The 89,603-nt window shown below is 69.2% G+C and carries 84 protein-coding genes; 57 read left to right on the forward strand and 27 right to left on the reverse strand.

Annotated elements, in window-relative coordinates; translation table 11 throughout:
• From QTH87_RS24750 to QTH87_RS24770, 5 genes are all read right to left on the reverse strand, one after another.
• Positions 1 to 267: aldehyde dehydrogenase family protein (locus QTH87_RS24750; protein ID WP_286612923.1), on the reverse strand; the 267-nt coding region annotated here is incomplete at its 3' end.
• Positions 268 to 296: 29 nt separating this feature from the next.
• Positions 297 to 1,052 (reverse strand): fumarylacetoacetate hydrolase family protein, encoded by a 756-nt coding sequence (locus QTH87_RS24755; protein ID WP_286612925.1) that lies wholly within the window; start codon positions 1,050 to 1,052, stop codon positions 297 to 299.
• Positions 1,049 to 1,675, reverse strand: a complete 627-nt coding sequence (locus QTH87_RS24760; protein ID WP_286612927.1) for a fumarylacetoacetate hydrolase family protein — start codon at positions 1,673 to 1,675, stop codon at positions 1,049 to 1,051. The genes QTH87_RS24755 and QTH87_RS24760 overlap by 4 nt, the downstream gene beginning before the upstream one ends.
• Positions 1,672 to 2,112, reverse strand: a complete 441-nt coding sequence (gene hpaR / locus QTH87_RS24765) for a homoprotocatechuate degradation operon regulator HpaR (protein WP_286612928.1) — start codon at positions 2,110 to 2,112, stop codon at positions 1,672 to 1,674. The genes QTH87_RS24760 and hpaR overlap by 4 nt, the downstream gene beginning before the upstream one ends.
• Positions 2,113 to 2,195: 83 nt before the next feature.
• Positions 2,196 to 3,014 (reverse strand): class I SAM-dependent methyltransferase, encoded by an 819-nt coding sequence (locus tag QTH87_RS24770; protein ID WP_286612930.1) that lies wholly within the window; start codon positions 3,012 to 3,014, stop codon positions 2,196 to 2,198.
• 195 nt (positions 3,015 to 3,209) lie between these two features.
• Here QTH87_RS24770 and QTH87_RS24775 point away from each other — a divergent pair, with 195 nt between their 5' ends.
• The 5 genes from QTH87_RS24775 to QTH87_RS24795 all read left to right on the forward strand — a co-directional run bounded on the left by QTH87_RS24775 (position 3,210) and on the right by QTH87_RS24795 (position 9,442).
• Complete coding sequence (locus QTH87_RS24775) at positions 3,210 to 4,451, forward strand: MFS transporter (protein WP_286612932.1); 1,242 nt, start codon at positions 3,210 to 3,212, stop codon at positions 4,449 to 4,451.
• A 27-nt stretch (positions 4,452 to 4,478) separates the two neighbouring features.
• The gene (radA, locus tag QTH87_RS24780) at positions 4,479 to 5,870 is read left to right on the forward strand and encodes a DNA repair protein RadA (RefSeq protein ID WP_286612933.1); all 1,392 of its coding nucleotides are present in this window, start codon (positions 4,479 to 4,481) and stop codon (positions 5,868 to 5,870) included.
• A 73-nt stretch (positions 5,871 to 5,943) separates the two neighbouring features.
• Positions 5,944 to 6,516 carry a TetR/AcrR family transcriptional regulator gene (locus QTH87_RS24785; RefSeq protein ID WP_286612934.1) on the forward strand — a complete coding sequence of 191 codons (573 nt, stop codon included), beginning with the start codon at positions 5,944 to 5,946 and terminating at the stop codon, positions 6,514 to 6,516.
• Between the two features lie 156 nt (positions 6,517 to 6,672).
• Positions 6,673 to 7,149, forward strand: a complete 477-nt coding sequence (locus QTH87_RS24790; RefSeq protein WP_286612936.1) for a (2Fe-2S)-binding protein — start codon at positions 6,673 to 6,675, stop codon at positions 7,147 to 7,149.
• A gap of 22 nt (positions 7,150 to 7,171) precedes the next feature.
• Complete coding sequence (locus tag QTH87_RS24795) at positions 7,172 to 9,442, forward strand: xanthine dehydrogenase family protein molybdopterin-binding subunit (protein ID WP_286612938.1); 2,271 nt, start codon at positions 7,172 to 7,174, stop codon at positions 9,440 to 9,442.
• A 60-nt stretch (positions 9,443 to 9,502) separates the two neighbouring features.
• Here the strand turns inward: QTH87_RS24795 and QTH87_RS24800 are convergent, their stop codons facing one another.
• Positions 9,503 to 15,652, reverse strand: a complete 6,150-nt coding sequence (locus tag QTH87_RS24800) for an autotransporter outer membrane beta-barrel domain-containing protein (RefSeq protein WP_286612939.1) — start codon at positions 15,650 to 15,652, stop codon at positions 9,503 to 9,505.
• A 420-nt stretch (positions 15,653 to 16,072) separates the two neighbouring features.
• Between QTH87_RS24800 and QTH87_RS24805 the strand changes: the two genes are divergently transcribed.
• Positions 16,073 to 17,179: an RNA methyltransferase gene (locus QTH87_RS24805; protein WP_286613043.1), complete on the forward strand. Its 1,107-nt coding sequence runs from the start codon at positions 16,073 to 16,075 to the stop codon at positions 17,177 to 17,179.
• On the opposite strand, the gene QTH87_RS24810 is transcribed toward QTH87_RS24805, so the two are convergent.
• Genes QTH87_RS24810 through QTH87_RS24820 form a run of 3 tightly spaced genes read right to left on the reverse strand, consistent with a single transcriptional unit; the run spans position 17,141 to position 19,288 of the window.
• Positions 17,141 to 17,479 carry a hypothetical protein gene (locus QTH87_RS24810; RefSeq protein WP_286612941.1) on the reverse strand — a complete coding sequence of 113 codons (339 nt, stop codon included), beginning with the start codon at positions 17,477 to 17,479 and terminating at the stop codon, positions 17,141 to 17,143. The genes QTH87_RS24805 and QTH87_RS24810 overlap by 39 nt on opposite strands.
• Before the next feature lie 2 nt (positions 17,480 to 17,481).
• Positions 17,482 to 18,321 carry a YihY family inner membrane protein gene (locus tag QTH87_RS24815; protein ID WP_286612942.1) on the reverse strand — a complete coding sequence of 280 codons (840 nt, stop codon included), beginning with the start codon at positions 18,319 to 18,321 and terminating at the stop codon, positions 17,482 to 17,484.
• Between the two features lie 4 nt (positions 18,322 to 18,325).
• Complete coding sequence (locus tag QTH87_RS24820; RefSeq protein WP_286612944.1) at positions 18,326 to 19,288, reverse strand: hypothetical protein; 963 nt, start codon at positions 19,286 to 19,288, stop codon at positions 18,326 to 18,328.
• 316 nt (positions 19,289 to 19,604) lie between these two features.
• Here QTH87_RS24820 and QTH87_RS24825 point away from each other — a divergent pair, with 316 nt between their 5' ends.
• From QTH87_RS24825 to QTH87_RS24860, 8 genes are all read left to right on the forward strand, one after another.
• Positions 19,605 to 23,336, forward strand: coding sequence for a response regulator (locus QTH87_RS24825; protein ID WP_286612945.1), 3,732 nt, complete (start codon positions 19,605 to 19,607; stop codon positions 23,334 to 23,336).
• Between the two features lie 1,043 nt (positions 23,337 to 24,379).
• Complete coding sequence (locus QTH87_RS24830) at positions 24,380 to 24,736, forward strand: STAS domain-containing protein (protein WP_286612947.1); 357 nt, start codon at positions 24,380 to 24,382, stop codon at positions 24,734 to 24,736.
• On the forward strand, positions 24,736 to 25,176 hold the full coding sequence (locus QTH87_RS24835) for an ATP-binding protein (RefSeq protein WP_286612949.1): 441 nt from the start codon (positions 24,736 to 24,738) through the stop codon (positions 25,174 to 25,176). Before QTH87_RS24830 ends, QTH87_RS24835 begins: the two co-directional genes overlap by 1 nt.
• A 52-nt stretch (positions 25,177 to 25,228) precedes the next feature.
• On the forward strand, positions 25,229 to 25,858 hold the full coding sequence (locus QTH87_RS24840; RefSeq protein ID WP_286612951.1) for a hypothetical protein: 630 nt from the start codon (positions 25,229 to 25,231) through the stop codon (positions 25,856 to 25,858).
• Between the two features lie 58 nt (positions 25,859 to 25,916).
• The gene (locus QTH87_RS24845; RefSeq protein WP_286612953.1) at positions 25,917 to 27,788 is read left to right on the forward strand and encodes an OmpA family protein; all 1,872 of its coding nucleotides are present in this window, start codon (positions 25,917 to 25,919) and stop codon (positions 27,786 to 27,788) included.
• Positions 27,789 to 27,812: 24 nt separating this feature from the next.
• A complete protein-coding gene (locus QTH87_RS24850) occupies positions 27,813 to 28,307 on the forward strand; it encodes a Rab family GTPase (protein WP_286612954.1) in 495 nt (164 codons plus the stop codon).
• On the forward strand, positions 28,308 to 29,531 hold the full coding sequence (locus QTH87_RS24855) for a PP2C family protein-serine/threonine phosphatase (protein WP_286612955.1): 1,224 nt from the start codon (positions 28,308 to 28,310) through the stop codon (positions 29,529 to 29,531).
• Positions 29,532 to 29,586: 55 nt separating this feature from the next.
• Complete coding sequence (locus tag QTH87_RS24860; RefSeq protein ID WP_286612956.1) at positions 29,587 to 30,000, forward strand: glycerate kinase; 414 nt, start codon at positions 29,587 to 29,589, stop codon at positions 29,998 to 30,000.
• Positions 30,001 to 30,808: 808 nt separating this feature from the next.
• Here the strand turns inward: QTH87_RS24860 and QTH87_RS24865 are convergent.
• Positions 30,809 to 31,807 carry a recombination-associated protein RdgC gene (locus tag QTH87_RS24865; RefSeq protein ID WP_286612957.1) on the reverse strand — a complete coding sequence of 333 codons (999 nt, stop codon included), beginning with the start codon at positions 31,805 to 31,807 and terminating at the stop codon, positions 30,809 to 30,811.
• A gap of 114 nt (positions 31,808 to 31,921) precedes the next feature.
• Here QTH87_RS24865 and QTH87_RS24870 point away from each other — a divergent pair, with 114 nt between their 5' ends.
• From QTH87_RS24870 to QTH87_RS24880, 3 genes are read left to right on the forward strand one after another with little or no spacing between them, the layout of a single operon-like run.
• Positions 31,922 to 32,860 (forward strand): branched-chain amino acid transaminase, encoded by a 939-nt coding sequence (locus QTH87_RS24870; protein WP_286612958.1) that lies wholly within the window; start codon positions 31,922 to 31,924, stop codon positions 32,858 to 32,860.
• Between the two features lie 8 nt (positions 32,861 to 32,868).
• Positions 32,869 to 33,075 (forward strand): zinc-finger domain-containing protein, encoded by a 207-nt coding sequence (locus QTH87_RS24875; protein ID WP_286612959.1) that lies wholly within the window; start codon positions 32,869 to 32,871, stop codon positions 33,073 to 33,075.
• A 16-nt stretch (positions 33,076 to 33,091) separates the two neighbouring features.
• On the forward strand, positions 33,092 to 33,457 hold the full coding sequence (locus tag QTH87_RS24880; protein ID WP_286612961.1) for a hypothetical protein: 366 nt from the start codon (positions 33,092 to 33,094) through the stop codon (positions 33,455 to 33,457).
• On the opposite strand, the gene QTH87_RS24885 is transcribed toward QTH87_RS24880, so the two are convergent.
• The 7 genes from QTH87_RS24885 to QTH87_RS24915 all read right to left on the reverse strand — a co-directional run bounded on the left by QTH87_RS24885 (position 33,451) and on the right by QTH87_RS24915 (position 42,038).
• A complete protein-coding gene (locus tag QTH87_RS24885; protein ID WP_286612963.1) occupies positions 33,451 to 34,698 on the reverse strand; it encodes an O-antigen ligase family protein in 1,248 nt (415 codons plus the stop codon). The two genes, QTH87_RS24880 and QTH87_RS24885, sit on opposite strands and share 7 nt — an antisense overlap.
• Positions 34,699 to 34,785: 87 nt before the next feature.
• Entirely contained in the window at positions 34,786 to 35,979 is a 1,194-nt protein-coding gene (locus QTH87_RS24890) for a sensor histidine kinase (RefSeq protein ID WP_286612965.1), read from the reverse strand.
• Positions 35,980 to 36,065: 86 nt separating this feature from the next.
• A complete protein-coding gene (locus QTH87_RS24895; RefSeq protein ID WP_286612966.1) occupies positions 36,066 to 36,779 on the reverse strand; it encodes a response regulator in 714 nt (237 codons plus the stop codon).
• 118 nt (positions 36,780 to 36,897) lie between these two features.
• Positions 36,898 to 38,520 carry an NAD(P)/FAD-dependent oxidoreductase gene (locus QTH87_RS24900; protein WP_286612968.1) on the reverse strand — a complete coding sequence of 541 codons (1,623 nt, stop codon included), beginning with the start codon at positions 38,518 to 38,520 and terminating at the stop codon, positions 36,898 to 36,900.
• Positions 38,521 to 38,525: 5 nt separating this feature from the next.
• Positions 38,526 to 39,368 carry a beta-ketoacyl synthase chain length factor gene (locus tag QTH87_RS24905; protein WP_286612969.1) on the reverse strand — a complete coding sequence of 281 codons (843 nt, stop codon included), beginning with the start codon at positions 39,366 to 39,368 and terminating at the stop codon, positions 38,526 to 38,528.
• Positions 39,365 to 40,558 (reverse strand): beta-ketoacyl-[acyl-carrier-protein] synthase family protein, encoded by a 1,194-nt coding sequence (locus tag QTH87_RS24910; RefSeq protein WP_286612971.1) that lies wholly within the window; start codon positions 40,556 to 40,558, stop codon positions 39,365 to 39,367. The genes QTH87_RS24905 and QTH87_RS24910 overlap by 4 nt, the downstream gene beginning before the upstream one ends.
• Positions 40,559 to 40,688: 130 nt before the next feature.
• Positions 40,689 to 42,038, reverse strand: a complete 1,350-nt coding sequence (locus tag QTH87_RS24915) for an AmpG family muropeptide MFS transporter (RefSeq protein WP_286612972.1) — start codon at positions 42,036 to 42,038, stop codon at positions 40,689 to 40,691.
• A gap of 109 nt (positions 42,039 to 42,147) precedes the next feature.
• On the opposite strand from QTH87_RS24915, the gene atzF reads away from it, so the two are divergent.
• From atzF to QTH87_RS24995, 16 genes are all read left to right on the forward strand, one after another.
• Positions 42,148 to 43,875: an allophanate hydrolase gene (atzF, locus tag QTH87_RS24920; protein ID WP_444812841.1), complete on the forward strand. Its 1,728-nt coding sequence runs from the start codon at positions 42,148 to 42,150 to the stop codon at positions 43,873 to 43,875.
• A 45-nt stretch (positions 43,876 to 43,920) separates the two neighbouring features.
• A complete protein-coding gene (locus tag QTH87_RS24925; RefSeq protein ID WP_286612973.1) occupies positions 43,921 to 44,937 on the forward strand; it encodes an ABC transporter substrate-binding protein in 1,017 nt (338 codons plus the stop codon).
• A 4-nt stretch (positions 44,938 to 44,941) separates the two neighbouring features.
• Positions 44,942 to 45,769, forward strand: coding sequence for an ABC transporter permease (locus tag QTH87_RS24930; protein ID WP_286612975.1), 828 nt, complete (start codon positions 44,942 to 44,944; stop codon positions 45,767 to 45,769).
• Positions 45,766 to 46,599 carry an ABC transporter ATP-binding protein gene (locus QTH87_RS24935; RefSeq protein WP_286612977.1) on the forward strand — a complete coding sequence of 278 codons (834 nt, stop codon included), beginning with the start codon at positions 45,766 to 45,768 and terminating at the stop codon, positions 46,597 to 46,599. Before QTH87_RS24930 ends, QTH87_RS24935 begins: the two co-directional genes overlap by 4 nt.
• The gene (locus QTH87_RS24940; RefSeq protein ID WP_286612979.1) at positions 46,596 to 46,808 is read left to right on the forward strand and encodes a DUF4089 domain-containing protein; all 213 of its coding nucleotides are present in this window, start codon (positions 46,596 to 46,598) and stop codon (positions 46,806 to 46,808) included. Before QTH87_RS24935 ends, QTH87_RS24940 begins: the two co-directional genes overlap by 4 nt.
• Positions 46,808 to 48,229, forward strand: coding sequence for an AtzE family amidohydrolase (locus QTH87_RS24945; protein WP_286613046.1), 1,422 nt, complete (start codon positions 46,808 to 46,810; stop codon positions 48,227 to 48,229). Before QTH87_RS24940 ends, QTH87_RS24945 begins: the two co-directional genes overlap by 1 nt.
• Before the next feature lie 19 nt (positions 48,230 to 48,248).
• Complete coding sequence (gene hpxZ / locus QTH87_RS24950; RefSeq protein WP_286613048.1) at positions 48,249 to 48,623, forward strand: oxalurate catabolism protein HpxZ; 375 nt, start codon at positions 48,249 to 48,251, stop codon at positions 48,621 to 48,623.
• 124 nt (positions 48,624 to 48,747) lie between these two features.
• The gene (locus QTH87_RS24955; protein WP_286612980.1) at positions 48,748 to 49,863 is read left to right on the forward strand and encodes a BMP family ABC transporter substrate-binding protein; all 1,116 of its coding nucleotides are present in this window, start codon (positions 48,748 to 48,750) and stop codon (positions 49,861 to 49,863) included.
• A gap of 28 nt (positions 49,864 to 49,891) precedes the next feature.
• Positions 49,892 to 50,992: an ABC transporter permease gene (locus QTH87_RS24960; RefSeq protein WP_286612982.1), complete on the forward strand. Its 1,101-nt coding sequence runs from the start codon at positions 49,892 to 49,894 to the stop codon at positions 50,990 to 50,992.
• The gene (locus QTH87_RS24965; RefSeq protein WP_286612984.1) at positions 50,989 to 51,909 is read left to right on the forward strand and encodes an ABC transporter permease; all 921 of its coding nucleotides are present in this window, start codon (positions 50,989 to 50,991) and stop codon (positions 51,907 to 51,909) included. Before QTH87_RS24960 ends, QTH87_RS24965 begins: the two co-directional genes overlap by 4 nt.
• A 17-nt stretch (positions 51,910 to 51,926) precedes the next feature.
• Positions 51,927 to 52,643: a biuret amidohydrolase gene (gene biuH, locus QTH87_RS24970; RefSeq protein ID WP_286612986.1), complete on the forward strand. Its 717-nt coding sequence runs from the start codon at positions 51,927 to 51,929 to the stop codon at positions 52,641 to 52,643.
• Positions 52,640 to 54,247 carry an ABC transporter ATP-binding protein gene (locus QTH87_RS24975; RefSeq protein ID WP_286612987.1) on the forward strand — a complete coding sequence of 536 codons (1,608 nt, stop codon included), beginning with the start codon at positions 52,640 to 52,642 and terminating at the stop codon, positions 54,245 to 54,247. The genes biuH and QTH87_RS24975 overlap by 4 nt, the downstream gene beginning before the upstream one ends.
• The gene (locus QTH87_RS24980; protein ID WP_286612989.1) at positions 54,237 to 54,902 is read left to right on the forward strand and encodes a cysteine hydrolase family protein; all 666 of its coding nucleotides are present in this window, start codon (positions 54,237 to 54,239) and stop codon (positions 54,900 to 54,902) included. The genes QTH87_RS24975 and QTH87_RS24980 overlap by 11 nt, the downstream gene beginning before the upstream one ends.
• Positions 54,903 to 54,926: 24 nt before the next feature.
• Positions 54,927 to 55,673 carry a GntR family transcriptional regulator gene (locus QTH87_RS24985; RefSeq protein WP_444812842.1) on the forward strand — a complete coding sequence of 249 codons (747 nt, stop codon included), beginning with the start codon at positions 54,927 to 54,929 and terminating at the stop codon, positions 55,671 to 55,673.
• A gap of 55 nt (positions 55,674 to 55,728) precedes the next feature.
• Positions 55,729 to 56,148 carry a secondary thiamine-phosphate synthase enzyme YjbQ gene (locus QTH87_RS24990; protein WP_286612990.1) on the forward strand — a complete coding sequence of 140 codons (420 nt, stop codon included), beginning with the start codon at positions 55,729 to 55,731 and terminating at the stop codon, positions 56,146 to 56,148.
• 30 nt (positions 56,149 to 56,178) lie between these two features.
• On the forward strand, positions 56,179 to 57,765 hold the full coding sequence (locus QTH87_RS24995; RefSeq protein ID WP_286612991.1) for a cryptochrome/photolyase family protein: 1,587 nt from the start codon (positions 56,179 to 56,181) through the stop codon (positions 57,763 to 57,765).
• Here QTH87_RS24995 and QTH87_RS25000 read toward each other — a convergent pair.
• Positions 57,747 to 58,550 carry an exodeoxyribonuclease III gene (locus QTH87_RS25000; protein WP_286612992.1) on the reverse strand — a complete coding sequence of 268 codons (804 nt, stop codon included), beginning with the start codon at positions 58,548 to 58,550 and terminating at the stop codon, positions 57,747 to 57,749. The genes QTH87_RS24995 and QTH87_RS25000 overlap by 19 nt on opposite strands.
• Positions 58,551 to 58,561: 11 nt before the next feature.
• Between QTH87_RS25000 and pyrE the strand changes: the two genes are divergently transcribed.
• Together pyrE and QTH87_RS25010 are read left to right on the forward strand one after the other, a co-directional pair.
• Positions 58,562 to 59,245: an orotate phosphoribosyltransferase gene (gene pyrE / locus QTH87_RS25005; protein ID WP_286612994.1), complete on the forward strand. Its 684-nt coding sequence runs from the start codon at positions 58,562 to 58,564 to the stop codon at positions 59,243 to 59,245.
• A gap of 45 nt (positions 59,246 to 59,290) precedes the next feature.
• Positions 59,291 to 59,959 carry a DUF4124 domain-containing protein gene (locus QTH87_RS25010; protein ID WP_444812843.1) on the forward strand — a complete coding sequence of 223 codons (669 nt, stop codon included), beginning with the start codon at positions 59,291 to 59,293 and terminating at the stop codon, positions 59,957 to 59,959.
• A gap of 36 nt (positions 59,960 to 59,995) precedes the next feature.
• On the opposite strand, the gene gatB is transcribed toward QTH87_RS25010, so the two are convergent.
• The 3 genes from gatB to gatC are packed head-to-tail and all read right to left on the reverse strand — an operon-like array spanning position 59,996 to position 63,301.
• Positions 59,996 to 61,495, reverse strand: a complete 1,500-nt coding sequence (gene gatB, locus QTH87_RS25015; protein WP_286612995.1) for an Asp-tRNA(Asn)/Glu-tRNA(Gln) amidotransferase subunit GatB — start codon at positions 61,493 to 61,495, stop codon at positions 59,996 to 59,998.
• 1 nt (position 61,496) lies between these two features.
• The gene (gatA, locus tag QTH87_RS25020; protein WP_286612996.1) at positions 61,497 to 63,005 is read right to left on the reverse strand and encodes an Asp-tRNA(Asn)/Glu-tRNA(Gln) amidotransferase subunit GatA; all 1,509 of its coding nucleotides are present in this window, start codon (positions 63,003 to 63,005) and stop codon (positions 61,497 to 61,499) included.
• Positions 63,002 to 63,301: an Asp-tRNA(Asn)/Glu-tRNA(Gln) amidotransferase subunit GatC gene (gatC, locus tag QTH87_RS25025; protein WP_286612999.1), complete on the reverse strand. Its 300-nt coding sequence runs from the start codon at positions 63,299 to 63,301 to the stop codon at positions 63,002 to 63,004. The genes gatA and gatC overlap by 4 nt, the downstream gene beginning before the upstream one ends.
• A 223-nt stretch (positions 63,302 to 63,524) precedes the next feature.
• Here gatC and QTH87_RS25030 point away from each other — a divergent pair, with 223 nt between their 5' ends.
• The 4 genes from QTH87_RS25030 (at position 63,525) to mrdA (ending at position 68,181) form a co-directional block, all read left to right on the forward strand.
• The gene (locus tag QTH87_RS25030; protein ID WP_162565416.1) at positions 63,525 to 64,568 is read left to right on the forward strand and encodes a rod shape-determining protein; all 1,044 of its coding nucleotides are present in this window, start codon (positions 63,525 to 63,527) and stop codon (positions 64,566 to 64,568) included.
• Between the two features lie 56 nt (positions 64,569 to 64,624).
• On the forward strand, positions 64,625 to 65,653 hold the full coding sequence (mreC, locus tag QTH87_RS25035) for a rod shape-determining protein MreC (protein ID WP_286613001.1): 1,029 nt from the start codon (positions 64,625 to 64,627) through the stop codon (positions 65,651 to 65,653).
• Positions 65,650 to 66,171, forward strand: a complete 522-nt coding sequence (mreD, locus tag QTH87_RS25040) for a rod shape-determining protein MreD (protein ID WP_286613003.1) — start codon at positions 65,650 to 65,652, stop codon at positions 66,169 to 66,171. Before mreC ends, mreD begins: the two co-directional genes overlap by 4 nt.
• A 66-nt stretch (positions 66,172 to 66,237) precedes the next feature.
• Positions 66,238 to 68,181 (forward strand): penicillin-binding protein 2, encoded by a 1,944-nt coding sequence (mrdA, locus tag QTH87_RS25045; RefSeq protein WP_286613005.1) that lies wholly within the window; start codon positions 66,238 to 66,240, stop codon positions 68,179 to 68,181.
• Between the two features lie 133 nt (positions 68,182 to 68,314).
• Here mrdA and QTH87_RS25050 read toward each other — a convergent pair whose 3' ends face one another.
• Together QTH87_RS25050 and QTH87_RS25055 are read right to left on the reverse strand one after the other, a co-directional pair.
• A complete protein-coding gene (locus QTH87_RS25050; RefSeq protein WP_286613009.1) occupies positions 68,315 to 69,073 on the reverse strand; it encodes a sulfite exporter TauE/SafE family protein in 759 nt (252 codons plus the stop codon).
• A gap of 296 nt (positions 69,074 to 69,369) precedes the next feature.
• A complete protein-coding gene (locus QTH87_RS25055; RefSeq protein WP_286613011.1) occupies positions 69,370 to 70,998 on the reverse strand; it encodes a GMC family oxidoreductase in 1,629 nt (542 codons plus the stop codon).
• 174 nt (positions 70,999 to 71,172) lie between these two features.
• On the opposite strand from QTH87_RS25055, the gene QTH87_RS25060 reads away from it, so the two are divergent.
• Genes QTH87_RS25060 through QTH87_RS25075 form a run of 4 tightly spaced genes read left to right on the forward strand, consistent with a single transcriptional unit; the run spans position 71,173 to position 74,885 of the window.
• Positions 71,173 to 72,339, forward strand: a complete 1,167-nt coding sequence (locus QTH87_RS25060) for an MlaE family ABC transporter permease (RefSeq protein ID WP_286613013.1) — start codon at positions 71,173 to 71,175, stop codon at positions 72,337 to 72,339.
• On the forward strand, positions 72,339 to 73,184 hold the full coding sequence (locus tag QTH87_RS25065) for an ABC transporter ATP-binding protein (RefSeq protein ID WP_286613014.1): 846 nt from the start codon (positions 72,339 to 72,341) through the stop codon (positions 73,182 to 73,184). The genes QTH87_RS25060 and QTH87_RS25065 overlap by 1 nt, the downstream gene beginning before the upstream one ends.
• A 5-nt stretch (positions 73,185 to 73,189) precedes the next feature.
• On the forward strand, positions 73,190 to 74,173 hold the full coding sequence (locus QTH87_RS25070) for an MlaD family protein (RefSeq protein ID WP_286613016.1): 984 nt from the start codon (positions 73,190 to 73,192) through the stop codon (positions 74,171 to 74,173).
• A gap of 13 nt (positions 74,174 to 74,186) precedes the next feature.
• Positions 74,187 to 74,885, forward strand: coding sequence for an ABC-type transport auxiliary lipoprotein family protein (locus tag QTH87_RS25075; protein WP_286613017.1), 699 nt, complete (start codon positions 74,187 to 74,189; stop codon positions 74,883 to 74,885).
• Positions 74,886 to 74,907: 22 nt separating this feature from the next.
• On the opposite strand, the gene QTH87_RS25080 is transcribed toward QTH87_RS25075, so the two are convergent.
• Together QTH87_RS25080 and QTH87_RS25085 are read right to left on the reverse strand one after the other, a co-directional pair.
• Positions 74,908 to 75,549 (reverse strand): MarC family protein, encoded by a 642-nt coding sequence (locus QTH87_RS25080; protein WP_286613053.1) that lies wholly within the window; start codon positions 75,547 to 75,549, stop codon positions 74,908 to 74,910.
• 14 nt (positions 75,550 to 75,563) lie between these two features.
• The gene (locus QTH87_RS25085; RefSeq protein ID WP_286613019.1) at positions 75,564 to 76,310 is read right to left on the reverse strand and encodes an SDR family oxidoreductase; all 747 of its coding nucleotides are present in this window, start codon (positions 76,308 to 76,310) and stop codon (positions 75,564 to 75,566) included.
• 74 nt (positions 76,311 to 76,384) lie between these two features.
• Between QTH87_RS25085 and QTH87_RS25090 the strand changes: the two genes are divergently transcribed.
• The 5 genes from QTH87_RS25090 to QTH87_RS25110 all read left to right on the forward strand — a co-directional run bounded on the left by QTH87_RS25090 (position 76,385) and on the right by QTH87_RS25110 (position 79,707).
• Entirely contained in the window at positions 76,385 to 77,005 is a 621-nt protein-coding gene (locus QTH87_RS25090) for a 2-hydroxychromene-2-carboxylate isomerase (RefSeq protein WP_286613021.1), read from the forward strand.
• Positions 77,006 to 77,007: 2 nt separating this feature from the next.
• Positions 77,008 to 77,691 (forward strand): dienelactone hydrolase family protein, encoded by a 684-nt coding sequence (locus QTH87_RS25095; protein ID WP_286613022.1) that lies wholly within the window; start codon positions 77,008 to 77,010, stop codon positions 77,689 to 77,691.
• Positions 77,692 to 77,702: 11 nt separating this feature from the next.
• Complete coding sequence (locus QTH87_RS25100; protein WP_444812844.1) at positions 77,703 to 78,611, forward strand: amidohydrolase family protein; 909 nt, start codon at positions 77,703 to 77,705, stop codon at positions 78,609 to 78,611.
• Positions 78,612 to 78,779: 168 nt separating this feature from the next.
• Positions 78,780 to 79,130, forward strand: a complete 351-nt coding sequence (locus QTH87_RS25105) for an alpha/beta hydrolase (protein ID WP_286613023.1) — start codon at positions 78,780 to 78,782, stop codon at positions 79,128 to 79,130.
• 211 nt (positions 79,131 to 79,341) lie between these two features.
• Entirely contained in the window at positions 79,342 to 79,707 is a 366-nt protein-coding gene (locus QTH87_RS25110; protein ID WP_286613025.1) for a DUF4148 domain-containing protein, read from the forward strand.
• A 56-nt stretch (positions 79,708 to 79,763) separates the two neighbouring features.
• Here the strand turns inward: QTH87_RS25110 and QTH87_RS25115 are convergent, their stop codons facing one another.
• Together QTH87_RS25115 and hemB are read right to left on the reverse strand one after the other, a co-directional pair.
• Positions 79,764 to 80,894: a magnesium transporter CorA family protein gene (locus QTH87_RS25115; protein ID WP_286613027.1), complete on the reverse strand. Its 1,131-nt coding sequence runs from the start codon at positions 80,892 to 80,894 to the stop codon at positions 79,764 to 79,766.
• A 14-nt stretch (positions 80,895 to 80,908) separates the two neighbouring features.
• Positions 80,909 to 81,913 (reverse strand): porphobilinogen synthase, encoded by a 1,005-nt coding sequence (gene hemB, locus QTH87_RS25120; protein WP_286613029.1) that lies wholly within the window; start codon positions 81,911 to 81,913, stop codon positions 80,909 to 80,911.
• Positions 81,914 to 82,233: 320 nt separating this feature from the next.
• Between hemB and QTH87_RS25125 the strand changes: the two genes are divergently transcribed.
• From QTH87_RS25125 to QTH87_RS25165, 9 genes are all read left to right on the forward strand, one after another.
• Positions 82,234 to 82,662: a CopD family protein gene (locus QTH87_RS25125; RefSeq protein WP_286613030.1), complete on the forward strand. Its 429-nt coding sequence runs from the start codon at positions 82,234 to 82,236 to the stop codon at positions 82,660 to 82,662.
• 4 nt (positions 82,663 to 82,666) lie between these two features.
• Positions 82,667 to 83,806 (forward strand): VanZ family protein, encoded by a 1,140-nt coding sequence (locus QTH87_RS25130; RefSeq protein ID WP_286613032.1) that lies wholly within the window; start codon positions 82,667 to 82,669, stop codon positions 83,804 to 83,806.
• A 44-nt stretch (positions 83,807 to 83,850) separates the two neighbouring features.
• Positions 83,851 to 84,204 carry a (2Fe-2S) ferredoxin domain-containing protein gene (locus QTH87_RS25135; protein WP_286613034.1) on the forward strand — a complete coding sequence of 118 codons (354 nt, stop codon included), beginning with the start codon at positions 83,851 to 83,853 and terminating at the stop codon, positions 84,202 to 84,204.
• Between the two features lie 4 nt (positions 84,205 to 84,208).
• On the forward strand, positions 84,209 to 84,841 hold the full coding sequence (locus tag QTH87_RS25140; RefSeq protein WP_286613036.1) for an alpha/beta hydrolase: 633 nt from the start codon (positions 84,209 to 84,211) through the stop codon (positions 84,839 to 84,841).
• Between the two features lie 24 nt (positions 84,842 to 84,865).
• Positions 84,866 to 86,035, forward strand: coding sequence for a D-alanyl-D-alanine carboxypeptidase family protein (locus QTH87_RS25145; protein ID WP_286613038.1), 1,170 nt, complete (start codon positions 84,866 to 84,868; stop codon positions 86,033 to 86,035).
• Between the two features lie 162 nt (positions 86,036 to 86,197).
• Positions 86,198 to 86,575 (forward strand): 30S ribosomal protein S12, encoded by a 378-nt coding sequence (gene rpsL, locus QTH87_RS25150; RefSeq protein WP_013543948.1) that lies wholly within the window; start codon positions 86,198 to 86,200, stop codon positions 86,573 to 86,575.
• A gap of 149 nt (positions 86,576 to 86,724) precedes the next feature.
• Positions 86,725 to 87,198: a 30S ribosomal protein S7 gene (gene rpsG / locus QTH87_RS25155; RefSeq protein WP_158723439.1), complete on the forward strand. Its 474-nt coding sequence runs from the start codon at positions 86,725 to 86,727 to the stop codon at positions 87,196 to 87,198.
• A gap of 87 nt (positions 87,199 to 87,285) precedes the next feature.
• Positions 87,286 to 89,388: an elongation factor G gene (fusA, locus tag QTH87_RS25160; RefSeq protein ID WP_286613041.1), complete on the forward strand. Its 2,103-nt coding sequence runs from the start codon at positions 87,286 to 87,288 to the stop codon at positions 89,386 to 89,388.
• Positions 89,389 to 89,497: 109 nt separating this feature from the next.
• A partial coding sequence (locus tag QTH87_RS25165) for a GTP-binding protein (protein ID WP_007829589.1) occupies positions 89,498 to 89,603 on the forward strand: 106 nt, incomplete at its 3' end.

Here is an 89,603-nt window from a genome sequence, read left to right on the forward strand (position 1 = left end):
GCCGCAGTCGTTGGTCTCGGTCTCGGCGATCTCGGGCACGTTCGCCGCGATCAGGTCGCCGAGCTTGCGGATCAGCCTGGCGCGCTCGGGCGCGGGCAGGCCGGCCCACTTGGGGATGGCTTCCTTGGCGGCGGCCACGGCCGCGTTGACTTCGGCCTCGCCGCCCGAGGCGACCTCGGCCAGAACCTCCTGGGTGGCGGGGTTCACGGTCTGGAAGTAGTCGCGGCCGGCGACGGATCTGCCGTTGATGAGGTGGTCGATCTGCATGGTCGTCTCTGGAGGATGTGGAGCGCGGGTCAGGCCGCGGCGATGGTGTTGACCAGCGCGCCGATCTGCGCGATCTCGGTCACGACGACGTCGCCGGGGCGGCAGTCGACCACGCCGTCGGGCGTGCCGGTGAGGATCAGGTCGCCGGGCTGCAGCGTCATGAAGGCGCTGAAGTATTCGATCAGGAAGCGCGCGTCGAAGATCATGTCGCGCGTGTTGCCCTGCTGCGTGAGCTTGCCGTTGACCGTGGTCGACAGCGCCAGCGCCATCGGGTCGTCGATGTCTGCGGCATCGACGAGCCAGGGGCCGATCGGCGTGCAGGTGTCGCGGTTCTTCACGCGCAGGTTGGGGCGGTACCAGTTCTCGAGGTAGTCGCGGATCGCGTAGTCGTTGGCCACGGTGTAGCCGCCGATGAAGTCGTAGGCGTCGTCGCGCCTGACCTTCTTTGCGGTCTTGCCCACCACGATCACGAGCTCGCATTCGTAGTGCATGTACTGCACCTCGGCCGGCCGGTACGTGAGCTGGCGGTGGCCGGTGAGCGTGCTCTCGCCCTTGACGAACACCAGCGGTTCCTCGGGCGCCTTGAATTCCAGCTCCTTCGCGTGGTCGGCGTAGTTGAGGCCCAGCGCGAGGATGGTGCGCGGACGCGGCACTGGCGCCAGCGGCGGCAGCCACGACACGGCATCGGGCTGCAGCAGGCGGCCGTCGGCCAGTCGCAGCCGACCTTCGTCGGCCTCGATCGCGTCGTGCACCGCGCCTTCGAACAGGATGCGCGCGTGCTTCATGCCTCACCTTCCTTCTCGAGCGTGTTCACCAGGGTCTCGAAGCCCGGGGCGCTGATCTCGATGCGGTCGCCCGCGCGTGCCAGCGGCCGACCGGCGTCGCAGCCGAGCATCAGCACCTCGCCATGCGCGAGCGTCATGAACTCGCCGACATCGGCCAGCAATTGCGAGGCACTGCGCACCGTGTGCGCGAAGTCGACCGATTGCCTGAGCTCGCCGTTGATGCGCACCTCGAGCCTGAATTGCGCCGGGTCGGCTACCTCCTGCGCGTCGCGCAGCGCGGGGCCGACGCCGAGGAAGCCGTCCACGCACTTGAACCTGACCGGCGGCCGGAAGAAGCTCGCGTGAGGTATCGAGATGTCGTTCATGAGCACGAAGCCTTCGACGTCGTTCTCGGCGCCGATCACCATCGCGATGGTGGCGCCGACCTCGACCGCGTCGACGCTTGCGGGCACGGCGATCGCACGGCCGCTCGGGCTCCAGGTGTTGGCGGTCTTGACGTAGAGCACCGGCGCTTTGGGCGGGGCCTTGTAGGGCGGCTGGTTCATCTGCGGCGCCAGCGCCTCGACCTCCGCCCTGAAGTTGAGCAGCACGCCGTAGACGGTGCCGGTGGGGAGAAAGCTCATGGTTCGGGTTTTTCCAGTGCGATCAGTTCGTCGAGCAGCGCATACATCTGCGCGAGCTTGTCCTTGCCCAGCGCCTCTTCCATCCACGTGTAGTGGGCCTCGATGCTGGTCGACAGCTTGGTCACGAGCTTGCGACCGCGCGCGGTGGCCTCGACCACGGTGCTGCGCTGGTCCTCGGGGTCGCGGCTGCGCGTGACGAGGCCGTCGCGCTCCATGCGCGCGAGCATGCCGGTGAGGCTCGGACCCAGGATGAAGGCCTCGCGCGCCACGCGGCCGGTCTCGACCGCACCGTGCTCGCCGAGCACGCGCAGCACGCGCCATTGCTGGTCGGACAGCGCATGCTCGCGCAGGCTGGGCCGCGTGTGGCCCATGACGGCCTCGCGCGCCTGCAGCAGCAGGCGTGGCAGGTTGCGATGGGTGAAGGCGGTGCTGCTCATGGCTGATGAATTATTTAATATATTAAATAGTCGGGTCAAGTGCTCGATGCCGCGGGTAAACCCTTGCGGCCGGCGAAGGGGCGCTACCGCGGTGCCACGCCCTTCACCGCCCAGGCGATCGCTGCATACGAGCGCGGCCCGTCGGCATCGCCGTCGAGGTAGGCGGCTTCGACGGCTGCGCGCAGCCTGGCGCGGGCCGCATCGTCGAGCGTGGCAACGTATTCCGCGCCGGGCCCGTCCTTGCCCTCGTAGGGGCTCCAGTAGTCCGCAAAGGAGGCGAACTCCATCCGGATGCCGAGCGTCGTTTCCTCGACCCGCTGCAGACCGGCCTCCCGCCATGCGCGAGCCAGCTCGCCGGGCCGCGTCATCGGCCGCGTGAAGTTGCGTGCGCGCCGGGCAACGGCCTGCGGATCGAGCGCAGCGGCCGTGTCGAAGAAGATGCGGCTCGGAACGAAGCCGCCGCGCGCATCCCAGACGGTCGCGGCGACCATGCCTCCCGGCCTGACCACGCGCCGCATCTCCGCCACGGCCCTTTCGGCCGCCGGCACGAAATGCAGCACCAGCAGCGAGAGCACGCGGTCGAAGCTGCCGTCGGCGAAGGGCAGCGCGCAGGCGTCGCCGACCTCGAAGACGATGCGCGGGTCCTGGTTGTGTCGCCGCGCATGATCGATGTAGGGCTGCGCGAGGTCGATGCCGCGCACCTCGCCGGCGCCGGTGCGGCGCGTCACGGCAAAGGCCAGGTGGCCGGTGCCGCAGCCGACGTCGAGCACGCGCTCGCCGTCGGCGGTGCCCGTGAAGTCGAGGAAGGGCAGCGCGAGCAGGCGGCTCCAGCGCCCCATGAGCTTCTCGTAGGCATCGCCGTCGGCGGCGACGAAGGTGGAGGACGCGGCAACGGGATTCATCGGCAATCTCCCTTTCGCACCCGCCGGCATCGGCCGGCAAGCGCGTCGATCATGCTAGGCCGCTGCCGGCAGCGACGTCAACCGGACGGAAGGGCCGCCAGCCGCGCCCTGCAGACATCCGCCATCGGCGAGACAATGGCCCGGCCTCTGTCCGCCGGGCGGCCCAGGGCAACCCATCCGAAGCTCACCCCGCGCATGTCATCCCCGCCCGCCGTTCCCCCTCCGGTTCCTTCATCGTCCTCCTCGTTCTCGCTGCGGCGCATCGCGGTGCCGGCCTTCGGCCCGTCGCTGCTGTTCGGCATCGGCGAGGGCGCGATCCTGCCGATCGTGCCGCTCACGGCGCGCGACCTCGGCGCCTCGGTGCCGATCGCCGCGCTCATGGTCGCGCTGATCGGCATCGGCTCGCTGCTCAACAACATCCCGGCCTCCTTCATCACGATGCGCTGGGGCGAACGCGGCGCGATCGTGGCGGCCGGCATCTGGAGCGCGCTCGGCATGGCGCTGTGCGTGGGGACCTCGCACCTCGGTCTGTTCGCGCTCGGCTGCTTCATGGTGGGCATGTCGCAGGCGGTCTACAACCTGGCGCGCCAGAGCTACATGACCGAGGCGGTGCCGATGGAATTCCGCGCCCGGGCGCTCTCCACGCTGGGCGGCGTGATGCGCATCGGCATGTTCATCGGTCCCTTCCTCGCCGCGGCCGCGGTGCATTTCTTCGGGCTGTCTGCCGCCTACGTGGTCGGCATCTTCGGGGCCGTGGGCGCCGCGATCGCCGGCGCGCGCATCCCCGACCTCGAATTGCCGCCGCTGCCGCCCGGCAACGTCGCGCCCGCGGCCGCCACCATCGCCTCCACGGTGCGCGATCACCGGCACGTGTTCCTGACGCTGGGCATCGGCGTGATCCTGATCAGCGCCGTGCGGGCTTCGCGGCAGGCCGTGATCCCGCTGTGGGCCGACCACCTGATGCTGGCGCCCTCGGTGGCCTCGCTGATCTACGGCCTGGCGGGCGGCATCGACATGCTGGTCTTCTATCCGGCCGGCCGGGTCATGGACCTGAAGGGCCGCGTCTGGGTCGCTGTGCCGTCGATGCTGGTCATGGGCACGGCGATGCTGCTGATGCCGCTGACCACCGGCGCCCTCACGCTGCTGGCGGTGGCGCTCGCGATCGGCTTCGGCAACGGCATCGGATCGGGAATCATCATGACCATCGGCGCCGACCATTCGCCGCGCCACGGCCGCGCGCACTTCCTCGGCGTCTGGCGGCTGATGTCCGACATCGGCTCCTCCTCCGGCCCGGCGCTGCTGTCGTTCCTGGCGGGGGCCCTGTCGCTGGCGGCGGGGATCGTGGTGACCGGGCTCATGGCGCTGGCAGCGGCCGCGACGCTGGCCTACTGGATTCCGCGGCACGGGGATCGCGGAGGGCGGCGCCGGCCCGGCTAGGGCCGCGCGGCTCCCTACACTCGACCCATGGCCAAGGAAAAAACTCTCTACGTCTGCAGCGACTGCGGCGGCACCAGCCCCAAGTGGCTCGGCAAGTGCCCCAGCTGCGGCGCGTGGAACACATTGATCGAGCAGGTCGGCGCTCCCGCGGGCGGGCCGGCCAACAACCGCTTCGGCACCCAGTTCGCATCGCTCGCGGGCTCCTCGGAGCTCGCCACGCTGTCCGAGATCGAGGCCACCGACATCGCGCGCACGCCCACCGGCATCGACGAACTCGACCGCGTGCTCGGCGGCGGCATCGTCGACGGCGGCGTGACCCTGATCGGCGGCGACCCCGGCATCGGCAAGTCGACGCTGCTGCTGCAGGCGGTCGACGCGCTTCAGCACGCGGGCCGCAACGCGCTCTACGTCACGGGCGAGGAAAGCGGCGCGCAGGTGGCGCTGCGCTCGCGCCGGCTCGGACTCGACCACTCGCAGGTGCAGGTGCTGGCCGAGATCCAGCTCGAGAAGATCATCGCCACCCTCGACGCGCACCGGCCGGCGATCGCGGTCATCGACTCGATCCAGACGGTGTATTCCGACCAGCTCACCTCGGCACCGGGCTCGGTGGCGCAGGTGCGCGAATGCGCCGCCCACCTCACGCGCTTCGCCAAGGCCAGCGGCACCGCGATCGTGCTGGTGGGCCACGTCACGAAGGAAGGCGCGCTGGCAGGTCCGCGCGTGCTCGAGCACATGGTCGACACGGTGCTGTACTTCGAGGGCGACACGCATTCGAGCTTCCGCCTCGTGCGGGCCATCAAGAACCGCTTCGGCGCGGTCAACGAGATCGGCGTCTTCGCGATGACCGAGCGCGGCCTGAAGGGCGTTGCCAACCCGAGCGCGATCTTCCTGAGCACGCATGCCGAGCCGGTGCCCGGCAGCGTGGTGCTGGTCACGCTCGAGGGCACGCGGCCGATGCTGGTCGAGATCCAGGCGCTGGTCGACAACGGCGGGCCGAGCCCGCGGCGCCTGTCGGTCGGCCTGGACCGCGATCGCCTGGCGATGCTGCTCGCGGTGCTGCACCGGCACGCGGGCGTGGCCTGCATGGACCAGGACGTGTTCGTCAACGCCGTCGGCGGCGTGCGCATCAGCGAGCCCGCGGCCGACCTGGCCGTGATGCTCGCGATCACCTCCAGCCTGCGCGGCAAGCCGCTGCCCAAGGGCTTCATCGCCTTCGGCGAAGTCGGCCTGGCCGGCGAGGTGCGGCCGGCGCCGCGCGGGCAGGAGCGGCTGCGCGAGGCCGCCAAGCTCGGCTTCAGCGTCGCGGTGGTTCCCAAGGCCAACGCGCCGCGCAAGGGCACGAAGGAGATCGAGGGCCTCACGATCCACGCGGTGGAACGGATCGAGGAAGCGCTCGATATCGTGCGGCAGATGCAGTAGCCGGCGGGTGATGCGAGACGGTCTTTAGCGAATATATGTTCGCCAAAGAAGCCGGTTCGGCTAAGATCGCGGCGTGAAACCCAAGGACGAGGACAAACTCCGCGCCATCGCCGAGGCCACCTTCATGCTGGTCGAGCAGACCGGACTGAGCGGCCTCACGATGGCGGCCATCGCGCGCGAGGCGGGCCTCGCCACAGGCACGCTCTACGTCTACTTCAAGTCCAAGGAAGAGCTGATGGTCGCGCTCTACGAGCAGGCCAAGACCGCGACCGCCGCGAGCCTCATGCACGGCGACGACCCGAAGGCGCCGTTCCGCAGCCGCTTCATGCGCATGTGGATGAACTGGCTCGAGCACCGACTCACGCACTACGCAGAAGTCGTGTTCATCGAGCAGTACTACAACTCGCCGTGGTTCGGCGAGCAGAGCCGCAACCTCTCGGCACGGCTCGTCAAGGACTGGGTCGAGCTGATCGAGACCGCCAAGACGCAGCAGATCCTCAAGGACGTGCCGACCGTGCTGCTGATCAACAGCTTCGGCGGCTCGGTGCGCGAGACCGCCAACCTGCTTCGATCGGGCGCCCTGCAGCGCACCGACGCCCACCTGGCGCAGGCCTTCGGGCTCTGCTGGGACGGCATCAAGGCCTGACATGGCCCCCACGCTCGACATTTCATGTACTCGCTGGCCCCCGAGGGGGCGCAGGCCGGCTTGGGACGGCCCGGCGCCGGCCTGAATCACTTGACCTGTTCCTGCCACAGGTCTATCGTTTAACCGAATTATTGTTCATCAAAAGAAGAACCCCACATGACCACCACGCTGCACATCAATGGCCGCGACCGCCAGGTCGACGCCGACCCGTCCACCCCCATCCTCTGGGCGCTGCGCGACACGCTCGGCATGACCGGCACCAAGTTCGGCTGCGGTGCAGCGCTCTGCGGCGCCTGCACGGTGCATCTGAACGGGCAGGCGATCCGCTCGTGCATCACGCCGATCTCGGCCGCCGCGGGCCAGAAGATCACCACCATCGAGGCGGTCACGGAAGGCAGCGACAAGGTCGGCAAGGCAGTGCGCGCGGCCTGGGTCAAGCATGACGTGGCCCAGTGCGGCTACTGCCAGAGCGGCCAGATCATGTCGGCCACTGCCTTCCTGAAGTCGGTGCCGGCCGGCAAGCTGCCCAGCGAGACCGAGATCGACTCGGCCATGGCCGGCAACATCTGCCGCTGCGGCACCTATGCCCGCATCCGCGTCGCGGTGGCCGACGCCGCGAAGTCCCTCGCCTGAAGAAGCCTAGGAAAGACCTCCCATGAACTTCGATCAAGCCACTTTCGAACTGCCCGCCAACCTTCGCGCGCTGCTGAACACGCGCGACGTCGACAGCGCAGAGCCCCAGGGCCTCGCGCGCCGCAGCTTCCTCAAGCTCACGGCGGCCGGCGGCTTCGCGCTCGGCGTCTTCCCGGCGGCCGCGCTGGCGCAGGACAAGGGCAAGGACGCAGCCGCGGCAACGGCCGGCAAGCCTGCAGGCCTCAAGCCGCTGCAGCAGCCCGCAGCCTTCGTGCGCATCGACCGCGACGGCACCACCACCATCACCATCAACCGGCTCGACTTCGGGCAGGGCGTGCAGACCGGGCTGCCGATGATCCTGGCCGAGGAGCTCGACGCTGACTGGTCCAAGGTGAGGAGCGTGCACGGCAGCAACGACCCGGCCTACGTCGACCCCGCCTTCGGCATGCACATCACGGGGGGATCGGGCTCGATCAAGAACTCGTACACGCAGTACCGCGAACTGGGCGCGCGCACCCGCGCGATGCTGGTCGGCGCAGCGGCGGCGCAATGGAAGGTGGATGCGGCCACGCTGCAGACGCGCGACGGATTCGTGATCGGTCCGGGCGGCAAGAAGCTCGGCTATGGCGAGCTGGCCGCGGCGGCGATGAAGCTGCCCGTGCCCGAGACGGTCAAGCTCAAGGACCCGAAGGACTTCCGCCTCATCGGCAAGGCCACGGGCCGGCTCGATGCCGAGGCCAAGTCCAGCGGCCAACAGAGCTACGGCATCGACATGAAGCTGCCCGGCATGCTGACCGCCGTGGTGATGCATCCGCCGGTGTTCGGCGCCAAGCCCAAGTCGGTGGACGACAAGGCCGCAAAGGCGATCAAGGGCGTCAAGGCCGTGCTGCGCGTGCCGCTCGATCGCGGCGCCGAAGGCGTGGCCGTCATCGCCGATGGCTACTGGCCCGCGAAGCAGGGCCGCGATGCACTCAAGATCGAATGGGACAGCAGCGCCGTCGAGAAGGTCGACAGCGACAGGCAACTGGTGCAGTACCGCGAGCTCGCCGCCAGGCCGGGCAAGCGCAAGTACGACGCCGACGTCTCGAAGATCGCGAGCGCGCCGCACAGGATCGACGCCGAGTTCGTCTTCCCCTACCTCGCGCATGCGCCGATGGAGCCGCTCAACTGCACCGTGAGCCTGGCCGGCGGCAAGGCCGAGGTCTGGACCGGCACGCAGATGCCCGGCATCGACGGCATGGCGGCCGCCAAGGTGCTGGGCGTGCCGCCCGAGAACGTCAAGGTCAACGTGCAGATGGCGGGCGGTGGCTTCGGCCGTCGCGGCCTGCTGAGCAGCGACTTCGTGGTCGAGGCCTGCAGCGTGGTCAAGGCGGCGCAGGCGGCGGGCATCAAGGCACCGATCCGCACGCTGTGGAGCCGCGAGGACGACATCAAGGGCGGCTACTACCGGCCGATGCACCTGCACAGCGCGAAGATCGGCTTCGACGCGCAGGGCAAGGTCACGGGCTGGGACCACGTCATCGTCGGCCAGTCGCTGATGGCCGGCACCATGTTCGAGTCCATGATGGTCAAGGACGGCATCGACGGCACCGCGGTCGAAGGCATGAAGGAACCCTACGAGCTCCCGATGCGGCTCACGGTGCACCACCCGAAGCTCAACGTGCCGGTGCTCTGGTGGCGCAGCGTGGGCTCCACCCACACCGCCTTCGTCATGGAGACGCTGCTCGACGAGATCGCGCGCACCACGAAGCAGGACCCGGTCGCCTACCGCATGAAGCTCATCGGCGACAAGCATCCGCGCCACAAGGCGGCGCTGCAACTGGCGGTGGACAAGTCCGGCTATGGCAAGAGGAAGCTCGAAGCCGGCCGGGCCTGGGGCGTGGCGGTGCACGAGTCGTTCGACTCGGTGGTGGCCTATGTGGTCGAGGCCTCGGTGAAGGACGGCACGCCCACGCTGCACAACGTCACGGCCGGCGTGCACTGCAACCTGGTGGTCAATCCGAAGAGCGTCGAAGCGCAGGTGCAGGGCGGCGCGGTGATGGCGCTGTCGATGTGCCTGCCGGGCGCGGCGATCACCCTGAAGGATGGCGTGGTGCAGCAGAGCAACTTCGGCGACTTCGTGGTTCCGCGCATCACCGACATGCCGCAGATCGCGGTGTTCACGGTGCCGAGTGCGGATGCACCCACCGGCATGGGCGAACCCGGCCTGCCGCCACTGGCGCCGGCGTTTGCGAATGCGGTGGCGGCGCTGACGGGGAAGGCGGTGCGGGAGATGCCGTTCAAGCTGGGGTGATTGGGCGGTTGCTGGCGATTCGGCCGAGGATCGAGTCGCCGACATGCGCTTCGCGTGGCCCTACCACTTGAAGCGAACCCCCACCCGGCCGCCCCAGCCGTGGTTGTCGCCGCTGTCGAGCGAGCGGTTGTAGTCGACCGAGCCGAACGCGCTCGCATTGCGCGCGATCTGCCCCGACAGTCCGATGCCGATCTGCGCCCAGGTCGACGCGCCGAGTGGTGCGCCCAGTGCCACCGCGTTGGTGCCCTGCAGGCTCGCGAAGGTGGTCGTCGCGTCGGAGTCGAAGGCATGCCAGATGTTCAGGCGTGCCCAGGCCGAGATGTCGCCCGACCCTTCGCCCTGCGCGATGCGATGCGTGAGGCGCGCGCCGATGCGGCCATAGAAGGTGCTGGTGTCGTCGAACGAGATGCGGCCCATGCGGTCCGCGCTGTCTTCCATCTTCGTCCACTGGTAGATGAGCTGGCCCTGCGGCTCGAGTGCCCAGCCTGGTGCGAGCGCGAAGGGGTACCCTCCCTCCAGCGATGCCGCGACGCCCCAGCCATCGGTCGACAGCCTCTCGGCGAAGATCGACTGGGTCTTGACGTTGTCGTAGCGCGTGCCTTGCAGCACGCCGTCCACGTACCACCCTGAAGTCCCCTTGCGTGTCCAGTAGGCGCCGAGCGCATAGCCGTCCATCGATGCGCTGCCGGCCCGGCCGCCGTAGATTGCATCGACATTGCTGTCGGTGTGGCCCATCGCGATGTAGGCGCCTGCGACATCGCTCTGGCCCGAAGCGTCGACGCGACGGAGAAGGTCGATCCCGGTCTGCGCGCCCGCCTCCTTGTAGTCGAGTGCCGGGCCGTTGCGCGTGAAGTCGTCGAGGCGATCGACCAGCGTGCTGCTGCCGCCGCCGTTGCCGGTTTCGCCGCTGGCTCCGAACAGGCGCCCCCACGCACCCATCAGACGCGGGCCTTCGCTCGTCGCGGTGATGTCGTCTTCGCCGGCGCGGTCGTGGTAGGTGCCGAGCATCGCGACGCCCAGCCGGCTCCCTAGCACGGGGATGGACATGTCGAGCGGGACTTCGACACGGTAGTTCGGCAACACGGCGATGGCCGTCGCGGCGGGTGGCGAGCCAACTCCTAGCCATGGTGGCGCCCCAATGGGTTGCGCCGTGAGCGCTGTCCCCGGCAAGGTCGAACGCAGGTACCAGCTCTCGCCAGTTGTCGTCCCGCCCCGGTACAGCAGGTATTCGTAGGCGCCGGCCGCCGCCCGCGCGCCGCCCAGCGAAAACGCCGAACCCGCAGTCGTCGCGCCGTTCGCTGCGTCGACCACCAGGATCCCGTCTGCGGTCGTAGGCGCCCCGCCCCCGCCCGCGTTGCTGATCTGCAGCGTCGAAGCGCCGCTTGCGCTGCCGCCGTTGATGACCAGCCGGTCGGACGGCGAGTTGTCGGCACCCAGGAAGGTGTTGAGCGCCACCCGGCTGCCGGGCGCTCCGGCGTAGCTGTTCACGGTCAGCCTGTTGCCGGGCGTCGCGTTGACGGCGCCGATCTGCGCCAGCCCGGCGTTGCGCAGTGTCCCGTTGATCGTGAAGACGCCGTTGCCGCCCGCCAGGATTGCCGGCTTGGCGAGCGCCTGCGCGACCGGCTTGCCCGCTGCGGTGGCGGCAAGGGGTGTCGCGCTCGCGCTCGCGATCGCATCGGCGACCTTCAGCACGCCGTTGTTCACGACGTCGCCGGTCACGCTGCCGTAGCCGCCGAGCGTGGCACCCGCATCGACCACGACCGTCCCGCCGCCAGCCAGCGCGGCACCTGGGCTGGCCGAGTCGCCGACCACCAGCGTTCCCGCGCTCACCGTGGTGCCGCCGCCGAAGGTGCTGGCGCCCTGGAGGATCAGTGTTCCTGCGCCGGTCTTGGTCATGGCGCCGGCGCCCGTGATGCCCTGCTCGACGATCGCCGCGAAGCCTTGCGTGTCCAGCGTCGCCCCGCCGCCTTCGATCGAGATCGGACGGGCCGCGGACAGCTCGAAGCTGCCGAGCCATCGCAGCGTGCCGCCGTTGAAGGTCAGGGCACCCGACGGCGCGCCGAGCACGTTGTCGGCCGGGATGGCCAGCACGCCCTGCTGGAGCACCGTGCCGCCCGCGTAGCTGTTGCCGCCGCCCGCCGCGGGGGCCAGCGTCACGGTGCCCGCGCCCTGCTGGACGACCCGGCCGGCGCCGGAGATCGAGCCGCCGAACGTGAGTGCATCGGACCGGTCGAACGCCAGCGTGCCATCGTTTGCCACATCGCCGCGGAAGCTTCCCGTCGTGCCGCCATTGCCCAGTTGAAGGATGGCCGGCGCCGCGATCGTCGTGGCGCCCGCGTAGGTGCTGTCGGCCAGCAGGATGGTCGTGCCGGCCAGCGCATTGACCGTGCCGGTGCCGCTCATCAGTGCAGTGAAGGCGTAGCCGGCCGCGTTGTGGTTGAAGTTGACCGTGGCCGTGCCGTCGCCCAGTGCCACGGTGGGCGAGTCGAGCGAGCCCGGGGCGGCGGGTGCCTGGCCGCTCGGCGCACCGATGTTCAGCGTGCCGGCCGACCCCGGGAAATAGGCCAGGTAGGTCGCGGGCGCGCTGACCGTGCCCCCTTCGCTGATCGTCAGAGTCCCGGCGCCGCCGTTGCCGACCGTCAGGTCCGGCCCGGTGTTGACCCAGCGCGAACCACCTCCCGTGACGACGGCGTTGCCCACGCCTGCGGCGAGGCGGCCGACGAAGCCCTGTGCGCTGGTCACGGTGGCCCCATCGGAAACCGTCAGCGCGCCGGCGCCGCTGCGGGCCACCTCGAAGGTCGAGTCGCTCGCCAGTGTCGACCCCGGCCCGTTGACCACGACGGTGGCCTGCGCACCGGCGTTCTCACCGATCACCACACTGCCGGCGCGCACCAGCCCGGCCTGCTCGACGGTCATCGTGCTGGTGCCCGACAACAGGCTCAGGAAGCTGCTGGTCGTCCAGCGCGAGCCGCTGCCGGTGACGCGCAGGACGGACGTCGCGCCACCCTGGAATGCACCGAGCGCGAAGCCGCTCTGGACGACGCCGCCGTTCTCGACGGTGAGCGCACCCGTCCCTGCATCGCCGATCGTGAGGCCGCTGCTGGTGGTCCACGTGGAGCCGCCGCCGGTCACCAGCACGGCACCTTGCGAACCCGGTTCGGCGCCGACGACGCTCGTCGTGCCTGTCACCTGGCCGCCATTCTCGATGCGCATCGTGCCGTTGCCCGAACGGCCGACGGTGACCGTGGCCGCCGGCGATGTGATCGCGCCGCCCCGCACGCTCAAGATCCCGCCGTCGGCGGTGGTGTTGCCGGTGTAGGTGTTGCTGCCGGTCAGCACGAGGGTCCCGGCGTCGGTCTTGACGAGGCCCCCGGTACCCTGGATCGCCGCACCGATGGTGGCGGTCATCGCGGCTCCCGCCGCGGTGCCATCTCCCACGCGGACGATGGTGTCGGCCGTCGTGGTCGTCAGCGGCTGGCCGCCGACCGTGTAGCCGTCGACTGCGAACTGCGCGCCGCCGAGGATCACCGGCCCCGCGCTGTTGTCCACATTCACCGTGCCGGGCGTGCCCTGGAAGATCGCGAAGCCATTGGTCTGCCAAGGCGCGTTGACGGTGCCGGTGCTCTCGGTCCAAGCGTCATTCGCCGGCGATGCCAGCCAGGTGCCCGTTCCACCGTTCACCGCGCTGTCGTTGAAGCGCGTGCTGTCGTTCCCGTCCCAGAAGGTCAGCGCAAGGCCCTGCGTGTGGACCAGGTTCACCTGGTTCGCCACCGACGTCTGCACGAAGAACGGCCCGCTGCCGGGTGGCATGGTGCCCAGGTTCAGGCCCTGGTTGGTCAACGCGCCGCCGTAGTTGATCACCCGGTACACGCCTGGCCCGAAGTTGCCGGTGGCCGACTGCGTGACGTTCAGGGTCCCGTCGAGCAGCAGGTTGCCGCCCACCACCGTCAGGTCGTTGAGCGGACCGCCCGCAACGTTGGCCTGACCGAATTCGTAGTCGAGGATCGAGCCGGCGGACAGCGACAGGTCGCCGCCGATGGTCAGCGTGCCTGGGCTGGCGCCCGGCGCGATGTGGCCGCCATCCTGCACCGTCACCGAGCCGGCGATGCGGCCGCTGCCTCCCAGCGTCGCGCCGCTCCGGACGGTGGTCGCCGTGCTCGCGAGCGAGCCGTCGACCTGCAAGGTGCCGCCGGCGATGGTCGTCGCGCCGGTATAGGTGTTGGCGCCGGTCATCGTGAGCGTGCCGGCCCCGATCTTCGTCAGGGCTCCGGCGCCGCTCGCCACGCCGCGGTACTCGCTCGAGAAGCCGTTGGTGTCCACGGTGCCGCCGCCCGCCAGCAGGTTGACCGGACGGCCGATGAAACCGAAGGCCGAAGCCAGATAGCGGAGGGTCCCGCCATCGAACACGATCGCGTTCCCGAGCGCGCCCAGGTTGGCGGGGTTGCTGAATGCCAGCACGCCCTGGTTGATGAGGGTCGCCCCGCCGTAGGTGTTGCTGGCCGTGAGGTTGAGCACGCCCGCGCCGTTCTTCGTCACGGACCCGGTACCGCTGATGACGCCGCCGTAGCTCAGGTTGTCGCTGCGATTGAAGAGCAGGGCGCCGTTGTCGGTGATGTTGCCGACCACGGTTCCGCCGGTTCCGCCGGTGCCGATGTGCAGCTGGGTCGACGGCCGCACGGTCACGGGGCTGGTCAGCGTGCCGCTGATCCGCAGCACGCCGTTCTCGACCTGCGTGCTGTTGAACGTGCCGCTTCCCGACAGGGTCCAGTCCGTCCCGGTCATCCGCAGGGTCTCGAAGTTGGCGAATGCGTTGGTGGCGGTGCCTGCTCCTTCCAGCGTCACGCCGTCGTTGCCCGCGCCACCGTCGGCGAGCCCGGTGATCTGCGAGCCGGTCCGAAGGATCAGCGTGTCGCTGCCGCCGCGCAGGTCGATGGCGGTTCCGACATCGCTGCGGATCAGGCCCGCATTGACCAGCGTCTCCTGTCCGTTCACGCCGCGCACTGCGAAACTGCGCTCGCTGATGATGCTGCCCGTGTTCTCGATCCTCGCCGCGAAGCTGCCGGCCACCGTGTTGGACAGGACCCCGTCGGCATTGACGCCCGACGCGCGGATCGTGCCGCTGTTCACCAAGGTGTTGTTGTTGCCCTGCATGAAGACACCGAAGGCGTCCCGACCCCCGACCAGGAGTTCGCCGCTGTTGATGAAGGTGCTGTCACCGTCGTCGGCGCGCAGTCCGTTGCCGCGCTGGCCGCTGGTGTTGACGGTGCCGCGGTTCTCCAGCGTGTTGCCCGCGCCGGACAGGACGTAGATGCCGTGCGCGCCCAGGCCGCTGACGTTCAGGGTTCCCTCGTTGCGCAGCAAATTGCCGGTGCTTTCGGCGACTTCCATGCCGCTCGAGCCGAGCCCGCTCGCGGTAATGACGCCGCCCGCGAGGTTCTGCACCGTGTTCCCCTGCCCGCCGAGAACGAACATGCCGAACGCACGGTTCTCGGTTTCCGAACTGCCGCCCGACGTGGTGACCGATCCGGCATTGGTCATCGACGAATTGGTCGTGTCGTTGAGGAGCATGCCGTGCGAGGCCTGGCCCCGCGTGACGATGCTGCCGTCGTTGCGCAGCTGGTGCCCGGTGCCGCTGGTGGCGCTCATGCCGAAGGCCTGGTCCAGGTTCGACTCGATCACGCCGGTCGCGGTGTTCGTCAACGTCGCCCGATCGCTGGCCTGCACGAACAGGCCACCGCCCTGGAAGGTGTTCAGCGTGATGCGCCCCGCATTGATCAGGCTGTTGCCGTCGCTGTTCGAGGCCAGCATGCCGGCGGCGAGGTCGCCAGAGATGGTGATCGTCCCGCCGAGCTCGTTGCGAAGCACGTTGTTGGTACCGATGGCGACGAAGCTCAGCGCGTTGAGCCCGTTGGTCGCGAGTGTTCCGAAATTGCGAAGGGTGGCGTTCTCGCCCACCGCGACCACGCCGATGGTGCCCGCGACCGGCGCGATGCGCCCGTAGTTGTTGAGCTGTGCGCCGGCCCCCAGCGTGATGAGGTTGAAGGTGCCGTCGCCCGTGACCACCGCATCGGCATTGATGTTGACGGTCACGCCGGATGCCGCGGAGGCATCGAGCGGCACGGTCGTGGGGGCGGGCCCGGTGCAGGTGACGGTCTGGCCGCTGGCCGGTGGATTGGGCAGGCAATCCGCGCTGGCGAGCCTGGCGTTCAATCCTGCGAAGAGGCCGGCTACGACGGACGCCGAGACGACGGCGATCTGGCGTGGCAACGGAGCGACACGATGCCGACCCGGGAGGTCATCGCGCGGCCTTCGTGCAGGCGCAGCTGGGAGCAAAGACATGGTCGTTGGCATTCCTTGCAGATTCATCCACACCGGATTCCTCGATCGCCGACCCGGGCCTTTCTATCATTCGCCCTCGCGAATGCGCAAGCGGGTTATGTGACTTTCGAGCCTCAGTCCTCGCGCAAGGCGCCGAGGCGTCGTCAGACAGCGAACGCAAATGGAAACGTTTCCCTTTGCGACATCGGCGCATCTGAAGGCTTTGTCCCTTGATCACATGCATTCAATCGCGGCCCGGCCAGCAGCCGGTGCCGGACTTGGCGCATGCACAATCCCCGCGTGTCATCCCTCCTGCGCATCCCCGACCTCCAACACCGCCTGCGTGAAGCCGGCGCCGGCCCGCTCCACGAGCACCGCATCCTGCGGCTGTGGTCGCACGCGCTGCCACGCGAGAGCGGGCGGCGCCTGCCCAGCACCTTCTTTCCGGCCTCGCTGCTGGCCGCGCTGCCCGGCATCGAGGCCGAGCTCGCCGCACTCGCGCGCGTCCACACGGTGCATGCGGGTGCCGACGGTTCCGAACGCCTGCTGGTCGCGCTCGCCGATTGCCAGACGGTCGAGAGCGTGCTGCTGCCGCGCCACGGCCTCTGCGTCTCGTCGCAGATCGGCTGTGCGGTCGGCTGCGGCTTCTGCATGACGGGGCGTGACGGCCTGCTGCGCCAGCTCGGCAGCGCCGAGATCATTGCGCAGGTCGCGCTCGCACGTGCGCGCCGGCCGGTGCGCAAGGTGGTGTTCATGGGCATGGGCGAGCCCGCGCACAACCTCGACAACGTGATGGAGGCGATCGACCTGCTCGGCACCGCGGGCGGCATCGGCCACAAGAACATCGTGTTCTCGACCGTGGGCGATCCGCGTGCCTTCGAGCGGCTGCACGGGCAGCAGCGCGTGAGGCCCGCGCTCGCGCTCTCGCTGCACACGACCAAGGCCGAACTGCGTCGACGCCTGCTGCCGCGCGCGCCTCGGCTCACGCCCGAGGAACTGGTCGAGGCCTGCGAGCGCTATGCGCGCGCGAGCGGCTATCCCACCCAGTACCAGTGGACGCTGCTCGAAGGCGTCAACGACGGCGACGACGAGATCGAAGGCCTCGTGCGGCTGCTCTCGGGCAAGTACGGCGTGCTCAACATGATCCCGTTCAACGCGGTAGATGGCGTGGACTTCAGCAGGCCCTCGCGGGAGCGCTGCGCGGCGATCGCGCGCCGGCTGCATGAGCGCGGCATTCTCACGAAGCTGCGCTATTCGGCCGGGCAGGACGTGGCGGGCGGCTGTGGCCAGCTCAGGGCGCGCGCGGCCGAACTGCCGGTGGTGACGCTGCAGCGGGATCGCGCGCCTTCGCTGCGGCAGCAGCCGTCGCGCGCGGCCACGTCAGCGATCGCGCGGCCCGCGTCGGCTGACGCTCCATGACGCCCGCCGGTAGATCGAGATCATGCGTGCGAGGCCCACGAGCGCGGCAAGATTCCCGATCAGCGCCAGGCCGAACAACGGGCCTCCGAGCTCCGCGAGCAGCAGCGCCACCACCACCGAAGCCGCCCAGAGCGCGCCCCAGCGCAGGATGTACATGTCCATGTAGGTCTTGAGCCAGACGTCGTTGCGCCGCGCGACGGCTTCGGCCTCTTCGTCGGAGGCCCCGGGCGGCACGCGCTCGAGCAGGCTGGTCGGCGACCAGAAGCGGGTCCAGAGCGAGGCGGGGCGGGTGCCGGGCATGCTCATCGGGCCTGTGGCTGGGCTCTGGACATCTTGCCGCCCGCCCGCCGACGCGTCAGCGCCAGGTTGGCCGTCATCATGGCCGCCACCAGCGTCACCAGCCAGGAGAAGTAGATCCAGAGCAGGAACATCGGCAATGCCGCGAAGGTGCCGTAGACCGCGCGGTAGGTGGGCACCTTCACGAGGTAGTGCGTGAATCCGCGCTTGCCGAGCTCGAAGCCGAGGCTCGCGACCACGCCGCCCGCAATCGCGTCGATCAGCCGCACGCGCGCGTTCGGCACGAAGTAGAACAGGCTCGCGAGCGCCACCACGCCGAGCAGGAAGGGCCCGAGGTCGAGCACGAAGGCAATCGATCGTGGCAGCGCGCCGAACAGCCCCAGCGAGCTGCCGAGCAGGTACGAGGTGGCCCAGAGGCTCAGGCCCAGCAGGGGCGGCCCGACCACCAGCATCAGCAGGTAGAGGCCGACGCGCTTCAGGAAAGGCCGGTTCTTCTTCACCTGCCACATCTGGTTGAGCGCGTTCTCGACCGTCAGCAGCAGCGCGATCGCGGCACCGAGCAGGCACAGCGAGCCGACCCAGGTCAGCCCGCTCGCGTTGGCGGCGAACTGGTTCAGGTACCGGAGCACCGTGCGCGCGATGTCCGCAGGCAGCAGCCGGTTCAGCAACAGCTCCTGCAGCGCATCCCTGAATCGACCGAAGGCCGGGAACTGCGTGAACAGCGCGAAGCTCGCGGCCAGCAGCGGCACCACCGACAGCAGGGTCGTGAAGGTCAGGCTGCCCGCGACCTGCGGCAGGCGCTCCTTGCGTGCGCGCTGGAAGGTCAGGCGCGTCAGCGTGAACATCGACTCAGGCCTGCGGCAATCCGAGCTCCCTCGCCTCAGCTTCGTAGGCCGCGTACGAGGCCTTCATCACGGCGCCGTTGAGGATCATCTCCGCCACCAGCGGCCGCGCCGTGGAGGCCTCGTACACGCGCGTGCGGACCCACACCGATTCGGTTCGCGCGCTCTCGCTCAGCGCGATGATCTCGCGCTCGAGCTCGTAGTCCTGGTCGACGAAGAGCGGGCCCTGCACGAGCCGGATCTGCTGGCCTGCGAAGAGGCCGACCGCGGGCTTGCGGCCGCTGAGGCCCGACTGTGCCGAGCTCGAGCCGAGCAGCACGCTGATCATCTCCGTCGGGATGATCGGCCGGCCCCACGGCGAACTGCTGCCTTCCTCGCGCGTGTACCAGCGGCAGGGCTCGGTGATGGCCGCGAGCTTCTGTGCCAGCGTGAACGGATAGAGGTCGCCCATGTGCTGGTCGAAGCCCATGCGGATCTTCTCGACCACGGCGCCGCGCTGGCCGACGCGCAGATCGCGGTTGATCACCAGTCCGGTGGGCGGCCGCAGCTTCGCGATGCGCGCCTGCAGTTCGTGCGGCAGGCCGGTGGGGTCGCCGATCGAGGCGCTGCCGGTCAGTACCGGCGTGCCGTCGCGCTTCTCGGCGTGGATGCGCACGAACTTCGCGTCGCTGCCTGGGGCCGGCAGTTCGACGAAGGCGCGCACCTCCTCGCCCTCGACCACCATGTTCTGGTAGTGCGCGCTGATGCAGCCGGTCTCGAACCAGGCCTGGCCGAAGATGCGGAACAGCAGCGGATCGAACTGGCTGAAGTGCGTGGGGCCCTCGATCGGGCCCGCGCGCAGGCCGAGGCTGTCGGCCATCGCGTCGTCGTGGATCGACTTGTGGCCGTCGAACTGCTGGTCGGCCAGCATCTGACGCGGCTGGCGCAGCGGGCCGCACAGGGCCGCGGGGGTGGAGAAGATGTCGGTCATGGGCGTTGTCTCCGGGTGGAGCGTGAGGGGCGAACGGGAGCGGGCTACACGATAGCAAGCATTCGTGCCGACCCGGTCCGCGCCCCTGCGTCGCGACGTCGCGTTTGCGACCGCATTGCGCGCGCCGAGGCAAGCGTCGGCGCTGCCAATTCACTCGCCGAACGCGCCAATCTCGCGGGCCGCGACGGCATGCGCGCGGCCGTGCGTGGAAGGTCCCTCGCCGCTAGACTGCATCCCCGTGTGCGCTCCTTCGCGCATCAACCCGTCGATCGCTGAAGGCCTATGCCAAATGGCTGAGTCCCGGTCCCGACCGCCCATGAAGCGTGCCCCGCCCGGCACTGCGTCGCGCGATCAGCGCGAGCCGTGGCGCCGGCTGGTCGAGTCCGGCCTGCGCTTCGACGCAATCGGCAGTGCGGGCGAAGTGCATGCCCTGGCGGTCGACCAGGCGGCAGCCCTGCTCGGCGCGCAGCGCGTGATGCTGGTGCTCGACACCGACGCCGGCCTGCAGAGCGCGGGCGCGATGCTGCCGCGCGGCGAGCAGGCGTCCGACCTGCTCTCGGCCATCGCGCCCTGGCTCGCGCAGGCGCGCCGCGCAGGCGATGGCACCCGCCTGCGCCATGGTCCCGAGGGCGTCGCGCCGGCCCGGCAGCGTTCCTGCCTGATCGCGCCGCTGGTCGCGGGTCCGTCGACGGGGCCGCAGACCGGGCCGTACCCGGGCTATCTCTACGCCGACGTCGAAGGCCACCTGGGCCGCTTCGGCCCGGCACAGCGCGACCTGCTGGCGGCGCTGGCACGCCAGGCGGCCCAGGCGCTGGCCCGCATCCGCGAGATGCAGGATGCGCATGCGCACCAGGCGGCCACGGCCGAGGTGCTGCAGGTCATCGGCGCCTCGATGGCCGACCCGGGCCCGGTCTTCGACAAGATCGTCGAGTGCTGCGAGCGCCTGTTCGACTGCACCTCCTTCGCGATCCTGATGGTCGACGACGACGGCAAGCTGGCGCTCAAGCGCTGGTTGGTCACGGCCAGCGGCCGCATCGAGATCGGCGCCGACCGGCTGGCCGAACTCGACGCCGCGATGCAGGCCAACTACCCGATGCCGCTGGTGGGCACCTCGGCCGAGCGCGCCTTCCAGATCCGCGACCTGGTCGAGATCGGCGACGCGCTGGGCGACCCCGATGCACCCGTGGTGCTGCGCATGAGCGCCCGGGTGGTCGGCCGCAGCTTCGCCAACCTCGCGGCGCCATTGATCTGGGAGGGCCGCGGCATCGGCGTGCTGAGCCTGCAGCGGGCGCGGCTCGGTGCGTTCTCGGCCGGCGACCGCGCGCTGCTGCGCACCTTCGCCGAGCAGGCCGTGATCGCGATCCAGAACGCGCGCCTGTTCAACGAGGCGCAGCAGGCGCTGCACCAGGTCGAGGAGCGCACCGCCGAACTCACCGAATCGCTCGAGTACCAGACCGCGGTGGGCGACGTGCTGCGCGTCATCAGCGAATCGCCGACCGACGTGATGCCGGTCTACGAGGCCATCCTCGACTGCACCATGTGGCTGTTCGAGGGCCCGACCGCCGCGGTGTTCAGCTACGACGGCCGGCTGGTGCACCTGGCGGCGACCCGCAACTGGTCGGCGCAGACGCTCGAGACCGCGCGCAGCGTCTGGCCGGCGCCGCCCGACCCGCACCAGATGAACGGCCGCGCCATCCTCGAGCGCCGCGCGCTCTCGACCGAGGACGCCTGGTCCGACCCCGACTACGACCGCCGGCTGGCCAACTCCGGCAATCGGCGCCGCATGATCTGCGCACCGATGATGCGCGACGGCGTGCCGATCGGCGCCATCTCGGCCGCCTGGCCCGACCCCGGCAAGACGCCGCAACGGCAGATCGATCTGCTGCAGCTCTTTGCCGACCAGGCGGTGCTGGCGATCGAGAACATCCGCCTCATCCATGAGACGCGCGACGCGCTCGAGCGCCAGACCGCGACCGCCGACGTGCTGCAGGTGATCAGCGAATCGATGGAGAACCCGCAGCCGGTGTTCGACAAGATCCTCGAGAGCTGCCAGCGCCTGTTCTCTGGCATCCAGCTGGGCATCTCGCTGGTCGGCGACGACGGCCGGATGCACCTGGCCGCGCACCGCGGCTCGGCGCGCGAGGTGCTGGAGCGCTACTACCCGCGGCCGATCGACCAGTCGTCGGTGGGGCAGGCGATGGCGGGGCCCGATGTGCTGCACTTTCCCGATGTGCTGAATACGCCCGGCCTGCCCGCCTTCATGCGCGAGATGGCGCTCGCGATCGGCAACTACGCGCTGATGCTGGCGCCGTTGTCCTGGGAGGGCAGGTACATCGGTTCGATCCACGTCTCGCGCCAGCCGCCGCAGCCCTTCGCCGACAAGGAGATCAGGCTGCTGGAGACCTTCGCCGACCAGGCGGTGGTGGCGATCCAGAATGCGCGCCTCTACAACGAGGCCAGGGAGGCGCGCGCCGCGGCCGAGGCGACCAACGAGGCCAAGAGCGCCTTCCTCGCCACCATGAGTCACGAGATACGCACGCCGATGAACGCGGTGATCGGCATGAGCGGCCTCCTGCTCGACACCCGGCTCGATGCCGAGCAGCAGGACTACGTCGCGACCATCCGCGACTCGGGCGATGCGCTCCTGACCATCATCAACGACATCCTCGACTACTCGAAGATCGAGGCCGGTCGCATGGACATCGAGGCCCATCCCTTCGATCTGCGCGAGTGCGTGGAATCGGCACTCGACCTCATCGGCACGCGTGCCAGCGAGAAGCGGCTCGACATCGCCTACGTGTTCGAGGGCGAGGTGCCCGCAGGCGTGAGCGGCGACCTGACGCGGCTGCGCCAGATCCTGCTGAACCTGCTGAGCAATGCGGTCAAGTTCACCGAGCGCGGCGAGGTGGTCGTGACCGTGACGGCGACGCCGCTCGAGGATGGCCGGGTGACGCTCCGGTTCGCGGTGCGCGACACCGGCATCGGGCTCTCGCCGCAAGGCATCACGCGCCTGTTCCAGTCGTTCTCGCAGGCCGATTCGAGCACCACGCGCAAGTACGGCGGCACCGGCCTCGGCCTGGCGATCAGCAAGCGGCTGGCCGAACTCATGGGCGGCACCATGTGGGTCGAGAGCGACGGACCCGGGACCGGCGCCACCTTCTTCGCGACCATCGAGGTGCCGGTGGCCGAGACACCGCCGACCCGGCGGCGCACCTTCACGGGCGTGCAGGTCGAGTTGCAGGGCAAGCGCGTGCTGGTGGTCGACGACAACGCCACCCATCGGCGCCTGCTCGCGCTGCAGACCGCCAAGTGGGGCATGGAATCGCGTGCCGCCGAGTCGCCGGCCGAAGCCCTGCGCTGGCTGGCCGAAGGCGAGCGCTTCGACCTCGCGATCCTCGACATGCACATGCCGGAGATGGACGGCGTCGAGCTCGCGCGGCGCATTCGCAGCGGCGGCCACGCGGCGCTGCCGCTGGTGCTTTTCACGTCGCTGGGGCGGCGCGAGGCGGGCGACGCCGATGCACTGTTCAATGCCTTCCTCTCGAAGCCGCTCCACCAGTCGCAGCTGTTCGACACGCTGGTGGGCCTGCTCGCGCACGAGCCGGTCGCGCGGCCCGCACCGGCGCCAGCCGCGCGGCCGCAGATCGATGCCGGCATGGCGCAGCGCCATCCGCTGCGCATCCTGCTGGCCGAGGACAACGCGGTGAACCAGAAGCTGGCGCTGCGCCTGCTGCAGCAGATGGGCTATCGCGCCGACCTCGCCTCCAACGGCATCGAGGCCGTGGAGTCTGTGCAGCGGCAGGCCTACGACGTGGTGCTGATGGACGTGCAGATGCCCGAGCTCGACGGCCTCGATGCCACGCGCCAGATCTGCGCGCTGTACGGTGTGGGCGAACGGCCGCGGATCGTCGCCATGACCGCCAACGCCATGCAGGGCGACCAGGAAGCCTGCCTCGCTGCCGGCATGGATGACTATGTGACGAAGCCGATCCGCGTCGACCGGCTGGTGGAGGCCCTCAACAACAGTCCGGCGCGGACCGACCGCTGAGTAGCGCTTGTGCGCGTGGAGCGGGTCTGGGGCTGCGCGCGTGGTTGGGCGTGTGGATCGCGCGGCGCGGCTGTGGCTGTGGGCTGCGCGGCGCGGCTGGGGGTGCGGGTCGCGGGCTCCTGCCGGGGCGGTCGGCGCGGCGCGCCGACTTCGTTGCGGTGCTCGCCCGGGAGCGGCGCCGCAGAACTCGCTACGTGCTCCTTCGGCGCACTGCGCTCAGACAGCTGCGGCGAGCCAGTCAACGAAGCGCGTGTCTTCGCACGCGCCCCGCTCCCGGGCTGCGCTCCTCACCGCCCCGGAAGTCGCCCGCGCCCCACACCCCCAGCCACGCCGCGCCGGGACGTCGTGCCTGATCGAAGGAAGCCGTCTCGGCCTTCGGCCATCGGGTGCGCAGTGCGCCCTGGCGTCACCTCGGTTTTGTCCCCGGTCGTTGATCGCGCCGTGAAACCGCCACACCGCCCCCACAGCCGGGGTGTCTGCCGGTGGGCGGCGGTGCGCCTGTTGGGCGCCGAGGAGCGCAGCGTGGCCGGCTGCGCGTGCGAAGACACGCGCATCAACATCTAGCTTGCCGCAGCTGTTTGAACGGAGTGCACCGAAGGGGCACGCAGTGAGTTCTGCGGCACAGCCGGCCGCGCGAGCACCGCAGGGCAGTCGGTGCGCAGCACCGACCGCCCAACCGAAGCTCCGACGCCCACCGGCAGACACCTCGGCTACGCCCCCTCGACCCCGAACCCGACTTCACCGGTCCCAGTCGCAGGCTCTGCCGCCTGAATGGGCACCTGGACGCAAGAGCCGCTGGAAAAACCGATCCGCAGAGATGAAAGGCAACAGGCCGATGACCATCGGCTACGCCATTTGGGGGAGGGCGCAGCATCGACGCCGCACCGAATTGGGCGTAAGCTAGAAAAAGGTTCTAGCCGTGAATTGCTACACGCTTTCTTGTTTTCAAACAGGAACAAGAAGAAAAGTTGCGTAACGCCAGTTCGACCTCACACGCGCGGACCATTTTTCGAAGCCACCGATTTTTCGACTGCGGAGAAGCCATGGATCTGAGAAGCGAGCAGCTGGCCGACGGAATTGAGAAGATCAGTCTGGTCGGTCGCATGGACAGCATCGGCGGACATGACATCAACTTGCGGCTGGCGGCGGTCGTGGCCAGCCGCAAGCTGCTTGCCGTGGTCGACATGTCGGAGGTGTCGTTCCTGGCGTCGATCGGCATCCGCACCCTCGTGATCAATGCCAGGGCGCAGTCCTCGCGCGGTGGAATGATGGCGCTCGCAAATCCACAACCCATGGTGGCGGAGGTGCTCAGGATGGCAGGTATCGACACGATCATTCCCGTCTATCCCGATGTCGACACCGCCTGCAGCGCACTCTCTGCCGGCCTCGAAAGCCGCTGATGTCCCGCTCCGACGGGGAGCCAGACGCCTCCCTGACCGTCGACGGCGAGCTGCGCGAGCTCTCCCGGGTGAGCGCGTGGGTCAACGAATGGGCGAAGCTGCAGCAGCTGCCCGCGCGCGTTGCCCTGAACCTCGACCTCTGCTCAACCGAGGTCGTGACCAACATCGTCAATCACGCGGTGGCCGAGCACCATGCACAGCGCATCTTCCTCAGGCTCGGCTGGCAGGGCGAGAACGTGGCGCTCGAGGTCGAGGACGAGGGCCATCGCTTCGACCCGCGCGGCGTGCCCGAGCCGAGGCCGGCCACCAGTCTCCAGGACGCGCACATCGGCGGCTGGGGCATCCCGATCGTGCGGCGCTTCTCCGACGACGTGCACTACCGGCACCAGGACGGCCGCAACTGTCTCACGCTGATCTTCCGGGCGACGGCGCCGCCCTGACCGACGTCGACGCCGCAAGCAACCCTCCAACCCACTCATCAGGAGATCTCAAATGGGAACGGCAGCAAAGAACTCACCAATGATCGATGCGCAGAGCGCACTGGCCGCGCAGGCCGCACTCGCGAGCCAGACCAACGGCAACGGCAATGGCGAGACCTCCGGTGTCGACAAGATGCGCGAACTGCTGTTCGGCAACCAGATGCAGGACTACGACAAGCGTTTCTCGATCCTCGAGGACCGCTTCGCGCAGCGCCTGCGCGACCTGGAGTCGGAGTCGATGCGCAGCCTGAGCGCGCTCGAGTCGACCATGAAGAAGCAGCTCGAATCCGTGGCCGGCCAGTTCCGCGAGGAGAAGGACCTGCGCGCCGAGGCCGACAAGGAACTCGAGCGCAGCCAGCGCGAGCACACGCAGGCGCTCGAGAAGCGCCTGGCGCAGGTGTCGGACCAGCTGGCACGCCAGGAGCGCGAGTTCACCGAGCGGCTGGGCCACGAGGTGCAGGGTCTGCGCGAGGACATCCGGCGCCGCCAGGAAGACGCGCGCAGCACCACCGAGCGCATGTTCGCCGAGCTCAGCAACGTCAAGACCGATCGCAACCTGCTCGCGGGCCTGTTCGTCGAGATCGCCAAATGCCTGAACCAGGACAGCTCGCCCAAGGGCAGCAACGGCGGCGAGCGCAGCTGAGTCGCGCGATCCGCGCGCCCGGTCCGCTCGTGCCTGCCGACCCCGCGGCGGGGGCGCGGTGAACGCGCGCCTGTCGCTGGCCTCGACCAGGTCGCCGGGCGGCAACGCTTCCGATGAGGATCCGAACAACCGGCTCGCCAGCCTGCTGATCGAGCTGGCCCGCTGCGTCGATCCGGAGGTCGCGGCCTCGCATCCGAGCCGGCTCGATGCCGATCCGCAGCTCGAGGCCATGCGCGGCATGCTGATCGAGCGCGAGCGCGTGGCGCTGGCGCAGCTGCAGCAGAAGTTCGACGATCCGCAGCAGTTCGCCGATGCCGTGGGCTCGATCCTGCCCGCGGCCTTCCGCGTGGCGGCGGCGCGCGACGACCGGCTCGGCCAGGTGATGGCGCCGACGGTCGAACGGGCGACGCAGGCCTCGATCCGGAAGAACCCGCTCACGATGGTCGACATCCTGTACCCCGTGATGGGGCCGGCGATCCGCAAGGCCATCGCCGAGACCCTGGACGGCACGCTGCAATCGCTCAACCATGCGCTCAAGTACGGGCTGTCGTGGCGCGGCCTCACCTGGCGGGTCGAGGCCTGGCGCAACGGCAGCACCTTCGCCGAGGTGGTGCTGCGGCACACGGCGGTCTACCGCGTGGAGCACGTCTTCCTGGTGCACCGCAAGACCGGGCTGCTGCTCGCGCACGTGGCGCGCGACGACGCCACCTCGCGCGATCCGCAGCTGGTGTCGGCGATGCTGTCGGCGATCCAGGACTTCGTGCGCGACTCCTTCGTTGAAACAGCCGACGGCGCGGCCGGCGGCGGCCGCAGCATCGACAGCCTGCGCCTCGGCGACCTGCTGCTGTGGTGCGAGGAAGGGCCATCGGCTTTCCTGGCTGCGGTCATCCATGGCAATCCGCCGCCTTCGCTGCGCGCGCGCCTGGGCCAGGCGCTCACGGCCGTGCACGAGGAGTTCCGCGGCACGCTCGAGGATTTCGAGGGCGACACTGCGCCCTTCGAGGCTGCCAGCGAGCGCCTGCTGGCACCGTGCCTGGTGGCCCAGGAAGCCAAGCACCAGCGCAAGTACAGCCTGTGGCTGTGGCTGATTCCGCTCGCGCTGCTGGCGGCGCTGGGCTGGTACGTCGCGCAGCGCGTCATCGACCGCCGGCATGTCGACAGCTACGTGGCGGCGTTGCAGGACCAGCCCGGCATCGTGGTCACGGGCACCGAGCGCCGCGATGGCCGCTGGGTGGTGTCGGGCCTGCGCGACCCGCTGGCCGTGCCGCCCGAGGCGCTGGTCGCGCAGTCGAAGCTCGACCCGGCACGTGTGTCGGGCCGCTGGGAACCTTACCTCGCGTTGCATCCGGCGATCGTGCTGCGGCGGCTGCAGGCGACGCTCTCGCCGCCCGCGACCGTGAGCCTCACGCAGGACGCCAGCGGCATCCGCGCCAGCGGCAGCGCGCCGCAGCAGTGGATGGACAAGGCGCGCGCCTACCTGCTCACCATGCCCGCGGGCGCACCCAAGGTCGACCTCAGTGCGCTCCAGGACGTGCAGGACCCCGACTACGTGCGCCTGCGCGACGCGATCCAGTCGGTGCTGATCCATTTCGACTTCAGCGTGCCGCGACCCGCGGCCGACCAGGACGCCAAGCTCGACGCCGTCGCGGCCGACATGCGCGAGCTGGTGCAGCTGGCCCGCAGGCAGGGCTTCCCGGTCAAGGTGTCGATCGTCGGCCACGCCGATGCCACCGGCAAGGACACCTCGAACCTCGCGCTCAGCGTGGGCCGCGCCGAAGTCGTGCGCTCGATGCTGCGCGCGCGCGGCGTCGATGCGGCAGTGCTCGCGGTGCGCGGTGCCGGGCCGCTCGAGCCGCTGCGGCCCGGCGCCAGCGAGGACGAACTCTCGATGAACCGCCGCGTCTCGTTCGGCGTGACGACCGGCGAATGACTCCGGGCGAATGAACAGGAAACCATGCTGCAAAAGAAGATCTGCCTGCTCGGTGCCTTCGGCGTCGGCAAGACCAGCCTGGTGCGACGCTACGTCGACACCATCTTTTCCGACACCTACCTGACGACGGTGGGCGTGAAGATCGACAAGAAGGTGCTCGGTGTCGAGGGCGAGGAGATGGCGCTGATCCTCTGGGATATCGCCGGCGAGGACGCAGTGTCCGCGGTGCGCGTGAGCTACCTGCGCGGCGCCGCGGGCTACCTGCTGGTGGTCGACGGCACGCGGCCCGAGACGCTCGAGACCGCCGCCTCGATCCAGAAGCGCATCGACGCCGAGCTGGGCCCGGTGCCCTTCTTCGTGCTGCTCAACAAGTCGGACCTGGTCGAGGACTGGGCATTGGCGCCCGAGCGCATCGAGGCGCTCGAGGCGGCGGGCTGGAACTTCCGCCGCACCAGCGCCAAGACCGGCCTCGCGGTCGAGGAAACCTTCCTGGAACTGGCGGGGCGTCTCGCGCGCTAGATGGCCATGCTCAACCTGCCGCCACGCATCTCCGATTCGCTGCTGCTGCTGATCGATGCGCAGCGATTCCTCGCGCACATGTCGATCGACGGCTCGCAGCGGCTGGTGCAAATCGGCGGCCACCTCGAGCACTACGGCCTGATCGGGCTGCAGCCCGGCGACCTCGCATCCGATCCGCTGCCGCTGCTCGAAGGGCTGCTGCCGCTGGCCGAGACGCCGTTCCTGATCCGCTCGATGGAGATGCCGAGCAAGCGCATCGCCGACGTGCACTTCTTCGCCGACGACGACGAGACCGTGTGGGTGCTGCTGCTCGATGTCACGGCCGAGTACGAGGAAACGCGGCTGGTGCAGCAGAAGGCCTACGACATGACGCTGCTGAGCCAGCGCGAGGCGCGGCTGATCGCGCAGCTCGAGGCGGCCAACCAGGAACTCACGCGGGCGCACGATGCGCTCGCGGCCTCGCGCGAGGCGCTGCAGCTCACCCACGACCGGCTGCAGCAGGAACTGCGCGACGCCGAGCGCTACGTGCGCGCGATCCTGCCGGCGCCGCTCGAGGGGCCGATCGCGATCGACTGGCGCTTCGTGCCCACCACCGAGCTCGGCGGCGACTCCTTCGGCTACCACTGGGTCGACGAGGCGCATTTCGCGATCTATCTCATCGACGTCTGCGGCCACGGCGTGGGCTCGGCGCTGCTGTCGGTCGCGGTGGCCGACACGCTGCGCTCGCAGGCGCTGTCGAACACCGACTTCCGCCAACCTGCGGAGGTGCTCAGTGCGCTCAACCTGGCCTACCAGATGGAGAGCCACGGCGAGCTGTTCTCCACGGTCTGGTATGGCGTCTACCAGCGTGCCACGGGGCAGCTGCGCTATGCATCGGCCGGCCATCCGCCGGCGCTGCTGGTGAGCGGCACGGGCAAGGGACCAGGCAATGCCGAGCCGCTGCCGGCCGGCGGCCCCTGCATCGGCATCTCGCCTGCGGTGCGCTACCAGGAGGCGCAATGCGTGCTGCAGTCGCCCGCGCGCCTGTTCGTCTTCAGCGACGGCACCTACGAGATCACGCGCACCGACGGATCGATGCTGGAGTTCGAGGATCTCGCCGCGGCGCTCTCGCGGCCGGTCGCCGACGGCCGATCCGAGCTCGACGACCTGCTCGAGTACGCGCGCGAGACGCATGGCCCGGGCGCCCTCGAGGACGACTTCACGATCATCAAGATGGCCCTGTAAGGCCTGCAGGGCCCTGTTGCAGGACGGGTGCGCGCGCGCGCGACAATCCAGCCCCATGAATTTCCGCAAACTCTTCGTGCCGGTGGTGGGCCTCGTGATGCTTGGCGTGGCCTATCGGAGCTACAGCTGGCCCGGCGTGGCGCTGGTCGGCGGCGCCCTCGTCATGTTCCTGCTGCTGCAGTTCAATCGTGCAATGCAGGTGCTCAAGCGGGCGGCCGACCGGCCGATCGGCACCGTCGCCAGCGCCGTCATGCTCAACGCCAAGCTCAAGCCGCGCGTGAACCTGATGCACGTCGTGGCGATGACCCGCGCGATCGGCGAACTGCGCTCGCCCAAGGACGCGCAGCCCGAGGTGTTCCGCTGGACCGATGCCGGCGGTTCGTGGGTCGACGTGACCTTCCTCGACGGCCGGGTGACCGAATGGGCGCTGACGCGGCCGGTGGTGACCGAGGGCGCGGAAGAGGCTTGACGCTGGGTACCCGGCTGGTCGATGCGGCCGGGCCCTAGGGCGGCGGAGCCAGCAACATCGGGTTGGGTCGACGGTGGTGGCGTAGCCGGGGCGTCTGCCGGTGGGCGTCGGAGCTTCGGTGGGGCGGTCGGTGCTGCGCACCGACTGCCCTGCGGTGCTCGCGCGGCCGGCTGTGCCGCAGAACTCACTGCGTGCCCCTTCGGTGCACTCCGTTCAAACAGCTGCGGCAAGCTAGATGTTGATGCGCGTGTCTTCGCACGCGCAGCCGGCCGCACTGCGCTCCTCGGCGCCCCACAGGCGCACCGCCGCCCACCGGCAGACACCCCGGCTGTGGGGGCGGTGGGGCGGTTTCAGCGCGCGATAACGACCGGGGACCAAACCGAGCTGGCGCCAGGGCGCGACCACGCACCCGATGGCCGAAGGCCGAGCGGTGCGTTCCTCTTCGATCAGGCACGACGTCCCGGCGCGGCGTGGCTGGGGGTGTGGGGCGCGGGCGACTTCCGGGGCGGTGAGGAGCGCAGCCCGGGAGCGGGGCGCGTGCGGAGACACGCGCTTCGTTAACTGGCTCGCCGCAGCTGTCTGAGCGCAGTGCGCCGAAGGAGCACGTAGCGAGTTCTGCGGCGCCGCTCCCGGGCGAGCACCGCAACGGAGTCGGCGCGACGCGCCGACCGCCACGGCAGGAGCCCGCGACCCACACCCACAGCCGCGCCGCGCAGCCCCTGCCATGCCGCGCACCCCCTGCCATGCCGCGCACCTCCAGCAACCGGCAAGGCTTCGCTCGTCCTGCCTGACCCTCGAGGACAGTCGCTCAGAACGGCGCCGAATCGTCCGCGAGTGCTTCTTCCTCGGCGGGCAGCGCAGCCTTGGGCTTCGACGCAGCCGGCGCCGCATCCACCGGCGCTGCGCCGAGCTTCATCTCGCCGCCCAGCGCCTCGAGCAGCTCGGGCACCAGCTGGCCCAGTTCGCCGGTGGCGATCGCGGCATCGGCGTCGAAGTTGTCTTCCTTGCCCCCAGCCGGCGCGTCATCGAGGGTGCCCTCGAGGAACACGATCTTGCGGATCTGCAGGCCCTCGGTGAGCTCGAACGAGACGCGGTCGTCCCAGGTCATGGCCAGCCGCGTGGGGCGCTTGCCGGCCGCGATGTGCTGGCGCACCTCCTCGATGTCGAGCGCATGCTTGGCGTAGCGCACCACCGCCTTCGACTCGTCGGTGGCCTTGAGCTCGCATTCGCGGTCGATCGTGAAGCCCGCTGGCGGCTCCTGGCTCGACAGCCATTCGGCCATTGCGGCGGCCGGCTCGACCTGCGAGTTGACCAGCGCCACGGCAAAGCCGTCGAGCGATTTCACGAGGCTCGTGACCACCTCGTCGGCGCGCGCCGCGTTGCTCGAGTTGACCACCAGCCGGTGCGATGCCGGGTCGATCCACACCGCGACGCGCGCATGCCGCGTGAAGGCCAGCGGCAGCAGTTCGTGGGTGACGTCTTCCTTGAGCTCCTTCTTTTCCTTCTTGCCGGGCTTGCGGCCGGTGGTGGCCTCGATCTGCGCGGCGCGCTCGTCGACCTTGCGGCGCACCACCGAGGCCGGCAGCGTCTTGCTCTCGATCATGAACTCGAGCAGCCACTGGCCGGCGACCGATTCGGCCAGCGGACCGTGTTCCTGGCCGCGCGGCTCGACCCAGCCGGCGGACCTTTCCTGCGAGGGGCTGCACGGCACGAAGCGCTGCGTGGCCAGCCCGGCCTCGACCTGGTCGAGCGACTGCGACCAGGTGCTTTCGATGCGGTAGACGATGACGTTCTTGAAGACGGACACGGAAACCCTTTTCTCTGGGGATTGGCAAAGGGCGCCATTGTCGCGGCGGCGTCCGGCCCGGCGCCCTTAAAATCGAAAGCTTTTGCGACATACCCCCGGTTGAAGGACAAGATCATGAGCGTGCTGCCCCCCGCACTCGACGACCGCGACGGCAAGATCTGGATCGACGGCGAATTCGTCGACTGGCGCGAAGCCAAGATTCACGTGCTGAGCCATACGCTGCACTACGGCTGCGGCGCCTTCGAGGGCGTTCGCGCCTACAAGACGGTCGACGGCACCGCGATCTTCCGCCTCGCCGAGCACACCGAGCGGCTCTTCAACAGCGCCAAGATCCTGCGCATGAAGATCCCCTTCAGCCAGGAACAGCTCAACCAGGCGCAGCTGGAGGTGGTGCGCGCCAACAAGCTCGAGAGCTGCTACCTGCGCCCGCTGGTCTGGATCGGCTCCGAGAAGCTCGGCGTCAGCCCCAAGGGCAACAAGATCCACGCCATGGTGGCCGCCTGGTCCTGGGGCGCCTACCTGGGCGACGAGGGCCTGAAGCGCGGCATCCGCGTGAAGACCTCGAGCTACACGCGGCATCACGTCAACATCACGATGACGCAGGCCAAGGCGGTCAGCAACTACACCAACTCGATCCTGGCCAACATGGAGGCGCTCGACGACGGCTACGATGAGGCGCTGCTGCTCGATGCCAGCGGCTTCGTCTCCGAGGGCGCGGGCGAGAACATCTTCGTCGTCAAGGGCGGCGTGGTCTACACGCCCGACCTCTCGGCCGGTGCGCTCAACGGCATCACGCGCAACACCATCCTTCACATCTGCAAGGATCTCGGCATCGAGGTGGTGCAAAAGCGCATCACGCGCGACGAGGTCTACATTGCCGAAGAGGCCTTCTTCACCGGCACCGCGGCCGAGGTCACCCCGATCCGCGAACTCGACCGCATCGAGATCGGCATCGGCTCGCGCGGCCCGGTCACCGAGAAGATCCAGAGCGCCTTCTTCGACATCGTGAACGGCCGGAACCCCAAGTACGCCCACTGGCTCACCAAGATCTGAACAACGACATGTCCACTTCCGCGATCGAACTCCTGGCCAAGGATCTCAACGACCAGGGCGGCGTGTTCTGCCCCAATCCCAGGGCCGACATGCAGCTCTGGAGCGCGCATCCCAAGGTGTACCTCGACGTCGCGCGCACCGGCGAGGCCAAGTGCCCGTATTGCGGCACGGTGTACCGCCTCAAGGCCGGCGAGGTCGCCGGCGGACATCACTGAAGCCGGGCCTGCCGGGATGATGTCGATGCGGGCCGGGCCGCGCGAGCCGCTGTCGCAGCGCGGGCTGTTCCTGGTCAATCTCAAGCTCGGGCGCGGCTCGAACCTGCTGATGTCGTCGTCGCTGGCGGGCGCCTACGTGTCGGCGTACGTCGCGGCCGACGACCATGATGCCGCGACCCGGCTCGCGATTTCGCGCCTCACGGCCAAGGGATTCGAGTTCCATTCCACGCAGGGGCCGGTGACGCGCATCGACCCCGGCGACTGGTCGCGCCACGTGGCGCAATCCTGGCCCGAATTCATCGACGAGCTGCCCAAGCAGGAAGAGCTGGCCGCCGGCCTCGACCGCGAACTGGTGTTCTTCGGGCCCTTCGTGGGCTACTGAGCAGGGGCAGCCACGCTGCCGCGTCGCAGCGCGACGGGCAGCAGGTCGCGCCACGAATCGCCGGGCGCCTGCGCGAGCCGCAGGTAGACCATGGCCACCCATAGCAGGGCCAGGCCGATCTGGGCGTCGCGCAGCGCCGAGTTGACGCTGGTGGCGATGAACATGATCAGTGTCGCGACGAAGGCCAGGCGGCCGGCCTGGTCGTCGCGGCGCCAGGCCAGCCACAGCGCCATCAACATGATCACGATCAGGGTCAGCGCGCCGGGCACGCCGGCCTGCGAGCCCATCCACAGGAAGTCGTTGTGCGGCATGTTCTTGTAGTCGAGCAGCTTGGGCCCGCGCAGGTGCCACTGCTCGGTCCAGGCGCCGATGCCCCAGCCGGTCAACGGCCGGTCGATGATCATGCGGGCGGTGTCGCGGTACATGTAGTAGCGCACGACCCAGCTGGCCTCGGAGATCTCGCCGGCCTTGGCAGCCTCGATCTCCTGGATGCCGACCGCGAACTTCTGCTGCACGATGGGTGTGTTCCAGAGTGCCGCGGCGGCCACCGCGCCGCCGATCACGAGCACGACGGCCAGCACCTTGAGTTGACGGCGCCACTGGTGCACGCAGGCCGCGGGAATCGCCAGCAGCAGCGCCAGCAGCGAGGTGCGCGAGGGCAGATTGAGCGAGATGATCGCGATCACGGCCGGCACCAGTGCGAAGGCCGCGAGCGCCTGCCAGCGCCGGTGCTCTACCAGCGCCTGCAGCCCGTAGACCACCGCCGACGCCGCCATGATCGTGAACAGCAGGGCGTTGCTGATGGACTTGTTGCCGATCAGGATGATGACGCCGCGCCAGGGCTCCCACAGCGGGAAGCCCACGCTGTAGAACAGCCCGATCATCACGATGTTGACGAGGCCCATGAGCCAGAAGCCGCGCACGGCCCAGATCGCTTCCTCGCGCGTGAGCGCCAGCGCCATCAGGATGGTCAGCGCGATGCGCAGACCGTGGAACAGGTTGGAGCCGGTCTCGGCGTAGTGCGGACCGAACGCGAGGATCACCAGGGTCCACGCCACGTAGGCCATGACGGGCCACCACATCGGGTTGCTGCGCAGCCGCTGGGCGCGTTCGCGCAGGCCGCCGGCGCAGAGCAGCGTGGCCAGCAGCAGCACTGCCGCGACATAGGTGATACCGACCGGCATGAACACCGTCAGCCCCCAGAACATGGCCGCGGGCCGAACGATGAGCGATCTCTGCATAGGGGCAGGATTCTAGAAGGCTCGCCCGGCAAGCCCGGCCGGCGAAGCGAGGCGGGGTGGCGATCGCGGAAGCAGCGTCGACAGGCCCTAGTGGGGAAGCGTGATCACGAAGCTGGCACCGCCGCCGCCGCCCGGGCGGTCCTCGCAGCGCACGCTGCCGCCGTGGCGCTCGACGATCGACTTCACGAGCGCCAGGCCCAGGCCGACGCCGCCATTGCGTTCGCTGGCGCCCGGCAGGCGGTAGAAGGGCTCGAAGATGCGTTCGCGCAGGGCCGGCGGCACGCCGGGGCCGTGGTCGTTGACGCGGATCTCGGCAGCGCCGCCGCGGCTGCCGATCTCGACCGTGGTCTGGCCCGCGCCGTAGCGGCGCGCATTCTCGAGCAGGTTGCGGATCGCGCGCCGCAGCAGCCGCGACACGCCGCGTACCGCGAGCGCATCGCTGTCGGTGCCCGCACGCACCTCGAGGTCGGCATCGGCGCGGGCGCATTCCTCGGCCGCCAGGCCCGTCAGGTCGACCGTCTCGATGGTGCCCATGTCGGCTTCCCTGGCGTCGAGCCGGCTGGCCAGCAGGATCTCGTCGATCAGCTGGTCGAGCTCGGCGACGTTGCGCGAGATCTCGTCCCGGGCGGCCGGGCTGGGCCGGTCGCCCATCAGCTCGAGGCTCATGCGGATGCGCGTGAGCGGCGAGCGCAGCTCGTGCGAGGCGTTGGCGAGCAGCGACTTGTGCGAGCGCACCAGTTCCTCGATGCGCGCGGCCGCGGCATTGAAGCCGTTGGCCAAATCGGCGACCTCGTCCTGCCCCTGCTCGGGCACGCGCACCGACAGGTCGCCCTCGCCCCAGCGCTGCACCCCGCGCTGCAGCACCTCGAGCCGCTTGGTGAGGCGGCGCACGATCGGATAGACCCCGAGCGCGACGATGAAGCCGACCACCGCCACCATCCAGCCGAGACCGAACGGCGTACGCCAGGCCAGGATGCCCGGCGGCGGGCCCGGCGGGCGCCCGCGCGCCGCCACCTGCATGGTCATGGTGCGGCCGTCCTCGAGCGTGACGTCGAAGGTGAGCCCGGCGCCCGGCACGCGCGTGGCCGTGCCGGAGCCGATCTGCTTGTCGTTCGAGTCGAGCACCGCGACCTCGCGCGGCAAGGGCGCCAGACGCTCGCGCTCGCTCTCGGCGGCTTCGCGCACGATCCAGTTGGCGGTCAGCGTGAGGATGAAGACGCCCGCCACCACCGCGAGCCAGATGCGCACGTAGAGATGGCGTCTGTACAGATTGAGAAGCATGTCAGTCCGCCGCCGGGCCGCCCCAAGGCGGACGCGGCCCCCCCGGGGGGCAGCGACTACACGAAGTGAGGAGCGTGGGGGCCATATCAGTCCTGCTGCTTGGCGAACACGTAACCGACGCCGCGCACCGTGAGGATGCGCTTGGGGTTCTTGGCGTCGACCTCGATGGCGGCGCGGATGCGGCCCATGTGGACGTCGATCGAGCGGTCGAAGGCCTCGAGCTCGCGGCCGCGCACGGCTTCCATGATCTGGTCGCGCGTGAGCACGCGTCCGGCGCGTTCGGCCATCGCGACCAGCAGGTCGAACTGGTAGGAGGTGAGGTCGGCGAGCTGGCCGCCGACCGTCACGGTGCGTGCATTGCGGTCGATGTCGAGCGTGCCGAAGCGCATCACGGCCGGCGTGTCGGCCGCGGCCTGGCCTTCGCCACGGCGCCGCAGAACGGCACGGATGCGCGCCAGCAGCTCGCGCGGCTCGAAGGGCTTGGGCAGGTAGTCGTCGGCACCGATCTCGAGCCCGATGATGCGGTCCATCGGGTCGCCCTTGGCGGTCAGCATCAGCACCGCGACCTTGGCCTGGCCGCCCGGCAGTGCGCGAATGCGGCGGCAGACCTCGAGGCCGTCGGTGTCGGGCAGCATCAGGTCGAGGATCACCAGGTCCGGCGACCGCTGCTGCAGCTGTTCGAGGCCGCTGGCGCCGTCGGCGGCGTGCGCGAAGCCGAAACCCGACTGCGTCAGGTATTCGCCCACCATCTGCGCCAGGCGGGCATCGTCTTCGATCATCAGGAGTTGGGGTGTGCTCATTCGTGTGTCTCCGCGCCGTCTGCCACGGCCAGGGTGCGCGGCCTTCCAGCTTGAACCCGAAGGGTCGCGCCGGCTTGAAGGCCACGTAAAGTTGGGTAAACCTGCGGCACCGCCGGATTCATTCGACGGCGAACAGCAGGGCTTCGGCGCCGAGCGGCGCGCGTGGCGAGCGGGCCAGCAAGGCGCCCAGCGCGCCGCCGTCCAGGCCGGGGTGGTCGGCGCGCGCGCGGGTCAGGATCTCTTCGGCCAGTGTGGCGAGCTGCGCCACCGAGCGCCGCATGCGCGCCTTGAAGGCCTCGTCGTCGAGCCGGTCGAGCAGGCTGCGGTTGAGCTCCGCGAACCACGGCAGCGCCGCCTGGTCGAGCATCGCGGGCCGGTTGCGCCGGTGGCTGTGCGCCGACCAGTCGCGAAAGAAGGCCTGCACCGCGATGTTGAGCTGCTGCGCGTGCTGCAGTTCGTCCTTGAGGCTTCCGAGCACGGCGAGGTCGGTCAGGCGCTGCTGGAAGAAGATCTGCGACAGCACGCCCCAGTAGTAGGTGTAGTCCCAGATCACCTTGACCGGGAGCACCTCGGGGTCGCCGAACAGCGGGTACTGGTCGGTGTAGAGCGCGAGCGTGCTTTCGTAGAAGGAATGGAAGATCTGGTCATAGAGCTGTGCGCGTGCCGTGAGCGCATGGCCGGCGCGGTCGTGCGCGATCAGGTCGCAGATGTAGGTGTTGGCGACCGCGATGAAGTCGCTGCCCGGCGAATAGAAGGGGTCGAGAAAGAGGCCGGCCTCGCCGGTCAGCGCCCAGCGCTGGCCCGAGAACACCTGCTTGCAGCCGTACGAGAAGTTGCGCAGGAAGGCGAAGTCCTGCTGCAGGTGGCGCTTGTCCTTCAGCGCGTCGTGCAGGCGCGGCTGCCAGGTCTGGAGCCAGTCCATCGCCTTGTCGAAGCTGTCGAGCTTCTCGAGCGGATGCAGGCGCGGATCGGCCACGATGCCGACCGAGTGCGAGCCCGAGGCCAGCGGGATCAGCCAGACCCAGTAGCCCGCGCCCACCAGGTGGTTGGTCGACAGCCAGCGCGCCTGCGGCTCGCAGCGCGCGCGCCACTGCGGGTCGTCGGACCAGTCGTCGATCGTGATGCGTTCGCCGATGCGGAACCAGACGGCATTGCAGTCGTGGGCGTTGGCCTCGGCCAGGCCGAGCTTGCGCTTGAGCATGCCGGCGCGGCCGCAGGCATCGACCAGCCAGCGTGCCTGCAGCGCGTGGCTCTCGCCGTCCCGGCTCCATTCGAGCCGGTGCGGACCGCGCCCGTCTTCGGCCAGCGAGATCTTGCGCACGGTCGCGCCGTCGACGAAGCGCACGCCCTGGCGCGCGGCCTCTTCGGCCAGGAAGTTCTCGAAGATGCCGCGGTCGATCTGGTAGCTGGGCACCGACAGGAAACGGCTGGCGCCGATCTCGGTCACCTGGTCGATGTCGCGCCGGCCTTCGCTGAAGAAGAAGCGGAAGCCGAACTTGCGCAGCTGGGCGCCGTGCATGTGGGGCGCGAGACCCAGCACCGTGTCGAAGTAGTGGGCCCCGATCTCGACCGAGGATTCGCCGACCTTGTGCGTGGCGTGCGGCACCGGATGGCTGCGTCGTTCCAGCACCAGGATGTCGATGTCGGCAAAGCGGCGCCGCAGCTGCAGCGCGAGCGTGAGGCCCGCGAGCCCGCCGCCCATGATCACGACGTCGTGCGTGTGGGGCAGGCTCTCGGTCATGGGTATCAGCTCTCGGTTTCGAGCTGCAGGGCGGGCTGCAACTCGAGTTGCAGGGCGAGCGTCGGCGACAGGGCGAGTCGCAGCGTCCGGGTGGGCTCGCCAAGCGCCAGCGCCTCGAACAGCGGCAGCGCGTCGGCCATTGCGTTGACCTCCAGCGCACGCGCGGCGGCGCTGCGCGCGCGCGTGGGAGGCTCGTCGCCGGCTGCCAGCGACCATTCGAACGCGGCCAGGCTGCGCGCCGTGCGCACCGGCGACAGCACCAGCGCCACCGCCAGCATCTCGCGGCTGGCCGTGATCGAGGCCAGCGCGCCGACCGCCGGCATGTCGTAGCCCGCCAGCAGCACCGCGCGCTGGTCGGCCGCGCACTGGGCCGCGGCCTCGAGCAGTGCCGAGGCGAAGCTGCTCTCGAAGGCGGTCAGCGAATTGCTGGCCGCCATGCAGCCGGTGCCGATGGTCCAGTAGCCCACGGCGGCGTTGTGCACCGAGTTGTGGAACTTGATCGGCGACAGGAGCAGCGGGTCGTTCGCCAGCGTGGCGCACATGTAGTCGTTGATGCCCAGGTCGCCGTGCGCCGAGGCGAACACGCAGGGCAGGTCGGCCGCGTTGCGGCCCGAGGCCGCCACCGCGGCCGCGGCCACCTCGAGCGCGAGCGCCACGGTGTCCGGCGCGCGGCGGCGCTCGGCCGGCGCGAGCATCTGCGGCGAGGGGCGCCGGGCGGGCGTCTCGGCGGGAGCGGCTTCGCCGCGAAAGACCGCGCTTGCGATCTCCCAGCCCGGCAACGCAGGCGACCAGAAGGCCGGGCCCTCGATGAAGAGCGATGGCGGCCGGGCGGGTGCGGCGGTCGTCATGCGGCGGCTCCCTTGCCGAACACCAGCGCGCAGTTGTTGCCGCCGAAGCCGAAGGAATTGCTGAGCGCGAGGCGCACCTCACCGTGCGCCGGCTGCAGCCTGATCTGCGGGCCGCAGTCGACGTCGAGCGTGGTGGTGTTGACGGTGCCGGGCTTGAGGCCGGTCTCGATCGCCAGCAGGCTGATCACGGCCTCGAGGATGCCGGCGGCGCCCAGCGTGTGGCCGGTGAAGCCCTTGGTCGAACTCGCGTGCGCAGTGGGCGGGAAGCGGCGCGCCAGCAGCGCGCCCTCGACCTCGTCGTTCTTGGCGCTCGCGGTTCCGTGCAGGTTGACGTAGTCGATGGCGGCCGCTTCGATGCCGGCGCGTGCGAGGGCGTCGTCGAGCGCACGCTCGGCGCCCAGGCCTTCGGGGTGCGGCGTCGACATGTGGTGGGCGTCGCTGGCCTCGCCGTAGCCGCGCAGCTCGAGCGGGCCGCAGCCGCGCTCGAGCAGGGCGAAGCCCGCCGCCTCGCCGATGCTGATGCCGTCGCGCGTGGAATCGAAGGGACGGCAGGGTCCGCTCGACACCAGCTCCAGCGAGTTGAAGCCGTAGAGCACGCTGCCGCACAGCGTGTCGACGCCGCCGACCACGGCCGCGTCGACCAGGCCGAGCCGGATCAGCCGCTCGGCCGAGGCGAACACCTTGGCGCTCGACGAGCATGCCGTGGACAGCGTCTCGGCCGGGCCCTCGAGCCCGAGCGCCTGCTGCACGAACATCGTCAGCGAATGCGGCGTGTGGACCTTCGGGCGGCGCTGCGCGGGCGCGAAGGCGCCGTCGACCAGCGTCGTGTAGGCGGCTTCGGTCTCGCCGATGCTGGATGTCGAGGTGCCGAGGATCAGCGCGATGCGCGTTGGGCCGTGGCGTTCGCGCGCGGCCGCGACCGCCTCGAGGAAGCCGTCGGCCTGGAGGCCGAGCCAGGCCAGCCGGTTGTTGCGGCAGTCCCACCCGGCCAGTTCGGCGGGCAGCTGCATTTCCTCGAGGCCGTCGACGCGGCCGATCCACGTGGGCAAGGGCGCGGCACCGAAGTCGTTGGCGCGCAGGCCGCTGCGCGACTGCGCGAGCGCATCGGCGAGCGGCGCCTTGCCGACACCGAGGGCGCAGGTGGCGGTGTAGGCGCTGATCTGGAGCGGGGGAATGCGTGCAGGGGTCACGGGTGGCGCAGGCAGGAAAGAAAATGGATGGGCTGACGCCGGCGGGGCTGGCGGCTTGCCGGGAGATACAGCCTACCAGCCCGGCGTCCGGGCGAAGTCGGCCAATGCCTCGACCTGGGGCGAAGTCGTTTCAGGACCTGGGGGGTGCCGCCCCGGCGCGAGCGGCACCGCGCGCCGCCAGGGCCACCAGCACCAGCACCGGCAGGCCGAGCACTGCGGTGCTGATGAAGAAGGCCGGGTAGCCGTAGGCGTCGACGAAGACGCCCGAATAGCCGGCAATGAACTTGGGCAGCAGCAGCATCAGCGAGCTGAAGAGGGCGTACTGGGTGGCCGAATAGCTGATGTTCGTCAGGCTCGACAGGTAGGCGATGAAGGCGGCCGAGGCGATGCCGCCGGCCAGGTTGTCGGCCGACACCACCAGCACCAGCGCGGTGAGGTCGTGGCCGCGGGTGGCCAGGCCGGCGAACAGCAGGTTGCTGGCCGCGCTCAGCACGGCGCCGAGCATCAGCACCCGCATCACGCCCAGCCGCATCGACAGCACGCCGCCGACGAAGGCGCCGGCCAGCGTCATGATCACGCCGTAGATCTTGCTGACGGTCGCCACCTCGTCCTTGGTGAAGCCCATGTCGACGTAGAAGGGGTTGGCCATGATCCCCATCACCACGTCGCTGATGCGGTAGATCGCGATCAGCGAGAGGATCAGCGCGGCCTGCCAGCGGTAGCGGCGGATGAAGTCCGCGAACGGCTCGATCAGCACGCTGTGCAGCCAGTCGCGCGCGTTGCGGGCCGGCGGCAGCGCCACCCGCGCCGGCTCGGGCGACAGCAGCACGGTGAGGACGCCGATCGCCATCGAGGCCGCCATCACGAGGTAGGCGGTCTTCCAGGCGCCGTCCTGGTAGCCGGCCAGGCCCGGTGTCTCGGCCCAGGCCGCGACCCACAGCACGCCGGCGCCGGCCCAGATCATCGCGAGCCGGTAGCCGGTCTGGTAGGAGGCCGCGAGCGCCGCCTGCTTGCGCGCGACGGCCGATTCGATCCGGAAGGCGTCGAGCGCGATGTCCTGCGTGGCCGAGCCGAAGGCGGTCAGCAGCGCGCACCAGACCAGTGGCGACAGGCCGTGGCGCGGGTCGTTGAAGGCCATGCCGACGATGCCCGCGATCACCGCGAGCTGCGCCAGCAGCAGCCAGCCCCGACGGCGACCGAGCAGCGTGGTGAAGGGCGGCACCGGCAGGCGGTCGACCAGCGGCGCCCAGACCCACTTGAAGCCGTAGACCAGCCCGACCCAGCTCAGGAAGCCGATGGTGGAGCGGTCGACGCCGGACTCGCGCAGGCGAAAGCTCAGCGTGCCCAGCACCAGCACCAGCGGCAGGCCCGCCGAGAAGCCCAGCGCCAGCATGCGCAGCGAAGCCGGTTCGAAGTACACCTTGAGCGCGTCGCGCCAGGGCAGGGAGGGAGGGGCTTCGGCGGCCGGTTGAGAGGACATTCGGTGCGGGTGTTGTGGCTCGCATTATTAGTGCTGCCGCGGCCGGCCAACGGCGAACCGGGCTGGCACACCCTTTGCATGACATCTTGTACACAAGACAGGATGCTTGATGATGGTGCATGAAGATGCCGTGCCTGCGGGCCCGGCCGGCAATTTCCTCGAAGGCGCGGCTGCGGCGGCGTGGATCACGCGGCTGGCTGCGCCGCTGGCCGGCGCCGCGGGCGGGCCGCTGGCCGGCCTGCAGTTCGCGGCCAAGGACAACATCGACGTCGCGGACGTGCCGACCACGGCCGCCTGCCCGGCCTTCGCGCGCACCCCGGCCGTCCACGCCCAGGTGGTGCAGCGGCTGCTCGATGCCGGTGCGGCGCTGCACGGCAAGACCAACCTGGACCAGTTCGCCTGCGGCCTCAATGGCACGCGCTCGCCCTACGGCCCGGTCCCCAACAGCTTCGACGCGCGCTACGTGTCGGGCGGATCGAGTTCCGGCTCGGCCTACGTGGTGGCGACCGGCCAGGTCGACTTCGCGCTCGGCACCGACACCGCGGGCTCGGGCCGGGTGCCGGCCGGCCTCAACAACATCGTCGGCATCAAGCCCACGCGCGGCCTGATCAGCGCCCGCGGCGTGGTGCCGGCGGCGCAGAGCGTGGACTGCGTCTCGATCTTCGCGCGCACCGTGGCGGTGGCGGCGCGCGTGCTGCAGGCCGCGATCGGCTTCGATCCCGAGGACCCGTTCGCGCGCAGCCTGGAGCTCGAGACCCGGCCGCTGCCGGCGCAGTTCCGCTTCGGAGTTCCCTCGCGGCTTCGCTTCTTCGGCGACACGCAGGCCGAGGCGGCCTTCGAGCGCTCGCTCGCGCAGTTGCGCGCACTCGGCGGCAGTCCGGTCGAGATCGACTATTCGCCGCTGTCCGAGGCGGCGGCCCTGCTCTACGACAGCGCGCTGGTGGCCGAACGCTATGCCGCGGTGCGCGACTTCTTCGACGGCCACGATTCCGAGGTGATCGAGCCGGTGCGCGGCATCCTGGCGCAGGGCCGCGGCTACGGTGCGGCCGACTTCGTCGACGCGCGCGTCAAGCTGCAGGCGCTGGGCCAGCGCGCCGCCGCGATCTGGGCCGACATCGACGTGCTGCTGGTGCCCACCGCGCCGGCCCACTACACGATCGCGGCCATGCAGGCCGACCCGGTGGCGCTCAACCGCAACCTCGGCGAATACACGAACTTCGTCAACCTGCTCGACTACGCCGCGATCTCGGTGCCGGCCTGCCTGCGCGAGGACGGCCTGCCTTTCGGCATCACGTTGATCGGCCGCGCCGGCAGCGACTTCCAGCTGGCCGAACTGGGCCAGCGCTTTCATCACGCCACCGGACTCGCGCTCGGCGCCACCGGCCAGCCGTTGCCGCCGCCGGAGACGCTGCCCCAGATCGCGCCGGTGCCGACGGTGCGCGTGGCGGTGGTCGGCGCCCATCTCTCCGGCATGCCGCTCAACGGGCAGCTGACCGAGCGCGGCGCCCGACTCGTCGAAGCCACACACACCGCGGCCGACTACCGGCTCTATGCGCTGCCCGGAACGGTGCCGCCCAAGCCCGGGCTGGCGCGCGTCGCGCCGGGAGAGGGCGCCGCGATCGCGGTCGAGATCTGGGAGATGCCGCTCGCCCACTACGGCAGCTTCGTCGCCCTGATCCCGGCGCCGCTGGGCATCGGCACGCTGGCACTGGCGGGCGGCCGCAGCGTCCAGGGCTTCCTGTGCGAATCGCTCGCGTTGGACGGCGCCGACGACATCACTTCGCTGGGCGGCTGGCGCGCCTACATGGCACAGCGCACCGCACCCGCGCCCGCCTGATCCCTTTCAGAAGACCTCTCACCCCTCGAACCTCCCGGAGTAACCATGGCCCTCGATCACCGAAAAACCCTCCCTCCCGCCGCCGGGGCTTCCAGGCGACAACTGCTGCAGGCCGGCGCGGCCGGTCTCGCGGTGCTCGCCGCACCGGCCATCGTGCGGGCCCAGGGCACGCCGAAGATCCGCATGGGCTACTGGCCGATCGCGGCCGGTCTGCCGTTCTATGCGGCGGTCGAGCTCGGCTACTTCAAGGCTGCGGGCCTGGATGTCGAGGTCCAGCGCTACGCCGGTGCGCAGCAGGTGATGGAAGCCGTGCTGGCCGATCGCTGCGACGGAACGGCGAACGGCGTCGGCTCGGCAAACATCGCGATCGGCGAGATCGCGCAGCCGGGCAGCTTCAAGATCTTCTGCTCCAACCCGAGCAACGTGAAGAACGTGCTCGACGAGATCCTGGTGCCGGCCGCGAGCACGGCCAAGACGATCGCGGACCTGAAGGGCAAGCGCGTGGGCTCGGGACCCGGCATCCAGAACGTGACGCTCGCCAAGACCGTGCTCGAGCGGGCCGGCGCGACCGGCGCCACGGTGGTCGAGCTGCCGATCGGCCAGCATGTCGCCTCGCTCGCGGCCGGCCAGATCGACGGCTGCTACACGCTGGAGCCGACCGGCACCATCGGCCGGCTCAACGGCAGCACGCGCGTGCTCGAAGCCGGCGTGATCGCCAGGTACGTGCTCGGCGACCCGATGGCGCCATGGTTCGGCGGCTCGGCCTCGCTGACCTCCGCGATCATCAAGAAGGACCCGGAGGCAGCGAAGAAATTCATCGCCGCCTACGGCCAGGGCGTGAAGCTGGTGCGCGAGAAGCCCGACGAGGCGCGCAAGTTCCTCAAGGGCTACACGGCCATCGAGGGCCCGCTGACCGGCGAGGTACCGCTGGCGGCCTACACGATGTACACGGAGTTCACGCCGCAGGACGTGGCGTACTTCCAGAAGTTCTTCGATCTGTTCGCTGAAAAAGGCATCTTCTCGACCCCGCTGAAGGTCGACACGATGCTCTACAAGGGATAGCGTCATGAGCACACCGGCCTCTTCCGTTCCCTGGTCTCCCCCCGCTGCCAACGCGGCCGCCTCGGCGCCGCCGCGCGAGGCGCCCTGGCTCAAGTACCTGCCGCTGATCGGCCCGGTGGTGCTGTTCATCGTCTGGGACCTGGTGGTGCGCTTCGGCCTCATCAAGGCCATCCTGCTGCCGTCGCCGTGGGCCACGCTGGGGGCGCTGTTCTCGGGCCTGTCGGGCGGCGCCCTGATGACGGATTTCCTGATGACCGTCTGGCGCACGCTGCAGGCCTTCGTGATCGCCGCGGTGGTCGGCGTGCCGCTCGGCGTCCTGCTCGGGAGCAACGAGCGCGCCTACCGCAGCGTGGAGTTCCTGATCGACTTCTTCCGCTCGACGCCATCTTCGGCGCTGATCCCGCTGTTCCTCATGATCTTCGGCGTCTCGGACATCAACAAGGTCGCGATCGCGGCCTTCGGCGCCTTGCTGATCGTGGTCTTCAACAGCGCCTACGGCGTCATCAACGCGCGCAAGCAGCGGGTGATGGCCGCCAAGGTGATGGGAGCCTCGCGCTGGCAGACCTTCCGCGACGTGCTGGTGTGGGAGAGCCTGCAGCCGAGCTTCGTGGGCCTGCGCTCTGCGGTCTCGATGGCGCTGGTGATCGTGATCGTCGCCGAGATGTTCATCGGCTCGGATGCCGGCCTGGGCCATCGCATCATCGATGCGCAGCAGGTGATGAACGTCAAGGACATGTATGCCGCCATCCTCGCGGCGGGCGCGCTGGGCTACCTGCTGAACATCCTTTTCCTCGTGGCCGAGCGCCGCATCGTGCACTGGAGCGGAAGATGAGAGCCACCGTCGAGAACGTCGTCAACGGCCCGGTCTATGCCGATGTGCCGAAGCCCGTGTTCAAGCCCGGCCCGGCCGGCACCCACATCACGATCCGGGGCCTGACCAAGTACTTCGCGGGCTGGCCGCTCTACGAGAACTTCGACCTCGACATCCCGAAGGGCGCGATCGTCTCGGTGTTCGGTCCCAACGGCTGCGGCAAGTCGACCCTGATCAACATGATCGCGGGCCTGGTGCCGATCGATTCGGGCGAGATCCTGTTCGATGGCAAGTCGCTCAAGGACACCAAGATCGGCTACGTGTTCCAGAACTACCGCGAGGCGATGTTCCCGTGGATGCGCACCATCGACAACATCGCCTACCCGCTCAAGCTCGAGGGCCGGTCCAAGGCCGAGGTCGACCGCCGCATGGCCGAGCTGGTGGCTTCCTTCGACGTCAAGTTCGACCTGAACCGCTATCCCTACGAGCTCTCGGGCGGCCAGCAGCAGACGGCCTCGATCATGCGCGCGCTGGCGCCGAACCCCGAGGTGCTGTTCCTCGACGAACCCTTCTCGGCGCTCGACTTCGAGATGACCCTCTTCATCCGCGAGAAGCTGCAGGAGGTGTTCATGCAGACCGGCACCACCATGCTGCTGGTCTCGCACGACCTCGAGGAGGCGGTCTACCTGGCCGATCAGGTGCTGCTGCTGACCAAGCGGCCGACCAAGGTGGCCGAGATCCTCTCGTACACGGATGCGCGGCCGCGCACGCTCGAGACGCTGAGCTCGGCGAGCTTCGTCGCGATGAAGAAGCTGAGCCTCGAGATCTTCCAGCGCGAGGTGCGCAGATGACGATGACCGCAGCGCAGGTCGAGGCCTATGTCGACGCCGCGGCCACGGCGCTCGACCTCAGGCTGCGCGCCGATCACCGAGCCGGCGTGCTGCGCTACTTCGGCCTGGCGGCCGAGTTCGCGGCGCTGGTCGAAGCCGTGCCGCTGCAGCCGCACGACGAGCCGGCCCTGAGCTTCGCGCCGGTGTCGCCGCCGGAGAAGACGCGATGATGCCGGCCGAACTGCTGCGCCAGGACGGCTTCGCGATGGCCGAGGCGGTGCGCGCGGGCAGCACCAGCGCCATGTCGCTGGTGCAGGCGAGCCTGGACCGCATCGACGCCACCAACGCCAGGGTGAACGCCTTCACCGACGTGGTGCGCGAGCGCGCGCTGCGCCGCGCCGCGCAGGTCGATGCCTCGCTGGTGTCCGACAAGGCGGCGCAGACGCGCGACTTGCCGTTGCTCGGGGTGCCCTTCGCGGTCAAGAACCTGTTCGACATCGCGGGCCTGCAGACGCTCGCGGGCTCGAAGATCGAGCGCGAGAGCCTGCCCGCCCGCGGCGACGCGGCGCTCGTCAAGCGGCTCGAGAGCGCCGGCGCGGTGCTGGTCGGCGCGCTCAACATGGACGAGTACGCCTACGGCTTCACGAACGAGAACAGCCACGAAGGCCCGGTGCACAACCCGCACGACCTCGGGCGCATCGCGGGCGGCTCCTCGGGCGGCTCGAGCGCCGCGGTGGCCGCCGGCCAGGTTCCGCTCACGCTGGGCTCCGACACCAACGGCTCGATCCGCGTGCCCTCGTCGCTCTGCGGCGTGTTCGGCCTCAAGCCGACCTTCGGCCGGCTGCCGCGCACCGGCAGCTATCCCTTCGTCTCGAGCCTCGACCACCTGGGGCCGTTCGCGCGCTCGGCGCGCGACCTGGCGCTGGCCTACGACGCGATGCAGGGCCCCGAGGGCTACGGTCCCAAGGACCCGGGCTGCGCCCAGCGCGCGGCGGAGCCGGTCGTGCCGACGCTCGTGCGCGGGGCGCAGGGCCTGCGCATCGGCATCCTGGGCGGCTACTTCCGGCAGCACGCGCAGCCCGAGGCCCTGACCGCGGTCGACGCGGTGGCGCAGGCGCTCGGCGCCAGTCAGACGGTCGAGCTGCCGATGGTCGAGGCCGGGCGCGCCGCGGCCTTCCTGATCACCAATTCGGAGGGTGCGGCGCTGCACCTGCCCGACCTTCGCCGCCGCGCCCAGGACTTCGAGCCGCTCTCGCGCGACCGCTTCTTGGCCGGTGCGCTGCTTCCCGCGGTCTGGGTGGCGCGTGCGCAGCGCGTACGCCGTCTCTATGCCGAGCAGGTGGCGCGCGTGTTCGAGCGCTTCGACATCCTGCTCGCGGCCGCCACCCCGTGTGCCGCGACCCCCATCGGCACCGAGTGGTTCGAGATCAACGGCCACCGGCTGCCAGTGCGCCCGACCATGGGCCTGTTGACGCAACCCATCTCGTGCATCGGACTGCCGGTGTGCGCGGTGCCCGTGTGGGGCGCGCATCCGGCGCTGCCGATCGGCGTCCAGGTGATCGGCGCCCCCTGGCGCGAGGACCTGGTGCTGCGCGTCGCCGCAGCGCTCGAATCGGCCGGCGCCGTGCATTCGCGCGTGGCCGCGCTCTGAGGAGGACGAAGCGATGGACATGCCCGTGAACCTGCCCGAGGTGATTGCCGAAGTCATTGCCGCCTGCGAGCGCTACGAGGATGCGCTGGTCCACAACAAGGTCGAGGTGCTCGACGAACTGTTCTGGCAGAGCCCGCACACGCTGCGCTACGGCGCCACCGAGAACCTCTACGGCTACGACGAGATCCAGGCCTTCCGCGCCGCACGGCCCTCGCAGGGGCTGGCGCGCGAGGTGCTGCGCACCGTCATCACCAGCTATGGCCGCGACTTCGCCACCGCCAACCTCGAGTTCCGGCGCGAGGGAAGCACAAGGACGGGGCGCCAGAGCCAGACCTGGATGCGCACCGCACAAGGCTGGCGCGTGGTGGCCGCCCACGTGAGCCTGCTGGGCTGATTTCCGCCGGCTTTCCGGCTGTTTCAGGGCCATTCGCGCTGGTACGGTTTATGCACACCATCTTGTATCCAAGGCAGGACGCGCTTGGGTCGCCGATCTCAACTTCATTTTCTGGAGCCGCCTCATGAGCCAGTTCAATCGTCGCGAATCACTCAAGACCCTGGCCGCGATGGCCGCCGCCGGCTCGCTCGGCGGATGGAGCGCCCTCGCGCAGGCGCAGAAGGCGCTGACCGTCGGCGTGATCTACGTCGGCCCGCGCGACGACTACGGCTACAACCAGTCGCATGCCGCGGCCGCGGCCCTGCTCAAGAAGATGCCCGGCATCAAGGTGGTCGAGGAAGAGAACGTGCCCGAGACCGCCGCGGTGCAGAAGACCATGACCGGGATGATCCAGCAGGACGGCGCCTCGCTGCTGTTCCCGACCTCCTTCGGCTACTTCGATCCGCACATCCTCGCGCAGGCCGCGAAGTACCCCGACGTGCGCTTCTCGCACTGCGGAGGCATGTGGACCGACGGCAAGCATCCGAAGAACGTCGGCAGCTTCTTCGGCTACATCGACGAATGCCAGTTCCTCAACGGCGTGATCGCGGGCCACATGACGAAGAGCAACAAGATCGCCTTCATCGCGGCCAAGCCGATCCCGCAGGTGCTGCGCAACATCAATGCCTTCACGCTCGGCGCGCGCTCGGTCAAGCCCGGCATCACCTGCAGCGTGATCTTCACGGGCGACTGGTCGATGGCCGTGAAGGAGGCCGAGGCCACCAACAGCCTGGCCGACCAGGGCTGCGACGTCTTCACGATGCACGTGGACGGCCCGAAGGTGATCGTCGAGACCGCGGCCAAGCGCGGCAAGATGGTCTGCGGCTACCACGCGAGCCAGGCCAAGCTGGCGCCGAACGCGTACCTCACGGGCGCGGAATGGAACTGGATCACGCCCTACAAGACCATCGTCGATGCCGCCCAGGCCGGCAAGCCGCATCCCAACTTCCTGCGCGGCGGCCTCAAGGAGGAGTACGTGAAGATGTCGCCGTACGGCCCGATGGTCACCGACGTCGCCAAGAAGAACGCCGACGAGATCAAGGCCAAGATGATCGCGGGCGGCTTCGACATCTTCAAGGGCGGCCAGAAGGACAACAAGGGCGCGGTCGTCATCCCGGCCGGCAAGTCGCTCAAGCAGACCGACCTCGAGCTCGAGAAGATGAACTACCTGGTCGAGGGCGTCGTCGGCTCGATCGGCTGACCGCCGCCACACACCGAGCGAGCCGACGATGCGCCACGCATTGAAAGAGATCGCACTGCCGGTGTTCGCCATCGCGGCGGCGCTGCTTCTCTTCGGGATCTTCGTCTGGTTCGCCGGCGTGAGCCCGGTCGAGGTCTGGGTGATCCTCTTCGAGGGCGCCTTCGGCGACTGGTTCTCGTGGCAGAACACGCTGCAGCGCGCCGCACCGCTGATGCTCACGGCGCTGTGCGTCGCGATCCCCGCGCGCGCCGGCCTGGTGATCATCGGTGGCGAGGGCGCGCTGGTGCTCGGCGGCCTGGCCGCCGCCGCGCTGCCCTATGCGCTGCCGCTGCCGGCCAACATCGTCGGCACCTTCGGGCTCTGCGTCGCGGGCGCAGTTGCGGGCGGGCTCTGGATCATGCTCGCGGGCTGGCTGCGCCAGTACCGCGGCATCAACGAGACCATCAGCAGCCTGCTGCTGGCCTATGTCGCGATCGGCCTCTTCAAGCACCTGGTCGAAGGCCCGCTGCGCGACCCGGCCAGCCTCAACAAGCCTTCCACGCGCTCGATCGTCGATGGCCTGGGCATCGGCGGCATCGGCGGCTCGGACATCCACTGGGGCCTGGTGATCGGCATCGTCGCCTGCGTGGTCTCGGGGCTGTGGCTGCGCAACACCGCCTCGGGCTTCTCGGTGCGCGTGGTGGGCGGCAACCCGCGCACCGCGCAGCTGGTCGGGCTGCCGGCCAACCGGCTGATCCTGGCAGCCTGCGGCATCGGCGGCGGCTTCGCGGGCGTGGCCGGCGCGGTCGAGGTGGCGGCGGTGCATACCAACGCCAACGCCTCGCTGATCACGGGCTATGGCTACGCGGGCATTCTGGTGGCCTTCATCGCGCGCCACAACCCGGTGGCGATCATCCCGGTGGCGATCCTGTTCGGCGGCTTCGGCGCCGCCGGCAGCCTGTTGCAGCGCCGGCTCGGCCTGCCAGATGCCTCCGTGCTGGTGCTGCAGGGCCTGGCCTTCGTGCTGATCCTCGCGAGCGAAGGCTTGCGCATGGTCGACTGGGCCGCCTTGTTCAGGAACCGCGGGCCGGGCAGCGCATCCACCACGCCCGCGGTCGCGGCACCCTTGGCCAAGGAGGCCGCATCATGACCACCGACCAGTGGATCGCCCTCGTCGCGGGCATCGTGGGCGGGGCCCTGCGGGTCGGTGCGCCCTTCCTGTTCGTGAGTCTCGGCGAGTGCCTGACCGAGAAGTCGGGCCGCATCAATCTCGGGCTCGAGGGCGTGCTGGTGCTGTCGGCCATGGCCTCCTTCGGCGGCTCGTACCTCACGGGCTCGCCCTGGCTGGGCGTGCTGATCGGTGCCTGCGCGGGCGCACTGCTGGCGCTGCTGCACGGCCTGCTGTGTTCGCTCGACCGCGTCAACGACGTCGCGACCGGCATCGCGCTGATGCTGTTCGGAACCGGCCTGGCCTTCTATCTCGGCAAGCCGCTGATCCAGCCGCAGGCGCCGCAGCTGCCGGCGATTCCGCTGGGCGACTGGAGCGACAACCCGGTGATCCGTTCGGCGCTGCAGGTCAATGCACTGGTGCCGATCGGCATCGTGCTGGCGCTGTTCATGTGGTGGGGCTTCGCGCGCACGCGCGCCGGCCTCCTGGTGCGCATGGCCGGCGACTCGGCCAATGCGACGCGCGCGCTCGGCTACTCGGTGGCGGGCCTGCGCATCGCGGCCACCACCGCGGGCGGCTTCATCGCCGGGCTCGGCGGCGCCTCGCTCACGCTGTTCTATCCCGGCAGCTGGAACGAGGGCATCTCGAGCGGCCAGGGCCTGATCGCGGTCGCGCTCGTGATCTTCGCGCGCTGGAGCCCGCTGCGCTGCATCGGTGCGGCGCTGCTGTTCGGCGGTGCCGGCGCGATCGGCCCGGCGCTGCAGTCGATCGGGGTCGGCTGGGGCTACCACCTCTTCAACACCGTGCCCTACCTGCTCACGCTGGTGATCCTGGTGCTGACCTGCAAGCCGGGCAGCGTCGCGATCGGCAGCCCGGGCGAACTTTCCTCCACCCGCTGACAACGAAAGCCCTGGCGATGAACGTCGACGCCCAACCCTATGCCTGGCCCTGGAACGGCGACCTGCGGCCCGACAACACGGCGCTGATCGTGATCGACATGCAGACCGACTTCTGCGGCAAGGGCGGCTACGTCGACGTGATGGGCTACGACCTCACGCTGGTACAGGCGCCGATCGAGCCGATCGCGCGCACGCTGGCGCGGCTGCGGCCTCTCGGCTTCACGATCATCCACACGCGCGAGGGGCATCGCCCGGACCTCGCCGACCTGCCCGCCAACAAGCGCTGGCGGTCGCGCCAGATCGGCGCCAACAACGTCGGCATCGGCGACGACGGCCCCTGCGGGCGCATCCTGGTGCGCGGCGAACCGGGCTGGGAGATCATCCCGGCGCTGGCGCCGCTGGCCGGCGAAGTCGTCATCGACAAGCCAGGCAAGGGCTCGTTCTACGCCACCGATCTGGAACTGGTGCTGCGCACGCGCGGCATTCAGAACCTGATCCTGGCCGGCATCACGACCGACGTCTGCGTCCACACGACGATGCGCGACGCCAACGACCGCGGCTTCGAATGCCTGCTGCTGTCGGACTGCACGGCCGCCACCGACCACGGCAACCACCTGGCGGCGCTCAAGATGATCACGATGCAGGGCGGCGTGTTCGGCGCCCACGCGACCTCGGCCGCGCTGCTCGAGGCCCTGCCGGCGGCCGCCCGGGTCCACGAACGGAACGCCCGATGATCGCCCCCGTTCATCCCGCCCCTGCCGCCAGCGGCGCGCTCGCGCTCGACACCTTCGAGCTGACCAAGCGCTTCGGCGCCTTCACGGCAATGGACCGCGTCACGATGCACGTGGCCCCCGGCACGGTGCATGCGCTGCTGGGCGAGAACGGCGCCGGCAAGAGCACGCTGGTGAAGTGCGTGGCGGGCTTCCAGCGGGCCGAGGAGGGCAGCATCCTGATCGATGGCCGCGAGCAGGACATCACCAACCCGGTGGTGGCGCGCGCGCTCGGCATCGGCATGGTCTACCAGCACTTCACGCTCGCGCCCGGCATGACGGTGGCCGAGAACCTGCTCCTGGCCGGCGGCAAGACGCCCGCGCTGATCGACTGGAAGCACAAGCGGGCGGAGCTCGAGGATTTCCTCGCGACCACGCCCTTCAGGCTCGATCTCGATGCCCGGCCCTCGGAACTCGCGGCCGGCGAGAAGCAGAAGCTCGAGCTGCTCAAGCAGCTCTACCTGAGGCCGCGGCTGCTGATCCTCGACGAGCCGACCTCGGTGCTGACGCCGCAGGAGGCCGACGAGGTGCTGGGCCATGTCCGCGACTTCGCCAAGAGCGGCATGTGCACGGTGCTGATCATCACGCACAAGTTCCGCGAGGTGATGGCCTACGCCGACAGCGTGACGGTGCTGCGGCGCGGCAAGGCGGTGCATCACTGCCAAGTCGCGGACACCAATCCGCAGCGCCTGGCGGCGGCCATGATGGGCGAAGGCGATGCGCCCCCACCGGCCGAGGGCGATGTGGAGGCCCCGGCGGGCCGCGCGCTGCATGCGCTGCAGCCGGTGGCACCCAATGCGCCGATCGCGCTGCTGGTGGACCGCCTGCAGGCCCAGGGCGACCGCGGCACGCTGGCGGTGCACGACCTCAGCCTCGCGGTGCGCGCGGGCGAGATTCTCGGCGTCGCGGGCGTGTCGGGCAACGGCCAGCGCGAGCTGGTGGAGGCGCTGGTCGGCCAGCGGCCGCGCGTCTCGGGCCGGGTGTCGGTCATGGGCGAGGCCTACGAGGCCCGGCGCGACGAGAACCGCCGCCTCAAGGTGCGCAGCCTGCCCGAGGAGCCGCTGCGCAACGCCTGCGTGGGCGATCTCAGCGTGGCCGAGAACATGGCGCTGCGCGACTTCGACCAGCCGCCGCTGGCCTGGCCCGCGCTCGGCGTCGGCCTGCTCAACTTCGGGCTCTGGCGCAGCCGGGCCCGCGAATGGATTGCCGAGTACGGCGTCAAGACCCAGGGCGAGGGCGCGCCGATCCGCAGCCTCTCGGGCGGCAACGTGCAGCGCGCGGTGCTGGCGCGCGAGCTGGCGGGCGACATCAACGTGCTGATCGCGGCCAACCCGGTGTTCGGCCTGGACTTCGCGGCCGTGGCCGAGATCCACGGCCGCATCGTGCAGGTGCGCGCGCGCGGCGGCGCGGTGCTGTTGATCAGCGAAGACCTCGACGAGCTGCTCGAGCTGGCCGATCGCATCGTCGTGATGAGCGAAGGCCGCGTGGTCTACGAGACCGACGCGGCCACGGCGGAGCGGCACGTGCTGGGGGCGCACATGGGGGGTGGAGATCATCATGAACATTGAAGCGCTGCCTTTCGCCTACGAATTCGACATCGCGCGGACGGCGCTGGTCCTCATCGACATGCAGCGTGACTTCATCGAGCCGGGCGGCTTCGGCGAGACGCTGGGCAACGACGTCGCGCTGCTCGAGGCCATCGTGCCGGCCACGCAGCGCATGCTCGAGGGCTGGCGCCAGGCCGGCGGACTCGTGGTCCACACGCGCGAGGCCCACAAGCCCGACCTGTCGGATTGCCCGCCCGCCAAGCGCAACCGCGGCAACCCCAGCCTGCGCATCGGCGACGTCGGCCCGATGGGCCGCATCCTCGTGATCGGCGAGCCGGGCAACCAGATCATCGATGCGCTGGCGCCGGTCGAGGGCGAGATCGTGGTCGACAAGCCCGGCAAGGGCGCCTTCTATGCGACCGGCCTGCACGAGATGCTGAAGCGCCGCGGCATCACCCACCTGCTGTTCGGCGGCGTCACGACCGAGGTCTGCGTGCAGACCAGCATGCGCGAGGCCAACGACCGCGGCTACGAGTGCCTGCTGCTGGAGGACTGCACCGAGAGCTACTTCCCGGCCTTCAAGGCCGCGGCGGTCGAGATGATCCGGGCCCAGGGCGGGATCGTGGGCTGGACCGCTCCGAGCACGACGCTGCTGGCGGCGCTCGGCCACCCTTGAGCGGCAAGCACTAATATCCGGCTCGTGTCGACCGTTCGAACCCCCGCCGTCCGCCAGCGCTCCGTCGAACCGGATCCCGTCTTCCGCACGCTCGCCGACGAGGTGTACGCGCAGCTCAAGCGCGACGTGGCCGAGTTCAGCCTGGTACCGGGCGACCGCTTCACCGAGAACGAGATCAGCGAGCGCCTCGGTGTCTCGCGCACGCCGGTGCGCCAGGCGCTGTTCCGGCTGCAGCAGGAGGGCTTCGTCGAGGTGCTGTTCCGCAGCGGCTGGCGCGTGCTGCCCTTCGACTTCGACCAGTTCGAGCAGCTCTACGACCTGCGCATGGTGCTCGAGACCACCGCCGTGCACCGGCTCTGCGAGAGCGACCACCGGGTCGACCGCAGCCTGCTCGACGAACTCGGCGGCATCTGGCTGGTGCCGGCGGCGCAGCGCAGCGCCGACACCGTGCAGGTGGCCCAGTGGGACGAGGCCTTCCATTGCTCGCTGGTGGCCGCCGCGGGCAACGGCGAGATGACCCGCGTGCACCGCGACGTCACCGACCGCATCCGCATCATCCGCCGGCTCGACTTCACCAAGCAGCCGCGCATCGACGCCACCTACGACGAGCACGCGAAGATCCTCAAGGCGATCCGCGCCAACCGCGGCGACCAGGCCGCGATGCTGCTGCGCGCGCACATCGAGACCAGCCAGTCCGAGGTGCGCAAGATCACGCTGCACCAGGTGCACCTGGCGCGGCATGCGGGGCGGACGCCGCCGCGCGAGCGCTGAGCGCCGCCGCGCGAGGCCGGGTGCGGCGCATCCGCCACCGCGCTATGCTGGCCCGATGCGCCAGTTCGGCACCACCCTCGCCATCGACACGCCGGGCCGCGGCCTGCAGGAAATCACGCGGCCGGTCGTACGCTGGCTCGAAGGCTGCGGCCTGCGCGACGGCCTGCTGACGCTGTTCGTGCGCCACACCTCGGCCAGCCTGCTGATTCAGGAGAACGCCGACCCCGACGTGCGCGGCGACCTCGACCGCTTCTTCGCGCGGCTGGTGCCCGATGGCGATGCGCTGTTCCGCCACCGCGACGAAGGGCCCGACGACATGCCGGCCCACGTGCGCGCCGCGCTCACCGCCACGCAGTTGTCGATTCCCGTGGCCGCCGGCCGCCTGGCGCTCGGCACCTGGCAGGGCATCTACCTGTGGGAACACCGGCAGCGCGCGCACCGGCGCGAGGTGGCGCTGCAGGCCATGGGCGACTAGCGTGCCGCGCACCCGCGCCGGACGCCGCGCATGACCCGCCATCTGGTCATCGTGCTGGGCGACCAGCTCGACCTCGATGCGGCGGCCTTCGACGGCTTCGATCCGCGGTCCGATGCCGCCTGGATGGCCGAGGTCGCCGAGGAATCGACCCACGTCTGGTCGAGCAAACCACGCATCGCGTTGTTCCTGTCGGCCATGCGCCATTTCGCCGAGGCACTGCGCGCGCTCGACCGCCCGCTGCACTACCGGCGGCTCGACGATGCCGAGAACCTCGGCAGCCTGGCCGGCGAGCTGGCCGCCGCGATCGATCGCCTCGCGCCGCAGGCCCTCGTGATGACCGCGCCCGGCGATGCGCGCGTGCTGCGCGCGTTGCGCGAGGTCGCCGCGTCGCGCAGCCTGCCGCTCGAGATACGGCCGGACCGCCACTTCTTCGGCACCGTGCGCGAATTCGCAGCCCATGCGCGCGCGACGCACGGTCGGCTGGTGATGGAGAACTTCTACCGCGAAATGCGCCAGCGCCACCGCGTGCTGATGGACGGCGACCAACCCGCCGGCGGCCGCTGGAATTTCGATGCCGAGAATCGCCATGCCTTCGGCAAATCAGGCCCCGCGCAGGTGCCGGCGCCGCCGCGCTTCCCGCCCGACGCCATCACGCGCGAGGTACTCGCGCTGGTCGACCGCCACTTCGCGCGGCATCCGGGACGGCTCGAATCCTTCGCCTGGCCGTTGACCCGCGACCAGGCGCTGGAATGCCTGGTGCGCTTCGTCGCCGAACGCCTCCCTTCCTTCGGCCGCTGGCAGGACGCGCTGTGGCCGCACGAACCCTGGCTCTGGCATTCGCAGCTCTCGGCCGCGCTCAACCTGAAGCTGCTGAATCCGCGGGAGGTCGTCGCCGCGGCCGAGACGGCGTGGCGTGCGGGCCGGGTCCCGCTCGAGAGCGCCGAGGGCTTCATCCGGCAGATCCTCGGCTGGCGCGAGTACGTGCGCGGCGTCTACTGGACGCGCATGCCCGCCTACCTCGAAGAGAACGCGCTCGACGCGCACGCGCCCCTGCCGGCCTTCTACTGGGACGGCCGTACGCCGATGGCCTGCCTCGCGGACGCCATCGGCCAGACGCTCGAACACGGCTACGCGCACCACATCCAGCGCCTGATGGTGACCGGGCTTTATGCACTGCTGCTGGGGGTGGAGCCGCGCGAGGTGCACGCCTGGTACCTCGCGGTGTATGTCGACGCGGTCGAGTGGGTCGAGCTGCCGAACACCCTCGGCATGAGTCAGTTCGCGGACGGCGGCGCGATGGCGACCAAGCCCTACATCGCGAGCGGCCGCTATATCGAGCGCATGAGCGCCGGCAGCCTGTGCCGGGGTTGCCGCTTCGATCCGGGCCAGCGCGTGGGCGACGACGCCTGCCCGTTCACCACGCTCTACTGGGATTTCCTCGTGCGCCACGAGCCCATGCTGGCGGCCAATCCACGCACGCGGATGCAGGTCAGGAGCCTCGAACGCGTGAGCGCTGAAGAGCGCGCGCGGATCGCAGAGCGCGCCGCGGCCATCCGGGCGGGCATGCTCGATGGCGCCGCGCCAGGCGATCGCCCGGCTCAGAGCGTGAAGTCGTAGTCCACCGTGATCGGCGCGTGGTCGCTGAACTTGAGCGTCCTGAAGATCTGCTCCTCGCGCGCCAGCGCCGCCGTCTTCGGCGTCGCCAGGTGGTAGTCGAGCCGCCATCCCACGTTGTTGGCGTAGGCCTGGCCGCGGTTGCTCCACCAGGTGTAGGCCTCGCCCGTGGTCTCGGGCTTGAGCATGCGGTAGACGTCGACCAGGCCCGCGCCGTCGGCGCCGGCGTCGAGCAGCCGCGTCATCCAGGCGCGCTCCTCGGGCAGGAAGCCGCTGTTCTTCTGGTTGCCGCGCCAGTTCTTGAGGTCGATCTCCTGGTGCGCGATGTTGATGTCGCCGCAGAGGATGAACTCGCGCTCGCGCTTGAGCGCGCTCAGGTGCGGGAAGAAGCCCTTGAGGAAGCGGAACTTGGCGGCCTGGCGCTCCTCGCCCGACGAGCCGCTCGGGAAGTAGCAGCTGATGATCGACAGCTTGCGGGCGGGGGTGTCGAAGCGCAGTTCGAGGTAGCGGCCTTCGGCGTCGAACTCGGCATCGCCCCAGCCCACGACCACGTCGCTGGGCGCATGCTTCGAGTAGATCGCGGTGCCTGCATAGCCCTTCTTCTCGGCGAAGTGGAAATGCCCCTTGAGCCCGGCCATCTCCTCGAAGCGGCCCTCGACGTCGCTGGCCTGGACCCTGATCTCCTGCATGCAAATACAATCCGGCGCCAGTCCGCCGACCCAGTCGGCGACGCCCTTGGTGGCAGCCGATCGCAGGCCGTTGAGGTTGAGGCTGGTCAGTTTGAACACGAGGATTCCCTATGGCTGAAGAGATTGGAAAAGACGACGCACTGGCACAGGATTTCGTGCAGTTCGCGCTGGAGTCGGGGGTGCTGCGCTTCGGCGAGTTCAAGACCAAGGCCGGGCGGATCAGCCCCTATTTCTTCAACGCGGGTCTGTTCGACGACGGCGCCAAGATGGCGCGGCTCGCGGGATTCTATGCAGACCGCCTGCTGGCCAGCGGGCTCGAGTTCGACATGATCTTCGGGCCGGCCTACAAGGGCATCCCGCTCGGCGCGACCGTGGCGACCGAGCTCGCGCGGCGCGGGCGCAACGTGCCCTTCGCCTACAACCGCAAGGAGGCCAAGGACCACGGCGAGGGCGGCACGCTGGTCGGTGCGCCGCTCAAGGGCCGGGTGCTGATCGTCGACGACGTCATGTCGGCCGGCACCGCGGTGCGCGAGTCGATCGCAGCCATCCGCGCGGCCGGCGCCACGCCGCATGCCGTTGCGATCGCCCTCGACCGACAGGAGAAGGCGACCGAAGACGGCAAGGATGTCGACCACAGCGCCGTGCAATATGTACGCAATCAGCTTGGACTTGTAGTAATTTCCATTTCAAACCTCGACGACTTGTTACAGTACCTGTCAGGCCGCGCCGACGATGAACTGGGCGCCCACCGCCAGGGCGTGCTGGCGTACCGGGCACGTTACGGAGCCGGCTGACCACAACCGACCGAAGGACCGACGTTGGCGAGCACCCAAGCACTGTTGAGGACATTCCTTGCGCTTTCGCTGACCGTTGCCGGAACCGTGCATGCGCAGCCCGCTCCGGGCAGCGCCGGCGGGAAGTCCGGCTCCGCGGGCATCTACAGCTGCACCGACAGCAAGGGCCGCACCCTCACGGCCGATCGCCCGATCCCCGACTGCGTCGACCGCGAGCAGCGAGAGCTCAACCCGAGCGGCACGACGCGCCGCAAGGTCGAACCCACTTACACCGCACGCGAGCAGGCCGAGCGCGAAGACCGCGAACGCCTCGCCCAGCAGCAGGCGGCGCGCCTGGTCGAGGAACGCCGTCGCGAGCGCGCGCTGCTGGTGCGCTATCCGAATGCCGCGGCGCACGACCGCGAACGCGCCGAGGCGCTGGTGCAGATCGACGTCGTGATCCTGGCCGCCCGCAAGCGGGTCGACGAGCTCGCGCAGGACCGCAAGAAGGCCGACGACGAGCTCGAGTTCTACAAGAAGGACCCGAGCAAGGCGCCCGACGCGATCCGGCGCAAGCTGGAGGACAACGCGCGCAGCGTGGCGGTGCAGAACCGCTTCATCGGCGAGCAGGAAGACGAGAAGAAGCGCGTCAATGCGCGCTTCGACGAGGAGCTGGCGCGCCTGGCGCCGCTCTGGGCCGCGAACGCTGCGGCCGCCAAGTCGGCGACCCGCTGACGCCGCATCGGACGCCGGCCGGCGCCGCCCGCGCCCTCAGCCTCCCAGCTTCGACTTCAGCAGCGCATTGACCTGCGCCGGGTTGGCCTTGCCCTGGCTGGCCTTCATGACCTGGCCGACCAGCGCGTTGAAGGCCTTGTCCTTGCCCGCGCGGTACTCGGCGATGTTCTTCTCGTTGGTGGCGAGCACCTGATCGATGATCTGTTCCAGCGCGCCCGAATCGCTCATCTGCTTCAGGCCCTTGGCCTCGATCAGCGCGTCGACCTCCGAGCCTTCGCCGCTCCAGAGCGCCTCGAAGACCTGGCGCGCCGCGGCGTTCGAAATCGTGCCGTCGCCGATGCGTCCGACCAGGCCGGCCAGCTGGGCCGCGGCCACGGGCGCCGCGGTAATCGCGATGTCCTGCTGATTGAGCCGGCGCGCGATCTCGCCCGTGATCCAGTTGCTGGCCAGCTTGGCGTTGGCACCGGCGGCCACCGCCGCCTGGAAGTAGCCTGCCAGGGCCGGGCTGTGCGTCAGCTGCGCGGCGTCGTAGGCCGACAGGCCGTGCTCGCGCACGTAGCGCTCGGCCATGGCGCGCGGCAACTCGGGCATCCCGGCGCGTACGCGCTCGATCCAGTCGGCGCCGATCGCCAGCGGCGGCAGGTCGGGGTCGGGGAAGTAGCGGTAGTCGGCCGCGTCCTCCTTGGTGCGCATGGCGCGCGTCTCGCCGGTGTCGGGGTCGAACAGCACCGTGGCCTGCTGCACCGCGCGGCCGTCCTCGAGCTCCTCGATCTGCCAGCGGATCTCGTAGTCGATCGCCTGCTGCATGAACTTGAAGCTGTTGAGGTTCTTGATCTCGCGCCGCGTGCCGAGCTTGCCGCCGGGCCTGCGCACCGAGACGTTGGCGTCGCAGCGGAAGCTGCCTTCCTGCATGTTGCCGTCGCAGATGCCGATCCAGGTCACGATCTTGTGCAGTTCGCGCGCATAGGCCACGGCCTCGGCGGTGGAGCGCATGTCGGGCTCGGTCACGATCTCGAGCAGCGGCGTGCCGGCGCGGTTCAGGTCGATGCCCGACTGGCCGACGAAGTCCTCGTGCAGCGACTTGCCCGCGTCTTCCTCGAGGTGGGCACGCACCAGGCGCACGGTCTTCTGCTCGTCGCCGAGGAAGAAGCTGACCGAGCCGCCCTGAACCACGGGAATCTCGAACTGGCTGATCTGGTAGCCCTTGGGCAGGTCGGGATAGAAGTAGTTCTTGCGCGCGAAGACGCTGCGCGGCGCGATGGTCGAGCCGAGCGCGAGGCCCAGCTTGATCGCCCGCTCGACCGCGCCCTTGTTCATCACAGGCAGGGTGCCGGGCAGCGCCAGGTCGACCGCGCAGGCCTGCGTGTTGGGCTCGGCGCCGAAGGCGGTCGAGGCGCGGCTGAAGATCTTCGAGGCGGTCGAAAGCTGGGCGTGGGTCTCGAAGCCGATGATGACTTCGTAGCCCTGGACCAGCGGCCCGGTGGGGCGGCCGGCCTGCAGTTCCTCGGTGGTGGCGGGTGCTTGCTGGGTCGTCATCTCAATAGCCTCCCGGGGTGCGGAGGTGCCAGTCGGTGGCTTGCTGGAAGGCGTGCGCCGCGTTGAGCAGCTTCGCTTCGGCGAAATAGTTGCCGATCAGCTGCAGGCCGACCGGCAGGCCGGCGTCGAAGCCCGCCGGCACGCTCATGCCGGGCAGTCCCGCGAGCGACGCCGGGAGCGTGAAGATGTCGGCCAGGTAGTCGGCCACCGGATCGTCGCCGTGCTCGCCGATCTTCCAGGCCACGCTGGGCGCGGCCGGGCCGGCGATGACGTCGCACTGCCGGAAGGCCTGCTGGAAATCGTCCGCGATCATGCGGCGCACCTTCTGCGCCTGCAGGTAGTAGGCGTCGTAGTAGCCGTGCGAGAGCACGTAGGTGCCGATCATGATGCGGCGCTTGACCTCGTCGCCGAAGCCTTCCTCGCGGGTGCTCTCGTACATCTGCTCGAGCGCGCTCTTCCTGCTCGCGGGGTCGATGTAGTTCTCGGCGCGGTGGCCGAACTTGACGCCGTCGAAGCGGCTCAGGTTGCTCGAGGCCTCGGCGGCCGCAATGATGTAGTAGACCGGGATCGACAGCTCGGTACGCGGCAGCGTGATCTCGACGCGGCGGGCGCCGAGCTTCTCGTACTCGGCCAGTGCCGCATCGACCGCGGCCCGCACGCCGGGCGCCACGCCCGCGCCGAGGAACTCCTTCGGCACGCCGATGCGCAGGCCGTCGAGCGAGCCCTTGAGCCCGCGCGAGAAGTCCTCGGCCGGCCGGGCCAGCGAGGTCGAGTCGCGTTCGGGGTCCGGGCCGCACATGGCCGACAGCAGCAGTGCGCAATCCTCGGCCGAGCGCGCCATCGGGCCGGCCTGGTCGAGGCTGGAGGCGAAGGCCACCATGCCGTAGCGCGAGGCGCGGCCGTAGGTCGGCTTGATGCCGGTGATGCCGCAGAACGAGGCCGGCTGGCGGATCGAGCCACCGGTGTCGGTGCCGGTGGCGGCCGGCGCCAGGCCGGCGGCCACGGCCACGGCGCTGCCGCCCGACGAGCCACCCGGGATGCGCGCGCTGTCCCAGGGATTGCGCACCGGCACCGCGCTGTCGAAGCCGAGCGCAGGAACCGCGACGTTCTCGTTGGCCGAGCCCATCGCGAACTCGTCGCAGCTGAGCTTGCCGAGCGTCACGGCGCCGGCCTCGGCCAGCCTGCTTACCACGGTGGCGTCGAAGGGCGAGCGGTAGCCCGCGAGGATGCGCGAGCCGGCCGTGGTCGGCAGGTCGGCGGTGACGAAGATGTCCTTGTGGGCGATCGGCACGCCCTCGAGCGGCGCGGCCGATCCGGCGGCGATGCGTTCGTCGGCGGCGCGGGCCTGCGACAGCGTGAGCTGCTCGTCGACCGCCACGAAGGCACCGAGATCGGGGTGCGCCGCGATCCGGGACAGGTGGTGCTGCGCGGCCTCGACCGCCGAGACCTTGCGTTCGCGCAGGGCCTGCGCGAGCCTGGCGACGCCCAGTTGGTGCAGTTCCAGGCTCATTCGATCACCTTCGGCACCAGGAACAGGCCGTTCTCGACCGCCGGCGCGCTGCGCTGGTTGGCCTCGCGGTCGTTCGGTTCGCTGACCACGTCCTCGGCCAGCCGAAGCGTGATGTCCTCGATGGCGGCCACCGGATGGGCCAGGGGCTCGATTCCCGCGGTGTCGACCGCGCGCATCTGCTCGACCAGGTCGAAGAAGCCGTTGATCTGGCCGAGCATCCGTTCGCTTTCGGCCGGCGCCAGCCGGAGCCGCGCGAGCGAGGCGATGCGCGCGATGTCTGTGGAGGTGAGGGACATGGAAAAAAGGCCGCTATGGCGTAAAACAGGTGCGTTCGCAGGCCGTAAAGGTGCGCTGGAACGCGGGGCTGTCGGGGGATTCGGTTATTATCCCGCCTTTGCCGCAACCCCCGCGAACGCGCCGGCATTTGCCGCAAAAACCGTTTCAAACCACCCGTCACACGACCCAGAAAAAAGGGCGATGGCTTGCCGACGCGCATGCCGTGCCCCATGAGGATTCCACATGTTTGGAGCTTTTCGTCGGTACTTTTCGACCGACCTCGCGATCGACCTCGGCACCGCCAACACCCTGATCTTTGCCCGCAACAAGGGCATCGTGCTGGATGAGCCGTCGGTGGTCGCGATCCGCCACGAAGGCGGCCCGCACGGCAAGAAGGTGATCCAGGCCGTCGGCCGGGAGGCCAAGGCCATGCTCGGCAAGGTCCCCGGCAACATCGAGGCCATCCGTCCCATGAAGGACGGCGTGATCGCCGATTTCGTCATCACCGAGCAGATGATCAAGCAGTTCATCAAGATGGTGCATCCGCGCTCGCTGCTCACGCCGAGCCCGCGCATCATCATCTGCGTGCCCTGCGGCTCGACCCAGGTCGAGCGCCGCGCCATCAAGGACGCCGCCGAGGCGGCAGGCGCCACCTCGGTCTACCTGATCGAGGAACCCATGGCCGCCGCCATCGGTGCCGGCCTGCCGGTGTCCGAGGCCAGCGGCTCGATGGTGGTCGACATCGGCGGCGGCACCACCGAAGTCGGCGTGATCTCGCTCGGCGGCATGGTCTACAAGGGCAGCGTCCGCGTCGGCGGCGACCGCTTCGACGAGGCCATCATCAACTACATCCGGCGCAACTACGGCATGCTGATCGGCGAGCCGACGGCCGAAGTGATCAAGAAGACCATCGGCTCGGCCTTCCCGGGCTCCGAGGTCAAGGAAATGGAAGTCAAGGGCCGCAATCTCAGCGAAGGCGTGCCGCGCAGCTTCACGATCAGCAGCAACGAAGTGCTGGAAGCGCTCACCGATCCGCTCAACAACATCGTCTCGGCGGTCAAGAACGCGCTCGAGCAGACGCCGCCCGAGCTGGGCGCCGACATCGCCGAGCGCGGGATGATGCTGACCGGCGGCGGCGCGCTGCTGCGCGACCTCGACCGCCTGCTGGCCGAGGAAACCGGCCTGCCGGTGCTGGTCGCCGAAGACCCGCTGACCTGCGTGGTGCGCGGTTGCGGCATCGCGCTCGAACGCATGGACCGGCTCGGAAGCATCTTCACCAGCGAATGACCCGCCCCCAGGTAGCGCGCACTTCGCTTCCTGCACCTCTCGTGGCATAAAGCGTCATGCCGCTCGGCACCCTCGATCGCACTGCACCGCCCCTCTTCAACCAGGGGCCGTCGGCGCTGAGCAAGCTGATCTTCTTCAGCGCGCTGGCGCTGTTCCTCATGGTGGCCGATACGCGGCTGCACATCGTCCAGCCGCTGCGCATGGCGATCGGCGCGGTGCTCTATCCGGTCCAGTGGCTGGCGCTCAAGCCGGTGCAGCTGGTGGCCCACGGCGGCCGCTACCTCGAAGACCTGCAGGTGGCGCAAGGCAACGAGTCCGAGGCCCGCAAGTCGCTTGCGCTGCAGTCCGAGCGCGCCAGCCAGGCCGACACGCTGGCCCAGGAGAACGCCCGCCTGCGCGCCATCCTCGAGCTGCGCGAGACGACGCAGGTGCCCGGCCGTGCGGCCGAGGTGCTGTACGACGCGGCCGATCCCTACACGCGCAAGCTGGTGATCGACCAGGGCCTCAACAACGGCATTGCGGCCGGCTCGCCCGTGATCGACGAGCTCGGCGTGCTCGGCCAGGTCACGCAGGTGCAGCCGTTCTCGAGCGAGATCACGCTGGTGATCGACCGCGATCTGGCGATCCCGGTGCAGAACGTGCGCACCGGCGCGCGCAGCGTGGCCTTCGGCGATGCCAGCGCCCACGGCGGCGGACTCGAGCTGCGCTTCATCCAGGCCAATGCCGATGTTCAGGAGGGTGACGTGCTGACCACCAGCGGCGTCGATGGCGTCTATCCGCCGGGCCTGCCGGTGGCGCGCATCGACCGCATCGAGCGCCGCGCCGATTCCGCCTTCGCGCGCATCCACTGCGAGCCGCTGGCCAAGGTCACGGCCGCGCGCTACGTGCTGGTGCTGGCGCCGACCGGTTCGCAGGCGGTGCCCAAGCCGCAGCTGCCGAGCTCGCCCTCGGCCGTGGCGGCCAAGAAGAAGGCCGACAAGGCGGATGCCAAGGCCGATGCGAAGGCTGACGCCAAGGCCGACGCCAAGGCGGCCAGGCGCGTCGACAAGCCGGCCACCGACAAGAAGGAGCCGAGCCCCCGATGATCATGCGTCCCGGCCAGCAGCAGCTCCTGTTGCCCGTCAGCCCGCTGTTCATCTGGAGCAGCCTGGTGGTGGCGCTGCTCGTCAACATGGTGCCGGTGGGCCGTGCCGCCTGGACGCCCGACCTGCTGGCGCTCGTGATCGTGTTCTGGAGCGTGCACCAGCCCGACCGCGTCGGCATCGGCGCGGCCTTCGTCTTCGGCCTGCTGATGGACGTGCACCAGTCGGCCATGCTGGGCCAGCATGCGCTCTCCTACACCACGCTGTGCTTCCTCGCGACCATGATCCATCGGCGACTGCTGTGGTTCCCGGTGTTCCAGCAGGCGCTGCAGCTGCTGCCGCTGTTTGCGCTGTCGCACCTGATCGAGCTCGCGATCCGGATGATCGGCGGCGGCGTGTTCCCGGGCTGGACGCTGCTGGTCGCGCCTGCGCTGGAAGCCGCGCTCTGGCCGCTCGCGAGCCTGATTCTTTTGGCTCCCCAGCGTCGCACGCCGGAACCAGACGCCAACCGACCACTCTGACAGCCACTCCGCCCGCCCGAAGGCCCATTGCCTGCGGGCTGCGCGCGGCCTTAAGCTCCAGCCCCGATGACCGAGATCCGCAACGTAGCCGCAGAACTGACCCGCTTCAGGCGTCGGGTGTTCGTGATCGGCCTGGTCGTGCTGGTCGCGTTCGGGCTGCTGTGCGCGCGGCTCGCCTATCTGCAGGTGGTGCGGCACGACGACCTGGCCGAGCAGGCCGAGAGCAACCGCACGGCGATCGTACCGGTCGTGCCGAGCCGCGGCCTGATCCTGGACCGCAACGGCATCACACTGGCCTCCAACTACTCGGCCTACACGCTCGAGATCACGCCATCCAAGGCCGGCAAGGTCGAGGAGACCATCGACGCACTGACCGAGGTGCTCGAGATCTCGCCGCGCGACCGCCGTCGCTTCAAGCGGCTGCGCGAAGACTCCCGCAGCTTCGATTCGGTGCCGATCCGCACCCGCCTGAGCGACGAGGAAGTGGCCCGCTTCGCGGCCCAGCGCTACCGCTTCCCCGGCGTGGAGATCAAGGCGCGCCTGTTCCGCAACTACCCGCACGGCGAGCTCGCGAGCCACGTGCTGGGCTACATCGGGCGCATCAACCAGGCCGAGAAGACGGCCATGGAAGACTGGGAAGACGAGGACCTGGCCAACTACAAGGGCACCGAGTACATCGGCAAGCTCGGCATCGAGCAGAGCTACGAGAAGACCCTGCACGGCCAGACCGGCGTCGAGCAGATGGAAACCTCGGCCGGCGGCCGGGCGGTGCGTCGGCTCGCCGCGCATCCGGCCACGCCCGGCAACACCGTGATGCTCTCGCTCGACATCAAGCTGCAGAAGCTGGTCGAGGACATGTACGGCGAGCGCCGCGGCGCGCTGGTGGCCTTCGATCCCCGGACCGGCGAGATCCTGGCCTTCGTGAGCAAGCCCACCTTCGACCCCAACCTGTTCGTCGAGGGCATCGACACCGAGAGCTGGAAGGAGCTCAGCGAGTCGCTCGACAAGCCGCTGCTCAACCGCGCACTGCGCGGCACCTACCCGCCCGGCTCCACCTACAAGCCCTTCATGGCCCTGGCCGCGCTGCGGACCGGCAAGCGCGGGCCCAGCGTGCTGGTCAACGATCCGGGCTACTTCAACTTCGGCGGCCACCGCTTCGGCAGCCCCGAGGGCAACATCGGCAACATCGACATGCGCCGCTCGATCCAGCTGTCGAGCAACATCTACTACTACTCGCTGGCCAACGAGATGGGCGTGGACCTGATCCACGACTCGATGAAGCCGCTGGGCTTCGGGCAGGTCACGGGCATCGACATCGGCGGCGAGGTGCGCGGCGTGCTGCCCAGCACCGAGTGGAAGCGCAATGCCTACAAGCGGCCGGAGCAGAAGCGCTGGTATGCGGGCGAGACCATTTCGCTCGGCATCGGCCAGGGCTACAACGCCTTCACCATGCTGCAGCTCGCGCAGGCCACGGCGATCGTGGCCGACGGTGGCATCAAGCGCAAGCCGCATCTGGTGCTCGCGATCCGCGACACCGTGACTGGCGAGGTCAAGCCGGTCGAGCAGCCGCCGGCCGAGAACCTCGGCTACCGGCCGGCCGACATCGCGGTGATCCGCGAAGGCCTCACCTCGGTCGTGACCAGCGGCACCGCGCGCGGCGTGTTCGCGGGCGCGGGCTACCAGGCCGCGGGCAAGACCGGCACGGCACAGGCCGTGACCCAGGCACAGAACACCAAGTACAACGCCAAGGCGCTCGAGGAGCACCAGCGCGACCATGCACTCTTCATGGCGTTCGCGCCGGCCAACGACCCGAAGATCGCGGTGGCGCTGATCGTCGAGAACGCCGGCTGGGGCGCCGGCGCTGCAGCGCCGATCGCGCGCCGCGTGTTCGACTACTGGCTCATGAACCAGTACCCGAGCGAGGCCGACATGGCGGCGATCCAGATCGGCAAGGCGACCGCGCCGATCGGCAAGCCGCGCGTCGCCAGCGAAGTCGCCTGGACCGACTGAGCTCGCCCCCAGGTTGGCTCACTGCGTGTAGCCGCCCACCCCCTGCCGGGGGCAACACCAGCGGCCCGGCAAAGCCGGTTCCGCGGTGTTTCCCGAACGGGCCGGACTTCGGCGTCCGGGGCAAGCCGCACTGCTATCGAAGGAATGCGTCGTAGAACGTCTTGAGGATCAGTGCGCCCACGACCCCGATGAACACGCGGCGCACGAAGCCTGCGCCGTGGCGGATCGCCACGCGTGCGCCGACCACGCTGCCGATCACGTTGGCCACCGCCATCGTGAGCCCGAGCTGCCACAGCACATGGCCCTTGAGGCCCAGCAGCAGCAGGGCGCCGAGGTTGGTCATGGTGTTGAGCAGCTTGGCCGAGCCGGCGGCGTTGAGGAAGTCGTAGCCGAGCCAGCGCACGAACAGGAAGACGAAGAAGCTGCCGGTGCCGGGGCCGAAGAAGCCGTCGTAGAGGCCCAGCAGGGCACCGATCGCGCCCGTGGCATAGAGCTCGGCCCGGCCGCTGAAGCGTGGCCTGTGGTGCACGCCCAGGTCCTTGCGTGCCAGGGTGTAGAGCAGCAGCGCGACCAGGATCACCGGCAGCAGCTTGCGCAGGAATTCGCCGGGCACCACGGTGACGGCCCAGGCCCCGACGATGGAGCCTCCGAAGGCCAGCGCACCGGCCGGCAGCAGGGTGCGCCAGCGCAGTCCGACCCGGTGATGGAACTGGGCCGCTGCCGCGGCCGTGCCCCAGACCGAGGCGCTCTTGTTGGTGCCCAGCAGGGTCGCGGGCGCTGTGCCGGGGAGCACGCTGAAAAGCGCAGGCACCAGGATGAGGCCGCCGCCACCCACGATGGAATCGATGAAGCCTGCGAACAGCGAGGCAAGGGCGAGCACCAGAACTTCCATGGGCGAAATTGTCTCATCCGGCAAACGCGCCCGATCCACTGGCGCGGCTGCGGCGCGGACGTATCGCCACGGTGCGAACAGGCAAAAAAAAAGGCGCCGACCAGCGGCGCCTTGCTCAAAAAAACGGCATCTCGAACGGATGCCTTGTCTTGCTTGTTCTGATTCTGGAAAGATGTCTCCTCGGTCCCCCGCGCTACGGGCTGGCCCGTTTGCGAGTGCCCGGACTTTAATTCGGCGCACCGTCGCAGTGCATCGGGGATTACCCGCCACCTGAAACAACTGGAAACGCCGCCCGCTCAGGAAGCGGCCTCGCGCACCCAGGCCGCGGCCTTCTCGGCCAGCATGAGCGTCGGGCTGTTGGTGTTGCCGCTCGTGATGGTGGGCATCGCGCCCGCGTCGACCACGCGCAGGCCCTGGATGCCGCGCACGCGCAGGCGCGAATCGAGCACCGCCAGCGGATCGCCGTCGGCGCCCATGCGCGTGGTGCCGACCGGATGGAAGATGGTGGTCGCGATGTCGCCCGCCAGCCGCGCGAGCTCCTCGTCGGTCTGGTACTGGGGGCCCGGCTTCCACTCCTCGGGGCTGTACCTGGCGAGCGCGGGCTGGCCGGCGATGCGGCGCGTGACGCGCAGGGAGTCCGCAGCCACCTTGCGGTCTTCCTCGGTGCTGAGGTAGTTGGGTGCGATCGCCGGCGCGTCCTGCCAGCGGGCGCTCTTGATGCGCACCGTGCCGCGGCTGGTCGGGTTCAGGTTGCAGACGCTGGCGGTGAAGGCCGGGAAGCTGTGCAGCGGCTCGCCGAAGGCATCGAGCGACAGGGGCTGCACGTGGTATTCGAGGTTCGGCCATTCGTGCGCGGGCGAACTGCGCGTGAAGGCACCGAGCTGCGACGGCGCCATGCTCATCGGGCCGCTGCGCTTCATGAGGTATTCGAGCCCGATCTTCGCCTTGCCCAGCTTCGACGAGGCCATGACATTGAGCGTGGGCGCGCCGTTGATCTTGTAGACCGCGCGGATCTGCAGGTGGTCCTGCAGGTTGGCACCGACGCCCGGCAGGTCTGCCACCACGTCGATGCCGTGCGAGCGCAGCAGCTCGGCAGGGCCGATCCCCGACAGCTGCAGCATCTGCGGCGAGCCGATGCTGCCCGCGCACAGCAGCACCTCGCGCGTGGCGTGGGCCGTGACCATCTCGTGGCCGTCCCACACCTGCACGCCGGTGCAGCGCTGCGTGCCGTCGGGCTGGGGCTCGATCAGCAGCCGGGTCACGTGGGCATTGACCCACATCTCGAAGTTGGGCCGCGCATAGCAGGTCGGCCGCAGGAAGGCCTTGGCCGTGTTCCAGCGCCAGCCGTCCTTCTGGTTGACCTGGAAGTAGCCGACGCCCTCGTTGTTGCCGCGGTTGAAGTCGCTGCTGTGCGGAATGCCGGCCTGCTGCGCGGCCTGCGCGAAGGCATCGAGGATGTCCCAGCGCAGCCTTTGCTTCTCGATGCGCCACTCGCCGCCGGCGCCATGCATCTCGTCGGCGCCCAGGTAGTAGTCCTCGTGCTGCTTGAAGGCCGGCAGCACGTTGTTCCAGCGCCAGGTGTCGTCGCCGGTGAGCGCGGCCCACTGGTCGTAGTCGCGCGACTGGCCGCGCATGTAGATCATCCCGTTGATGCTCGACGAGCCGCCCAGGGTCTTGCCGCGCGGATAGCGCAGCGTGCGGCCGTTGAGGCCCGCATCGGGCTCGGTGCTGTAGAGCCAGTCGGTGCGCGGGTTGCCGATGCAGTAGAGGTAGCCGACCGGAATGTGGATCCAGTGGTAGTCGTCCTTGCGGCCGGCCTCGATCAGCAGCGTGCGCTGCTGCTTGCTGCGGGTCAGGCGGTTGCACATCAGTGCGCCGGCCGTGCCGCCGCCGATCACGATGTAGTCGAAGGTGGTGTCGCTCATTCGCTTGCGTTGTCTCTCTGGTGGTTCTCGGGCCGGTCTGTCGCGGTGCCGATTGTGGCAAAAGGCCGCCGCCGTGCGCGATCGCCTACGCGCAGGGACGCCAATCGCGCCGCGGGGCGCGTACGCACCCGGTTACGATGCTGCGTCGTTGCTTTTTACTGCCTGCCGCTGTCCATGCCCACCGATTCGCAGACGCCTGCCGACGCGCCGGACGCGCAGCGCGCGCAGCCGCGCGTCGACGAACGCGAACAGGATGGCGGCCGCTGGGCGATCGCGAGCGGGCGCTGGACCGTCCTCGGCATGTCGACGCCTGCCACCTGGGGCGAACTCTCGGAGAGCCTGAAGCGCGTGCCGCCCCAGGACGACCGGGCCTGGGACCTGCGCCCGATCGTGCAGCTCGACCACATCGGTGCGCAGCTGCTGTGGAACCACTGGCGCCAGGCCTGGCCGGCGAGGCTCGAGATGGATTCGCAGCACAAGGCGGTGCTCGATCAGGTCGCCCAGTACACCTGCAGCCCGCCGGTCGAGCCGACGCACACCCTGGCTGACCGCGTGCGTGCCTTCGTTCACAACGGCCCGCGCATCATGTTCGTGGCGCGCGACTACCTGGCGCTGGTGGGCCAGCTGGTGCTCGACCTCGGCAAGCTGCTGCGCGCGCCGCACCGCGGCCCGTGGCGCGACTTCTCGGGCCAGATCTACCAGTTCGGCACCACCGCGCTGCCGATCACCGCGCTCGTGGGGCTGCTGATCGGCGTGGTGCTGGCCTACCTGACGTCGCAGCAGCTGCGCCAGTACGGGGCCGAGACCTTCATCGTCAACATCCTGGGGCTGTCGCTGATCCGCGAGCTCGGTCCGGTGCTGGCCGCGGTGCTGGTTGCGGGCCGCTCGGGCTCGGCGATCACGGCCCAGATCGGCGTCATGCGCGTCACCGAAGAGCTCGACGCGATGCGCGTGATGGGCATCCCGCACGGTTTCCGGCTCGTCATGCCGCGGGTGCTCGCGCTCGCGATCGCGATGCCGCTGATCAGCATGTGGACCTCGATGGCGGCGCTCGCCGGCGGCATGATCGCGGCCGACCTCGCGCTCGACATCTCGCCCCAGTACTTCATGTCCGCGCTGCCGCGCGCGGTGCCGATGTCGAACCTCTATCTCGCGCTGTCCAAGTCGGCCGTGTTCGGCGTGCTGATCGCGCTGATCGGCTGCTACTTCGGCATGAAGGTCAAGCCCAACACCGAGAGCCTCGGCCGCGGCACCACGTCGTCGGTCGTGACCTCGATCACGGTGGTGATCCTGGTCGATGCCCTGTTCGCGGTGCTGTTCAAGGGCGTGGGACTTCGCTGATGGCCGACCTGCAAAACCCCCGGGACCCCGCCGCCGAAGCGGCCGAGCGCGTGGTCGAGATCCGCAAGCTCTGGACGGTCTTCAAGTCGGCCGACGGCGAGCAGGTGGTGCATCGCGACCTCGACCTGTCCCTGTACCGCGGAGAGGTGCTGTCGCTGGTCGGCGGCTCGGGCACCGGCAAGACGGTGCTGCTGCGCCAGATCCTCGGCCTCGAGCATCCGACCCGCGGCGAAGTCTCGGTGCTCGGCAAGCCGCCGGGCCAGCTCAGCGCGATGGGCGCGGCCAACGTCGGCATGCTGTTCCAGCACGGCGCGCTGTTCTCGGCCTTCAGCGTGCTCGAGAACATCGCCTTTCCGCTGCGCGAGCTCAAGCTCTTGCCCGACGACCTGATTCGAGACGCTGCGCTGGTCAAGCTGCAGATGGTGGGGCTCACGCCGCAGCAGGCCGGCAAGAGCCCGTCCGACCTCTCGGGCGGGATGACCAAGCGCGTGGCGCTGGCGCGCGCGCTGATCATGGACCCGCCCTTGCTGCTGCTCGACGAGCCGACCGCAGGCCTGGACCCCGAGAGCGCCGACAGCTTCTGCGACCTGCTGCGCGGCCTGCACCGCGAGCTGGGCCTGACGGTCGTGATGGTCACGCACGACCTCGACACCTTGTTCGACCTCAGCAGCCGCATCGCGGTGCTGGCCGACCAGAAGGTCATCGTTTCCGGAACGGCGCGCGACGTGATCGCCTATCCGCATCCGTTCATCCACGAGTACTTCCTGGGCGGCCGCGGCCAGCGCGCCATGGAAGCGCTGCACGAAGGGGCGGCCAGCAGGCCGGCTCCGCTGACAGAAAGGTAGCCGCCATGGAAAACAAGTCGCATGCCATCGCCGCCGGGGCCTTCGTGCTCGGCCTGGTCGCCGTGCTCGTCGCGCTGGTGGTCTGGCTCACGCGCGACACCGTGGTGCGCAACACCTACGAGCTGTCGACCCGCGATGCGGTCAGCGGCCTGCAGCCGCAGGCGATGGTGCGCTACCGCGGCATCGCGGTCGGCAAGGTGACGTCGATCGGCTTCGACCCGAAGACCAAGGGCAACGTGCGCGTGCTGTTCACCGTCGATGCCCAGGTGCCGCTCACCAAGTCGACCTTCGCGACGCTGAGCTACCAGGGTGTCACCGGCCTGGCGTTCATCGCGCTCGACGACAAGGGTGAATCGCAGGTCGCGCTGGTGCCCGACAACGCCGACCCGCCGCGCATCCCTCTCAAGCCGTCGCTGCTGGCGCAGCTCCAGGATCGCGGCGAGATCATCATCGGCCGCGTCGAGGAAGTGACGCAGCGGCTCAACACCATGCTCGGCGACGAGAACCAGAAGCGCTTCTCGGACGCGCTGCAGAACATCTCGGCCGCAGCGGCCAGCGCCAACCAGCTCACGCAGTCGCTCGACGGCACGGTCAGGAACGGGCTCAATCCGACGCTCAAGGCGCTGCCGCCGCTGGTCGAGCGCACGCGCGAGACCATGGTGGCAGTCAAGGGCGCGGCCACCGACGTCTCGCGCGTGGCCAACAACTTCAACACCACCGTGACCCGGCTCAATGCCAAGGACGGCCCGATCGACAAGCTGGGCGAGGGCACGAAGGCGCTGTCGCAGGGCGTGGAGTCGTTCAACAACGCCACCTTGCCGCGCGTCAACCGCGTGGCCGACGACACCTCGCGCGCGGTGCGCCGGCTCGGCCGCGCGGCCGACGGCATCAGCGAGAACCCGCAGTCGCTGCTGTTCGGCAGCGGTGGCGTCGCTCCCGGTCCGGGCGAGGCGGGCTTCGTGGCGCCGCCCGCTTCCGCACGTCCCTGACGAAGGTCTTCCCATGAACGATGCATCGAACAACCAACCGTTCCTGCGCCGCGGTGCCGTCCTGGCGCTGGCGCTGCTGATGGCCGGCTGCGGCGCACTGCCGGACAAGCCCCAGCGCGCGGCCCTGTACGACTTCGGGCCCGCGCTGCCGACAGCCGCCAAGGCGGCGCCCGCGAGCCCGCCCGGCACGGCCGCGAGCGCCTCCGGTGCCGTCGTCGCGGTGCGGCCGGTGATCGCGCTCGCCGACATCGACGCCAATTCGCGGCTCGACGGCACCCAGCTCCTGTACCGGCTCGGCTATGCGGACTCGAACGAATTGCGGCCCTACGGCCAGTCGCGCTGGAGCCAGCCGCCCGCGCAACTGCTGCGTCAGCGCCTGCGCGAGGCGCTGGCGGCCGATCACACGGTGCTGGGGACCGAGGAGAGCGCCACGCTGGCGCGCGCCGACGGCCGTCGCCACGACACGCTGCGCATCACGCTCGACGAGTTCAACCAGTATTTCGAATCGCCCGAGCGCAGCATCGGCGTGGTGCGCGTGAGCGCCACGCTGTTGCGCAGCGGCCCCGGCGGCGAGCGGGTGCTGGCGCAACGCAGCTTCACGGCCGAACGGCCGGCGCCCTCGAACGACGGACCCGGCGGTGTCAAGGCGCTTGCCGCGGCCAGCGATGCGGTGGTGGCCGAAGTGGTCGCCTGGGTCGACCAGCCGCGTTAGGCCGCCGGGCCCCGGTCCGCGCTCAGAGGGTGCGGCGCAGCACCGGGAACAGCGTGCCGAGGCCTTCCGCCATCACCTCGACCGCGAGCGCCGCGAGGATCAGGCCCATCAGCCGCGTCATTACGTTGATGCCGGTCTTGCCGAGCACGCGCGAGATCGTATCGGCGAGCGAGAAGGTCACGCCGGTCGCGAGCCCGACCACCGCGCCGTAGCCCACCAGCGCCGCGAGGTCCCAGTAGTGCTGGGCCTTGTCGGCGTAGATCACGACGGTCGACATCGTGGCCGGTCCCGTGAGCAGCGGGATCGTGAGCGGCACCACGGCGATCGAGGCGCCCAGCGATGCCTTGACCTCGGTCGCGCGGATCTCGTCCTTGTTGGTCTTCGACTCCGCCGGCGCGGCGTTCAGCATGTTGAGCGCGCTGATCAGGAGCAACATGCCGCCGCCGACCTGGAAGCTCGCGATCGAGATGTTGAAGAAGGACAGCACCTGCAGGCCGAGCAGGGCGCTGACCGCGATCACCATGAAGGCGCTGAAGGCCGACACCCAGGCCGTGCGCCTGCGTTGCAGGTCGGTGCACTCCTGCGTGAAATGGATGAAGAACGGAACGATCGCAAGCGGATTGACGATGGCCAGCAGCGTGATCAGCGGCTTGACCAGGTCCATCGTCGGCGAGGCCATCAGCGCCCGCCCGTGACGTCGAGGACGGTACCCGTCACGTAGCCGGCCTCGGCCGACAGCAGCCAGACGATGCCGTTGGCGACCTCGTCGGCGCTGCCGGTGCGCTTCATCGGGACGGTGGACGCGAGCTGGAAGGCGCGGTCGGGCAGCCCGCCCGAGGCGTGGATCTCGGTGTCGATCAGCCCGGGGCGCACCGCGTTGACGCGGATGCCTTCATCGGCCACTTCCTTGGCCAGACCGACCGTGAAGGTGTCGATCGCGCCTTTGCTGGCCGCGTAGTCGACGTACTGGCCGGGCGAGCCGAGCCGCGCCGCGGCGCTAGAGAGGTTGACGATCGCGCCGCCGCTGCCGCCGTGGCGCGTGCTCATGCGGCGCACCGCCTCGCGCGCGCAGACGATGCTGCCGATCACGTTGATTCGCAGCATGCGTTCGAGCCGCGCCACGCTCATCTCGTCGACCCGGGCCTGCATGTCGACCACGCCGGCGTTGTTGACCAGCCCCGTGAGGCGGCCGAGCTTGGCATCGACCTTGGCGAACATCGCGAGCACCTGCGCCTCGTCGCCGACGTCGGCCTGCACCGTGATCGCGGTGCCGCCGCCGGCGCGGATTGCGCGCACCACCTCGTCGGCCGCGAGCGAGTTGCTCGTGTAGTTGACGGCGACCGCCCAGCCGCGCCGCGCGGCCTGCAGGGCGGTCGCGGCGCCGATGCCGCGGCTGGCGCCGGTGATCAAGAGAACCTGGTCCAAACCCCACCTCCTGCACGGAAGCCGTGCCTCAGTTAAAACCGTCAGCTTCCGATTACATCATCGAGGAGACGCTCGTGAGCCGCATCATCGACTACTACTTCACGCCGCAGAGCCCCTGGACCTACCTCGGCCATGCGCGCTTTGCCGCCATCGCGCAAGCGGCGGGCGCCACGGTGCGGGTACGGCCGATCGACTTCGGCGCCGTGTTTCCCGTGTCGGGCGGCCTGCCGCTCGGCAAGCGGGCGCCGCAGCGCCAGGCCTACCGGCTGGTCGATCTGGCGCGCTATTCGAGGCACCTCGACATCGAGCTCCATCCCAAGCCCAAGTTCTTCCCGGTGGCGAGCGACGACGCGGCCCGGCTCATCATCGCGGCCGACATGCACGACGGTTGCGACGCCGCGATGAAGCTCTGCGGCGCGGTCTTCGCGGCAATCTGGGTCCAGGAGCGCAACATCGCCGATCCCAAGGTGCTCGAGGCATTGGCGGCAGAATGCGGGCTCGATGCACGACGCGTCGATCACGCGCAGAGCCAGGCGGTGCAGGAGCGCTACGAGGACTACACGCAGCAGGCGATCGACTGCAAGGTCTTCGGCGCCCCCAGCTACGTCATCGATGGCGAGATCTTCTGGGGCCAGGACCGGCTCGATTTCGTCGAACGCGCGCTGAAGCAACCCACCACCATCCAAGGAGCATGACCATGGGTCAATTCATCGATCTCACCGCCAAGGACGGCTTCACGTTCCCGGCCTACGTGGCCGAGCCTTCCGGCAAGCCGCGCGGCGCAGTCGTCGTGGTGCAGGAGATCTTCGGCGTCAACTCGCACATCCGCGCGGTCGCCGACGGCTACGCGGCCGAGGGCTACCTCGCCGTGGCGCCGGCGACCTTCCACCGCGTCAAGCAGGGTGTCGAGCTCGGCTACACCGACGACGACATGAAGGCCGGCTTCGCGCTCAAGACCGCGGTCGAGGCGCTGCCGGCACCCGGCGTGCTGCAGGACATCCAGGCCGCGGTCGACTACGCGGCCAAGGCCGGCAAGGTCGGCATCGTGGGCTACTGCTGGGGCGGCCTGCTGACCTGGCGCGCGGCGGCCAAGGTAGCCGGGCTCGCGGCAGCGGCGCCCTACTACGGCGGCGGCATGACCACGCCCGAGGAAAGCGCACTGCAGCCCAAGGTGCCGGTGCTGGCGCACTTCGGCAACAACGACCACTGGATTCCGCTCGACAGCATCGAGGACTTCAGGAAGGCCCATCCCGAGGTCGAGGTCCATGTCTACGAATGCGGCCACGGCTTCAACTGCGACCAGCGCGGCTCCTACGATGCCGGCGCCGCCAGGCTGGCGCGCGAGCGCACGCTGGCCTTCTTCGCCCGGCATCTCGCCTGAGCGGGCCGGCCGTGAGCGCCGCGCGCAGCTTCAGCTTCCCGTCGGCGCTCGCGGCGGGCCTCGCGGCCGCGCTGCTGGCCGGCGCCGCGCCGGCCCTGGCGGCCGACTACGCCGGGCCGCTGTTCGACACCCATCTTCACTACAACGTGGAAGCCTGGGATGGCGACAGCGGGCCTTTCCCGCCCGCCGAGGCGCTGGCCCGCATGCAGCGCAACGGCGTCAAGGCGATCGTCGCCAACTCGCGGCCCAACACCGGCACCCGCACACTGGCCGCCGCGCGCGAGACGCGCGAAGCCGGCGTGACGGTGGTGCCCTTCGTGCGTCTCTATCGCAACCGCGACGACTACGGCAACTGGTTCCGCGACGAGACCATCTACGAGATGGTGCAGGCCGAACTCGCACGCGGCACGGCCAGTGGCCCCTACCAGGGCATCGGCGAGTTCCACCTCTACGACAGCGCCAACGCCAACGGGCCGGTCGCGAAGAAGCTCATCGTGCTGGCCGAGCAGAAGAGGCTCGCGGTGCTGGCCCACGTCGACGACACCGCGATCGACCTGCTGATGGCCCATGCGCCCGCGGGCGGCCGCAACCTGCGGCTGATCTGGGCCCATACGGGCATCGGCGGCCCGCCGATCGAGCGGGTGCAGGCGCTGCTCGAGCGCTACCCGCAACTGATGGGCGAGCTGTCGTACCGCCCGGGCCTGACCTGCGCCGACGGGCGGTTGTGCCCCGAGTGGCGGCAACTGATCCTGCGCTACCCGGACCGCTTCCTGGTCGGCTCCGACACCTGGGTCAACCAGCGCTGGAGCGCCTACGACGAACTCATGCGCGGCTACCGCACCTGGCTCGGCGACCTGCCGCCCGACGTGGCACGACGCATCGCATGGGGCAATGCCGCAGACATGTTCTCGGTGCGTTAGCGGGGCCATCGGGCGGCTTCGATGCATTGATGCGGCTTTGGCCTTCAATGCGCGGCATTGTTTCCAATCAACGAACACCGCGATTCCTTTTTCTACGGGTTTCCACCTAGAGATGGGCGCATACTTGTCCTCACGGAAGCACGCCGCTTCCCTCAACAAGGACATCAAATGAACACCTCGAAGATCATCGCCGCCGCCGCCCTCTCGCTCCTCGCCGCCGCAGGTGCCCAGGCCGAAACCTACGAAGGCGTCCACGCGCCGGTGTCGGCCCTGAGCCGCGCCGAAGTCAACGGCCAGGCCGTGGTTGCCGCTCGCAGCGAGAACCCGTACGCCGACAGCGCCTCGTCGCACGTCGCCCCGGCCCTGACCGCCTCGGCCGACCGCTCGGTGATCCGTGCCCAGGCCGTCGCCACCGCGCACGAGCCGAACCAGAACCTGGACCGCAAGGCCTTCGTGAACAGCGTGGTGCCGTCGCAGTACAAGATCGAGCGCTCGACCACCCGTCAAGCCGGCCTCTGATCCTCCGCGCGAATCCGGCTCCCAAGGCCGGTCCGAGTCATCGGGCCGGCCTTTCTCTTTTGGCGAGCGGAAACGGGATTGTTTCGATTGTGGAAACGCGGTGTCTCCGGACTGAGTGTTTTCCCGTAGTCAATCGGCTCGAAACTCGTGCCACAGGCCAGCCATCGCCAGCCTGGTTTTGAAGACCATCCTGATCAACCGAAGGAACTCCATGAACACGACCCGTATCCTCGCCGCTGCCGTCCTGACCCTCGCCGCCGCTGCCGGCGCCCACGCCGAGACCTACGACGGCGTTCATGCCGGCGCGTCGGCCAAGAGCCGCAGCGAAGTCGCCGCCGAAGCGGTCACCGCCGCATCGGCTCCGAACCAGAACGTGGTGCGCGGCTCGCGCGGCGCCGAGCCGTTCAACTCGGTCGCCAGCCCCGAAGCCGTGCGCGCCCAGGCCGTCGCCGCCGCCAATGCACCCGACCAGAACGTGAGCAGCGGTTCGCGCGTCAACAGCCGCGTGATCTCGACCATGAACAAGCCGGAACCCGCGGTCCAGGCCAAGAAGGACGGCGCCGTCACGGCCAAGTAAGCCGCGGCTGCCGCGTTACGAAAGCCGGAAGGTGCGAACAGCGCCTTCCGGCTTTTTCAATGGGGCCGCGCGAGGTAGCGCTTGCGCCAGAAGACCGTCACCAGCACCACCGCGATCGCGCCCATGGTGCCCATCGCGATCCAGAAGCCGTCGGCCTTGTGCACCAGCGGGATGAACTCGAAGTTCATGCCGAAGATGCCGGCGATCAGGTTGAGCGGCAGGAATACCGCGGTCAGCACGGTCAGCACCCGCATGATGTCGTTGGCCCGGTGGCCCTGCACGCTGAAGTGCATCTGCACGGCGGTCTCGGCGTTCTGCTCGAGCCGCCGCACGTGGTGCACCACGCGCTCGATGTGCTCGAGCACGTCGCGGCTGCGAACCATGACCAGTTCGCGCTCCCGCTGTTCGGCCGGGCTTCCGGGCGCGGGCAGGGTCTCGAGCGAATCGATCCAGTCCTGGATCGCACCGCGCTGGTCCTCGCAGATCTCGTCGAGGTGGTAGAGCGACTGGCGCGTTTCCATCAGGGCGCTCCAGTTGGTGAAGCGGCTGTGCGGATCGATCAACTCGGCCTGCCAGTGCTCCAGCTGACGGGTGAGCTCGCGGCGCATGTCCAGGTAGGCATCCACGATCTGGTTGATGACGCGCAGCATGAGGTCGGCCGGCCCGCTCGGGATGCGGGCCGATACCGCGCGCACGTCGAGCACCGGCCCGGCCCCGCGGCCCTCGGGCGTGGCGGCCGCGAGCAGCTTGGCCGCGAAGGCGTCGCGCACCGCGCCGTCCTCCGGATGCACCGACAGCAGGACCCGGTCGAAGACCGCGAAACCCACCGGCCGCGTGTCGACGCGGCGCAGCACGCTCGGGCCACCGCGCACGGGGCGCTCGGGTGGCGTCGAAGGCTCCTTGCCGTTGGTGGCGGCCAGGCGCCGGAACACCAGCAGGTCGTACTGCGAGGTGTAGTCGTAGCGCGAGGGCAGCTGGTCGTTGAGCAGGTCGCTCACGTGCAGGTCGAGCAGCAGCGTGTTGCACAGCGCCTGCAGCACCTCCTGCACCTGCGGCAGCGAGGCCCGGAATTCCTCTCGCGTCAGCGACAGCCACAGGTAGCCGCGCTCGCAGGCGCCAGGCGCCGCCATCGCGGCGAGCGCGTCGTGCTCGCTGATCTGCGTGCCGTCGATCTTGAAGATGCGCATGAGACGGGGCGCGCTCAGGCCCGCCTGAGGAGGCGCGCCGCGTCGAGCGCGAAATACGTCAGCACGCCGTCGGCGCCGGCGCGCTTGAAGGCCAGCAGGCTCTCGAGCATCACGGCGTCGTGGTCGAGCCAGCCGTTCTGCGCCGCCGCCTTCAGCATCGCGTATTCGCCGCTGACCTGGTAGGCGAAGGTGGGCACGCGGAACTGGTCCTTCACGCGGCGCACGATGTCGAGGTAGGGCATGCCGGGCTTCACCATCACCATGTCGGCACCCTCGGCGATGTCGATCGCGACTTCGCGCAGCGCCTCGTCGCTGTTGCCCGGGTCCATCTGGTAGACCTTCTTGTTGCTCTTGCCGAGGTTGGCGGCCGAGCCGACCGCATCGCGGAAGGGGCCGTAGAAGGCGCTCGCGTACTTGGCGCTGTAGGCCATGATGCGCGTGTGCACGTCGCCGCGCGCCTCGAGCGCATCGCGGATGGCGCCGATGCGACCGTCCATCATGTCGCTCGGCGCCACGATGTCGACGCCCGCGCGCGACTGCGCGAGCGCCTGCTTCACGAGCACCTCGACCGTCGGATCGTTGAGGATGTAGCCGCTGTCGTCGAGCAGGCCGTCCTGGCCGTGGCTGGTGTAGGGGTCGAGCGCCACGTCGGTCATCACGCCGAGTTCTGGGAAGCGCTCCTTGAGCGCACCGACCACGCGCGGGATCAGGCCGTCGGGGTTGAAGGCCTCGTCTCCGGCGGGCGTCTTGAGTCCGGCATCGATCACCGGAAAGAGCGCCAGCACCGGGATGCCGAGCGCGACGCATTGCTCGGCGACCGGCAGGAGCTGGTCCAGGCTGAGCCGCTCGACGCCGGGCATCGAGGCCACGGCATCGCGCCGCCGTTCGCCTTCCTGCACGAACACGGGATAGATCAGGTCGCTCGCCGTGAGTGCGTGCTCGCGAACGAGATCGCGCGTGAAGGCGTCGCGGCGCAGTCGACGCGGCCGGCCGGCGGGGAAGGGGGCATGGAAGGTCATGTCGAAAATTGTGCCCGAAGCTTTTTGCTGCATCGCAGTACGACGTCCACGGCGTTGGCTGCGAAGTTCAGTGTTAGATCGGAAGTGAATGGATTGGTACTAGGGATATCAACCGGAAGGTTAAAAAAACGACGCCGTTGCTTGATCGGTTGTTTGGCCTTTGTTAAATTCTGTCGCGGGCGGCTTGCCGCTCCCCGCTTTTCCTCCCTGAGCGGGTGCCTTGATGTGTGACAGCAAAAGGGCTTCCCAGCCCGGCGTTCTGACGCCGGGCTTTTTTTTGTGCGTCCCGCGTCCGAGACGCGCCACTAAACTGCCTCTCCATGCTCTGGGTCAAATCCTTTCACATCGTCTTCGTCGTGAGCTGGTTCGCGGGGCTCTTCTACCTGCCGCGCATCTTCGTCAACCTGGCCATGGTGGCGCCCGAGTCCGTGGCCGAGCGCGCGCGTCTCGTGCTGATGGCGCGCAAGCTGTTTCGCTTCACCACCTTCCTGGCCGTGCCGGCGCTGATCTTCGGGCTCTGGCTGTGGATGGGCTACGGCATCGGGCGAGGACCGGGCAGCGGCTGGATGCATGCCAAGCTGGCGCTGGTGCTGGTCACTCTCGGCTATCACCACGGCTGCGGCGTGCTGCTGCGTCGCTTCGTGGCGGGCAGCGACCGGCGCAGCCACCGCTGGTATCGCTGGTTCAACGAACTGCCGGTGCTGCTGCTGCTTGCCATCGTGGTGCTGGTCGTGGTCAAGCCCTTCTGAGCGCGTGGTCACGCCGCACAAGTCCGTTGCGCTTCCCCTCGCGCTGGCCTACGCGGCGCTGATCGTCTACGCGAGCCTCTATCCGTTCTCCGATTGGCGCGACCAGGGCATCGCGCCCTGGGCTTACCTCGCGGCGCCCTGGCCCAAGTACTGGACTGCCTTCGATTTCGGCATCAACGTCGTCGGCTACATGCCGCTGGGCTTCCTTGCGGCGATCGCGGTGATCCGCAACCGGCCAGGCACCGGGGCCGTTCCCGCGGTGCTGCGCGCGACCGCCGCGGGCGCTGCGATCGCGCTGGCGATGGAAACGCTGCAGAGCTATCTGCCCGCCCGCATCCCCTCGAACGTCGATCTCGGACTCAATGTGCTCGGCGCCTTCATCGGCGCGACGCTGGCGGCGGTGCTCGAGCGCCTCGGAGCCGTGACGCACTGGCACCGGACGCGCTCGAACTGGTTCCTCGAGGACTCACGCGGCGGCCTGGTGCTGCTGGCCCTGTGGCCGATCGCGCTGCTGTTCCCCGCCGCCGTCAGCTTCGGGCTCGGCCAGGTCTTCGAGCGGCTCGAGGCCGGCGTCGCCGACTGGCTGGTCGACACCCCTTTCATCGACTGGCTGCCGGTGCGCCAGTTCGAGCTCGAGCCGCTGGTGCCTGGCGTCGAACTGCTGTGCGTGATGCTGGGCGCGCTGGTGCCCTGCCTGCTGGGTTTCGTCGTGACCCGCTCGGTCGCGCGCCGCGCGGTGCTGCTGCCCGTGGTGCTGATCGCCGGCGTGGCGGCGTCGGCGCTGTCGGCGGCGCTCAGCTACGGGCCGCCGCATGCGTGGGCCTGGCTGAGCCTGCCGGTGCAGATCGGCATTGCCGCGGCGCTGATCGTCGGCGTGCTGCTGCTCGCGGCGCCACGGCGCTTCTGCGCGGCGCTGCTGCTGGTCGCGCTGGTGGTCCACCTGAGCCTGCTCAACCAGGCGCCCGAGAGCGCCTACTTCGCGCAGACGCTCGCCACCTGGGAGCAGGGGCGGTTCATCCGCTTCCATGGCCTGGCCCAGTGGCTGGGTTGGATCTGGCCCTTCGCGACCCTGGTCTATGCGCTGGCCCTGCTGTCGCGGCGCGGCGGCGGCCCGGCGCTGCCCGATACCCCTGCGCCCGGGTGACCCTGCCGGGACATCGCGGCCGCGGCGCTCAATAGAATGCCGCGATGTCCAGTCCCAGCATCCAGGCGCCGGCGGGCTACTACCAGCGCCACATCTTCTTCTGCCTCAACGAGCGCAAGGGCGGCGAGGATTCGTGTTCCAAGCACGAGGCCCAGGCCGGCTTCGATCGCTGCAAGTCGCGCGTCAAGGAGGCCGGGCTGTCCGGTCCCGGCAAGGTGCGCGTCAACAAGGCCGGTTGCCTCGACCGCTGCGCGGGCGGGCCGGTCGCGGTGGTCTACCCGGAGGCCGTCTGGTACACCTTCTTCGACGCCGCCGACATCGACGAGATCGTCGAATCGCATCTCCGGAACGGCGAAGTGGTCGAGCGGCTGCTGCTGCCGCCGGAAATCGGGCGCTGATGCCATGAATTCCTCGACCGAGAAGCTCAGGCTCAAGGGTGCCGCGGGTGACATCGAGGCGCTGCGCGACGTCGCTGCGGCGGGCACCCCCGCGCTCGGCGTCGCGGTGATCGCCCATCCGCACCCGCTGTTCGGCGGCACCATGGACAACAAGGTGGTGCAGACCCTGGCGCGCGCCTTCGTCGCCTGCGGCTGGACTGCGGTGCGCTTCAATTTCCGCGGCATCGGCACCAGCGAAGGCGTGCACGACGAAGGCCGCGGCGAGGCCGAGGACATGCGCGCCGTGATCGAGCAGGTGGCGCCCGAAGGCGCGCTCGCGATCGCCGGCTTCTCGTTCGGGGCCTTCGTGGCCAGCAGCGCGATCGAGGCGCTCTGGTCGACGCGCGACATCCGCCACGTGGTGCTGGTCGGCACCGCCGCGTCGCGCTTCACCGTGGCGACGCTGCCAGCCGACGCCCACGAGCGCGCTCTGGTCGTCCATGGCGAGCAGGACGATACGGTGCCGCTGGCCGCCGTGCTCGACTGGGCGCGGCCGCAGTCACTTCCTGTCACAGTCGTTCCGGGGGGCGGTCATTTCTTTCACGGACAATTGCCCCTGCTCAAGAATCTCGTCGTCCGCCATCTCCGCGCGGGCTAGTCTTTTTCCGTTTTCCGCACTCCCATGAATCGTCTTGTCGTCGCGCTGCGCGCGTTCGCGGTCGCCGCCGCCGCATCTTTCTGTCTTGTCGCCGTCGCCCAGGTGCCGGTGCCGCCCGAGGTCGCGGCACGCAGCTACATGCTGCTCGACGTCACGGCCAACCAGGTGCTGGCGCAGAAGGACATCGACACGCCGGTCGAGCCGGCTTCGCTCACCAAGCTGATGTCCGCCTACCTCGTCTTCGACGCGCTCAAGGCCAAGAAGATCACGCTGACCCAGACCCTGCCGGTGAGCGTCCGGGCGTGGAAGATGCCCGGGTCGCGCATGTTCATCGACCCCAAGATGCAGGTGCCGGTGGAAGACCTCATCAAGGGGCTGATCGTGCAGTCCGGCAACGACGCGACCATCGCGCTGGCCGAGGGCGTGGGCGGCACCGTCGAGCACTTCGTCGAACTCATGAACGAGCAGGCCAAGGCGCTCGGCATGAAGAACACCACGTTCAAGAACCCCGAAGGCCTGACCGAACCCGGCCACACCACGACCGCGCGCGACCTCAGCATCCTGGCCACGCGGCTGATGCACGACTTTCCGGAGTACGTCCACTACTACTCGATCAAGAAGTACCGTTTCCCGGGCACGCCGTCGACGAACGACACCAACCGCAACCTGCTGCTGTTCCGCGACCCGACCGTCGACGGCCTGAAGACCGGCCACACCCAGGCGGCGGGCTACTGCATGATCGTCACCGCCAAGCGGGACTTCCCGAATCTCACGGGTGGCCGGCGCCTTCTGACCATCGTGCTCGGCGCCGCGAGCGAGAACGCGCGCGCCAACGAATCGCAGAAGCTGCTCAACTGGGGCTACACGGCCTTCGACGCCGTGCGCCTGTTCGACGCCAACCAGGCCGTGGCCACGCCGCCGGTCTGGAAGGGCAAGGAAAACACGGTCAAGCTCGGCCGTCCCGAGGCCATCGTGGTCGCGGTGCCCGCGGGCTCGGCGAACAAGATCAAGACCCAGGTGGTGCGCCCCGATCCTTTGGTGGCGCCCTTTGCCAAGCTCCAGCCGATCGGATCGCTCAAGGTCACGCTGGGCGACCAGCCCGTCGCCGACGTGCAGCTGGTGGCGCTCGATGCGGTGCAGCAGGCGGGTGTGCTCGGCCGGGCCTGGGATGCCGTGCGGCTCTGGATCAAGTAACGCTTTCTTCTTTGGGTAGGCAGAGGGCGTCCTGCCTGCTATACTCGTGGGCTTTTCGGAAAATCCGAAGGGATTCACGTTTTCGGCCAGTTCTTGGCCGTACCCCGTCCGGCCGGTTCACGCCTAGGGCCTTCGGGGCTTGTTTTTGGGACTTATTCACACATGCCAACCATCAATCAACTGGTGCGTCAGGGTCGGACGGTCGAAAAGATCAATTCGAAGAGCCCTGCCATGCAGAACTCGCCGCAACGTCGCGGTGTCTGCACCCGGGTCTACACCACGACCCCGAAAAAGCCGAACTCGGCGCTGCGCAAGGTCGCCAAGGTGCGCCTCACGAACGGCTTCGAAGTCATCTCCTACATCGGCGGCGAAGGCCACAACCTGCAGGAACACAGCGTGGTGCTGGTTCGCGGCGGTCGTGTCAAGGACTTGCCCGGTGTCCGCTACCACATCGTGCGCGGTTCGCTCGACCTGCAAGGCGTGAAAGACCGCAAGCAGTCGCGTTCCAAGTACGGCGCGAAGCGTCCCAAGAAGGCCTGAGGCTTTCTGTAGTTCATCAAGCGGTGTTCGAGCGCCCTGGCCGGTGCATCGAGCGAAGTGACCCGATATTGGGTCGAGTAAGTGAGAGTTCTTGTTGGCTCTCGCGGTGTCTCGAAAGAGGCGCCAACTGAAGCAAAGAGGTTAGAAAAATGCCACGTCGTCGCGAAGTCCCCAAACGTGAAATCCTGCCGGATCCCAAGTACGGCAATGTCGAGCTGTCGAAGTTCATGAACGTGATCATGGAAGGCGGCAAGAAGGCGATCGCCGAGCGCATCATCTATGGTGCGCTTGACCAGATCGAGAAGAAGAACCCGGGCAAGGACCCGGTCGAGGCCTTCACCATCGCCATCAACAACGTCAAGCCGATGGTCGAGGTCAAGTCCCGCCGCGTCGGTGGCGCGAACTACCAGGTGCCCGTCGAAGTGCGCCCGGTCCGTCGCCTGGCGCTGTCGATGCGCTGGATCAAGGAAGCCGCGCGCAAGCGCGGCGAGAAGTCGATGGCCCTGCGTCTGGCCAACGAACTCATGGAAGCCACGGAAGGCCGTGGCGGTGCCATGAAGAAGCGCGATGAAGTGCATCGCATGGCAGAGGCCAACAAGGCCTTCAGCCACTTCCGCTTCTAAGAACTCGTCCCCCCTAATCAGACAGGCTGGAAGCCCGACCCACCGAGAGCGGTGGGCGGGCTTTCATCCGTTAACGGAGTAAATTTCATGGCACGCAAGACCCCCATCGAGCGCTACCGCAACATCGGTATCTCGGCGCACATCGACGCCGGCAAGACGACCACCACGGAACGCATCCTGTTCTACACGGGCGTCACCCACAAGCTGGGCGAGGTGCATGACGGCGCCGCGACCACCGACTGGATGGAACAGGAACAAGAGCGCGGCATCACGATCACCTCGGCGGCCGTGACCTGCTTCTGGAAGGGCATGGACCACTCGATGCCCGAGCACCGCATCAACATCATCGACACCCCGGGCCACGTGGACTTCACGATTGAAGTCGAGCGCTCGATGCGCGTGCTCGACGGCGCCGTGATGGTGTACGACTCGGTCGGCGGCGTGCAGCCCCAGTCCGAGACGGTCTGGCGCCAAGCCAACAAGTACCGCGTGCCGCGTCTCGCATTCGTGAACAAGATGGACCGTATCGGCGCCAACTTCTTCCGCGTGCGCCAGATGATGGTCGACCGCCTGAAGGCCAACCCCGTGCCGATCGTGATCCCGATCGGTGCCGAGGACAAGTTCCAGGGCGTGGTCGATCTTCGCAAGATGAAGGCCATCTACTGGGACGAGGCCTCGCAGGGCATGAAGTTCGACTACCGCGACATCCCGGCCGAACTGCTCGAGTCCGCCAAGGAGTGGCGCGAGAAGATGGTCGAGAGCGCGGCCGAAGCCACCGAGGAACTGATGAACAAGTACCTCGAAGAGGGCGACCTCACCGAGGCTGAAATCACCGCCGGCCTGCGCCAGCGCACCATCGCCGGCGAGATCCAGCCGATGATGTGCGGCAGCGCGTTCAAGAACAAGGGCGTGCAGCGCATGCTCGACGCCGTGATCGAACTGATGCCCTCGCCGCAGGACGTCCCGCCGGTCGAAGGCACGGACGACGACGAGAAGGAAACCAACCGCAAGCCGACCGACGAGGAGAAGTTCTCGGCGCTGGCCTTCAAGCTGATGACCGACCCCTACGTCGGCCAGCTGACCTTCGTGCGCGTCTACTCGGGCGTGCTGAGCAAGGGCGACACGGTCTACAACCCGGTCAAGGGCAAGAAGGAGCGCATCGGCCGTATCGTGCAGATGCACGCCAACGAGCGTCTTGAGATCGACGAAATCCGCGCCGGCGACATCGCTGCGTGCGTGGGCCTGAAGGACGTCACGACCGGCGAGACGCTGTGCGACCCCGACGCGATCATCACGCTCGAGCGCATGGAATTCCCCGAGCCCGTGATCTCGCAGGCCGTCGAGCCGAAGACCAAGGCCGACCAGGAAAAGATGGGCATCGCGCTGCAGCGCCTGGCTTCGGAAGATCCGTCGTTCCGCGTGCGTTCGGACGAGGAATCCGGCCAGACCATCATCTCGGGCATGGGCGAGCTCCACCTCGAAATCATCGTGGACCGCATGAAGCGCGAGTTCGGCGTCGAAGCCAACGTCGGCAAGCCGCAGGTGGCTTACCGCGAAACCATCCGCAAGACGGTCGAAGATGCCGAAGGCAAGTTCGTTCGCCAGTCGGGCGGCAAGGGCCAGTACGGTCACGTCATCCTCAAGCTCGAGCCGAACGAAGCCGGCAAGGGCTTCGAGTTCGTCGACGCGATCAAGGGCGGCGTGGTGCCGCGCGAGTACATCCCGGCGGTGGAAAAGGGCGTGATCGAAGCGCTGACGCAGGGCGTGCTGGCCGGCTATCCGGTCGTGGACGTCAAGGTCACGCTGCACTTCGGTTCGTACCACGACGTGGACTCGAACGAAATGGCGTTCAAGATGGCTGCCATCTTCGGCTTCAAGGAAGGCGCCCGCAAGGCTTCGCCGGTGATCCTCGAGCCGATGATGGCCGTGGAAGTCGAGACCCCGGAGGACTACGCCGGCAACGTGATGGGCGACCTCTCGTCGCGTCGCGGCATGGTGCAGGGCATGGACGACATGGTCGGTGGCGGCAAGCTCATCAAGGCCGAAGTCCCGCTGTCGGAAATGTTCGGCTACTCGACCACGCTGCGCTCGGCCACGCAAGGCCGCGCCACGTACACCATGGAATTCAAGCACTACTCCGAAGCTCCGCGCAACGTGGCCGAAGCCATCGTCGCCTCGCGCTCGAAGTAAATCCGGTTCTGTCTGCGACTCCGTGCCTCTCGTTGCCCGTGGCGAGAGAACCAGCAACGGGGTGCAGACGTTAAACCTCACACGGGCAATGCTCTTTCAAGGATAGAAAATGGCAAAAGGAAAATTCACCCGCACGAAGCCGCACGTCAACGTCGGCACGATCGGTCACGTGGACCATGGCAAGACGACGCTGACGGCGGCGATTGCCACCGTGC

Origin of the sequence: Variovorax jilinensis, assembly GCF_030316885.1 — a bacterium.
GTDB classification, from domain to species: Bacteria; Pseudomonadota; Gammaproteobacteria; order Burkholderiales; family Burkholderiaceae_C; genus Variovorax; species Variovorax jilinensis.

Coding starts and splice junctions, on each gene's coding strand:
- QTH87_RS25095 (WP_286613022.1), top strand. CDS start 77,008: ATGGGTCAATTCATCGATCTCACCGCCAAGGACGGCTTCACGTTCCCG.
- QTH87_RS25080 (WP_286613053.1), bottom strand. CDS start 75,549: ATGGACCTGGTCAAGCCGCTGATCACGCTGCTGGCCATCGTCAATCCG.
- QTH87_RS24990 (WP_286612990.1), top strand. CDS start 55,729: ATGCGCCAGTTCGGCACCACCCTCGCCATCGACACGCCGGGCCGCGGC.
- QTH87_RS24960 (WP_286612982.1), top strand. CDS start 49,892: ATGCGCCACGCATTGAAAGAGATCGCACTGCCGGTGTTCGCCATCGCG.
- QTH87_RS24995 (WP_286612991.1), top strand. CDS start 56,179: ATGACCCGCCATCTGGTCATCGTGCTGGGCGACCAGCTCGACCTCGAT.
- QTH87_RS24815 (WP_286612942.1), bottom strand. CDS start 18,321: ATGTTCACGCTGACGCGCCTGACCTTCCAGCGCGCACGCAAGGAGCGC.
- QTH87_RS25070 (WP_286613016.1), top strand. CDS start 73,190: ATGGAAAACAAGTCGCATGCCATCGCCGCCGGGGCCTTCGTGCTCGGC.
- pyrE (WP_286612994.1), top strand. CDS start 58,562: ATGGCTGAAGAGATTGGAAAAGACGACGCACTGGCACAGGATTTCGTG.
- QTH87_RS24975 (WP_286612987.1), top strand. CDS start 52,640: ATGATCGCCCCCGTTCATCCCGCCCCTGCCGCCAGCGGCGCGCTCGCG.
- QTH87_RS24830 (WP_286612947.1), top strand. CDS start 24,380: ATGGATCTGAGAAGCGAGCAGCTGGCCGACGGAATTGAGAAGATCAGT.
- QTH87_RS24770 (WP_286612930.1), bottom strand. CDS start 3,014: ATGAATCCCGTTGCCGCGTCCTCCACCTTCGTCGCCGCCGACGGCGAT.
- QTH87_RS24940 (WP_286612979.1), top strand. CDS start 46,596: ATGACGATGACCGCAGCGCAGGTCGAGGCCTATGTCGACGCCGCGGCC.
- radA (WP_286612933.1), top strand. CDS start 4,479: ATGGCCAAGGAAAAAACTCTCTACGTCTGCAGCGACTGCGGCGGCACC.
- QTH87_RS24860 (WP_286612956.1), top strand. CDS start 29,587: ATGAATTTCCGCAAACTCTTCGTGCCGGTGGTGGGCCTCGTGATGCTT.
- QTH87_RS24885 (WP_286612963.1), bottom strand. CDS start 34,698: ATGCAGAGATCGCTCATCGTTCGGCCCGCGGCCATGTTCTGGGGGCTG.
- atzF (WP_444812841.1), top strand. CDS start 42,148: ATGATGGTGCATGAAGATGCCGTGCCTGCGGGCCCGGCCGGCAATTTC.
- QTH87_RS24755 (WP_286612925.1), bottom strand. CDS start 1,052: ATGAAGCACGCGCGCATCCTGTTCGAAGGCGCGGTGCACGACGCGATC.
- QTH87_RS24775 (WP_286612932.1), top strand. CDS start 3,210: ATGTCATCCCCGCCCGCCGTTCCCCCTCCGGTTCCTTCATCGTCCTCC.
- fusA (WP_286613041.1), top strand. CDS start 87,286: ATGGCACGCAAGACCCCCATCGAGCGCTACCGCAACATCGGTATCTCG.
- QTH87_RS24760 (WP_286612927.1), bottom strand. CDS start 1,675: ATGAGCTTTCTCCCCACCGGCACCGTCTACGGCGTGCTGCTCAACTTC.
- QTH87_RS25075 (WP_286613017.1), top strand. CDS start 74,187: ATGAACGATGCATCGAACAACCAACCGTTCCTGCGCCGCGGTGCCGTC.
- QTH87_RS24935 (WP_286612977.1), top strand. CDS start 45,766: ATGAGAGCCACCGTCGAGAACGTCGTCAACGGCCCGGTCTATGCCGAT.
- QTH87_RS24840 (WP_286612951.1), top strand. CDS start 25,229: ATGGGAACGGCAGCAAAGAACTCACCAATGATCGATGCGCAGAGCGCA.
- QTH87_RS25140 (WP_286613036.1), top strand. CDS start 84,209: ATGAATTCCTCGACCGAGAAGCTCAGGCTCAAGGGTGCCGCGGGTGAC.
- QTH87_RS24875 (WP_286612959.1), top strand. CDS start 32,869: ATGTCCACTTCCGCGATCGAACTCCTGGCCAAGGATCTCAACGACCAG.
- hemB (WP_286613029.1), bottom strand. CDS start 81,913: ATGACCTTCCATGCCCCCTTCCCCGCCGGCCGGCCGCGTCGACTGCGC.
- mreC (WP_286613001.1), top strand. CDS start 64,625: ATGCCGCTCGGCACCCTCGATCGCACTGCACCGCCCCTCTTCAACCAG.
- QTH87_RS25145 (WP_286613038.1), top strand. CDS start 84,866: ATGAATCGTCTTGTCGTCGCGCTGCGCGCGTTCGCGGTCGCCGCCGCC.
- QTH87_RS24820 (WP_286612944.1), bottom strand. CDS start 19,288: ATGACCGACATCTTCTCCACCCCCGCGGCCCTGTGCGGCCCGCTGCGC.
- rpsG (WP_158723439.1), top strand. CDS start 86,725: ATGCCACGTCGTCGCGAAGTCCCCAAACGTGAAATCCTGCCGGATCCC.
- QTH87_RS24855 (WP_286612955.1), top strand. CDS start 28,308: ATGGCCATGCTCAACCTGCCGCCACGCATCTCCGATTCGCTGCTGCTG.
- QTH87_RS25065 (WP_286613014.1), top strand. CDS start 72,339: ATGGCCGACCTGCAAAACCCCCGGGACCCCGCCGCCGAAGCGGCCGAG.
- QTH87_RS24945 (WP_286613046.1), top strand. CDS start 46,808: ATGCCGGCCGAACTGCTGCGCCAGGACGGCTTCGCGATGGCCGAGGCG.
- gatA (WP_286612996.1), bottom strand. CDS start 63,005: ATGAGCCTGGAACTGCACCAACTGGGCGTCGCCAGGCTCGCGCAGGCC.
- QTH87_RS24835 (WP_286612949.1), top strand. CDS start 24,736: ATGTCCCGCTCCGACGGGGAGCCAGACGCCTCCCTGACCGTCGACGGC.
- mreD (WP_286613003.1), top strand. CDS start 65,650: ATGATCATGCGTCCCGGCCAGCAGCAGCTCCTGTTGCCCGTCAGCCCG.
- hpaR (WP_286612928.1), bottom strand. CDS start 2,112: ATGAGCAGCACCGCCTTCACCCATCGCAACCTGCCACGCCTGCTGCTG.
- QTH87_RS24965 (WP_286612984.1), top strand. CDS start 50,989: ATGACCACCGACCAGTGGATCGCCCTCGTCGCGGGCATCGTGGGCGGG.
- QTH87_RS24925 (WP_286612973.1), top strand. CDS start 43,921: ATGGCCCTCGATCACCGAAAAACCCTCCCTCCCGCCGCCGGGGCTTCC.
- gatC (WP_286612999.1), bottom strand. CDS start 63,301: ATGTCCCTCACCTCCACAGACATCGCGCGCATCGCCTCGCTCGCGCGG.
- QTH87_RS25135 (WP_286613034.1), top strand. CDS start 83,851: ATGTCCAGTCCCAGCATCCAGGCGCCGGCGGGCTACTACCAGCGCCAC.
- biuH (WP_286612986.1), top strand. CDS start 51,927: ATGAACGTCGACGCCCAACCCTATGCCTGGCCCTGGAACGGCGACCTG.
- QTH87_RS25110 (WP_286613025.1), top strand. CDS start 79,342: ATGAACACGACCCGTATCCTCGCCGCTGCCGTCCTGACCCTCGCCGCC.
- mrdA (WP_286613005.1), top strand. CDS start 66,238: ATGACCGAGATCCGCAACGTAGCCGCAGAACTGACCCGCTTCAGGCGT.
- QTH87_RS25050 (WP_286613009.1), bottom strand. CDS start 69,073: ATGGAAGTTCTGGTGCTCGCCCTTGCCTCGCTGTTCGCAGGCTTCATC.
- QTH87_RS24795 (WP_286612938.1), top strand. CDS start 7,172: ATGAACTTCGATCAAGCCACTTTCGAACTGCCCGCCAACCTTCGCGCG.
- rpsL (WP_013543948.1), top strand. CDS start 86,198: ATGCCAACCATCAATCAACTGGTGCGTCAGGGTCGGACGGTCGAAAAG.
- QTH87_RS24810 (WP_286612941.1), bottom strand. CDS start 17,479: ATGCCCGGCACCCGCCCCGCCTCGCTCTGGACCCGCTTCTGGTCGCCG.
- QTH87_RS25125 (WP_286613030.1), top strand. CDS start 82,234: ATGCTCTGGGTCAAATCCTTTCACATCGTCTTCGTCGTGAGCTGGTTC.
- QTH87_RS24900 (WP_286612968.1), bottom strand. CDS start 38,520: ATGACCGAGAGCCTGCCCCACACGCACGACGTCGTGATCATGGGCGGC.
- QTH87_RS24895 (WP_286612966.1), bottom strand. CDS start 36,779: ATGAGCACACCCCAACTCCTGATGATCGAAGACGATGCCCGCCTGGCG.
- QTH87_RS24890 (WP_286612965.1), bottom strand. CDS start 35,979: ATGCTTCTCAATCTGTACAGACGCCATCTCTACGTGCGCATCTGGCTC.
- QTH87_RS25055 (WP_286613011.1), bottom strand. CDS start 70,998: ATGAGCGACACCACCTTCGACTACATCGTGATCGGCGGCGGCACGGCC.
- hpxZ (WP_286613048.1), top strand. CDS start 48,249: ATGCCCGTGAACCTGCCCGAGGTGATTGCCGAAGTCATTGCCGCCTGC.
- QTH87_RS25105 (WP_286613023.1), top strand. CDS start 78,780: ATGAACACCTCGAAGATCATCGCCGCCGCCGCCCTCTCGCTCCTCGCC.
- QTH87_RS24905 (WP_286612969.1), bottom strand. CDS start 39,368: ATGACGACCGCCGCACCCGCCCGGCCGCCATCGCTCTTCATCGAGGGC.
- QTH87_RS24980 (WP_286612989.1), top strand. CDS start 54,237: ATGAACATTGAAGCGCTGCCTTTCGCCTACGAATTCGACATCGCGCGG.
- QTH87_RS25030 (WP_162565416.1), top strand. CDS start 63,525: ATGTTTGGAGCTTTTCGTCGGTACTTTTCGACCGACCTCGCGATCGAC.
- QTH87_RS25060 (WP_286613013.1), top strand. CDS start 71,173: ATGCCCACCGATTCGCAGACGCCTGCCGACGCGCCGGACGCGCAGCGC.
- QTH87_RS24915 (WP_286612972.1), bottom strand. CDS start 42,038: ATGTCCTCTCAACCGGCCGCCGAAGCCCCTCCCTCCCTGCCCTGGCGC.
- QTH87_RS24930 (WP_286612975.1), top strand. CDS start 44,942: ATGAGCACACCGGCCTCTTCCGTTCCCTGGTCTCCCCCCGCTGCCAAC.
- QTH87_RS24790 (WP_286612936.1), top strand. CDS start 6,673: ATGACCACCACGCTGCACATCAATGGCCGCGACCGCCAGGTCGACGCC.
- QTH87_RS25115 (WP_286613027.1), bottom strand. CDS start 80,894: ATGCGCATCTTCAAGATCGACGGCACGCAGATCAGCGAGCACGACGCG.
- QTH87_RS24955 (WP_286612980.1), top strand. CDS start 48,748: ATGAGCCAGTTCAATCGTCGCGAATCACTCAAGACCCTGGCCGCGATG.
- QTH87_RS24870 (WP_286612958.1), top strand. CDS start 31,922: ATGAGCGTGCTGCCCCCCGCACTCGACGACCGCGACGGCAAGATCTGG.
- QTH87_RS24825 (WP_286612945.1), top strand. CDS start 19,605: ATGAAGCGTGCCCCGCCCGGCACTGCGTCGCGCGATCAGCGCGAGCCG.
- gatB (WP_286612995.1), bottom strand. CDS start 61,495: ATGACGACCCAGCAAGCACCCGCCACCACCGAGGAACTGCAGGCCGGC.
- QTH87_RS24850 (WP_286612954.1), top strand. CDS start 27,813: ATGCTGCAAAAGAAGATCTGCCTGCTCGGTGCCTTCGGCGTCGGCAAG.
- QTH87_RS24880 (WP_286612961.1), top strand. CDS start 33,092: ATGATGTCGATGCGGGCCGGGCCGCGCGAGCCGCTGTCGCAGCGCGGG.